Origin of the sequence: Shimia thalassica (assembly GCF_001458215.1) — a bacterium.
GTDB lineage: Bacteria > Pseudomonadota > Alphaproteobacteria > Rhodobacterales > Rhodobacteraceae > Shimia > Shimia thalassica.
On the sequence record NZ_CYTW01000002.1, the window covers coordinates 55,377 to 166,454 of the forward strand.

Annotated in this window: 113 protein-coding genes, 5 tRNA genes and 1 riboswitch (2 of these 119 running past the window's edge); of the genes, 67 read left to right on the plus strand and 51 right to left on the minus strand. The window is 56.7% G+C overall.

Translation table 11 applies throughout. From position 1 onward, the window contains the following. Positions 1 to 290: the beginning of a precorrin-6y C5,15-methyltransferase (decarboxylating) subunit CbiE gene (gene cbiE, locus PH7735_RS10130; RefSeq protein WP_199534987.1), read on the minus strand. It extends 910 nt beyond the left edge of the window; the window shows 290 of its 1,200 coding nt (coding positions 1-290); it begins with the start codon at positions 288 to 290; the stop codon falls past the left edge of the window. On the opposite strand from cbiE, the gene PH7735_RS10135 reads away from it, so the two are divergent. After that, positions 289 to 1,026, plus strand: coding sequence for a cobalt-precorrin-6A reductase (locus PH7735_RS10135; protein WP_058311821.1), 738 nt, complete (start codon positions 289 to 291; stop codon positions 1,024 to 1,026). The two genes, cbiE and PH7735_RS10135, sit on opposite strands and share 2 nt — an antisense overlap. An 89-nt stretch (positions 1,027 to 1,115) precedes the next feature. Here the strand turns inward: PH7735_RS10135 and cobJ are convergent, their stop codons facing one another. Genes cobJ through PH7735_RS10170 form a run of 7 tightly spaced genes read right to left on the minus strand, consistent with a single transcriptional unit; the run spans position 1,116 to position 9,081 of the window. After that, positions 1,116 to 1,868 (minus strand): precorrin-3B C(17)-methyltransferase, encoded by a 753-nt coding sequence (cobJ, locus tag PH7735_RS10140; RefSeq protein ID WP_058311277.1) that lies wholly within the window; start codon positions 1,866 to 1,868, stop codon positions 1,116 to 1,118. Continuing rightward, entirely contained in the window at positions 1,865 to 2,593 is a 729-nt protein-coding gene (cobI, locus tag PH7735_RS10145; protein ID WP_058311278.1) for a precorrin-2 C(20)-methyltransferase, read from the minus strand. The genes cobJ and cobI overlap by 4 nt, the downstream gene beginning before the upstream one ends. Then, positions 2,590 to 3,219, minus strand: coding sequence for a precorrin-8X methylmutase (locus tag PH7735_RS10150; protein ID WP_058311279.1), 630 nt, complete (start codon positions 3,217 to 3,219; stop codon positions 2,590 to 2,592). Before PH7735_RS10150 ends, cobI begins: the two co-directional genes overlap by 4 nt. After that, positions 3,219 to 4,361, minus strand: coding sequence for a ferredoxin-like domain-containing protein (locus PH7735_RS10155; RefSeq protein WP_058311280.1), 1,143 nt, complete (start codon positions 4,359 to 4,361; stop codon positions 3,219 to 3,221). Before PH7735_RS10155 ends, PH7735_RS10150 begins: the two co-directional genes overlap by 1 nt. Continuing rightward, positions 4,358 to 7,645 (minus strand): cobaltochelatase subunit CobN, encoded by a 3,288-nt coding sequence (gene cobN / locus PH7735_RS10160; RefSeq protein WP_058311281.1) that lies wholly within the window; start codon positions 7,643 to 7,645, stop codon positions 4,358 to 4,360. Before cobN ends, PH7735_RS10155 begins: the two co-directional genes overlap by 4 nt. Before the next feature lie 5 nt (positions 7,646 to 7,650). Next, on the minus strand, positions 7,651 to 8,688 hold the full coding sequence (gene cobW, locus PH7735_RS10165) for a cobalamin biosynthesis protein CobW (RefSeq protein ID WP_058311282.1): 1,038 nt from the start codon (positions 8,686 to 8,688) through the stop codon (positions 7,651 to 7,653). 9 nt (positions 8,689 to 8,697) lie between these two features. Beyond that, positions 8,698 to 9,081 carry a DUF1636 family protein gene (locus PH7735_RS10170; protein WP_058311283.1) on the minus strand — a complete coding sequence of 128 codons (384 nt, stop codon included), beginning with the start codon at positions 9,079 to 9,081 and terminating at the stop codon, positions 8,698 to 8,700. A 79-nt stretch (positions 9,082 to 9,160) separates the two neighbouring features. Beyond that, a riboswitch (cobalamin riboswitch) is annotated at positions 9,161 to 9,375 on the minus strand. A 278-nt stretch (positions 9,376 to 9,653) separates the two neighbouring features. On the opposite strand from PH7735_RS10170, the gene cobO reads away from it, so the two are divergent. From cobO to PH7735_RS10195, 5 genes are all read left to right on the plus strand, one after another. Beyond that, the gene (gene cobO, locus PH7735_RS10175; RefSeq protein WP_058311284.1) at positions 9,654 to 10,274 is read left to right on the plus strand and encodes a cob(I)yrinic acid a,c-diamide adenosyltransferase; all 621 of its coding nucleotides are present in this window, start codon (positions 9,654 to 9,656) and stop codon (positions 10,272 to 10,274) included. 1 nt (position 10,275) lies between these two features. Continuing rightward, positions 10,276 to 10,542, plus strand: coding sequence for a YrhK family protein (locus PH7735_RS10180; protein ID WP_058311285.1), 267 nt, complete (start codon positions 10,276 to 10,278; stop codon positions 10,540 to 10,542). Positions 10,543 to 10,551: 9 nt separating this feature from the next. Next, positions 10,552 to 10,902, plus strand: a complete 351-nt coding sequence (locus tag PH7735_RS10185) for a Lin0512 family protein (protein ID WP_058311286.1) — start codon at positions 10,552 to 10,554, stop codon at positions 10,900 to 10,902. Continuing rightward, positions 10,899 to 11,243, plus strand: coding sequence for a Lin0512 family protein (locus PH7735_RS10190; RefSeq protein ID WP_058311287.1), 345 nt, complete (start codon positions 10,899 to 10,901; stop codon positions 11,241 to 11,243). The genes PH7735_RS10185 and PH7735_RS10190 overlap by 4 nt, the downstream gene beginning before the upstream one ends. 84 nt (positions 11,244 to 11,327) lie before the next feature. Continuing rightward, complete coding sequence (locus tag PH7735_RS10195; RefSeq protein WP_058311822.1) at positions 11,328 to 12,776, plus strand: cobyric acid synthase; 1,449 nt, start codon at positions 11,328 to 11,330, stop codon at positions 12,774 to 12,776. A gap of 230 nt (positions 12,777 to 13,006) precedes the next feature. On the opposite strand, the gene PH7735_RS10200 is transcribed toward PH7735_RS10195, so the two are convergent. Next, entirely contained in the window at positions 13,007 to 14,026 is a 1,020-nt protein-coding gene (locus tag PH7735_RS10200) for a DUF1214 domain-containing protein (protein ID WP_082645211.1), read from the minus strand. 17 nt (positions 14,027 to 14,043) lie between these two features. Beyond that, positions 14,044 to 15,102, minus strand: coding sequence for a DUF1214 domain-containing protein (locus tag PH7735_RS10205; protein ID WP_199534988.1), 1,059 nt, complete (start codon positions 15,100 to 15,102; stop codon positions 14,044 to 14,046). Between the two features lie 240 nt (positions 15,103 to 15,342). Here PH7735_RS10205 and PH7735_RS10210 point away from each other — a divergent pair, with 240 nt between their 5' ends. After that, complete coding sequence (locus tag PH7735_RS10210) at positions 15,343 to 16,386, plus strand: helix-turn-helix domain-containing protein (RefSeq protein WP_058311288.1); 1,044 nt, start codon at positions 15,343 to 15,345, stop codon at positions 16,384 to 16,386. A gap of 94 nt (positions 16,387 to 16,480) precedes the next feature. Here the strand turns inward: PH7735_RS10210 and PH7735_RS10215 are convergent, their stop codons facing one another. Continuing rightward, complete coding sequence (locus PH7735_RS10215; protein WP_058311289.1) at positions 16,481 to 17,197, minus strand: GntR family transcriptional regulator; 717 nt, start codon at positions 17,195 to 17,197, stop codon at positions 16,481 to 16,483. Between the two features lie 236 nt (positions 17,198 to 17,433). Between PH7735_RS10215 and PH7735_RS10220 the strand changes: the two genes are divergently transcribed. Genes PH7735_RS10220 through PH7735_RS10240 form a run of 5 tightly spaced genes read left to right on the plus strand, consistent with a single transcriptional unit; the run spans position 17,434 to position 22,120 of the window. Then, positions 17,434 to 18,417, plus strand: coding sequence for an ABC transporter ATP-binding protein (locus PH7735_RS10220; protein ID WP_058311290.1), 984 nt, complete (start codon positions 17,434 to 17,436; stop codon positions 18,415 to 18,417). A gap of 46 nt (positions 18,418 to 18,463) precedes the next feature. Continuing rightward, on the plus strand, positions 18,464 to 19,732 hold the full coding sequence (locus PH7735_RS10225; protein WP_145865330.1) for an ABC transporter substrate-binding protein: 1,269 nt from the start codon (positions 18,464 to 18,466) through the stop codon (positions 19,730 to 19,732). Positions 19,733 to 19,789: 57 nt separating this feature from the next. Further along, positions 19,790 to 20,638, plus strand: coding sequence for an ABC transporter permease (locus PH7735_RS10230; protein WP_058311292.1), 849 nt, complete (start codon positions 19,790 to 19,792; stop codon positions 20,636 to 20,638). 3 nt (positions 20,639 to 20,641) lie between these two features. Next, complete coding sequence (locus PH7735_RS10235; RefSeq protein ID WP_058311293.1) at positions 20,642 to 21,478, plus strand: ABC transporter permease; 837 nt, start codon at positions 20,642 to 20,644, stop codon at positions 21,476 to 21,478. A 3-nt stretch (positions 21,479 to 21,481) separates the two neighbouring features. Continuing rightward, positions 21,482 to 22,120 (plus strand): aspartate/glutamate racemase family protein, encoded by a 639-nt coding sequence (locus tag PH7735_RS10240; protein WP_058311294.1) that lies wholly within the window; start codon positions 21,482 to 21,484, stop codon positions 22,118 to 22,120. A 93-nt stretch (positions 22,121 to 22,213) separates the two neighbouring features. Here PH7735_RS10240 and tpiA read toward each other — a convergent pair whose 3' ends face one another. Next, entirely contained in the window at positions 22,214 to 22,957 is a 744-nt protein-coding gene (gene tpiA, locus PH7735_RS10245; RefSeq protein WP_058311295.1) for a triose-phosphate isomerase, read from the minus strand. Between the two features lie 123 nt (positions 22,958 to 23,080). Here tpiA and PH7735_RS10250 point away from each other — a divergent pair, with 123 nt between their 5' ends. Continuing rightward, positions 23,081 to 23,992 (plus strand): isopenicillin N synthase family dioxygenase, encoded by a 912-nt coding sequence (locus PH7735_RS10250; RefSeq protein WP_058311825.1) that lies wholly within the window; start codon positions 23,081 to 23,083, stop codon positions 23,990 to 23,992. A 15-nt stretch (positions 23,993 to 24,007) separates the two neighbouring features. On the opposite strand, the gene PH7735_RS10255 is transcribed toward PH7735_RS10250, so the two are convergent. The 4 genes from PH7735_RS10255 to PH7735_RS10270 all read right to left on the minus strand — a co-directional run bounded on the left by PH7735_RS10255 (position 24,008) and on the right by PH7735_RS10270 (position 26,093). Beyond that, positions 24,008 to 24,406, minus strand: a complete 399-nt coding sequence (locus PH7735_RS10255; protein ID WP_058311296.1) for a HesB/IscA family protein — start codon at positions 24,404 to 24,406, stop codon at positions 24,008 to 24,010. 42 nt (positions 24,407 to 24,448) lie between these two features. Continuing rightward, entirely contained in the window at positions 24,449 to 24,811 is a 363-nt protein-coding gene (locus tag PH7735_RS10260; RefSeq protein WP_058311297.1) for an SUF system Fe-S cluster assembly protein, read from the minus strand. Between the two features lie 113 nt (positions 24,812 to 24,924). Beyond that, a complete protein-coding gene (locus PH7735_RS10265) occupies positions 24,925 to 25,206 on the minus strand; it encodes a hypothetical protein (protein ID WP_058311298.1) in 282 nt (93 codons plus the stop codon). Then, positions 25,206 to 26,093 carry an SPFH domain-containing protein gene (locus tag PH7735_RS10270; RefSeq protein WP_058311299.1) on the minus strand — a complete coding sequence of 296 codons (888 nt, stop codon included), beginning with the start codon at positions 26,091 to 26,093 and terminating at the stop codon, positions 25,206 to 25,208. The genes PH7735_RS10265 and PH7735_RS10270 overlap by 1 nt, the downstream gene beginning before the upstream one ends. A 110-nt stretch (positions 26,094 to 26,203) precedes the next feature. Between PH7735_RS10270 and tgt the strand changes: the two genes are divergently transcribed. The 10 genes from tgt to PH7735_RS10320 all read left to right on the plus strand — a co-directional run bounded on the left by tgt (position 26,204) and on the right by PH7735_RS10320 (position 34,408). Then, complete coding sequence (gene tgt, locus PH7735_RS10275; RefSeq protein ID WP_058311300.1) at positions 26,204 to 27,334, plus strand: tRNA guanosine(34) transglycosylase Tgt; 1,131 nt, start codon at positions 26,204 to 26,206, stop codon at positions 27,332 to 27,334. Between the two features lie 75 nt (positions 27,335 to 27,409). After that, positions 27,410 to 28,006, plus strand: coding sequence for a hypothetical protein (locus tag PH7735_RS10280; RefSeq protein ID WP_058311301.1), 597 nt, complete (start codon positions 27,410 to 27,412; stop codon positions 28,004 to 28,006). A gap of 244 nt (positions 28,007 to 28,250) precedes the next feature. Then, positions 28,251 to 30,647: an endopeptidase La gene (lon, locus tag PH7735_RS10285; protein ID WP_058311302.1), complete on the plus strand. Its 2,397-nt coding sequence runs from the start codon at positions 28,251 to 28,253 to the stop codon at positions 30,645 to 30,647. A gap of 192 nt (positions 30,648 to 30,839) precedes the next feature. After that, positions 30,840 to 31,235: an HU family DNA-binding protein gene (locus tag PH7735_RS10290; RefSeq protein WP_082645212.1), complete on the plus strand. Its 396-nt coding sequence runs from the start codon at positions 30,840 to 30,842 to the stop codon at positions 31,233 to 31,235. A 264-nt stretch (positions 31,236 to 31,499) separates the two neighbouring features. Further along, positions 31,500 to 31,575: transfer RNA gene (locus PH7735_RS10295), tRNA-Val, on the plus strand. 328 nt (positions 31,576 to 31,903) lie between these two features. Continuing rightward, positions 31,904 to 31,980: transfer RNA gene (locus tag PH7735_RS10300), tRNA-Asp, on the plus strand. Positions 31,981 to 32,159: 179 nt separating this feature from the next. Further along, positions 32,160 to 33,830 (plus strand): calcium-binding protein, encoded by a 1,671-nt coding sequence (locus PH7735_RS21020; RefSeq protein WP_058311303.1) that lies wholly within the window; start codon positions 32,160 to 32,162, stop codon positions 33,828 to 33,830. A gap of 81 nt (positions 33,831 to 33,911) precedes the next feature. Next, a tRNA-Asp gene (locus tag PH7735_RS10310) sits at positions 33,912 to 33,988 on the plus strand. A gap of 85 nt (positions 33,989 to 34,073) precedes the next feature. Next, a tRNA-Asp gene (locus tag PH7735_RS10315) sits at positions 34,074 to 34,150 on the plus strand. A gap of 36 nt (positions 34,151 to 34,186) precedes the next feature. Beyond that, the gene (locus PH7735_RS10320) at positions 34,187 to 34,408 is read left to right on the plus strand and encodes a hypothetical protein (RefSeq protein WP_058311304.1); all 222 of its coding nucleotides are present in this window, start codon (positions 34,187 to 34,189) and stop codon (positions 34,406 to 34,408) included. Between the two features lie 54 nt (positions 34,409 to 34,462). Here the strand turns inward: PH7735_RS10320 and PH7735_RS10325 are convergent, their stop codons facing one another. After that, positions 34,463 to 35,854, minus strand: coding sequence for a dipeptidase (locus PH7735_RS10325; protein ID WP_058311305.1), 1,392 nt, complete (start codon positions 35,852 to 35,854; stop codon positions 34,463 to 34,465). A 225-nt stretch (positions 35,855 to 36,079) separates the two neighbouring features. Between PH7735_RS10325 and hemA the strand changes: the two genes are divergently transcribed. The 3 genes from hemA (at position 36,080) to ispG (ending at position 39,829) form a co-directional block, all read left to right on the plus strand. After that, positions 36,080 to 37,303 (plus strand): 5-aminolevulinate synthase, encoded by a 1,224-nt coding sequence (hemA, locus tag PH7735_RS10330; RefSeq protein ID WP_058311306.1) that lies wholly within the window; start codon positions 36,080 to 36,082, stop codon positions 37,301 to 37,303. Between the two features lie 112 nt (positions 37,304 to 37,415). Then, positions 37,416 to 38,621 carry a helix-turn-helix domain-containing protein gene (locus PH7735_RS10335; protein ID WP_058311307.1) on the plus strand — a complete coding sequence of 402 codons (1,206 nt, stop codon included), beginning with the start codon at positions 37,416 to 37,418 and terminating at the stop codon, positions 38,619 to 38,621. Positions 38,622 to 38,707: 86 nt separating this feature from the next. Next, a complete protein-coding gene (ispG, locus tag PH7735_RS10340) occupies positions 38,708 to 39,829 on the plus strand; it encodes a flavodoxin-dependent (E)-4-hydroxy-3-methylbut-2-enyl-diphosphate synthase (protein ID WP_058311308.1) in 1,122 nt (373 codons plus the stop codon). A 105-nt stretch (positions 39,830 to 39,934) separates the two neighbouring features. Here the strand turns inward: ispG and PH7735_RS10345 are convergent, their stop codons facing one another. Both PH7735_RS10345 and PH7735_RS10350 read right to left on the minus strand, forming a co-directional pair. Continuing rightward, the gene (locus PH7735_RS10345) at positions 39,935 to 40,681 is read right to left on the minus strand and encodes a DsbA family protein (protein WP_145865315.1); all 747 of its coding nucleotides are present in this window, start codon (positions 40,679 to 40,681) and stop codon (positions 39,935 to 39,937) included. Between the two features lie 11 nt (positions 40,682 to 40,692). Then, the gene (locus PH7735_RS10350) at positions 40,693 to 42,123 is read right to left on the minus strand and encodes a M48 family metalloprotease (RefSeq protein WP_233488299.1); all 1,431 of its coding nucleotides are present in this window, start codon (positions 42,121 to 42,123) and stop codon (positions 40,693 to 40,695) included. On the opposite strand from PH7735_RS10350, the gene PH7735_RS10355 reads away from it, so the two are divergent. From PH7735_RS10355 to PH7735_RS10380, 6 genes are all read left to right on the plus strand, one after another. After that, positions 42,071 to 43,222: a pyridoxal phosphate-dependent aminotransferase gene (locus PH7735_RS10355; RefSeq protein ID WP_058311828.1), complete on the plus strand. Its 1,152-nt coding sequence runs from the start codon at positions 42,071 to 42,073 to the stop codon at positions 43,220 to 43,222. The genes PH7735_RS10350 and PH7735_RS10355 overlap by 53 nt on opposite strands. 131 nt (positions 43,223 to 43,353) lie before the next feature. After that, the gene (locus PH7735_RS10360; protein WP_233488300.1) at positions 43,354 to 44,601 is read left to right on the plus strand and encodes an N-acetylmuramoyl-L-alanine amidase; all 1,248 of its coding nucleotides are present in this window, start codon (positions 43,354 to 43,356) and stop codon (positions 44,599 to 44,601) included. 120 nt (positions 44,602 to 44,721) lie between these two features. Next, on the plus strand, positions 44,722 to 47,277 hold the full coding sequence (locus PH7735_RS10365) for a penicillin-binding protein 1A (protein WP_058311310.1): 2,556 nt from the start codon (positions 44,722 to 44,724) through the stop codon (positions 47,275 to 47,277). Between the two features lie 136 nt (positions 47,278 to 47,413). Next, entirely contained in the window at positions 47,414 to 48,538 is a 1,125-nt protein-coding gene (gene prfB / locus PH7735_RS10370; protein WP_058311311.1) for a peptide chain release factor 2, read from the plus strand. Positions 48,539 to 48,640: 102 nt separating this feature from the next. Continuing rightward, complete coding sequence (locus tag PH7735_RS10375) at positions 48,641 to 50,059, plus strand: amidase (protein ID WP_058311312.1); 1,419 nt, start codon at positions 48,641 to 48,643, stop codon at positions 50,057 to 50,059. Positions 50,060 to 50,116: 57 nt separating this feature from the next. After that, a complete protein-coding gene (locus PH7735_RS10380; RefSeq protein ID WP_058311313.1) occupies positions 50,117 to 50,932 on the plus strand; it encodes a DUF2189 domain-containing protein in 816 nt (271 codons plus the stop codon). Between the two features lie 89 nt (positions 50,933 to 51,021). Here the strand turns inward: PH7735_RS10380 and PH7735_RS10385 are convergent, their stop codons facing one another. Beyond that, a complete protein-coding gene (locus PH7735_RS10385; RefSeq protein WP_306341226.1) occupies positions 51,022 to 51,834 on the minus strand; it encodes a helix-turn-helix domain-containing protein in 813 nt (270 codons plus the stop codon). A 227-nt stretch (positions 51,835 to 52,061) separates the two neighbouring features. Here PH7735_RS10385 and PH7735_RS10390 point away from each other — a divergent pair, with 227 nt between their 5' ends. Further along, positions 52,062 to 52,430 (plus strand): hypothetical protein, encoded by a 369-nt coding sequence (locus PH7735_RS10390; protein ID WP_058311314.1) that lies wholly within the window; start codon positions 52,062 to 52,064, stop codon positions 52,428 to 52,430. Positions 52,431 to 52,553: 123 nt separating this feature from the next. Here PH7735_RS10390 and ilvN read toward each other — a convergent pair whose 3' ends face one another. The 4 genes from ilvN to PH7735_RS10410 all read right to left on the minus strand — a co-directional run bounded on the left by ilvN (position 52,554) and on the right by PH7735_RS10410 (position 57,444). Next, positions 52,554 to 53,117, minus strand: coding sequence for an acetolactate synthase small subunit (gene ilvN, locus PH7735_RS10395; RefSeq protein WP_058311315.1), 564 nt, complete (start codon positions 53,115 to 53,117; stop codon positions 52,554 to 52,556). An 11-nt stretch (positions 53,118 to 53,128) separates the two neighbouring features. Beyond that, on the minus strand, positions 53,129 to 54,883 hold the full coding sequence (locus PH7735_RS10400; RefSeq protein WP_058311316.1) for an acetolactate synthase 3 large subunit: 1,755 nt from the start codon (positions 54,881 to 54,883) through the stop codon (positions 53,129 to 53,131). A 489-nt stretch (positions 54,884 to 55,372) separates the two neighbouring features. Further along, a complete protein-coding gene (locus tag PH7735_RS10405) occupies positions 55,373 to 56,023 on the minus strand; it encodes a response regulator transcription factor (protein WP_058311317.1) in 651 nt (216 codons plus the stop codon). After that, entirely contained in the window at positions 56,020 to 57,444 is a 1,425-nt protein-coding gene (locus PH7735_RS10410; protein WP_058311318.1) for a cache domain-containing protein, read from the minus strand. The genes PH7735_RS10405 and PH7735_RS10410 overlap by 4 nt, the downstream gene beginning before the upstream one ends. Positions 57,445 to 57,692: 248 nt before the next feature. Here PH7735_RS10410 and PH7735_RS10415 point away from each other — a divergent pair, with 248 nt between their 5' ends. The 3 genes from PH7735_RS10415 to PH7735_RS10425 all read left to right on the plus strand — a co-directional run bounded on the left by PH7735_RS10415 (position 57,693) and on the right by PH7735_RS10425 (position 62,167). Continuing rightward, positions 57,693 to 58,775 (plus strand): TRAP transporter substrate-binding protein, encoded by a 1,083-nt coding sequence (locus tag PH7735_RS10415; RefSeq protein WP_058311319.1) that lies wholly within the window; start codon positions 57,693 to 57,695, stop codon positions 58,773 to 58,775. A 105-nt stretch (positions 58,776 to 58,880) separates the two neighbouring features. Beyond that, positions 58,881 to 59,795, plus strand: coding sequence for a TRAP transporter small permease subunit (locus PH7735_RS10420; RefSeq protein ID WP_058311320.1), 915 nt, complete (start codon positions 58,881 to 58,883; stop codon positions 59,793 to 59,795). 17 nt (positions 59,796 to 59,812) lie between these two features. Continuing rightward, positions 59,813 to 62,167: a TRAP transporter large permease gene (locus PH7735_RS10425; RefSeq protein ID WP_058311321.1), complete on the plus strand. Its 2,355-nt coding sequence runs from the start codon at positions 59,813 to 59,815 to the stop codon at positions 62,165 to 62,167. Positions 62,168 to 62,299: 132 nt separating this feature from the next. Here the strand turns inward: PH7735_RS10425 and PH7735_RS10430 are convergent, their stop codons facing one another. The 4 genes from PH7735_RS10430 to PH7735_RS10445 form a co-directional block, all read right to left on the minus strand. After that, the gene (locus PH7735_RS10430) at positions 62,300 to 62,692 is read right to left on the minus strand and encodes a VOC family protein (protein ID WP_058311322.1); all 393 of its coding nucleotides are present in this window, start codon (positions 62,690 to 62,692) and stop codon (positions 62,300 to 62,302) included. A gap of 2 nt (positions 62,693 to 62,694) precedes the next feature. Continuing rightward, the gene (locus PH7735_RS10435; RefSeq protein WP_058311323.1) at positions 62,695 to 63,516 is read right to left on the minus strand and encodes an arginyltransferase; all 822 of its coding nucleotides are present in this window, start codon (positions 63,514 to 63,516) and stop codon (positions 62,695 to 62,697) included. A 78-nt stretch (positions 63,517 to 63,594) separates the two neighbouring features. Beyond that, the gene (locus PH7735_RS10440; protein WP_233488301.1) at positions 63,595 to 64,071 is read right to left on the minus strand and encodes an RDD family protein; all 477 of its coding nucleotides are present in this window, start codon (positions 64,069 to 64,071) and stop codon (positions 63,595 to 63,597) included. Between the two features lie 98 nt (positions 64,072 to 64,169). Further along, the gene (locus PH7735_RS10445) at positions 64,170 to 64,598 is read right to left on the minus strand and encodes a DUF2852 domain-containing protein (RefSeq protein WP_058311324.1); all 429 of its coding nucleotides are present in this window, start codon (positions 64,596 to 64,598) and stop codon (positions 64,170 to 64,172) included. A 198-nt stretch (positions 64,599 to 64,796) separates the two neighbouring features. Between PH7735_RS10445 and PH7735_RS10450 the strand changes: the two genes are divergently transcribed. Further along, the gene (locus PH7735_RS10450; protein WP_058311325.1) at positions 64,797 to 65,183 is read left to right on the plus strand and encodes a DUF302 domain-containing protein; all 387 of its coding nucleotides are present in this window, start codon (positions 64,797 to 64,799) and stop codon (positions 65,181 to 65,183) included. 8 nt (positions 65,184 to 65,191) lie between these two features. Here PH7735_RS10450 and PH7735_RS10455 read toward each other — a convergent pair whose 3' ends face one another. Then, positions 65,192 to 65,659, minus strand: a complete 468-nt coding sequence (locus PH7735_RS10455) for a YbaK/EbsC family protein (RefSeq protein WP_058311326.1) — start codon at positions 65,657 to 65,659, stop codon at positions 65,192 to 65,194. A gap of 98 nt (positions 65,660 to 65,757) precedes the next feature. On the opposite strand from PH7735_RS10455, the gene PH7735_RS10460 reads away from it, so the two are divergent. From PH7735_RS10460 to PH7735_RS10485, 6 genes are all read left to right on the plus strand, one after another. After that, on the plus strand, positions 65,758 to 66,138 hold the full coding sequence (locus tag PH7735_RS10460; RefSeq protein ID WP_058311327.1) for a nuclear transport factor 2 family protein: 381 nt from the start codon (positions 65,758 to 65,760) through the stop codon (positions 66,136 to 66,138). Positions 66,139 to 66,201: 63 nt separating this feature from the next. Further along, positions 66,202 to 68,988, plus strand: coding sequence for a bifunctional [glutamate--ammonia ligase]-adenylyl-L-tyrosine phosphorylase/[glutamate--ammonia-ligase] adenylyltransferase (gene glnE, locus PH7735_RS10465; protein WP_058311328.1), 2,787 nt, complete (start codon positions 66,202 to 66,204; stop codon positions 68,986 to 68,988). 1 nt (position 68,989) lies between these two features. Next, positions 68,990 to 69,259, plus strand: a complete 270-nt coding sequence (locus tag PH7735_RS10470; RefSeq protein WP_058311329.1) for a hypothetical protein — start codon at positions 68,990 to 68,992, stop codon at positions 69,257 to 69,259. Between the two features lie 138 nt (positions 69,260 to 69,397). Then, positions 69,398 to 70,057 carry a DUF6778 family protein gene (locus PH7735_RS10475; protein WP_082645214.1) on the plus strand — a complete coding sequence of 220 codons (660 nt, stop codon included), beginning with the start codon at positions 69,398 to 69,400 and terminating at the stop codon, positions 70,055 to 70,057. Positions 70,058 to 70,099: 42 nt separating this feature from the next. Further along, on the plus strand, positions 70,100 to 71,296 hold the full coding sequence (locus PH7735_RS10480; RefSeq protein ID WP_058311330.1) for an RSP_2647 family RNA methyltransferase: 1,197 nt from the start codon (positions 70,100 to 70,102) through the stop codon (positions 71,294 to 71,296). Then, positions 71,293 to 71,841, plus strand: a complete 549-nt coding sequence (locus tag PH7735_RS10485) for an RSP_2648 family PIN domain-containing protein (RefSeq protein ID WP_267885807.1) — start codon at positions 71,293 to 71,295, stop codon at positions 71,839 to 71,841. The genes PH7735_RS10480 and PH7735_RS10485 overlap by 4 nt, the downstream gene beginning before the upstream one ends. Positions 71,842 to 71,844: 3 nt before the next feature. Here the strand turns inward: PH7735_RS10485 and PH7735_RS10490 are convergent, their stop codons facing one another. Then, positions 71,845 to 72,537, minus strand: a complete 693-nt coding sequence (locus PH7735_RS10490) for a M48 family metalloprotease (protein ID WP_058311331.1) — start codon at positions 72,535 to 72,537, stop codon at positions 71,845 to 71,847. Positions 72,538 to 72,666: 129 nt separating this feature from the next. On the opposite strand from PH7735_RS10490, the gene PH7735_RS10495 reads away from it, so the two are divergent. Then, positions 72,667 to 73,032, plus strand: a complete 366-nt coding sequence (locus PH7735_RS10495) for a hypothetical protein (protein WP_058311332.1) — start codon at positions 72,667 to 72,669, stop codon at positions 73,030 to 73,032. Here the strand turns inward: PH7735_RS10495 and PH7735_RS10500 are convergent. From PH7735_RS10500 to PH7735_RS10515, 5 genes are all read right to left on the minus strand, one after another. Then, positions 73,029 to 74,213, minus strand: a complete 1,185-nt coding sequence (locus PH7735_RS10500) for a vWA domain-containing protein (RefSeq protein ID WP_058311333.1) — start codon at positions 74,211 to 74,213, stop codon at positions 73,029 to 73,031. The two genes, PH7735_RS10495 and PH7735_RS10500, sit on opposite strands and share 4 nt — an antisense overlap. Before the next feature lie 4 nt (positions 74,214 to 74,217). Next, complete coding sequence (locus PH7735_RS20325) at positions 74,218 to 74,385, minus strand: apolipoprotein acyltransferase (protein WP_082645215.1); 168 nt, start codon at positions 74,383 to 74,385, stop codon at positions 74,218 to 74,220. A gap of 5 nt (positions 74,386 to 74,390) precedes the next feature. After that, positions 74,391 to 75,755, minus strand: a complete 1,365-nt coding sequence (locus tag PH7735_RS10505; RefSeq protein WP_058311334.1) for a DUF2927 domain-containing protein — start codon at positions 75,753 to 75,755, stop codon at positions 74,391 to 74,393. Continuing rightward, a complete protein-coding gene (locus tag PH7735_RS10510; protein WP_058311335.1) occupies positions 75,755 to 76,222 on the minus strand; it encodes a GNAT family N-acetyltransferase in 468 nt (155 codons plus the stop codon). The genes PH7735_RS10505 and PH7735_RS10510 overlap by 1 nt, the downstream gene beginning before the upstream one ends. 114 nt (positions 76,223 to 76,336) lie before the next feature. Continuing rightward, entirely contained in the window at positions 76,337 to 77,182 is an 846-nt protein-coding gene (locus tag PH7735_RS10515; RefSeq protein WP_058311336.1) for an AAA family ATPase, read from the minus strand. Positions 77,183 to 77,498: 316 nt separating this feature from the next. Between PH7735_RS10515 and dksA the strand changes: the two genes are divergently transcribed. Together dksA and PH7735_RS10525 are read left to right on the plus strand one after the other, a co-directional pair. After that, entirely contained in the window at positions 77,499 to 77,972 is a 474-nt protein-coding gene (dksA, locus tag PH7735_RS10520) for an RNA polymerase-binding protein DksA (protein ID WP_145865316.1), read from the plus strand. A gap of 70 nt (positions 77,973 to 78,042) precedes the next feature. Further along, a complete protein-coding gene (locus PH7735_RS10525) occupies positions 78,043 to 79,215 on the plus strand; it encodes an FAD-dependent monooxygenase (RefSeq protein WP_058311338.1) in 1,173 nt (390 codons plus the stop codon). Between the two features lie 18 nt (positions 79,216 to 79,233). On the opposite strand, the gene xth is transcribed toward PH7735_RS10525, so the two are convergent. Beyond that, entirely contained in the window at positions 79,234 to 80,037 is an 804-nt protein-coding gene (gene xth / locus PH7735_RS10530; RefSeq protein WP_058311339.1) for an exodeoxyribonuclease III, read from the minus strand. A 485-nt stretch (positions 80,038 to 80,522) separates the two neighbouring features. Here xth and PH7735_RS10535 point away from each other — a divergent pair, with 485 nt between their 5' ends. The 3 genes from PH7735_RS10535 (at position 80,523) to PH7735_RS10545 (ending at position 83,077) form a co-directional block, all read left to right on the plus strand. Further along, entirely contained in the window at positions 80,523 to 80,999 is a 477-nt protein-coding gene (locus tag PH7735_RS10535; RefSeq protein WP_158503215.1) for a DUF6749 family protein, read from the plus strand. Between the two features lie 61 nt (positions 81,000 to 81,060). Continuing rightward, positions 81,061 to 82,134 carry a DUF6902 family protein gene (locus PH7735_RS10540; RefSeq protein WP_058311341.1) on the plus strand — a complete coding sequence of 358 codons (1,074 nt, stop codon included), beginning with the start codon at positions 81,061 to 81,063 and terminating at the stop codon, positions 82,132 to 82,134. Between the two features lie 10 nt (positions 82,135 to 82,144). Then, positions 82,145 to 83,077 (plus strand): DMT family transporter, encoded by a 933-nt coding sequence (locus tag PH7735_RS10545; protein ID WP_058311342.1) that lies wholly within the window; start codon positions 82,145 to 82,147, stop codon positions 83,075 to 83,077. Between the two features lie 11 nt (positions 83,078 to 83,088). Here PH7735_RS10545 and PH7735_RS10550 read toward each other — a convergent pair whose 3' ends face one another. Beyond that, entirely contained in the window at positions 83,089 to 83,412 is a 324-nt protein-coding gene (locus PH7735_RS10550; protein WP_058311343.1) for a HesB/IscA family protein, read from the minus strand. A gap of 102 nt (positions 83,413 to 83,514) precedes the next feature. On the opposite strand from PH7735_RS10550, the gene PH7735_RS10555 reads away from it, so the two are divergent. From PH7735_RS10555 to PH7735_RS10585, 7 genes are all read left to right on the plus strand, one after another. Then, entirely contained in the window at positions 83,515 to 84,672 is a 1,158-nt protein-coding gene (locus PH7735_RS10555) for a deoxyguanosinetriphosphate triphosphohydrolase (protein ID WP_058311344.1), read from the plus strand. Positions 84,673 to 84,731: 59 nt separating this feature from the next. After that, positions 84,732 to 86,477 (plus strand): arginine--tRNA ligase, encoded by a 1,746-nt coding sequence (argS, locus tag PH7735_RS10560; RefSeq protein ID WP_058311345.1) that lies wholly within the window; start codon positions 84,732 to 84,734, stop codon positions 86,475 to 86,477. A gap of 44 nt (positions 86,478 to 86,521) precedes the next feature. Beyond that, positions 86,522 to 87,553 (plus strand): SPOR domain-containing protein, encoded by a 1,032-nt coding sequence (locus tag PH7735_RS10565; RefSeq protein ID WP_233488302.1) that lies wholly within the window; start codon positions 86,522 to 86,524, stop codon positions 87,551 to 87,553. Then, a complete protein-coding gene (gene nagZ, locus PH7735_RS10570) occupies positions 87,550 to 88,542 on the plus strand; it encodes a beta-N-acetylhexosaminidase (RefSeq protein WP_058311346.1) in 993 nt (330 codons plus the stop codon). Before PH7735_RS10565 ends, nagZ begins: the two co-directional genes overlap by 4 nt. 4 nt (positions 88,543 to 88,546) lie before the next feature. Next, on the plus strand, positions 88,547 to 89,344 hold the full coding sequence (locus tag PH7735_RS10575) for a segregation and condensation protein A (RefSeq protein ID WP_058311347.1): 798 nt from the start codon (positions 88,547 to 88,549) through the stop codon (positions 89,342 to 89,344). Next, on the plus strand, positions 89,337 to 89,999 hold the full coding sequence (gene scpB / locus PH7735_RS10580) for an SMC-Scp complex subunit ScpB (RefSeq protein WP_058311348.1): 663 nt from the start codon (positions 89,337 to 89,339) through the stop codon (positions 89,997 to 89,999). The genes PH7735_RS10575 and scpB overlap by 8 nt, the downstream gene beginning before the upstream one ends. Before the next feature lie 116 nt (positions 90,000 to 90,115). Beyond that, the gene (locus PH7735_RS10585; RefSeq protein ID WP_058311349.1) at positions 90,116 to 90,343 is read left to right on the plus strand and encodes a hypothetical protein; all 228 of its coding nucleotides are present in this window, start codon (positions 90,116 to 90,118) and stop codon (positions 90,341 to 90,343) included. Here PH7735_RS10585 and PH7735_RS10590 read toward each other — a convergent pair. Then, a complete protein-coding gene (locus PH7735_RS10590; RefSeq protein ID WP_058311350.1) occupies positions 90,340 to 91,485 on the minus strand; it encodes an MFS transporter in 1,146 nt (381 codons plus the stop codon). The two genes, PH7735_RS10585 and PH7735_RS10590, sit on opposite strands and share 4 nt — an antisense overlap. A gap of 74 nt (positions 91,486 to 91,559) precedes the next feature. On the opposite strand from PH7735_RS10590, the gene PH7735_RS10595 reads away from it, so the two are divergent. Beyond that, the gene (locus PH7735_RS10595; RefSeq protein WP_058311351.1) at positions 91,560 to 92,096 is read left to right on the plus strand and encodes an Lrp/AsnC family transcriptional regulator; all 537 of its coding nucleotides are present in this window, start codon (positions 91,560 to 91,562) and stop codon (positions 92,094 to 92,096) included. A gap of 4 nt (positions 92,097 to 92,100) precedes the next feature. Here the strand turns inward: PH7735_RS10595 and PH7735_RS10600 are convergent, their stop codons facing one another. From PH7735_RS10600 to PH7735_RS10635, 8 genes are all read right to left on the minus strand, one after another. Further along, positions 92,101 to 93,177, minus strand: coding sequence for a 2'-deoxycytidine 5'-triphosphate deaminase (locus PH7735_RS10600; RefSeq protein ID WP_058311352.1), 1,077 nt, complete (start codon positions 93,175 to 93,177; stop codon positions 92,101 to 92,103). A 70-nt stretch (positions 93,178 to 93,247) separates the two neighbouring features. Beyond that, positions 93,248 to 93,324, minus strand: a tRNA-Pro gene (locus PH7735_RS10605). 60 nt (positions 93,325 to 93,384) lie between these two features. Next, positions 93,385 to 94,332 carry a MerR family transcriptional regulator gene (locus PH7735_RS21025; RefSeq protein ID WP_233488303.1) on the minus strand — a complete coding sequence of 316 codons (948 nt, stop codon included), beginning with the start codon at positions 94,330 to 94,332 and terminating at the stop codon, positions 93,385 to 93,387. Positions 94,333 to 94,347: 15 nt separating this feature from the next. Then, entirely contained in the window at positions 94,348 to 94,650 is a 303-nt protein-coding gene (ihfA, locus tag PH7735_RS10615; RefSeq protein WP_058311835.1) for an integration host factor subunit alpha, read from the minus strand. 125 nt (positions 94,651 to 94,775) lie between these two features. Beyond that, positions 94,776 to 95,750 carry a beta-ketoacyl-ACP synthase III gene (locus PH7735_RS10620; protein ID WP_058311353.1) on the minus strand — a complete coding sequence of 325 codons (975 nt, stop codon included), beginning with the start codon at positions 95,748 to 95,750 and terminating at the stop codon, positions 94,776 to 94,778. Then, on the minus strand, positions 95,747 to 96,850 hold the full coding sequence (gene plsX / locus PH7735_RS10625; protein WP_058311354.1) for a phosphate acyltransferase PlsX: 1,104 nt from the start codon (positions 96,848 to 96,850) through the stop codon (positions 95,747 to 95,749). The genes PH7735_RS10620 and plsX overlap by 4 nt, the downstream gene beginning before the upstream one ends. Before the next feature lie 21 nt (positions 96,851 to 96,871). Beyond that, positions 96,872 to 97,078, minus strand: coding sequence for a 50S ribosomal protein L32 (gene rpmF, locus PH7735_RS10630; protein ID WP_058311355.1), 207 nt, complete (start codon positions 97,076 to 97,078; stop codon positions 96,872 to 96,874). Positions 97,079 to 97,217: 139 nt separating this feature from the next. Further along, positions 97,218 to 97,778 carry a YceD family protein gene (locus PH7735_RS10635; protein WP_058311836.1) on the minus strand — a complete coding sequence of 187 codons (561 nt, stop codon included), beginning with the start codon at positions 97,776 to 97,778 and terminating at the stop codon, positions 97,218 to 97,220. 87 nt (positions 97,779 to 97,865) lie between these two features. On the opposite strand from PH7735_RS10635, the gene PH7735_RS10640 reads away from it, so the two are divergent. From PH7735_RS10640 to PH7735_RS10650, 3 genes are all read left to right on the plus strand, one after another. Further along, the gene (locus PH7735_RS10640) at positions 97,866 to 98,324 is read left to right on the plus strand and encodes an outer membrane protein assembly factor BamE (protein WP_058311356.1); all 459 of its coding nucleotides are present in this window, start codon (positions 97,866 to 97,868) and stop codon (positions 98,322 to 98,324) included. A gap of 111 nt (positions 98,325 to 98,435) precedes the next feature. After that, a complete protein-coding gene (locus PH7735_RS10645) occupies positions 98,436 to 99,170 on the plus strand; it encodes a GNAT family N-acetyltransferase (protein WP_058311837.1) in 735 nt (244 codons plus the stop codon). A gap of 87 nt (positions 99,171 to 99,257) precedes the next feature. Beyond that, positions 99,258 to 101,072 (plus strand): ABC-F family ATP-binding cassette domain-containing protein, encoded by a 1,815-nt coding sequence (locus PH7735_RS10650; protein WP_058311357.1) that lies wholly within the window; start codon positions 99,258 to 99,260, stop codon positions 101,070 to 101,072. Between the two features lie 33 nt (positions 101,073 to 101,105). Here PH7735_RS10650 and PH7735_RS10655 read toward each other — a convergent pair whose 3' ends face one another. The 3 genes from PH7735_RS10655 to PH7735_RS10665 form a co-directional block, all read right to left on the minus strand. Beyond that, a complete protein-coding gene (locus PH7735_RS10655) occupies positions 101,106 to 101,564 on the minus strand; it encodes a hypothetical protein (protein WP_233488304.1) in 459 nt (152 codons plus the stop codon). A gap of 536 nt (positions 101,565 to 102,100) precedes the next feature. Next, positions 102,101 to 102,856 (minus strand): SDR family oxidoreductase, encoded by a 756-nt coding sequence (locus tag PH7735_RS10660; protein WP_058311359.1) that lies wholly within the window; start codon positions 102,854 to 102,856, stop codon positions 102,101 to 102,103. Positions 102,857 to 103,019: 163 nt separating this feature from the next. After that, on the minus strand, positions 103,020 to 104,000 hold the full coding sequence (locus PH7735_RS10665; RefSeq protein ID WP_058311838.1) for a GlxA family transcriptional regulator: 981 nt from the start codon (positions 103,998 to 104,000) through the stop codon (positions 103,020 to 103,022). Between the two features lie 78 nt (positions 104,001 to 104,078). Here PH7735_RS10665 and bcoG point away from each other — a divergent pair, with 78 nt between their 5' ends. The 4 genes from bcoG (at position 104,079) to PH7735_RS10685 (ending at position 107,670) form a co-directional block, all read left to right on the plus strand. Further along, positions 104,079 to 104,996 carry a 3-dehydrocarnitine:acetyl-CoA trimethylamine transferase BcoG gene (gene bcoG / locus PH7735_RS10670; RefSeq protein WP_058311360.1) on the plus strand — a complete coding sequence of 306 codons (918 nt, stop codon included), beginning with the start codon at positions 104,079 to 104,081 and terminating at the stop codon, positions 104,994 to 104,996. A 67-nt stretch (positions 104,997 to 105,063) separates the two neighbouring features. Continuing rightward, on the plus strand, positions 105,064 to 105,408 hold the full coding sequence (locus PH7735_RS10675; RefSeq protein ID WP_145865318.1) for a hypothetical protein: 345 nt from the start codon (positions 105,064 to 105,066) through the stop codon (positions 105,406 to 105,408). A gap of 16 nt (positions 105,409 to 105,424) precedes the next feature. After that, the gene (locus PH7735_RS10680; protein WP_058311362.1) at positions 105,425 to 106,900 is read left to right on the plus strand and encodes a carnitine 3-dehydrogenase; all 1,476 of its coding nucleotides are present in this window, start codon (positions 105,425 to 105,427) and stop codon (positions 106,898 to 106,900) included. Beyond that, a complete protein-coding gene (locus PH7735_RS10685; RefSeq protein ID WP_058311363.1) occupies positions 106,900 to 107,670 on the plus strand; it encodes an SDR family oxidoreductase in 771 nt (256 codons plus the stop codon). Before PH7735_RS10680 ends, PH7735_RS10685 begins: the two co-directional genes overlap by 1 nt. A 3-nt stretch (positions 107,671 to 107,673) precedes the next feature. On the opposite strand, the gene PH7735_RS10690 is transcribed toward PH7735_RS10685, so the two are convergent. Next, a complete protein-coding gene (locus tag PH7735_RS10690; protein WP_058311364.1) occupies positions 107,674 to 108,531 on the minus strand; it encodes a helix-turn-helix domain-containing protein in 858 nt (285 codons plus the stop codon). 109 nt (positions 108,532 to 108,640) lie between these two features. On the opposite strand from PH7735_RS10690, the gene PH7735_RS10695 reads away from it, so the two are divergent. From PH7735_RS10695 to PH7735_RS10705, 3 genes are read left to right on the plus strand one after another with little or no spacing between them, the layout of a single operon-like run. Continuing rightward, positions 108,641 to 108,844 carry a DUF2061 domain-containing protein gene (locus PH7735_RS10695; protein ID WP_058311365.1) on the plus strand — a complete coding sequence of 68 codons (204 nt, stop codon included), beginning with the start codon at positions 108,641 to 108,643 and terminating at the stop codon, positions 108,842 to 108,844. Beyond that, on the plus strand, positions 108,837 to 109,745 hold the full coding sequence (locus PH7735_RS10700) for a fatty acid desaturase (protein ID WP_058311366.1): 909 nt from the start codon (positions 108,837 to 108,839) through the stop codon (positions 109,743 to 109,745). Before PH7735_RS10695 ends, PH7735_RS10700 begins: the two co-directional genes overlap by 8 nt. A 20-nt stretch (positions 109,746 to 109,765) precedes the next feature. Next, the gene (locus PH7735_RS10705) at positions 109,766 to 110,671 is read left to right on the plus strand and encodes an EamA family transporter (RefSeq protein ID WP_058311367.1); all 906 of its coding nucleotides are present in this window, start codon (positions 109,766 to 109,768) and stop codon (positions 110,669 to 110,671) included. A 13-nt stretch (positions 110,672 to 110,684) separates the two neighbouring features. Here PH7735_RS10705 and PH7735_RS10710 read toward each other — a convergent pair whose 3' ends face one another. After that, a protein-coding gene (locus tag PH7735_RS10710) for a DMT family transporter (RefSeq protein ID WP_058311368.1) crosses the window boundary here: on the minus strand, positions 110,685 to 111,078 show its final stretch. Its footprint extends 482 nt past the window's final position; the window shows 394 of its 876 coding nt (coding positions 483-876); its start codon lies off the right edge, out of view; the stop codon is at positions 110,685 to 110,687.

Sequence of the window (111,078 nt, forward strand, 5' to 3'; positions counted from 1 at the left end):
CCGCGGGTCATATGCCGCGCCATGACCGACCCGGCACCGAACCAGAATGGATCGCCCGAGGCCAGCATCACGGCGCGCTTGCCACGATGGGACAGAAGCACGGGAATGCCATTAGCAAAGGGCACGGGCCAGACCACGGTTTCGGCAGCCAGATCTGGGAGCAGGGACAGATGCCGCTCTGCGCCCATGACGATTTCTGCTTCGGCCAGCGCTTGACGGCTTGCGGGCGGCAGGCCATCCGGTCCATCTTCGCCCAATCCCACGATGGTCAGCCACGGAGTTTCAGACATGTCGGCCAATCTCCTTATTCTTGGCGGGACGACCGAGGCCAGCGCACTTGCGCAGGCTGTGGCCGAGCGCGGCCTGACCGCGACATTTTCCTATGCGGGCCGCGTCAACAGCCCCCGTCCACAGCCGATCCCGCATCGGGTGGGCGGCTTTGGCGGTGTCGAAGGGCTCGCGGCCTTTTTGCGGGATCATAACATCAGCCATGTGATTGATGCCACACACCCTTTCGCCGCGCAGATGAGCTGGAACGCCTATCATGCCTGCGCGCAAACCGGCGTGCCGCTGGTCGCGCTGACCCGTGCGCCGTGGCAGGCGCGGGATGGGGACGACTGGACGCATGTGCCGGACATGGCCTGCGCCGTTGCCGCGGTGGCGGGGGCGCCCAAACGGGTGATGCTGGCGCTGGGCAAACTGCATATGGAAGACTTCGCGGCCCAGCCCGACAATCATTATGTTTTGCGTCTGGTGGACCAGCCGGAAACACCGCCGAGCCTGCCGCACCACACCGTGACCGTGGCGCGCGGGCCCTTCACCATCGAGGGCGATACCGCGCTGTTTCGTGCGCAAGGCATCGAAATGGTGGTCTGCAAGAACGCGGGGGGGGCAGGTGCCGAGGCCAAATTGCACGCTGCCCGCGACCTTGGCCTGCCGGTGGTGATGATTGACCGTCCCGACCTGCCGCCACGTGACGAAGTGGCGACGGTGGATGGAGTGTTTACATGGATTGATTCCCACTAACAGAGGGATGCGCCCTACCGAGGTGGGGGCGAATGCACCCGCCTTGGGGGCGGGCGGGTGCATCCCGGACCGCAGGCGATCCGGGTGGTTCATTTCTCGACCGAGCGCGGCGTATACACCAAAGGTGCTCCATCCCGCTCGATGATCCGCGTCAGCGAAGACCCCAGCAAAACCACCGTCCGCATGTCCGCCATATCCGGCGTCGCCTTATCCAGCGGCACGATATTGATGGTCTGGTCAGGGCGGCTGACATTGCGCGCAAAGATGATCGGACGGGAATCTCCCGCCGTGTCTTGCAACAGTTTCAATGCCTTGACGAACCCTTCGGGGCGTGATTTCGAGCGTGGGTTATAGAAGGCCATCGCGAAATCGGCCTCAACCGCCAGCTTCAGGCGCTTCTCGATCAAGTCCCATGGCTTGAGATTATCCGACAGGTTGATCGCGCAGAAATCATGACCCAGTGGCGCGCCGCAAGCCGCCGAGGCCGCAAGCATTGCCGTGATGCCGGGCAAGACGCGGATATCCAGATCGCGCCACTCCGGTGCGCCATGTTCGACCGCCTCAAGAACGGCTGCGGCCATCGCAAACACACCCGGATCACCCGAGGACACCACGACCACCCGTTTGCCTTCGCTGGCCATTTCCAGTGCATGACGTGACCGGTCAATCTCGACACGGTTGTCTGATGGATGCAGGGTCAGCCCCTCGCGCGGCTCGACCCGTTCAACATAAGGAATATAGCCCACGATATCTGTCGCCTGATCCAGCGCATCCAGCGCTTCGGGCGTCACCAAGGCTTCGTTTCCCGGTCCAAGACCGGCGATCACAACCCAACCCGTCATGGCCGGCGCCCCTGACCATGCACGATGATGATCGAGAAATAAGGGGTCACCTTGTCTGTCATTTCACTCAGCTTTGTGACGGTCTGTTTCGGCATCGTTGCAAATTGCACGATCCACGCATCGTCATAGCGGCCCGCAGTTTGCAGCGCCCGCACCACCTTGTCAAAGTTGGTGCCGATCTTCATCACAACCAGCGCATCCGTGGCCGCCATATGATCAACCAGCTTGTCTTCGCCCAACGTGCCCATCAGCACGGTCAGCACATCGTCTCCCCATGTGATCGGCGCGCCAGTGGCTGTCCATGCGCCCGACATGCCAGTAATCGCTGGCACGACCTCAACCGGAACGTGGTCTTTCACGCGGGTATAGATATGCATGAACGAGCCATAGAAAAACGGATCGCCCTCGCACAGCACCACAACATCCTCGCCCGATTTGGCGAGTGCGATCAGATGGTCCGTCACCTCGGTGTAAAAGGCGGACAGGATTTCGTTATAGCGTGGATCGCTCAGCGGAATTTCCGTGGTGACCGGATATTCCATAGGAAATTCAATCACATCATCGCGCAGCATACCGTTGACGATCTGGCGTGCCTGACCTTTGCGGCCCGCCTTGCGGAAAAAGGCCACGTGCTTGCCGGTCCGCAAAAGACGGTCCGACTTGACGCTCATCAGCTCCTGATCACCGGGGCCAAGACCGACGCCATAGATGGTTCCCATAGTCATTCCTTACGGCTCGCAATGGCGTTGATCGCGGCGACGGTCATGGCTGATCCGCCAAGACGTCCCTCGACGATCATGCAGGGCACGGGTTGATCCGCCCACAGGGCGTCTTTGGATTCCGCCGCGCCGATAAAGCCCACCGGACAGCCGATGATGGCTGCGGGGCGCGGGCAGTCGGGATCTTCCAGCATGTTCAGCAGGTGAAACAATGCGGTTGGCGCGTTGCCGATGGCAACGATGGCCCCGCCCAGCTTGTCGCGCCAGTGTTCCAGCGCAGCCGCAGACCGCGTGTTGCCGATTTCCTTGGCCAGCTCATAGATGCCGTCCGCGTGCAACGTACAGATGACGTCATTGTCGGCGGGCAGGCGGGGTCGGGTGACGCCACCGGACACCATACGCGCGTCACAAAAGATCGGCGCGCCGTTTTCCATCGCTTCGCGCGCAGCAGCCACCATGCCGGGGGTGAATTTGACATGCTCTTCCAACCCGACCATGCCGGCGGCGTGGATCATGCGGACGACAACCTGCTCTTCGTCTTTGTCAAATGCCTCCAGCTTGGCTTCGCGGCGAATGGTGGCAAAGCTCTCGTCATAGATCGCCTGACCGTTTTTTTCATATTCATACGGCATCAAATGTCTCCGATGATGTCGAGGAGTGTGTCTGGGGACAGACCGGTTTGAACGGGCTCATCCCATGGCAGCCCGTTGCGGACAAGGTCGAACTTGCCGTCGCGGCCGACGAGTGTGGTTTGTGTTTCGCGGGGGCGGGCACAGCCCTTGGCACAGCCCGAGATATGCAAGGGGCCCTTGATCCGGCCCGCAACGTCCTGCGCCAACTGGCGCGTGTCCACTGTGGCGGTGTTGCATCGGGGGGCACCGGGGCAGGCATCAATGTGAAAAAGTGGATCATCCGCGCGGGTGATGAAATCCGACGTGTCGGCCATCTCGGCCTCTTCCAACAGGAACAACCGCCACGGTGTCACGCGCAGGGCTGTTGCGCCCGTTGCACTGACAAGCGCCGACAGGCGGCTGGCGTCCAGCTGACCAAATGCGGCACCATAGATCGCGCCCATGTCATGCGGGCCGGGAACAAGCTTCGGCGCAGGCGCGGCGTTCAGGGTCGCTTGCCACGCAATGGGCAAACGCGTTTGCCCCATCATGACAGGGGCCATCCGGCGGGCCGCCCCGCGATGGGTTTCAAACCAGTGCGCCATTTCAATCAGCGCGTCAACGGCGGTATCGGCGTCAACAACATGACCGCGCGCCATACCATCGGCCAAAACCAACAACTCGCCGCTCGGGCTGTGTTCCAGCCGGAAATCCGCCGAATTGTTCCGGAAAACCGGCGCGGGTCCGGTGTCGATGGCAAAACCCACTTTGGCAGGCAGTTCCGGCAGCTCACCTAGACGCACCGTCAGTTCCTGCACAATCCGGAACGTAATGTCGCCGTCCTGCCAGAAGGGCGAAATCAGGATGTTGCGACGGCTTTCCAATGCGGGATCGTCCCGCAACAGGTCGAGCGCGGCCAGCCGTTGCAGCACCTCTGTATGGTTGTCCTCTGAAACGCCGCGAATTTGCAGGTTTGCCCGACTGGTCAGGTCAATGACCCCGTTTCCCAGCGCATCGGCCACCTCGCAAAGCCCCATGACCTGATCCGCTGTCAGCCGCGCACAGGTGGGCCGCACGCGCACCACCAAACCGTCGCCCGACATCATCGGACGATAGGCACCGGGGCACCATCCTTTGGCTTCGGGGCGGTGTGTCGCGCTCATGACAGGCTCTCCAGATCCGCAAGGATCGAGTTGCGGCGCGTTTGCCAGAGACCCGCTTCGTGCAGGGCCGCGAACTTGTCCCGCATGGCCTGAAGCGCCTGCGGGTTTTCCCGCTCGAGAAAGGCAATCACGTCCTCGTCGCCCAGCGTCGCATCATGATAGGCATCGAACAAACGCGCAGGCACCGCATCCGCCAGATGCGCAAAAGACGCCATGTGATCCAGCGTGGCAGCGATCTCGGCCCCGCCTCTAAATCCGTGGCGCATCATCCCGGCCAGCCAATCGGCATTGGTTGCACGGGCATGCACCACGCGCGCGATTTCTTCGGTCAGCGTGCGGGCACGTGGATTTCCCGGATTGGTGTTATCGACATGATAAAGCGCGGCCTGTTTGCCCCCCAGAACCTTTTGGGCTGCCGCAAAACCCGCTTCGTGCGCGGCGTAATCATTGGCCAGCAAAAGATCGGTCTCTGGCATGTCCTGAAGGTGCACGAAACCATCGGCTTCGGACACACGGGCGCGAATGCCTTCCTGATCCCGCGTGATGGACGCACCATCCAGCGCAAATGACGACGCCGCGATCCAGGCTTCACCCGCCTCTGTGCGGGCCTCTTCGGTATAGGTCTCAAGGCTGCGCCCCATCCCGAGACCGTAACTGCCCGGCGCGGGGCCATAAACGCGGTTGGTGTTTGCGTGCGCCACAAAGGGGTTCCAGTCGGCGGCCTCGTCACGCAGTGTCAGCGCCTTGACCGCTTGGGCAAACAAGGACGACAACGTCGGGAAGACATCTCGGAAAAGCCCCGAAACACGCAGGGTCACATCCAGACGTGGACGGTCCAGCATGGCAATCGGCAGGATTTCAACGCCGGAAACGCGTTCTGATCCTTCGTCCCAAACCGGCTTTGCGCCCAGCAGGTGCAACGCCATGGCAAATTCTTCGCCCGCCGTGCGCATGGTCGCCGACCCCCACAGGTCAACGATCAGGGTCTTGGGATAATCGCCTTCTTCCTGCAAATGCCGCCGCACCAGTTCCTCGGCGAGCTTCACCCCTTGGGCATAGGCGGCCCGCGTCGGCACCGAGCGCGGATCGGTGGTAAACAGGTTGCGTCCCGTTGGCAGAACATCCTGTCGCCCGCGATAAGGAGAGCCGGAAGGGCCGGCCTCGATCCGCTCACCGCCCAAAGCCTTGAGCAATGCGGCGCGCTCGGCGTTGGCCGAAGGCGTCACATCAAACTGTGCGGTCGACTCAGGGGGGCGCCCGAAAACATGCAACCCGTCGCCAAACTGGCTTTCCTTGATGTCACAGACAAAAGTGTCGATGCGGGTGATGGTCTCGGCAAGCGAGGTGGCCACATCAAGCCCCAGTTCTTCTGCCAGCCCCAGTGCCTGCGCCTCGTCGCGAATGTCCGATTGCAACCGGTCACGCCGTTTCGGGTCCAACCCGTCCGCGTTCGAGAATTCGTCCAGCAGGCTTTCCAAACGAGAGAACCGCTGCGGGGCGGCGCTTTCCTTTAGGGGCGGGGGCACATGCCCAAGGGTTACGGCACCAATGCGCCGCTTGGCTTGGGCCGCTTCACCGGGATCGTTCACGATAAAGGGATAGATCACCGGCAAATCCCCAACCAGAGCTTCGGGCCAGCATTCATTGGACAGGGCAACCGACTTGCCGGGCAGCCATTCCAGCGTGCCATGCGCGCCCACATGCACCAAAGCGTCCGCGCCGAAACTCTGACGCAGCCAGAGGTAAAAGGCCACATAAGCATGACAGGGGGTCCGGCTCAGGTCGTGGTATTCCTCGTCCCGCACATCGGGAATGCCGCGTTCGGGTTGCAGCGCAATCAGGGCTTTGCCGCGACGGGCCGCCTTGAAACTTATTGTGGCATCGTGGATGGCGGGGTCTTGGTCTGGCGCGCCCCATGTCTCGAACAGATCATCGCGCAACGATTGCGGCAATGTCTCAAGAGCGGCGTGATATTCGGCGACGGGCCATGTCACGGTTTCCGTCAACAAAGCCTCGGCAAGGGGGGCACCCGTCGGGGCGTCATAGCCCGCTTCGGACAGGTCTTCGAGCATGGCTTCAACCGACGCCAGCGGATCAAGCCCAACAGCATGCGCCATGTTCCAGTCGCGGCCCGGATAGGTGGACAGAACAAAGACGGGTTTCTTTTGGGTGGCCGGCGTCGTGCGCAGGCGCAGCCAGCCTTCGATACGATCCGCAATCGCCTGAATACGGGCCGCTTGCGGGCGGTGGGCCATACGCGCAAATTCAAGGTGAGGGTCGCGCAGGCCTGCCTCTTTGAAAGAGGCCACACCGGCAAACAAACGCCCGTCCACTTCTGGCAGGACCACATGCATGGCAAGGTCCGCAGGGGACAGGCCGCGTTCGGCTCCGGCCCATGATTTTTCGTCAGAGGTTGCCAGCGCAACCTGAAACACGGGCGCTTGGGTGGCGTCCAGCGGCGACACGCCGTCTTTGCCCTTGCCCGAAAACGATGTGGCATTGACGATTGCTGCGGGTTCCAGGGTTTGCAGATGGGCCGCAATGTCTTTGCGGGCCACAGGTGCCTTCAGGGACGGCGCAAACAACCCGATCACATCAAACCCGCGATTGCGGAATTCTGTAAACAAGGCTTCGATCGGTGCAGTGTCCGCAGCCCCGAGGTAAGCGCGATAGAACGTTACCGCAATCAGCGGCTTTGAGGTGTCGCGCACCTCGCTCGGATCACACACGCCGGTTTCCGGCGTCCACGCCCCCACATCGGGCAAGACCTTTTTGCCCGGCACCGGCCGTGCATAGAGCCCCGCCGCCAGTGCCATCTGCGCAAGCGCGGCCTGCGCGGCAACCGCACCGCCCGTGTCACACAGGTGCATGAGGCGATGCAGGGTCGAGACCGGAAGGGTGGACACCTCGTCAAGGCGCGTGTCGGGGCGTCCGTCTGCTGGCAGAACCGCCAGCGCGATGCCCTTGTTGCGGCACAGGGTTTCGATCTGCTGGATGCCATAGGACCAATAGGAAATCCCCCCGATCAAACGGATCAGGATCGCCTTGGCCCCGTCCAGTGTCTGTTCGACATAGGTGTCTACCGACAGGGGATGTTTCAGCGCCGAGATATTGGCCAGTCGCAAGGTGGGCAGATCGCCATTGGCCCGATGCCAGCCCGCCGCGAAAGCCCCAAGGTCGGAATCAGAAAACGACAGCACGACCATATCCGCCGGGCTTTGGCCCAGATCGGTCGGGGTTTCGGTTTCTTCCAACCCATGGCTTTCGCGAAAGACGACGTGCATAGCGTTTAGTCTACCAGAGCCGCGCGGATCGCTTCCACATTAACGTCATCATGTTCGGCAATCACGACCATGCGGCCCTGACGGCCTTCTTCCGGCTTCCAGGGGCGGTCAAACTGATGACGCACGCGCGCGCCAACCGCCTGAACCAACAGACGCATCGGCTTGCCTTCAACCGCAGCATAGCCTTTTACGCGCAGGATGTTCTGCTCTTTGGCCATCTTCTCGATTCTGGCGGCCAAAGCGGCAGGGTCGGCCTGTTCCGGCAGATCAATCACGACGCTTTCGAAATCGTCGTGCTCGTGGTCGTGGTGGCCATCGTGATGCGACGGACGGTTGTCCATGTCATCTTCTGCAGCGGCTTCCAGCCCAAGGATCACGCGCGGATCGACAACCCCTTCGGCCACTTCAACAACGGGCAGGACACGTGGCGCTTCGGCCAGAACCATCGCCTTGGCCTTGGCCACGCCTTCGGGGCCTGCCAGATCGGGTTTGGTCAACAAAACGATATCGGCACAAGACACCTGATCTTCGAACACCTCGGACAGCGGGGTTTCGTGATCAAGGCTGTCATCCGCTTCGCGCTGGGCATCCACGGCGGCCACGTTGGTTGCAAAACGGCCATCGGCCACAGCTTCCGCATCGGCCAGCGCAATCACGCCGTCCACCGTGATTTTCGAACGGATATCAGGCCAGTCAAACGCCTTGAGCAGGGGCTTGGGCAGGGCCAGACCGGATGTCTCGATCACGATATGCTCGGGACGCGGCTCCAGTGCCATCAATGCTTCGATGGTGGGAATGAAATCGTCTGCCACTGTGCAGCAGATACAGCCGTTGGACAGCTCCATGATGTTTTCTTCGGGGCAGTCGGGAATGGCACAGGATTTCAGGATCTCGCCATCCACTCCCACATCGCCAAATTCATTGACAACAATCGCCAGACGTTTGCCCTGCGGGTTTTGCATCAGATTGCGGATCAGGGTCGTTTTGCCCGATCCCAAAAAGCCGGTGATGACAGTGACGGGAAGTTTCTCAAGGGTGCTCATAACGGGATCTCACTCTGGGATCGTAAGCGGCGGGATGCGCGCGATACAGTTTTTGCGGAAATGGGTGGAACGCTCGCGCCACGGCACGAGACCATTCTCGGTGTCAGCGTATTTGACAATGCCGTCATGGACCAGATCAACATCATCGGCACCTGTGAAGTTGCCGTACACATAGGTCCAGCGCTGGCTGCCACCGCGTACAACGATAGAGCATCCACTGTCACAGTTGGACAGGCACTCAACAGGTTTGACGGTGACATGCGCGGGCCAGTCCTTGGCCTGCAACGCATCTTCAAGAAGGGCACCGGGGCGCGGACCTTCGATATCGGTCGGCTGGCCGGCACGACAGGTGGTGCAGACCAAAAGCTCTACGGCGGCGGGGGCATCTGCCATTGTCGTCTCTCCTTCAAAGGTTGGGGGGGAAGATGACGGGAGCACTACAGCAAGCCCGACACCAGAACACCCCGTCCGGTTCATGTCTGTCTCGCTGGCAGGTCTCCCGGCTTGCGGATGTCGAGGTCTGGCCTCGTTGGTCTTCCTGCCTTCCCGGGAACATCCCAGTGGCAACGAAAGCCCTCTCCGGTCACGGTCGCGGGGGCGGCTGCGGTTCCAGAGCGTTGATCCTGCCCCGTCTCGCATTCCCTTTTCACCTGTCCGAAAACAGGCACCAGCGCGCCCAAGTGAGGCAGCAGGGCAGGGTTTGTCAAGCACGAGAGTGTCCATCTGAGGCGATACGCCTGTCAGCGACAGGGTTTGACAGGAAAGCGGCCTCCAGACAGGGGCGCGCCCGTCGGCGGACCCTCATGCGCCGCACAAAACAGACCCCGGCGTGCCCATACGATTCTATCCCTGATCGCGGGGATGGCGTCCCTGTGACGCGACCTGTCGCTCATCGCCTTGTGCTTGGGGACCCGCTGTGATTTTTTGCCACCGAATTCACGCGCGATCCAAAAAAAGAGGCCCCCATGAGCGAGACCCAGCCCGACCAGAATGCCCGCCACGCCGAGAAAATGAAAAAGATCAAAGCCGCGCGCGACCGTCTGATGGAAACCAAGACCGAAGAAAAGGGTCTGATCATGGTCCACACCGGCCCCGGCAAAGGCAAATCGTCTTCGGGTTTCGGCATGATCATGCGCTGTATCGCCCATGAAATGCCTGTTGCGGTGGTACAGTTCATTAAGGGCAACTGGGCCACAGGGGAACGCGACTTTCTCAAAACCCATTTCCCCGACGAAGTGAAATTCCACGTCTCTGGCGAAGGCTTCACATGGGAAACCCAAGACCGCGAACGCGACATCGCCAAGGCCCAAGCCGGATGGGAACTGGCCAAACAGCTGATCCGCGACCCCGCCAATCGCTTTGTGATGCTCGACGAAATCAACATTGCGCTGCGCAATGACTATCTCGACATCGACGATGTGGTTGATTTTCTGCTGACCGAGAAACCCGACATGACACATGTTCTGCTGACCGGACGCAACGCCAAGCCCGAACTGATCGAGGCCGCAGACCTTGTGACCGAAATGACCCTGCTCAAACATCCCTTCCGCGATGGCATCAAGGCCCAAGCCGGCGTGGAATTCTAGGGTGTTCAAGCCCCACCTGCACACGGCCACCCCGCGCCATGCCGAGGTCTATGGCTTTTACGAAAAAGTCTACACCGTGATCGATCTGTGCGCCGGGCTGACGTTTCTGGTGGGGTCCATTCTGTTTTTGTGGGAATCCACCACGCATTTCGCAACATGGCTCTTTATCATTGGCTCGGCCATGTTCGCAGCCCGTCCTTTGTCGCGGTTCCTGCGCGAATTCCACCTCGGGCGCCTGCCGTTGCCCGAAGATGACCCCAAAACCTAAAGGTTTGTCATGACTAAGAAACGCCTTCTCACAGAATTCGGCATGGGGTCCTCTCTGCGCCGTCAGGATTATACCGAGGCCGCGCGCCGTGCCGTCAAAGACGCGCTGTGGCACAATTCTATCAATCTGGCCGAACTGTTTGGCAAAGACAAAAACGAGATGCTGATTGATGTCGAGGTCGCCATAGGACAGCCGGATCAGCTGGACACCGCAGCCATTGCCGAGATTTTTCCCTATGGCCAAATCAGCGTCACCGCCGTGCAGGGCGGGCTGGATGTGCCGCGCGCCGATGGTGGCAAACCGACCGTGATTGCAAACGTCGCGATCAATGTGTCGCTTGATCTCGGAGGTGCGGCATGAGCGATCAACGTTTCATCATCGAGATGGGCATGGGCAACGATCAGTACGGTCAGGACTATACCAAGGCCGCCGCCCGCGCGATTGAGGACGCCATCCGCCATTCCTCGATCCCGATGTTCGAAGCGCTGGGCCTCGATCACGCCGACATGCGCGTGCAGGTGACGGTCGGCGTTCAGGATCCAGAAAAGGTCGACTGCGAAGCCCTGATGCAAAAACTGCCGCGCGGCACAGCCACTGTTCAGGCGGTCTTTGGCGGTCAGAATGTCACCAACCCGGACTCGGGCAATGTGCTGGTCATCGCCACTGCAGCGGTCGAGGCGTTTTTGCCAAAACAGGCCTGAACCTTTGGAAATTGGTTTTGTACAAACCGGTCATTCGGGGGCAGGAATTTTGTACAAAATGAACACTTTATGGAGTCTGACCCGATGACGCGCGCACTCATGATCCAAGGCACCGGCTCGAACGTCGGGAAATCCATGCTGGTTGCGGGCCTCTGCCGCGCTGCGGTTCGGCGGGGCCTTTCTGTAGCGCCGTTCAAACCTCAGAACATGTCCAACAATGCCGCCGTCACGGCCGATGGCGGCGAGATTGGCCGCGCCCAAGCCATGCAAGCCATGGCCTGTGGCAAACCTTTGACCGTGGACATGAACCCCGTGCTTTTGAAACCTGAAAGCGAGGTCGGCTCGCAGGTCGTGGTGCAGGGCAAACGTCTGACCACGGTCAAGGCGCGCGCGTATTCCGCGCTAAAGCCTCAGTTAATGGAAAAGGTGTTGGAAAGCTTCAACCGATTGAAATCAAATAATGATCTGGTAATTGTCGAGGGCGCTGGATCTCCCGCCGAGGTGAATTTGCGCGCTGGAGACATCGCCAATATGGGCTTTGCCGTGGCCGCGGATGTGCCCGTGATTTTGGCCGGTGACATTGATCGCGGTGGTGTGATTGCCCAGCTGGTCGGCACTCAAGCCGTGATTGATCCCGCCGATGCGGCGATGGTCGCGGGCTTTATGGTCAACAAGTTTCGCGGTGATCCCAGCCTGTTCGACGATGGCTATGCCATGATCGAACAGCATACAGGGTGGTCGGGTTTTGGCGTTCTGCCCTATTTTGCAGATGCCTGGAAGCTTCCCGCCGAAGACGCTCTCGACATCTCGAATGGTCAGGGACAAGGTGATTTCAACGTTGCCTGTCTTGGTCTTTCCCGCATTGCGAACTTTGACGATCTTGATCCTCTGGCGCAGGAAGAGGGGGTGACCCTGACGGTTCTGCGGGCAGGGCAACCCATCCCCGGTGACACGGATCTGGTGATCATTCCCGGCAGCAAATCCACCCGTGGCGATCTCGCGTTCTTGCGGGAACAGGGATGGGATGTTGACCTCATGGCGCATGTGCGTCGTGGTGGGCATGTTCTTGGAATTTGTGGCGGATATCAGATGCTTGGCTCTGTTGTGCGTGATCCGAACGGGATCGAAGGGCCCGCCGGAGACACCGCCGGACTTGGGTTGCTGGACCTTGAAACCGTGATGAGTTCAGACAAGCGGCTGACCGAAACCAATGCCGTCCATGCCGCATCAGGGCAGGGCTTTCACGGCTACGAAATCCATATTGGCAGAACCGAGGGCAGGGACCGTGATCGCCCCTTTGCAATGGTTGATGGGCGCCCCGAAGGCGCAGTGAGCAGCGACGGTCGCATCAGCGGCAGCTACTTGCACGGCATGTTCCGCGATGACGGATTTCGTCGGGCGTGGCTTGAGGGATTGGGCGCGCAGGCCAGTGATGTCGGCTATGATGCGACGGTGGAAGCCACCTTGGATGCCTTGGCCGATCACATGGAGGCACACCTTGATTTGGCAGGCATGCTTGGCGTAGCACGGTAAGGGCGCGCCGTGCCCCATCGGTTTTCCGGTGAAGCGGGCCGAGAGACAGACAAAGGTGTGAGGCCAATTCTCACGGTGTCGCGGTGAATAGCTTTTCTAAGTTATTCTATTTGCTTGTGAAAAATCTTTGATGCCCGCCGTGGTCCGGACACATCGATTGTTGTTTTGGGACTGCTTTCTATGGCAGCCCCAATAGTTCCATGCGACTGGCTTTGTCCGCTCAGCCCTTCCTAGTGGACGATTTCGAGGGCAGGGAAAGTCCAGCTTCCGTCAAGGATTTCCGGTTCGGGTTCATAGAGCCGCACGGCATAATTCCAGCCCGCAGTAACAGGTATGCAATTCACGCGGCCGTCGCCGCACCCGCCAAAATGGATCGTGAACGCGCCGTCATCCGATGGGGTGGCGGTATAGTTGTTATAGCTGTTCACCCCCAGATCATTTGTTTCCATGTAACCCTCTGAATTATATACTGTAAGTGACCAGAACGCCCGAACAGGAACATCCTTTAGCGTTACGGAAAACGGCGTCTTGCCATCGTTTTCCGCGACGGCGTTGGTTTGATAGCTGGCCGCCTTTGCAGGAAGCCCGCCCCATCCGGCGATGGCGCCGATCAGGTGATCCACCGGATCGGTTTGGTCCTTTGATCCAAAGGCGCGCCTGGTATCAAAGCCCAGTGTCGCAAGATCGTTGATCGCCTGTCTTGCCAGCGCAAGCTGATCTAGGTTCCAGTTTGGCGCTTCGAACGGCCCTGTGCCCCCACCGGTTACCGTGATGGCGTCCTGTGCGTTGTGGGCCTCGAGGATGTCATCGGGGTCGGCAACATCCGCAAAGGTTCGAAACGAGAGAAAGGCAAAGCGCGAGCCGACATTGTCCTTGGACAGCTCATACGTGCCCGGCGTCGCTATGGCCTGTAGATAGTGGTCCTGGCTGATAACTTGCATCGACATGTAACGCCCGCCGATTTCGGGCAATGTGACCGTTACAGGGGCTTGAAGGTCGATCACCATGCCGCTGTAGAGGGTATCCTGATTCATGCGGATCACGGGTTGATTGTCGGTCGTCGTGGGTTCGCGCAGGTGATTGATCTCGCCCACTCCGAAGCCAAAAGTACGCATGTTTTCGCGGATCATATGGTCCGTTTCGGCGCGCACCAGATTGCCGATCGTCACATTTGTGGGGGCATCAGGCGCCCCTTCGGCCCATGCAAACACGGGCAACACAAGTGCGGCTGTAAGGAAAAGGTTTTTCATAAGGGTATCACTTTATTCTATTTCAGGCTTTGGGCGGCAGGAAAGGTCCAGCTGCCGTCAATGACTTCGGGTCCCGGACGATAGAGGCGCACGGTATAGTTCCAGCCTTCGATGATCGGCAGACAGTTCGGACGCCCGTCGTCGCAATCACCCAGATGAACCGTCATTCCGCCGTCGTCATTGCGTGTGCCCGTGACCGAGTTGATATTGTAAGCGCCCAAGGTGTTCGGTTCGAAAAAACCGCCAGCGTTATAGGCGCTGATCGACCAGAACGCGTCCACCGGAACCTCGGCTGGCACGGTGATCTCGTACGCGCCAACGGGAAGTCCCGGATCAACATTCAGATAAAAGGCCTCGGCTTCGGGCAGGCCTCCCCAGCCTCCTGCGGTGCCGACCAGGTGACGCACGCCATCGACCTCGCCTTGCGCTCCAAACATCCGGGAACTGTCAGGGGTGTATGGGCCCATCGACAGAATGGATTGCAGCAGCCCTTCAAAGCTTTCTTCGTCATAGTCGGGTTGCAGGAAAGGCTTGTCCGAGGCGGCTGTGATCTGCATCTGACCCTGCAGGCGGTTGACCGCGGCGATGTCTTCGGGGGCCGAGGCATCCACAAGAATTCGCATGAACACAATAACATAGGGCGTGTCAAACGTGTCCATATCCAAGTTGAACGTGCCGCCGCCATAGAACACGTCATTGACGTAGTGGTCCTGGTTCACGACCATGGTTGTCAGGTATCGGCCGTCCATATCGGGAATGGTCAGTGTTGCGCCCTTGGTGATGTCGATGACCGCAGTGCTGTAGAGCGTGTCACGGTTCATGCGGATGGTGGGTTGTTTTGCAACGTCTGTAGGGGCCTGAAAGTGAAAGAACTGGTTCACGCCGCCCGCCAGGGTCACGTATTTTGTCATCTCGATATCGGTTGCTGCACGCACGAAATTGTCGATGGTTACCGGTATTTCGCGGGCTTCCAGAATGGCATCCAGATCATTGAGACCGGTGTCGGCCAAAGCCGGAGCACCTGTCATCAAAATCGCACCGATAGTGCCGAGCAGTGTCTTTTGTCTTTTGTTCATCGTGGTCTCCTGCGCTGGATAATTGGATGCGAAAGGCCTGTGTCATTTGCACCAGGCCGCCGCACGTCGCGCCCGCAGCCAAAAGCGGGCTTTAAGTGATGACGGGGGGATCGTTTGACCGAACATTCGTGTCGTCCTTCATTGAAGGGGGCGGTGGGACTCGTCTGCTGTCAAAGCCTCGCCACACTGCGCCGCAAGTGTAGCATTGTGCGGGCGGACATTTTGCGACAATGCTGGTGTATGAAGCGAAAACTGGTAAATTGTCTCGAATTCGGCCACGTGGTTTCCATCCTTGACGGCATTGCTTCGCGCGCGACCGTAAACAGGGGGCTTGAGGCCGCCGGTCTGGACCGGTCACTGTTGAAGGGGCGGACAGCGTTTATCCCCTATGCCGCCGAGGCCGTGCTGGTCGAAACCGTGGCGCGTGCCATAGGGGATCGTCATCTGGGTGCGCGCGTCGGTATGAAGTTCCAGTACTCGGCCTATAGTGTCTATGCATCTTATGTGCTGAGCGCACCGGATCTGGCCTCAGCTCTCGAGCGCGGAAGGCGGGCGCTGTATCTGATACATCCCGGTTCGGAAATCCTGTTCAGACAAACCGAAACACATCTTGTTGTCGGGCGGGACACCAAGGGGCTGTCTGTTATCGGGCACCGGCATCTGGACGAAGGCGCCCTGTTTGTCATCGCACAGGTCGGGCATCATTTCCTTGGACAGGACTGGGTGCCGGATTGGTATGAAATTCCGGCCTCGCCCCCCGACAGTGTTCGGGAACTGGAGGAATTGGCGGGAACCAAAATTCACGCCAATGCGCATGTGCCCGGTGTGGCGATACGGCTGAGCGATCTTGCGACGGTGAATCCCGCGCCTTTGCAAAGTGACGTGGCGTTGACACTCGAGTCTTTGGCGGCCCTCATGAATGTCGCACCAAAGCAGACAATGAAAGAGGCCGTGGTCGAGATTTTGCAGTCCTTGATGGACAGCGGGACGCCTGATGAAAACAGCGTGGCCAAGCTTCTTGCGATTGGCCCAAGGTCCCTGCAGCGTGCATTGCGGGCGGAAGGGGTCTCTTTTCGCGAGATCAGAACGCAAGTGACAATAGGCTATGCCCGCACGATGCTGGCCAAGACAGATGTTTCCCTCAAAGATGTTGCCAAAAAGGCTGGATACTCTGACGAAAGAAGTTTCCGGCGTGCCTTCAAGGCCGCGACGGGGCAATCGCCGTCCTTGTTTCGTGCCTCGTTAAAGACCGGCGCAGCAGAGTTGTCGCAAACGGATCAATAAGGGAGATGTCGCTGGCGATAGACCGATGCGAAGGTCGGTCAGTGTGACGCCGTTTTGCAGCGCGACCCCAAGAATTGAAAGCGGATCACAGAATTTAAGGAGCCGGGCGCAGGATATCTTTCAAATCGATGGGAGGTTGAACAACCTCGCGCAGGTCGAGCGCTGTCAAAATATCAAGAAGGTGGCTTTTCATCAGCTCTTCTGCGTCGGCGCCATCACCGCGGCGCAGGGCGTCCACCAATGCATGGTGCGCGTGTTTTTCACACAGAGCACTTTGGCGTTTCCAATAAAGCGCAATGATCAGCGAAGAGCGCGCAACAAGCCTTTCGATGAAACCCGCAATTGTTGTCTGGTCAGCGATTCTCGAAATTTCGATATGAAAATGACCGGACAGGCGCAGGGCCTTTCCTGCTTCGCCCGCCTCGATCGCGGCGTGTTCTGCCGCAATGTGGGCTTCCAGCCTGGCGGCGGCTTCCTCTGTCATCCGCTCGGCCGCCGAGCGGGCCGTTCTGGGTTCGAGCAGGGCGCGGGCTTCGAAAACCTCACGGGCTTCGCGCACAGTTGGCTGGGAGACAAAAGCACCGCGATTGCGCTTTAACTCAACCAGTTCTGCATGGGATAACTCTTGCAGGGCGGTGCGCACAACGGTGCGCGATACCTTGAAAATATCCCCCAGTTCATCTTCCCCCAGCTTCGTGCCGGGCAGCAATTTGTTTTCGTGAATTGCCATGCTGAGCGACGCCACAAGCCGCGCACTTGGTCCGGTGAGCGTCGGTTGGATGAAGTCGGTCAGGGTGTTCTTTGTAGGCATTATTCTCTCCTGAACTCCGGAATGCCTTTTTTGCGAATTCAATTCAAGAAGTCAAAGAGTGGTATTCATTTGGGTCTAAGATTGTATACAATACTGTGCGCAAAATTGTCGCGTAAGCAAGAAATGTCGCACAAAATATAGCCAAATCAATGCCAGACGACCTTTCGCCACGCAAAACCCTTCGCAGTTCAAGCCGAGATGGCTCTTGCTGAGGTCAACTTTGGTAGGGGCGTTACATGACCACCGACACAGACCTTGAACTTGTATCTTTGACAAAAAGCTATGGCGCGACGGTCGCCGTGGATGCGATTTCGCATCAATTCAAATCGGGGGGATATGCCTGCCTGCTTGGGCCGTCCGGATGTGGCAAATCCTCGACATTGCGGATGATTGCCGGACACGAGGATGTATCGGACGGGGCCATTCTTTTGGCTGGACGCGACGTGTCCTATCTCCCGCCGGCCAAGCGCGGCACGGCGATGATGTTCCAGAACTATGCGCTGTTTCCCCATTTGACGGTGCGCGACAACGTGGCCTTTAGCTTGCGCATGGCTGGCGTCGACAAGCCCGAGCGGAACAGGCGCGCGGGCGAAATGCTCGAATTGGTCGAAATGACCACCTTTGCCGATCGCAAACCTGACCAGTTGTCGGGCGGCCAGCAACAGCGCGTGGCACTTGCCCGTGCGCTGATCACGCGGCCACAGGTCTTGCTGCTGGACGAACCACTTTCGGCGCTTGATCCCTTCTTGCGTATTCGCATGCGCGCAGAGTTGAAACGCCTTCAGCGCGAGCTGGGCATCAGCTTTATTCACGTCACTCACGGACAGGACGAAGCGCTGGCTTTGGCCGACGAGATCATCGTCATGAACAACGCCAAGATCGAACAGGCGGGCCCGGCCCGCGATGTTTTCAACGCCCCGCGCACGGCTTTTGTCGCCCGTTTCATGGGCGGGCACAACGTGTTGAACCTCCCTCAAGGTCACATCGCGCTGCGCTCGGACGAGATGGTCGTGACCGCGCCCGAGGCGGGGTGCATCGACGGGCGGGTCATTGGTGTCGAATACCAAGGCACCCACGTCGCCCTGACCGCCGAAGTCGCCGGTGGCCAAGAGGTGACAGCGTTAATGCCTGATGCCGATTTTATCAAAGCCCCCAAGGATTTGGGCGAGGTGATCGGTTTGCACTGGGAAGACCGGGTTGCGCACCCGCTGACCGCCTAAAGCTCATACGAAAAATGCTCAATCGAAAGGACCAAGAATGACGACAATTTCCAAAATCCGATACAGTCGCCGGAATGTGCTGAAAACAGGGGGGGCCGCTCTTGCTGCTGCTGCTGCATTCCCTGCGCCCATGGTCTGGGGACAGGAAAGCAAGAACATCACCCTGCGCCAGTTTGGTACAGGCGTGTCGAACCTCAACGAGGTCGCGACCAAGGTGAAAGAAGACCTTGGCATCACGCTCGAGATGACCGCGCTTGATACCGACAGCGTTACCCAGCGTGCGGCGACGCAGCCGGACAGCTTTGACATTGCTGACATCGAGTATTTTGTTGCCAAAAAGGTCTGGCCTACGGGCAACCTGCAGGCGATGGATGCCAGCAAGATCAAGAACTATGACAAGATCGTCGGCATCTTCCGCAACGGGAAACTGACGCCAGAAAGCTCGATTGCGCAAGGCACCGCGCCACACACCGTTGGGTTTGTCGAGGGGCCTGCCGGAACGTCGTTTGTCGACAATGAATCCGGTTGGATGACCCTGATCCCCACGATCTATAACGCGGACACTCTGGGCATTCGTCCTGATCTCATCGGGCGCCCGATCGAAAGCTGGACCGAGCTGTTGAACCCAGAGTTCAAAGGCAAGGCTTCGATCCTCGATATCTCGTCGATTGGCATCATGGATATGGCGATGGTGTGCGAAGCCATGGGCGAAATCCAGTACGGCGACAAAGGCAACATGACCAAGGACGAGATCGACAAGACCTTTGCGATCTTCACCGAAGCCAAGAAAAACGGCCAGTTCCGCGCTTTCTGGAAGACCTTTGATGAAAGCGTCAACCTGATGGCCTCTGGTGAGGTCGTGATCCAGTCGATGTGGTCTCCAGCCATCACTGCCGTACGTTCGCGCGGCATTGATTGTGTCTATCAACCCTTGAAAGAAGGCTATCGCAGCTGGGGTGGCGGCATTGGTTTGTCGGCTTCGCTTTCGGGCATGGAGCTGGACGCGGCCTATGAATACATCAACTGGTATCTGTCGGGCTGGGTTGGCGGCTTCCTGATGCGTCAGGGCTATTATTCTGCTGTTCCGGAAACCTCGAAAGACTTCATGTCTGAAAACGAATGGGGCTACTGGTTCGAAGGCAAGGAAAGCACTGGCGACATCACGTCTCCGTTCGGGGACAAGTTGGCCGGGGCAGGCGAGGTCCGCGATGGCGGATCGTTCTATGACCGTATGGGCGCTGTGGCGTGCTGGAACTCTGTCATGCAAGAGAACCAGTACATGGTCCGCAAGTGGAACGAGTTTATCGCCGCTTGATTGATATCGCGCGGGGGCAGGTGGCCCCCGTGCATCCTCCCAAATTCTGGAAAACCAATGACCAAACAATTCACGGCATGGATACAAGCCGCGCCTATGGCGCTTGTGTTGTTGGCGTTCCTTGTGGCGCCGATTGTCATGATCGCAATTGTAAGCTTCTGGGGGGCGACGGAGTATTCCATTTACCCCGCATTCCAGTTCGACAATTACGAGTTCCTGTTTCGCTCTCCCGTCACCTACACCGTATTTTTCAACACCTTCAAATATGCGGCAATCACTTGGGCGTTTACCCTCGTGATTGGATTTACCGTCGCCTATTTTCTGGCTTTCGAGGTGCGATCCCTGAAATGGCAAATCGCCCTGTTCCTGCTTTGCACGATCCCGTTCTGGACATCGAACATCATTCGCATGATTTCATGGATTCCGTTTCTGGGACGCAACGGGCTGGCCAATTCCACGCTGATTTCATGGGGCGTCATTGATGAGCCCGTGGAATGGCTGTTGTTCTCGGACTTCAGCGTGATCCTTGCCTTTGTGCATCTTTATACGTTGTTCATGGTGGTGCCGATCTTCAATTCCATGATGCGGATTGACCGCTCGTTGATCGAAGCCGCCCGCGACGGCGGGGCGAGCGCATGGCAGACATTGCGCCATGTCATTATCCCGCTGTGCAAACCGGGGATCATGATCGGCACGATTTTTGTCACCACGCTGGTGATGGGCGATTTCATAACCGTGCGGTTCATGTCCGGATCACAGCGTGCCAATGTCGGCCGGTTGATCTCGAATGACATTAGCCTGCTTCAATATCCCTCGGCGTCGGCCACGGCTGTGGTGCTTCTGGTCGCGGTGCTGATCGTGATCGCGCTGCTGCTGCGTCTCGTCGATATACGCAAGGAACTGTGACCAATGGAAAAACGCAGCCGCAGCTTCTATTTTCTGTCTGCCTTCTTTGCCCTGTTTGTCCTGTTTCTTTACGGGCCGATCCTGACCATCGGCATCCTGAGCTTTCAGGGGCCGCTAGGGGGGCTGACCTTTCCGATGAACGGGGTGTCGTTTCACTGGTTCCGCGATCTGTTTCAAGAACAGGCGGTCGGGGATATCTGGGGCAGTTTCCGCAGATCTTTCGCGCTTGGGCTGATGGTGATGATCACAACGGTCGTGGTTTCGGTTCTGGGTGGTCTGGCCTTTCGCAAACGTTTTAAAGGATCGACAGTTCTGTTTTATCTGGCGATTGCATCGCTGGTCATTCCATCAATCCTGGTTTCGCTGGGTGTTGGGCTGATCTTCAACCAATTGGGTTTGCCGGTGCATTGGGCCAGTTCAGGGTTTGGGAGCCAGTTGACTTGGACGTTGCCCTTTGGTCTGCTGATCATGTTCGCGGTCTTCAACCGCTTTGACAAAAGTTATGAAGAGGCCGCGCGGGATCAGGGCGCCACGGCCTGGCAGACCTTTGCATATGTCGTGCTTCCGATCATTGCGCCTTCATTGCTTGGGGTGGCCTTGTTCGGGTTCACGCTAAGCTATGATGAATTTGCGCGCACCCTGCTTACCGCGGGCAGCTATAACACGCTGCCGCTCGAGATTTTCGGGATGACCACCAATGTGACAACCCCTGTGATCTTTGCGCTTGGGACGCTGACAACGATCTTTTCGTTCTGCATCATCTCGGTCTTTTTCCTGATGGTCTGGCTCATGTCACGGCGCAAGGACAAAGGGTCTGATGCGGGCAAGGGTATGGTCTGAGGCATGGCTGTTATCCTGATTAACCCCAACAGCACCGAAGCCATGACGGACAGTGCGCTTCGGGCTGCGCGACTGGCGGCTCCGGCCCTTCAATTCGAAGGGTGGACGTCTCATAAGGGGCCAGCGTCGATTGAGGGGGCCGCAGACGGGGCGCTTGCGGTGGCGCCGTTGCTGGACTTGGTCCAAAAGGCGTCTGACCAAGGCGCGCAGGTTATCATTATCGCCTGTTTTGACGATACAGGACTTGCCGCTGCACAAGGGCTGGCCACCTGTCCGGTGATTGGTATTGGGCAAGCGAGCTTTACCTTGGCGCGTCTTTATTCAGGGGCCACGTCAGTGGTCACAACGGTACAGGCCGCAGTGCCTGTAATCGAAGCCAACATAAAGGCTCAAGGGTTTGCGGATGTGATCACCCATGTGAGCGCCGCGCATGTGCCTGTTCTGGCCCTTGAGACCAACCCCGAGCATGCTGCGCAGGAATTTAACGCAGCGATTGAAAGGCTTCCGAAAGGAACGCGCAATCTTATCCTTGGGTGTGCAGGGGCAGTGTCGATCAAATCGCGGGTGCAACAAAAGACCGATTGCCGCGTCATTGATGGTGTGAGCGCGGCCGCGCAGCTGTGCAAGGCCCTTGTCGGGTGAGCCAGGCGGCCGGGTTTGGGTGGGGAAGGGGCGTTGCCCCTCTTGGCCTGTCGGCCAATTCACCCCAGGATATATTAGGCCAGAAGAAAATTTTCAGGCAGCGTCAAGGGCATCAATGATGGCTTGAAAGTCGTTGGCTTTCAGGCTGGCCCCGCCAACAAGGGCACCATCGACGTTTGAGACCGCAAAGATGTCCGGGGCGTTGCCGGGTTTGACCGACCCACCATACAAGAGGCGGATTGCGTTGCCTTCGGCCTCACCAAAGCGTTCGACAAGCTGTGCGCGCAAGGCGTCATGCACTTCGCCGATTTGCTCAAGGCTTGGGACAAGGCCTGTTCCGATTGCCCAAATGGGTTCATAGGCAACAACGGTGTTGGCGCCGGTTGCGCCGTCCGGTGTGGAGCCTTCGAGTTGGGAGGCAACAACAGCAAGTGTGTCGCCGTTTTCGCGTTGTTGCAGGCTTTCCCCCAGACAGATGACGGCGGTCAGGTCAGATTGCCATGCGGCCAGGGTTTTGTTTCGAATGTCGGCGTCAGTTTCGCCGTGATCCTGACGGCGTTCCGAATGGCCCACAATCACCGCGGTCGCCCCTGCATCAGACAGCATGGACGCCGAGATATCGCCGGTATGGGCGCCGCTTGCGTTGATGTGGCAATCCTGTCCGCCAATCTGGATGTCACCCGCGATTTGTGCCGCACCGGAAACAAGTGTCGCAGGAGGGCAGATCATGCGGTCTGTCTGGTTTGGGGACGGGGCTTGTGCCAATGCTTTCAACTCTGACAATGCGTCGGTCAGTCCGTTCATCTTCCAATTTCCTGCAGCCAGTTTGCGACGCATGATTTACCCCTTGTTCAAAATTGCTTGGCCCGTTCTGTGAGGTTTCGGCGCATTGGTCAAGGGCGCCTTGCGTCGCGACGCAAAGCAGGCCAGAAAGGCGCGCCATTGAAGGAGGGTTATTTCATGGTGCCGAGGCTGGATGCTCAAAAAATCGACGCGCGTGATCCTGTGACCATGGAGCGGCTGCGGCAGGGTGTTGAGGACGCCGGGTTTCTGACGGTTGAAAACACCGAGTTGTCAGAAGCCGACGTCCGCGCGGTGATTGAATCGTACCGTCGTTTTTTCCGTCAGCCCGAAGATCGTAAACGCGCGGTGGACATGGCACGCACCGGTTCAAACCGGGGGTGGGGCGCACCCGGTACGGAGCAGGTCGATCCAGAGGCAAACCCTGACTATAAACAGGTTTTTGACTGTGGGTTCGAACTTGCGGCAGATGACCCGCTGAGATCCGAGAATCTGTCGGTATATGCCGAAAACCAATGGCCGGCGGATATGCCCGCGTTCCGCACGACGATTCAAGGGTATTATTCCAAAGCGTCGCGCGTTTCCTTGAAGCTGTTGCGCGGCATTGCTGCGGCTATCGGGCAGCCGGAAGATTACTTTGATGCGGCGTTTTCGCGCCCGATGGCCTTGTTGCGGGGGAATTTTTATCCCGAGCGGCCTTCATGGGCGACAGACAGGGATTTCGGGATTGGCGCGCATACCGATTATGGCTGTTTGACACTCTTGGCCACGGACGGCGTGCCGGGTCTTGAGGCGCAGTCGCGCGGGGGCGCCTGGGTGCCGGTTGAGGCAGAGCCGGGGGTGTTTATCATCAACTTTGGCGAAATGCTGGAAATGTGGACGGCAGGGGCAGTGCGCGCGACACCCCACCGCGTGAAGGGAACCGTGCAAGAGCGTATTTCGGTGCCGATGTTTTTTAATCCCAACCACGACACCAACGTTGCCCCGATCGGATCCGGACGTGTTATTCGGGCAGGGGACCACTTGAAAAAGCGGTTCGAAGAAACCTATGTGCATTTGAAGGCGGGGTAGGCCCCGCCATCACCGTCAGACAAGTTTCGGGGGGGCGTCTGGCGCTTGTTCCGCCGCAAGTTCCTCGACGTCTTTGAATTTGATCGACTCACCACAGCCGCAGGCGTCCGCGACGTTCGGGTTGTTAAACTTGAAGCCGCTTTCCAGAAGCGAGACCTCATAGTCGATTTCGGTGCCAAACAGGAACATCTGGGCCATGGGCGCAATCAGGATACGCGCGCCGTCCTGCTCCACGACTTCGTCATGGGCTTCGGCGGTGGTGACATAGTCCATCGTGTATTCCATGCCTGCACAGCCGCCTTTCTTCACGCCGATGCGCAAACCGGCATGACCTTTGTTGGTCATCAGCTTGGCAATCTGCGTGGCCGCAGCGGGCGTCATGGTGACGGCTTGTTTTCCTGGAATACCGAACATTTTTCTGTCTCCTGATCCCTCAAGTGGACCATAAAGATTGTATCACATAAAGCCCAATTCAAGGCGCGCTTCGTCGGACATCATTTCCATGCCCCATGGTGGCGACCAGACAAGAGCCACTTCGACGTTGCGAATACCGCCAACACCGGCGACCGCTTCCTGGACCCAGCCGGGCATTTCACCGGCGACCGGACAGCCCGGCGCGGTCAGTGTCATGGTGATCATGACGTCGTTTTCGTCGCTGATTTCGATCGTATAGATCAGCCCGAGATCATAGATATTCACCGGAATTTCCGGATCGAACACGCTGCGACAGGCCTCGACGATGGGCTCGTGCAATGCATGTTCGGTGCTCGACGGGGCGATCAGCGGTTCACCTTCGACGGGTTCAGGGGTGTATGTCATGATCTGGTCCTGCGTGATTGTCGAGAGATTATATAAGGATTGGCGGTGCCAAGGTCCAGAGGCACAACGGATGTTAACTGTATCAGATGCGTGCGTGCGTCCTTTTGCGGGTGTCAGTCGTTGATGTCACTGTCAAAGGTTTTGGGGCCGCTACCGGGCAGGGCGAAGACGCGCCGCAACAGCAACCATGCAACCAGAGACAGCGCAGAAAACAACAGAGCCAGCACCGCAGGCGACATCATAGAGGTAAGGCCAATCAGGGTCATGAGGCCGACAGCTGCCGCACCAATTGCGAATCCCAGGAAGACGAATCCCGGAACCAGCACCTCGAGCGTGGCCAAGGCCAGCGCCGCGGCGATCCATATCCACCAGATATCGAGAACTTCACTCAACATTAAGAGCCACCTTTCAAAAGCTTGAAGGCATCCCCAAACGCTTCGAGCGCAGAGGCGGGAAGCACGATGGTTTGCTTGCCATCGCCGTTACCAAGCGCGTTCAGAGCTTCGACCTGTTTCAGCGCAACCTGATATTGCGCCGCTTCGATGCCGTTTTCCTTGATCGCTTTGGCAACAACTTCTGTCGCATAAGCTTCGGCCTCGGCTTCGATGCGGCGTGCCTTTGCGATTTGTTCGGCGGCATAAAGCTCGGCATCGGCGTTCAGCTCAACCGCGCGCTTTTGACCTTCGGCTTCGGTGACCTGCGCGCGACGGGCGCGTTCCGCGTTCAGCTGTTGCAGCATGGCCTGACGGGTTGCGTCGTCCAGATTGACGTCAAGAATTTCCGAACGCGTGACCTCGATGCCCCAATCATCAACGGCATCTTCCACGGCCATTTTTATCGCAGCAGTCAGTTGGGCGCGGTTTGACTGGACTTCATCCAGTTCCATCTTGCCGATTTCGGCGCGCACGATCCCGGCAACGGTTGTGGCAATGGCCGCATCAACGTCGCGAATCCGGTAGACGGTCTTTTCCGGCTCGGTGATCCGGTAGAAAACCGAGGTATCGACCTGCACCAACACGTTGTCAGCCGTGATTGCGTCCTGGCTCATGGTGGGCAACTGGCGTTCGAGAATCGAGATTTTGTGTTTCACGACATCCAGAAACGGCACTACAAAATTGATACCCGGTCCAAGCACCGAATGCAGGCGCCCGAAGCGTTCGACAACATGCTTTTCCGATTGCGGGACAATTCGCACGCCCTTTAGAATGACGACGATCAGGAAGACCGCAGCAAGAATGAAAACGATATTGCTGCTCAATATGTTCAGAAGCTGTTCTTCCATATGATAAATCTCTCTCTTGTATGCTTTTGTATACAGATGGGGGCGACTCACTTGTTTTACAAGATGCCCCAAGTGTGGTTGGAGAAGAGAAAACCCGAGAAAGGTGATACATGACAAGCCGGTTTTCGTTCGAATTGCAGGCCAAAGATGGCAAAGCCAGAAAAGGCGTGATCAAGACCCCGCGGGGAGAAGTGCGCACACCGGCGTTCATGCCCGTCGGAACCGCGGCGACGGTCAAGGCGATGATGCCGGAATCCGTGCGCGCCACGGGTGCCGATATCCTGTTGGGCAACACCTATCACCTGATGCTGCGCCCCACCGCTGAACGGATCGAACGTCTGGGTGGTTTGCACAAGTTCATGAACTGGGATCGTCCCATCCTGACCGACTCGGGCGGGTTTCAGGTGATGTCGCTGGCCGGTCTGCGCAAGTTGACCGAAGACGGCGTGACCTTCAAATCCCACATCGATGGTTCGAAACATATGCTGTCGCCGGAACGCTCGATGGAAATTCAGCGGCTTTTGGGGTCTGACATTGTCATGTGTTTCGACGAATGCCCCGCATTGCCCGCAGATCGCGAGCGGATTGCGGAATCCATGCGGTTGTCGATGCGGTGGGCGGAACGCTCGCGCGAGGCGTTCGGGGATCGTCCGGGGCATGCTTTGTTTGGCATTATGCAGGGCGGGCTTGAGCAGGATCTGCGCGAAGAAAGCGCCGAAGCGCTCAAGGCGATTGGTTTTGAGGGGTATGCCGTGGGTGGTCTGGCCGTCGGTGAGGGGCAGGAGGCCATGTTTGGCTGTCTTGAATATGCACCTGATATGTTGCCCGAGGACAAACCAAGGTACCTGATGGGAGTTGGCAAGCCTGACGATATTGTCGGGGCCGTGAAACGCGGGATCGATATGATGGATTGCGTGTTGCCGTCCCGCTCGGGGCGCACGGGGCAGGTCTTTACGCGCCACGGTGTGGTGAACATCAAAAATGCGCGCCACGCAGATGATCCACGTCCGCTGGACGAAAACTGCTCCTGTCCGGCCTGTTCGAATTACAGCCGCGCCTATCTTCACCACGTGTTCCGTGCCAACGAGATGATCTCGGGGATGCTGCTGACGTGGCACAACCTGCATTATTTTCAAGACATTATGCAGGGCATGCGTGATGCGATTGAGACCGGCACATTCGACGCATGGGAAAAGGATTTCCATGCAGGTCGTGCGCAGGGCGATATCGAACCGTTGTAAGTTTGATCGGAGGTCTTTGTTGCATCGGTGGCATGTGGTGCCTAGGCTGGAAGTGCTTCAACAAGGGACCTTCCTATGAACAAGCTTATTCCGGTTTTCGCGATTGCCTTTTCGGCGCTGTCTGGTGGCGTATCTGCCCAGGAAATAAATGGGTGTGGCCTGTCCGAGGCCGACTTTACACCCGCGCTCAAGAAACAGATGGAAGGTCAATGGACCATCCACCTTGGGCCGGGTGAGCGCACCGCAAAAGTCGGGACAACGGTCACGTCGCTGCCATTGCCTGACGGAAACAGCGAAATTGTTCCGATCCTTTTGGACGAAGACCGCCTGATCGCGCATTTTAGCCTTCTGGGGGATCAAGAGCTTGCCCCGTTGGGTGAAGACATCAAACTTGAAGGGGTGCGCGGAGAGCTGGCGCGCCGTCCTGATGTGGCCGCCAACGCGCGTGTAATGCTGGATCACGCCGGGTTGGGGCAGGTGCCTGCCTGTAATCCGGGCGATATGTTGCGGATCGGGTTCCGCCGGAGCCTGAAATCGGTGAGCACGGGCAAGGAAAACGAGTTCACATACGAAATCTATCTTTTGAACGAAAACCTCATGGGTGGCATGGTGAAGGTGGATGAAGGCGGCGGAGTTTATGCCCAGCGTCTGATATCGCTCAAGAAAGAGTGATTTCAGCGGCTTGCCTGCCAAACCTCAAGGCAGGCCCATGGAATGCGTGCATTTTTTCGCCAATCCGGACCAAAAGGCGCTTGTCCATGGTGGCGGTGGCGGGCATTGTGGCCGACACAATAAAGGTCTGGACGGTTGAAACAGGCGGGGCCACGCCCCAGATTTAACTTCCAGGAAACGGAAATGGCCGATGGGTTGCCTGTGTGAGGGACCCGAGCTGTTTTGCCAAGAACAAGGACCGAGTATGCAAGAGCCTCTCAACACCTCCTATCCTGTCCTGCCGCTGCGCGACATCGTGGTTTTCCCACATATGATCGTGCCGCTGTTCGTGGGCCGTGAAAAATCGGTACGCGCGCTTGAAGAAGTGATGCAGGATGACAAACAAATTCTGTTGTCGAGCCAGATTGATCCGGCCGAGGACGACCCCTATGCCGACGGCATTTATCGCGCGGGCGTGCTGGCCAATGTGCTGCAGCTTCTGAAACTGCCCGACGGAACCGTAAAGGTTCTGGTCGAAGGCGTGGCTCGCGTTGAAATCACCGACTTTATCGAAAACGACGCGTTTTTCGAAGCAACGGCCGAGTATCTTACCGAAATCCCCGGAGATGCTGCGACGATCGAAGCTTTGCTGCGCACCGTCACCGACGAATTCGAGCGTTACGCCAAGGTTAAAAAGAACATCCCCGAAGAAGCGCTGTCTGCGGTGTCCGAAGCTGTCGAGCCGGCCAAACTGGCCGATCTGGTTGCAGGGCATCTGGGCATTGAAGTGGACCAGAAGCAAGAGCTGCTGGAAACGCTGTCTGTCAGCGAGCGTCTGGAAAAAGTCTATGGCCTGATGCAGGGCGAGATGTCGGTTCTTCAGGTCGAGAAAAAGATCAAGACCCGCGTGAAATCCCAGATGGAGAAGACCCAGCGCGAATACTATCTGAATGAGCAAATGAAGGCCATTCAGAAGGAACTTGGTGATGGCGAAGACGGCTCGAATGAAGTGGCCGAACTCGAAGCCAAGATCGCGGATACCAAGCTTTCGAAAGAAGCCAAGGAAAAGGCAGATGCCGAGCTGAAAAAGCTCAAGAACATGTCGCCTATGTCTGCGGAAGCCACGGTTGTGCGCAACTATCTGGATTGGATGCTGGCCATCCCGTGGGGTAAAAAATCCCGCGTGAAGAAAGACCTGAACAAAGCGCAGGAAGTTCTCGATATCGACCACTATGGTCTCGAGAAGGTCAAAGAGCGTATTGTCGAGTATCTTGCTGTGCAGCAACGCTCGCAAAAACTCAAAGGTCCGATCATGTGCCTCGTTGGCCCTCCGGGTGTGGGTAAGACCTCGCTGGGTAAATCGGTTGCGAAAGCCACCGGGCGCGAGTTCATCCGCATTTCGCTGGGCGGTGTGCGCGACGAATCCGAGATCCGCGGCCACCGTCGGACCTATATCGGGTCAATGCCGGGCAAGATCATCCAGGCGCTGAAGAAAGCCAAAACCACCAATCCGCTTATCCTGCTCGACGAGATCGACAAGATGGGTCAGGACTTCCGTGGTGATCCGGCTTCGGCCATGCTCGAGGTGCTTGATCCGGAACAGAACTCGACCTTTGTGGACCACTATCTCGAGGTGGAATACGATCTGTCGAACGTGATGTTCCTGACAACTGCCAACAGCTATAACATGCCGGGTCCACTTTTGGACCGGATGGAGATCATTCCTCTGGCGGGTTATACCGAAGACGAAAAGAGCGAGATTGCGAAGCAGCACCTGATCGCCAAGCAGATCAAGAACCACGGCCTGCGCAAGGGCGAGTTTGAGATCACCGATGAGGCGCTGAGCGAAGTCATCCAGCGCTATACCCGCGAAGCGGGCGTTCGGAACCTTGAGCGCGAGATCGCGAAACTGGCGCGGAAAGCCGTGACCAGCATCGTCAAGAAAGACGTCGAGAAAGTTGTCGTGACTGCGGATAACGTGGACGATTTCCTTGGTGTCAAAAAGTACCGTTACGGGCTTGCCGAGCAGAACGATCAGGTCGGTGTCGTAACGGGACTGGCATGGACAAGTGTCGGTGGTGATCTCTTGCATATCGAGGCCCTGCGGCTTCCTGGCAAAGGCCGGATGAAGACCACCGGTAAGCTTGGCGATGTGATGAAGGAATCGATTGATGCGGCTTCAAGCTATGTCCGTTCGATCAGCCCGCAGATTGGGGTGAAACCGCCCCAGTTTGAAAAGTTCGATATTCACGTGCACGTGCCTGATGGCGCGACACCAAAGGATGGACCGTCTGCTGGTCTGGCCATGGTGACATCGATTGTGTCGGTTCTGACCGGTATTCCGGTGCGCAAGGATATCGCAATGACGGGTGAAGTTTCGTTGCGCGGTAATGCGATGCCGATTGGCGGACTGAAGGAAAAACTTCTGGCTGCTTTGCGCGGTGGGATCAAAACGGTTCTGATTCCCGAAGAGAACGAAAAGGATCTGGCAGAGATCCCTGACAACGTGAAAGAGGGATTGAAGATCATTCCGGTTTCGCATGTGTCCGAAGTTCTCAAGCTTGCCTTGGTCAGCGAACCAGAGGCCATCGAGTGGGACGAGGCCGCCGAGGCCGCTGCCGCATTGGCCAGAGAAACGGCTGCGGGCGCAACAGCGCATTAAGCCGGACGATCAGGTTCCAAGAATTGAAAAGGGGCGCCTCAGGGTGCCCCTTTTGCGCTTTCCCGCCTTAAAACGCAGCGTTTCACATAAATTTCGTAGGTTTTTCAGGGGGGCGTCCGGCGATGGCCCTAGTTAACAGAGTCGCGACCTGCTACTCTGTTTCCAAACCGTGAACAATGGGAAGCAATACAAATGGCAAAGACCACCACCCAAAGTCGAGCAAAGGCGTCACCTAGCAAAGCAGCAGCTGTCGCATCCAAAAAAGCCCCACCCGTGGTCGTAACCGAGACGGCACCGGTGCTCAGCGCACCGGAACTCAAGAAGGTCGAGTTGATCGATGCGGTTGTGGAACGGTCCGGTGTGAAGAAAAAATTCGCAAAACCCGCGATTGAGGCGGCACTTGCGATCCTTGGAGAGTCTTTGGCGGAAGGGCGCGATTTGAACCTGCGCCCCTTGGGCAAAGTCAAAGTCCAACGCACCAAGGAAGTCGCCAATGCCGTCGTGATGACGACCCGTATTCGCCGTCCGAACATGGAAGCCGCACCTGTCGACGCCGAAGAGGGCGGGATCGCCGACGCCGCCGAATAATCGACGCAGATCTTTTTGAAAACCTTTCGCGGGCGCTCTTTGATAAAAGGGGTGCCCGTCTTCTTTTGTAAGAGGGCGGGCAGGGGAGGTTCCCGTGAAATTGCCCTGTTGGGTATCTTGTGCCGCGTATCCCTTGCCAGCAAGGAATTTCCGGTGCGCAAAGGGCGCGCGGATTTTCGCAAAATCTCTTCGGTGAAAATAATTCCATAAATCGTGAAATTGTCTATTGAACCTCTCTGCAAGCAGGGCTAGAAGGCGCGCACCGGGTCGTTAGCTCAGTTGGTAGAGCGCTTCGTTTACACCGAAGATGTCGGGAGTTCGAGCCTCTCACGACCCACCATTTTCCCTATGAAAATCAATGCTCTACCATGACGCCTCGGGCCAGAGATGACGCGTGTCTTGCGGTGTGGTTCAGTCTCTATCGAACATCTATTTGGTTTTGTGGTGTCTGCCAGCGCAAACAATGCGTATGTGTTTTGCAAGCGAACATGGTGCCTGCAACACTCGTCCAAAGGTGCCCGTTCAGGTCAAAATACCTTTGGAAAATGACGGACTACAGAAACACCCAAAAAAACTGTCACCGTCTCGTTTTATGCGCTTGACGCGCCACACGTGGCGGCATAAACCACGCCACACGCTTCGGGGCTCTGCCCCAGAGCAGATGGTAAGCGGTTGTAGCTCAGTTGGTTAGAGTGCCGGCCTGTCACGCCGGAGGTCGCGGGTTCGAGCCCCGTCAACCGCGCCACTGCCATCATCCAAGTGGTTTGACCACTGAAAGAAAAGCCGCCTTTCCAGGCGGCTTTTTCTTTTTGGGCCATTCGATCTGATTTTCGAAAACTTCCGGAATTCCTGAGTTTACTTGGAAACTTTGATTGCTAATCTATCTGCGAATTTTTGAGATTAGTTTGTCGAGGATTTTTATTTATGTCCCTTTCCATTGAAACGCCCGTGATGGCGGAACCCGTAATCAATGCACATGTGCCGACGTCAAATGAGGCCAGTAGCGTTATTCAGAACTCTTATTTTGATATCAAAACATTTCTGTATCTGGACACGATTGGTGTGCAGGAGATCAACGGAGAAACTTATGTAAGCGGCAACTGGCCCGTTCAGTTTGTCTATCGGTTCTGGGATGACGGAGACCATCCGGATCACGCGGATTTTGCCTTGAATCCCGACTACTCAATCACCACTCGGTTTTCCGTCTACCTGACCTCTTCAGACGGGCTGATTGACGGGCGGGAATACATTGATCTCTATGCCAACTCTCCGATCGAGATCCGGTATCATGCAAGCTTTTCCGATACCGAAGCGGTTTATCCGACGGTGATCGATCAGGACACGCGAGAGCGGTCTCAGGTTCTTGAGCCGGGACGCTATACGCTTACGCTTCAGGTTTTGGCAGATGACGTCGACAGTCAGGACCTTGTTGACAGTTTGGACTTTGTCCTCTCTGGGCAGGACTACGAGGTCACCAATTTCGAACTGAGCGATCATGTCTGGCTGCGGGGGGAATCAATCACCCTGAACGCCACAGTCAGCAATATCGGCGCAATGGATATGGATCGTTCGGGCAGCGAGCTGCAGTTCTTCCTGTCGGAAGACATGGTTTGGGATGATCAGGATCTTTTGATCGGGGCACAGGCCACAGCTTATCTGGCTGCCGAGCCTCCCGGCTTTCGCCAGGTGACCACCTATGATCAGCAGGTCAGCTATCTTGTGGACGCTGGGATCGATGTCGGAACCTATCATGTGCTTGCCGTTGCGGATGCCAACAACTGGGCCTTTGACACGGATCGCAGCAACAACGTGGCTGTTTCGGGTCCTGTCGAGATTGCTGAACGTGCCTCGGTTATCGACGGGGACGGGGATAACAACCTGTTGCTCGGAACGGGTGGTGCGGATCAGGTTAACGGGCTTGGCGGGCACGATACCTTGCGCGGCGATGTGGGGGACGACACGCTGGATGGCGGCGCGGGCCGCGACACGCTCAGCGGAGGGGAGGGGAATGATTCCCTTATCGGAGGCGACACATATGATGATCTGTTCGACGTGATCTATGGCGGTGCCGGCAATGACACGATTGACGGCGGTGCTGGCAACGACTCGCTTCACGGTGGCGACGGTAACGATGAAATCCGAGGCGGGTTCGGGTCTGATACGCTTATCGGGAATGCAGGGGAGGATTCCCTGAACGGTGGCGCCATGTCCGATATTCTGTTCGGAGGGGACGGGGACGATTTCCTGAACGGCGGATACGGGTTTGACCGTTTGAACGGAGGGAGCGGAGCAGACCGGTTCTTTCACAGTGGCGCCGCGGGCCACGCCAGCGACTGGGTTCAGGACTATTCCGATGCGGATGGTGACCATCTGGTCTTTGGCGGGGCGTCGGGATTCTATTACCAGTTCCAGATCAACCTCACCAACGTGGCTGGGGCAGGGGATGACACGGTTGAAGAGGCCTTCGTGATCTATCGACCTACCGGGCAAATCCTGTGGGCGCTCGTGGATGGTGCGTCACAGGATATCACGCTTGATGGCACCCACGGCACCTATCTTGCCGAGGCGGGCGAGACGATCTTTACGCTGGTTTGAACTTTTTGAACGGCCAAAGTGATTTGGGTATGATTTACGGTTGACGCTGTCTTCTGTGACTTGTATCCGAACGCTCACCGCGCGGTTGTAGCTCAGTTGGTTAGAGTACCGGCCTGTCACGCCGGGGGTCGCGGGTTCGAGCCCCGTCAACCGCGCCACTTATTTCCCCTGATGCTGGGGGCCTTCGGGCAAAAGGATCACGTCAGACGGCACATCGCCCGACGACACACAGAAAGAAAATGCGCGGTTGTAGCTCAGCTGGTTAGAGTGCCGGCCTGTCACGCCGGAGGTCGCGGGTTCGAGCCCCGTCAACCGCGCCACTTTTCTCTTCTTCCTGCACATTTGGGGATCACCACATGAGAGCGCTAGATTCGGTGTCTTGGACAATTGTGATTGTTCTGGCTTTAACGCTTGGGTTGGCACCATTCACACCAGAGCCGCATATCTGGGAAAAGCTCAAAATGTTGGCCGCTGGTGAGCTGGTGCGAGCGGTCGATTGGTTCGACCTGCTGCTGCATGGCGTGCCGTGGGTGGTATTGGGCCTCAAAGCGGTCCGCACGCTGCGCCCTGATGCCTGAACAGGAAACGCCCGCGACCGGTAAGACCGCAGGCGTAGGTTTTGTCTTCGAACTTTACTTGGTCAGCTCGTCCAGAATGCGCGCCCAGCTGCGCATGCCCTTGTGAAAGCTTTTCACGTCGTATTTCTCGTTTGGAGAGTGGATGGCGTCATCGTCATTCGCGAAACCCACCAGCATCGAATCCATTCCCAAAACCGTGTTGAAGTAACCAACCACAGGGATCGAGCCCCCCATACCGGCAAACACCGCTTCGCGGTTCCACTCTGCCGACAGGGCGGTGCGTGCGGCCTCGAATTCGGGGCGTGAGATATTCATCACCGAGGCAGGAGAGCCATCCAGATCGTTGTCCCAGACCACTTTGGCATCGGGGCTGAGGCGGTCTTCGACATGTTTGCGAATCTTGTCGCGCAGGGCATCCGGGTCCATGTCACCAACAAGGCGGCAAGTGATCTTGCAGTGGGCCTCGGAGGGAATCACGGTTTTGGATCCGGCACCATTATAGCCGCCCCACAAGCCGTTGACCTCGAGGGTTGGACGCGCCCATTGCTGTTCCAGCGTGGAATAGCCCACTTCTCCATGCGGCTGCGTATAGCCAACCGAGCCGAGATAGTCGGCTTCATCAAAGCCACAGCCCTGCCATTGTGCCAACTGTTCTGCGGGAACGTCGTGCACGCCTTCATAAAAACCGTCGACGGCGACCTTACCGGTTTCGTCGTCATAGAATGACGCTACGATCTTGGACAGTTCGCGCAGCGGGTTCAGGCCGGGGCCACCATAGTGACCGGAATGCAGGTCAATGCGCGGGCCAACGATGGTGAATTCGTCTTTGACCATGCCCCGCAATTGCGACGAAATCGAGGGAACGCCGCGTGATACCATCGAGGTATCACAGACAAGGGCGAGGTCTGCTTTCAGCTCATCCTTATTGGCCTCGAGGAAGGGAACCAGCGATGGCGACCCTGATTCTTCTTCCCCCTCAAAAAAGAAAGTGATGCGGCAGGGCAGGGACCCGTGCACGTCTTTCCACGCGCGGCAGGCCTCTACAAAAGTCATAAGTTGCCCTTTGTCATCGGACGAACCACGCCCACGGATGACCGGACCATGCTCTGTTTCTTCGATGGCCGGGTCAAAGGGTTCGCGGGTCCACAGGTTGAGAGGATCAACCGGCTGAACGTCATAGTGCCCGTAAAAAAGAACGTGAGGTACTGTGTCACCAAGATCCTGCCCCACATGCCCGACGACCATGGGATGGCCCGGGGTTGTGCGTTTTTCCGCTGTGATTCCGATGGTTTGCAGGTCATTCACCAGCCAATCCGCCGCACGGTCCACATCGGCCTTAAATGCGGGGTCCGTGGAAATGGAGGGAATCCTCAGAAAATCGCAAAGGCGCTCGATCGAGGTGTCGAGTTCGGAATCAATACGATTCAGTACGGTGTCGAGTGACATATCCGGGGTCCTGTTTGCTAAGTTATTTATCGCGGACCCTAACACCGTCATTCGCACTGTCCAGTTTCCGATCGGAACCCTTGATTCAGGTCAAAGTGCAAAAAGCGGCAAAATGTAACCTATTTTCTGGAAACGACGCATATTACACCTTTCCTGATGTTTGTATTATTCATATGCAGGCTATGATACGTGTGTGCGTCAGCAACCCGTCAAGGAGGGAAGCCAGTGGACTATAGTGCGAAGCTCGATGAAGCGATTCAGCGCCTGCATGATGAGGGCCGTTACCGGACCTTTATCGACATCGAGCGGGAACAGGGGAATTTCCCTCACGCCGTTTGGAATCGCCCCGACGGCACGCAGCAGCCCATCACCGTGTGGTGTGGCAATGACTATCTCGGCATGGGGCAGCACCCTGTCGTGCTTGCGGCGATGCACGAGGCTCTTGACGCCACGGGCGCCGGTTCTGGCGGTACGCGCAATATTTCGGGCACCACTGTGTATCACAAGCGTCTCGAAGCGGAGCTTGCCGACCTTCATGGCAAAGAGGCCGCCTTGTTGTTCACAAGTGCCTACATCGCTAATGATGCGACCCTGTCCACCTTGCCCAAGCTGTTTCCCGGTCTGATCATCTATTCGGATGAACTGAACCATGCGTCGATGATCGAAGGCGTGCGCCGCAATGGTGGCGCAAAACGCGTGTTCCGGCACAATGACGTGGCGCACCTGCGCGAACTGATTGCAGCCGACGATCCGGCCGCCCCCAAATTGATCGCATTCGAATCGGTTTATTCGATGGATGGCGATTTTGGGCCAATCGAAGAAATTTGCGATGTTGCCGACGAATTCGGCGCCTTGACCTATATCGACGAAGTGCACGCTGTTGGCATGTACGGGCCACGCGGTGGCGGGGTCACCGAGCGGGATAATCTGGCGCATCGAATCGACATCATCAACGGAACACTGGCCAAGGCATATGGCGTCATGGGTGGCTATATCGCCGCTTCGCCCAAGATGTGTGATGCGATCCGGTCTTATGCGCCCGGATTTATCTTTACGACGTCTCTGCCGCCTGCTGTTGCTGCGGGGGCTGCGGCCTCTGTGCGTCACCTGAAAACGGATCAGGAACGCCGCAACAAGCATCAGGATCAGGCGAAGGTTCTGAAACTGCGTCTCAAGGGGATGGGCTTGCCGATCATCGACCACGGTTCACATATCGTGCCGGTGATCGTGGGTGACCCGGTTCATACCAAGGCGCTGTCGGATATGCTGCTGGATGAGTTCGGAATCTATGTGCAGCCGATCAACTTCCCGACTGTTCCACGCGGCACCGAGCGTTTGCGCTTCACGCCTTCACCGGTTCACGGTCCACGCGAAATGGACAAACTTGTGAGCGCAATGGATCAGCTTTGGTCGCATTGTGCGCTGAATCGTGCCGAAATGGCCGGATAAGCAACTGCTGCGGTGCAATTTCTGTTGCACTGTGGTAGATTCGCCTCAACAAACGACGCGAACTCGAATCGGGGATTGAAGAGTTCGGCAATGGCAGTGGGGCAGCAATACGATGATCAGGCGCAAAAACCAGCGCGAAGATACCGCAGAGGTTGACGAAGGCCCAAAAGGCTTTGATGACTACGATTTGCGCTTGGGTGACCAGATGCGCGGTGAGCGGGCCACTCTTGGAAAATCTTTGCTGGATGTACAACGCGAACTTCGTATTCGCGCGGCCTATATCGCTGCCATCGAAAATTCCGATCCATCTGTTTTTGAAACCCCCGGCTTTATCGCCGGATATGTGCGGTCTTACGCGCGCTATCTTGGCATGAATCCGGATCAGGCCTTTGAAGTGTTCTGTCAGGAAAGCGGCTTTGCGACGGCGCATGGGATGTCTGCCGAAGCATCAACCATCCAGAAATCCAGCAGCATGTTTGCCCAACCCGCCACCGAAAGCGATGCTGGCGGAATGATGGCGATGCCGTTTACACCCGCACGTGAATCGATCCTGTCGCGGATCGAGCCGCAGGCGTTGGGTTCCTCTGTGGTTCTGGTCGCCTTGATTGCGGCTTTGGGATATGGCGGCTGGGCGGTGTTGAACGAAATCCAGCGCGTCAAACTGGCCCCTGTAGAACAGACACCTGTTGTTTTGTATGATCTGGATCCCGTGAACGCGGCGCAAACAACCGAAGTCGAAACGACCGCCGCCCAAGATGTGGCGAGTGTTTTCACACCTCCCAGCGATACGCTTGACCGGCTGTATCGCCCGCAGGCGCTGGATGTGCCTGTGATGGTGGCGCGCGATGCGCCAATCTCGACACTGGATCCGGCCTCGGTCGGGGTGTTTACACCTGATCTGCCTGTCATGGTGTCACACGAGGCGCCGCAAGAGCAGCGCAGCATTCCGCAAGTTGTTGAACCTGCGGCACCGGACGTTGTTCTGATGGCTGTGCGTCCGGCTTGGGTGCGTGTAAGCGCAGCGGACAAATCTGTCCTGTTTGAGAAAATCCTGAATGCCGGGGAAGAATACGTTGTGCCCCAAACCGAGCTGGCCCCATTGCTGCGGGCTGGTATGGGCGGATCGGTCTATGTCAAAGTGAACGGTGTGTTGCACGGTCCTTTGGGCGAGGGCACTGGCACGCTGCGCAACGTCGAGCTTTCTGTTGCGTCGCTGGAAGAACAGTATGAACCCGCTGACATGACCGCAGACCCGGCTTTGCAAGAAGTCATTTCGCTGGCCGAAGCCAGAACAAGCGCTGGTCCGGCCGAGGAATAATCACCTTGGCACGGTCTCGTGCATTGCCCCTTTGATCTGAACGACCTAAATAGGCTTTGTCCGCGATGCGGGAAAAGGAGCCTTTCATGTCGATGAATCACATCCGTCCTTGGCGCAACATCGAACGGCGGAAATCCCGCCAGATTCGCGTTGGCAATATCATGGTGGGCGGAGATGCCCCGATTGCTGTTCAGACCATGACCAACACCGACACGTCGGATGTGAAAGCCACCGTTGGGCAGGTTTTGCAAGCTGCTGAAGCGGGCGCAGATATCGTGCGCGTATCGACACCGGATGCGTCATCCACGGCAGCCCTCAAGGAAATTGTCCGCGAGAGCCCTGTGCCGATCGTGGCGGATATCCATTTCCACTATAAACGGGCGATTGAAGCTGCCGAAGCGGGCGCTGCTTGTCTGCGCATCAATCCCGGGAATATCGGTGACGAAAAACGCGTCAAAGAAGTGATCCAGGCCGCAAAAGACCACGGATGTTCGATCCGTATCGGTGTGAATGCCGGATCGCTGGAAAAGCACCTTCTTGATAAATACGGAGAGCCCTGTCCCGACGCGATGGTCGAAAGCGGTCTCGAACATATCCGTATTCTCGAGGACAACGATTTTCACGAGTACAAAATCAGCGTCAAGGCGTCCGACGTGTTTATGACCGCTGCGGCCTACCAACAGTTGGCAGAGGCCACCGATGCCCCCATCCACCTTGGCGTGACCGAGGCGGGTGGTTTTGTCAGCGGGACGATCAAATCCGCAATCGGGCTGGGTCAGCTTTTGTGGATGGGCATCGGGGATACATTGCGCGTCAGCCTGAGCGCAGATCCCGTTGAAGAAGTCAAAGTCGGGTTTGAAATCCTGAAATCCCTTGGGCTGCGGCATCGTGGTGTAAACATCATTTCGTGTCCGTCCTGTGCGCGACAGGGATTTGACGTGATCAAAACCGTCGAAGCGCTGGAAAACCGGCTGGCCCATATCCACACGCCGATGAGCCTGTCGATTATCGGCTGTGTCGTGAATGGCCCCGGAGAAGCCCTGATGACGGATGTCGGCTTTACAGGCGGCGGGGCAGGGTCTGGCATGGTGTATCTTGCAGGCAAGCAGAGCCATAAGCTCAGCAACGAGCAGATGGTCGAAGAGATCGTGTCGCAAGTTGAAAAGAAAGCTGCCGAGATCGAAGCATCTCTGGCACAGGAAGACTAGTCCGTTTCAAGGGCTCTCCCGCCCCCTGAAAGCCCATCGCCAAAGGGCGATGACCCTTTAAGGGGTTGGGCCGCGCCGCGCCCATAGGCGCGGCGGGCATCGCGATCAGTTGCCGCGTTTTTCTTCAACAAGCGCTTTCATGTTGCGATACGGCAGGTAGCCGCGCAAAAGCTGATCCTGCATCACGAATGTGGGGGTGCCTGAAATGTTCAGAGCACCGGCAAGCTGTCGGGTTTGCGCGATTTCATCCGCCACGGCAGGCGAGGCCATGTGCGCCAAAAGGGCCTGTCCGTCATAGCCCATGGTATCGGCCAGTCGCGACAGCGCCGTTGTGTTGACGTCGCCTTTGAAAGAGATCAATGCGTCGTGCACCTGTTTATAGGCGTCGTCCCCGTTCAATTGTTTTACGGCAATCGCAAACTGCGACGAGAGCGTTGATTGCTCGCCCAGAATGGGGAACTCCTTCAGGATCAAACGAATGTTGCCGTCGGTGTCCACCAATTGCTGCACCTCGTCATGGGCCCGCCGGCAATAACCACAGCGGTAATCCACGAACTCAACCAGCGTGATGTCGCCATTGGGGTTTCCGCCAACCCAAGAGTAGCCGTCGGAAAAGATGGGATCGGCGTATTTCTCGACAAGCGAAAAGTCGTGTGCGGCTTCGGATTCGGCCTGGCGTTGCTCGAGAATTTGCACCGCTTCCATGATGACTTCTGGATTGTCCAAAAGGTAGGCGCGAATTTCGGCCCGGAAAGCGCTGCGGTCAGCATCGCTCATCTTGTCGAGATCCAGCGCCAGCGCTGGCAGGGCGGCAAGGCCGAATGCAGCGGCAGTGGCGAGTTTTCTGATCATCTGTGTCTCCATCATTTTGTGCGCGCACGTTTGGCGGCTTTAACAATATCTTCTGCACGACGCCATGCCCCAGAGCCAGTCGGCAAAAGAGCGCTGGCGCGTTTGGCGTGGATTTCGGCATCTTTCAGACGCCCTTGCAGGGCATAGCGTTCTGCCACGGCAAGGGATGCCATACCGTTTTGACCTTCTTTTGCATAAGCCGATCCGAGGTCGCGCAAAAGCCGCGCATTTCGGAAATCACGTGACCGTGCGGCCTCGAGCACGGCAAGGGCTTCTTTTGTCTGTCCCGCTGTTAGCAATGCATGGCCATACCCGGCAAGGCACAGGGCGTTGTTCGGGGCAAGCTCTGCCGCCTTTTTGTACGCGGGAACCGCAGCCTGAAACTGGCGTGTGTCGGACAGGATCTGCCCCTTCAGTTCATAAAAGAAAGCATCTTTGGGACGAAGTGCAATCGCGGCGTCGATGTTGAACAGGGCCTGTTCGCGATCGGACAGGCGCAGATAGGCAGCCGCCTTGGCCATAAGGCGCACGTCTTCGTAGGGGATTGATGAGACTTTTCTCAAGTTCCAGTTCGGCGCGCGTGTAAAGGCAAGCGCTTTGGCCTTGGCGCGGATGAACCAGTAGTCCGCCTCGGGCTGTGGCGCGATCTTGCCCTTATAGGCGTTGGCATAAGCTTCCATCGCGCGAATTCGATCCCGCGTCAGGGGGTGCGACCGCACGTAGGGGTCTTGTCGGGACACATTAAGCAATTCTTGCCCGCGAAAGAGCTTGTGAACATCCACCGCATGTTCGGGATCGATATGCGCATTCGTCATAAAGCGCGCGCCTGAATTGTCGGCAGAGGCTTCCTCGGCGCGGGTGTGCGCCAGAAACCGGCGTTCGGCTGCGGACTGCGCCCCCAATGCAATGCCGGCAGCGGCCGCGTTTCCGGTGGCCGCAGCAACCGCCAATGCAAGGGCGGTTCCCAGTCCGGCCGCAGAACGCGCCGTACCAAGGTTTGCAATTCGACGCGCGATATGACCGTTGCGAATGTGGGCGGCTTCATGGGCGATCACGGCCTGCAACATGCCGGCGTTTTCCATCTTCATCAGCATGCCCAGGTGAATGTAGATGTGTTGTTGGTCGAGAACAAAGGCATTGAGGGAATTGTCATTCACAACCAGTATTTTCACAGACCCGCCCAGACCCGCAGCGGACAAAACCGGTTGGGCCACCTGTTGCAGGGCATGTTCGATATCAGGATCACGGATCAGCGAAACGGCCCACGCGGGCTTTGACATGAGCCAAATAACCAAAGCCAGCAAACCGACAAGGAAAAGCTGGTGCAAACGCATTGACGGCGCGATGGTTTCGCGGTGAAAGGTCATGGCGACAATAGGGACGAAAAAGATGCGGAACTCAAGGCGCGGGATGGTTGATCCCTTTATTGTGATGGATGTCATGGAAGCGGCACGTCAGGCCGAGGCCGACGGGCGGCACATTATCCATATGGAGGTCGGACAACCGGGTACGGCAGCACCCGAAGGCGCGCGTCGCAAGCTGAGCGAAGACATGCAGTCTGACGCGATGGGCTATACGGTTGCCCTTGGTATTCCTGAGCTGCGTGCCCGTATTTCAAAGCTTTACGGCGAGTGGTATAATGTGGACCTTGATCCGGCGCGGGTGATTGTCACCCCCGGTTCATCCGGCGCTTTCCTGCTGGCGTTCACGGCCTTGTTCAATGCCGGTGACAAGGTGGCGATTGGCGCGCCGGGGTATCCCTCGTACCGGCAAATTCTCAAAGCTCTGTCTCTGGAACCCGTTGATTTACAGACGTCTGATGCCAACCGGCTTCAACCTGTGCCGTCAGATTTTGCAGAAATGGATGTGCAGGGGCTGATGGTTGCGTCGCCCGCGAACCCGACCGGAACGATGTTGGACAAGCCCGCCATGTCGGCCTTGATTGAGGCCTGCGCGGCCAAAGGCGCGGCCTTTATCAGCGACGAAATTTATCATGGTATCGAATACGAGGCCAAAGCGGTGACCGCGCTCGAGATCACGGACGAGTGTTATGTGATCAACTCGTTTTCAAAGTATTTCTCGATGACGGGGTGGCGCGTCGGCTGGATGGTTGTGCCGGAAGATCATGTCCGGATGATCGAGCGTCTGGCGCAAAACATGTTCATTTGCGCCCCTCACGCAAGCCAGACCGTGGCCTTGGCCGCGATGGATTGCCACGAGGAATTGCAGGCCAACATGGAAGTGTACAAGACCAACCGAAACCTGATGATCGAAGGGTTGCCAAAGGCCGGCTTTACCCGTTTTGCGCCTCCGGACGGTGCGTTCTATTTCTATGTGGATGTGCGCCAGTTCACGAACGACAGCCGCGCCTTTGCCCGCGAAATTCTGGACGAGGCTGGCGTGGCGGTGACGCCTGGTCTGGATTTTGATCCGGTTCGCGGCGCGGGCACGTTGCGATTCTCCTATGCGCGTTCCAGTGCAGATATCGCCGAGGGTCTTGAGAGGCTGAAGCGCTTCATGGCGAAGCGCGGGTTTGCCTGACACAGGTCAGAGAACGGTGTGTAAGCTGAAAAAAAACGGCGTTTCCGTTGTGCTGTCGGGTGCCGGCGCCACACGGAAAGAAGCAGCGGTGGTTCCGGAACCGAGGTTGGTCTAGGGTGCGAGTGTTCGAAATGAAAACAGGGCCCAAAGTGGCGATGAGCAGACTGGTTGCAGTGTTGGTGTCATTCTGGCTGGCAGGCATGGCCGCCGCGCAGGACTTTTCCGGCCTTGCGCGGGTGGATGGTCGGGCAAGCCAGCTGACACAAGAGCGTCGCGGGACCGTGACGCTTGACCTTGCGCTGTCTCAGGGGGTGCCTTGGCGCGTCTTTCAGCTCGACACTCCCAAACGTCTGGTTCTTGATTTTCGCGAGATCGACTGGACAGGTTTTTCCGCGCAGGACCTCGGCAGTGTCGAGGGTGTACAAGAGATCCGTTTTGGCCAGTTCCGTCCCGGTTGGAGCCGGATGATCTTGCTGCTTGATGCCCCACTTGCAGTGGCGCGCGCCGGTATGGTCGTGAATGAAGAGACCGGAACCGCTGGTCTGAATATCGAGCTGCTTCCGGTTGACGCCGAAACCTATGCAGAAGGCACCGGCGCGCCCAATGATCCCCGCTGGGACCTCCCGGAACCCACAGTGCCGGTTGGACAGGGCCGCGAGGACCGACCTGCGTGGGCACCGGTCGTGATTGTTCTTGATCCCGGACATGGCGGAATTGATCCGGGGGCCCAAAGGGGCGGCGTCCTTGAAAAGGACCTGATGCTGCAATTTGCGCGGGAAATTCGCGATACCCTGCGCCGGTCTGGAAACTTTGAAGTGATCCTGACGCGCGATGACGATGTTTTTGTCTCGCTCGAGCGGCGGGTATCGATTGCCCACGAAGTACAGGCCGATCTGTTTATCTCGTTACATGCAGATGCGTTGCAACAGGGGCATGCCTCAGGGGCGACGGTTTATGTTCTTGCCGATGAGGCCAGCGACAAGGCCTCTGCGATTCTGGCACAACGCCATGATCGCGCTGATATACTGGCAGGCATTGATCTGACGGGCGCAGAAGACGAAGTGGCAGACGTGCTGCTGGATCTGGCACGACTTGAAACACAACCAAGAACCCAATTGCTGGCGACCTCGCTTGTCGAGGCATTGGACGAGGCGGCAGGACCGCTCAACCGCAAACCTCTTCGAGTGGCGGGTTTCTCGGTTCTGAAAGCGGCAGATGTGCCTTCTGTTCTGATCGAAGTGGGCTTTTTGTCGTCCGACAGGGATTTTGCACTGCTTCAGGATCCGAACTGGCGCGCGGCTGTGGCCGGGGGCCTGCGCGATGGATTGCAGCTCTGGATCGGTGAGGACAAAGTGCTGCGCGATCTCGTTCGCCAATAAAAACCACAGGATACGGCAAAAAGACGCCCACAGGTCATGCCGTTGTGTTTTGACCCCTTCGATAGCTGCCTATATAGAGGCAGAACACCTAATGTTACTAGCGCGATTGAGAGACCACCGGTGCTGAGAGCCATTCTTTCCTTTTTCGGAACCATTTTCACGTTTGTGACGATGGGTCTTGCCGTGGTCGCGCTGTCTATTGGTGCGGTTTTCTGGATTTATGGTCGGGAATTGCCCAGCCATGAAAGCCTTGCGCAATATAAGCCTCCAACGATCAGTCGGATTTATTCGGGAGAGGGGCAGATCATTGACGAATTCGCCAAAGAGCGGCGTTTGTTTGTGCCTGCGGATGAAATTCCTGATCTCGTGAAACAGGCCTTCATCTCGGCGGAAGACAAGAACTTTTATCACCACTCCGGCTATGACGCGCGGGGTATTGCCGCCGCTGGTGTCGAAGCGATTCAGTCGCGTGGCCGTGATGTACGGGGCGCGTCGACGATCACACAGCAGGTTATGAAGAACTTTCTGCTGAGTGGTGACCGCAAGATCGAACGCAAGATCAAGGAAATCATTCTGGCCACACGGGTCGAAGAAACCCTGTCCAAAGACCAGATTCTCGAACTGTACCTGAACGAAATTTTCCTCGGCCAGAACTCTTACGGGGTGGCTGCGGCAGCGCAGACCTATTTCAACAAATCCCTGTCCGATCTCGAACCCCACGAAGCGGCGACGCTGGCCTCGATGCCAAAGGCCCCGGGCAAGTTCCACCCTGTGCGCAACTATGACCGTGTGTTGTCGCGTCGGAACTTCGTTCTCAAGGAAATGTCCGAGAACGAATACATCACCGTCGCCACGTATGAATCCGAGGCAGCCAAGCCATTGCGCTCGGTTCAGAACGGCGATTTTGACAGTTTCAGATCAACCCTGCCATCGCGCGACTATTTCACAGACGAAATCCGTCGTCAGCTTAGTCAGGACTTTGGCGAGGATGAATTCTTCTCGGGCGGGATGACTGTTCGTGCCACCGTTGATCCCGAAATGCAGAAGATCGCGGCGCATGCGCTGCAACGTGCGCTTGAGAAATATGACCGCAGCCTCGGTCTGTGGCGCGGGACCCGCGAATCCCTGCCTCTTGAGGTTTTGGGTGATGAAGCCACTTGGCGCGAGGCTCTGGCCTCGGTTGATGTGCCGCGCGACGTTGATCTGGAAGGGCGCTGGTATCCGGCTGTTGTTCTCGAGGTGGGCAAAAACGATGCCCGCATCGGGATTGAAGGCGTGGAAGATGACGCGGACGGACATTTCATTCCCGCCAAAGATGCGCAATGGGCCCGCAAGGTTCTGAGCGATGGCAGCCGCGGCAAGAAAGCCACCGTCGCGGGCGATCTTCTTGAAAAAGGGGACGTTGTTCTGGTGCGTCGCATGACACAGGACGACGACGGCAGCTTTATCCGCTGGACCCTGAGACAGGTGCCCGAAGTGCAGGGTGGTTTCATGGCGATGGACGTGAACACCGGCCGTGTGATCGCGATGCAGGGCGGGTTCTCGTATCAGGATTCGGTCTTTAACCGCGCCACGCAGGCCAAACGCCAACCGGGGTCTTCGTTCAAACCCTTTGTGTATGCCTCGGCGCTGGACAGCGGCTATAGCCCTGCAACCATCGTGATTGACGCTCCGATTGAAATCAACACGCCGCAGGGCGTTTGGCGTCCTCGGAACTCGTCAAACAAATTCTACGGCCCCACGCCGATGCGCACGGGCATCGAGTTTTCGCGGAACCTGATGACCATTCGTTTGGCGCAGGAAGTCGGCATGGATGTTGTCGCGGATTATGCGGAACGCTTTGGTGTCTATGAGAACATGGGCCAGTTCCTTGCGAACTCACTCGGCTCCGAAGAAACCACGTTGTTCAAAATGGTTGCGGCCTATGCCATGTTCGGCAATGGCGGCGAACGCGTCGAGCCGACCTTGGTGGACCGTGTGCAGGACCGCTATGGTGAAACGATCTATCGCCACGATCAGCGCGATTGCACCGATTGTGATAACCCCGCAATTGCCGAAGACCGCAGCCCGCGCATTCTGTCAAACCGCGAACGTGTGATGGACGGCATCACGGCGTATCAGCTGACATCGATGATGCAGGGCGTCGTGAACCGCGGAACAGCATCAAGCGCGATTGATTTGCCTGTCCCCGTTGCGGGGAAGACCGGCACCACCAACGAAGCCAAAGACGTTTGGTTCGTCGGATTTACCAATACCTTGGTGGCCGGCTGCTATATCGGGTACGACCGTCCGCGTCCTTTGGGGCGGGGCACTTATGGCGGCAATACATGTGGTCCGGTGTTCCAGGAGTTCATGGAAGAAGCCATCGCCAAATACGGTTCGGGTAAGTTCCGCGTGCCACCCGGTGGGCACTTTATCAAGATTGACCGCTTCTCTGGTGCGCGCCTTGCGAATGATGCCAGCGGTGCCAACGTGGTTGCCGAGTATTTCCGGGATGGCGAAGAGCCGATTTTCGGTATCACCTATGATGGCGGTTTTGCCATGGGCGCCAATCTGCCTTTGGTGAAAGAAGTCGAGGCTTATGGCGGGCGCGAAGTCACCACCTCGAGCGGCAAAAAGGCCGTGGTTGGACCGAAGGCAGATTTCGGAACACTGAGCTCCGGCGGCTTGTACTAATCTGAGGGCGGGCCCATTGGCCCGCTTCACGGCCTTTCGCGCGGTCGGAATTGCCAAGAACCTCTTTGCATTGCCTTGCCCGCGCCCGACGGGTGGTTTATCACCCTGATCTGACCCCAAAGAAACGGATCCCCCGATGCGCGCTGAAACCCAGAACACTGTTGCGGAAATCAACAAATCGTTGGAGCTGTTGCGTCAGCGCCTTGATTGGGAAACGGCCCAGTACCGGTTGGAAGAATTCAACGCACGCGTCGAAGATCCTGACCTTTGGAATGACCCTGAAGCGGCGCAAAAGCTGATGCGCGAACGCCAGAATTTGGTCGACGCTTTGGCGACCGTGACATCCATCGAGACCGACCTGAACGACAACATCGAGCTTATTGAAATGGGCGAGATGGAAGAGGATGAGGAAGTTGTCTCGGAAGCCGAAGACGCGCTCAAGGCACTGGCTGTGGAAGCCGCCAAGAAAGAGCTTGAGGCGCTTCTGGATGGGGAAGCCGACAGCAACGACACCTTTCTCGAGATCAACTCGGGGGCAGGGGGAACGGAATCCTGCGATTGGGCGTCCATGCTGGCGCGGATGTATGTCCGTTGGGCCGAGAAAAAGGGCTATAAGGTTGAATTGCAATCCGAGACCTCTGGCGAAGAAGCCGGGATCAAATCCGCCGCCTACAAGATTTCGGGGCACAACGCCTATGGCTGGCTAAAGTCTGAATCCGGTGTGCATCGTCTCGTGCGTATTTCGCCGTTTGACTCCGCCGCCAAACGCCATACGTCCTTCACCTCTGTCAAAGTTTATCCTGTTGTGGATGACAATATCGAGATCGAGGTCAATCCTTCCGATATCCGCATCGACACCTACCGGTCATCGGGTGCGGGTGGGCAGCACGTGAACACCACCGACTCGGCCGTGCGGATCACGCACCACCCCACAGGGATCGTTACGACCAGTTCCGAGAAGTCCCAGCACCAAAACCGTGATATCGCCATGAAGGCGCTTAAATCGCGCCTGTATCAGATCGAGTTGGACAAGCGTTCCGCGCTTGTTAACGAAGTGCACGAGAACGCAGGCGACGCAGGCTGGGGCAACCAGATCCGGTCTTATGTTCTGCAGCCCTATCAGATGGTAAAAGATCTGCGGACGAATTTTGAAACCTCGGACACCAAGGGTGTTCTGGACGGCGATCTGGATGGCCTCATGGCAGCGACACTGGCGCTGGATGTTGCCGGCAAAAGCCGCGCCGACGCGCAGACGGACTAACACCGAAGCCTGTTCCAACATCTTCTATGACCTCGAAAGACGGGCCTTGCGTTAAATCGCAGGGCCTTTCATCGTTATAAGGGAAAACGTGAGGGGCATGTGATGCAGGTACTGAATCAAGAGGCGGTGGATCTCGTGGCGGCGCTAAGGTCGCGCGATGTGTCATGCGAAGACGTGATGCGCGCAACACTTGAGCGCATTGCCGAGGTAAACGGCAGCATCAACGCGCTGATATCCTTGCATGACAGTGAACATCTTCTGGAGCAGGCGCGCGCCGCAGATGTCGCGGGGCCGAAGGGGGCCTTGTTTGGCCTGCCTTTCGCGGTCAAGGAACTCGAGTCGGTTGCAGGCATGGCGCACAGCGAAGGGTCCCCAATCTTCAAAGACAGGATCGCCCCAAAAGACAGCCCCATGGTGCATCATTTGCGAGAGGCCGGTGCGATCTTCATCGGCAAAACCAATGTCCCCGAATTTGGCCTTGGATCGCACAGCTATAATCCCGTGCATGGCGTGACGCGAAACCCCTATAATACGGATGTGACGGCGGGTGGATCGTCTGGCGGGGCCGCTGCGGCACTGGCGACGCGTATGGTGGCGTTGGCCGATGGGTCGGACATGATGGGATCACTTCGCAATCCGGCAGCGTTCTGCAACGTCTATGGTTTCCGGCCGAGTTGGGGCGTGATCCCGCGGGGTCCGGATGGCGAGACGTTTCTACAGCAGCTTTCGACAAATGGCCCGATGGCCCGTTCGCCTCGGGATCTGGCGCTTTTGATGGAAGTCATTGCCCAACCCGATCCACGGGTGCCGCACAACGCGCCGTTGCAAGACTGGACCTTGCAAGCACCTGACCGGCTCGAGGGGATGCGCATCGGGTGGCTTGCTGACTGGGGTGGGGCCTATCCGATGGAGGACGGTGTTCTTTCCCAGTGTGAAGCGGGCTTGTCGGCATTTGCGGTTCTGGGGGCAGTTGTCACGCCTGTGGCGCCGCCGTTCTCCGCAGAAGAGTTGTGGCACAGCTGGACCGTTTTGCGGCACTGGGCCGTTGCGAACGAGCTGGGGCAATACTTCAAGAACCCGGAGACCTGTGATTTGCTCAAGCCTGCTGCGATTTGGGAGGTCGAAGCAGGACTGTCTCTGGATGGCCAAGCCATCGCCAAGGCGGGCGCGATACGGTCGAAGTGGTTTGCCACACTGGCAAGCCTGTTCGAGACATATGATTTTCTGGTTCTGCCTTCTGCGCAGGTTTGGCCGTTTCCGGCCGATTGGGATTGGCCGAAAGAGGTCGCAGGACATTTCATGGACACCTATCACCGCTGGATGGAAGTCGTCGTTCCTGTCAGCCTTGCCGGAGTGCCCTGCATTTCCGTGCCTTGCGGGTTTGGCGCGGCAGGTCTTCCGATGGGGATGCAGGTCTTTGCCCGCAAAGGCGACGATCTGGCCCTGTTGAACGCGGCGCAGACCTATCATGCTGCGACTCATTGGCCCGATATACCCCCCCGACACATTCAACACGGTTGATTTGTTTCTAGTCAGCGGTTCTTATCGTTGAAAAGACAGACATTTTGGGAGGAATGGATGCCGGAAACGCCAAAACAGGGTGTACCCGAACTGGGAGACGTCAATACCGCCATGTTGAAAGAGGCGCTGCGACTGGGGTGGCGGGACTTTCTGACCAAGCCGGGTTTCGGCCTGATCTTTGCGAGCTTTTATGTGATCGTTGGCTGGATTCTGGCGTGGATTACCGTGCAAACCGGACAAAGCTACTGGTTGGTTTTTGCGGCAATCGGGTTTCCGCTGCTTGGGCCCTTTGCTGCTGTCGGGCTTTATGAAGTATCTCGTCGGCTGGAAGAAGGCAGGGCAATGGACGTCTATGCGATCTTTGGCGTGATCGGCAGGCAAAGCAAACGCCAGATGCCTTCGATCTGTGCGGTGATTGTGATCGTGTTTCTGTTCTGGTTCTTCCTGGCGCACATGATCTTTGCCTTGTTTCTGGGGTTGTCGACCATGACCAACGTGTCGTCGTCATTCGAGGTCTATACCACGGTGAATGGTCTGACGATGTTAGCGGTCGGGACAACGGTCGGCGCCTTTTTTGCCTTGCTGCTGTTTATGATAACGGTTCTTTCACTTCCTTTGTTGCTTGATAGAGAAATTGATTTTGTCACTGCCATGATCACCAGCTTTCAATATGTGCAGGCCCATTTTGTCATAATGCTTGTGTGGGCCGTGATTATCTCGGTGGCGACATTTGTCGCAATGGCTCCGGCGTTCTTGGGGCTGCTGATTGTTTTGCCTGTGTTGGGGCATGCAACATGGCACCTTTACGCCCTGATAAAACGGGCCGGGCGCGTGACTGACACAGAAGGTTCCGCGCAAGCACTAGAGGCCTGACGCCAAGGCCGCACCACATCAAAGCCCGAAGGCTTGATTTGTGCGCGACTTGATCGAAACGGCGTCAGGTTGAAAGAACCTGACGTTATTCAGGCAAAAGGGCGATCCAGCTGCAACAGTTTGCGATGATAGGGGATAAGCTCTTCGGCGGTGCAAAAACCGACTGTTCTTGCGGCGGCGAGCACGGCGCCCGTGTCTTTGCCGAGGTGTTCATAGACAAGACGCGCTGCGCGGCATCCATTGACCGTTTCCCGCACGGTGCGGGTGGCATAACCGATCCAGTAGTGATTCTGGAACGAGGCGACGCGGCTGAGATAGTTGAAGGACGTTGCCATCGTCTTTTTGTGGGAAACTAAGGCCCCGACACCATCTTCCTGCGGTAGGCAAACACCTCGGAACTCGCGGGTTTTAGGGTCCGTAGGAAGGCCCTGTTGGCGCATTGCTTCTTTCGCTTCAAAACCACGGATGAATGTGTGTTTGTCTTTGCGGAAGACATAGACCAACCCAGTGATAATCAAGTCGGATTCTGTAAAGCTTCGACGCGAAAAGCGGTAAAATCCATCTGGAAACACATCCTGAGGAATGTCGGTCATGCCCGTGCCGACATAATCCGCGATCAGGGGATGGTTCAAAACCGAGCGTTCCGTGGCAAGTTTTTCAATAGGCTCGAGCAGGATGCGCGCATCCACCTCAAAAAACGTGCAGATCCGATGAAGAACATCGGGGCGCGGGAAGCTTTCGCCCGACAGATAGCGATTGAATTGGGTCCGGTTGATTCCCAGTTCGCGGCACAGCTGTGAGACCGAAGGATATGTGTCGGCAAGGATTCGGAGGTTCGCGCCGAACATTTTTCGCAACTCTGAGGGCGAAATCAGTCCAGACTGCTCGTTTGTCTTCGTCAACGCTTCTCTCTCCGGTTGGACACTATTTTAGAGTTTCACGCATGACGCGTGTCAGTATCTTAGCCTATAGAGACTTTGACGCGACTTCACATCATGTTGACGCAGTTTTGCATCAAGTTGAGGCAATGTCGACACAATTCCGGTGCTATCGACGCGCAATTTTCCATGTCGCCCGGGCCAAACATTTGTGACACTTGGTTAAGAGGCAGAAAGGAGAGTGTTCTCAAATGCTTGGCGTGGTTTTATGGAGCGATAGTTTGGACAACAAAGCCGTGATTTGGTGTGAAGATCAGGGCGATCTGGCGTATTTCAACGGAGGAACGGATACACCGGTAGATATTGTTGACCTTGATGCAGGCGACTTGGTGCAGTTCGAATTGCAACAAGAACGGCACCTACGGTATGCCAAAAATCCGCGTCGGATAGAGCAGGGCGCATATGCGCATCTCCCCGGTGATTTACAGGCGGCCGCGGCTCCTCAGCAACCGGACAAGGTTGCCGCCCCCAAGGCCGCACGGTTGGGCACTGCTGATATCATTCCTTTTGCGCGTCGGGATCGCAAAGAACCGTCGCACCGCCAGATGGTTTTGGCGTGACGCTCTCCGAAAGCTGCACCGCATAAGATCACTTGTTGGCGTCACTCTGGACACGAAAAAGGCCCCGTAAGGGGCCCTTTTTTGTTGTGACGGCGCCTACGGGCCGTGTTCAACACATTTGTTTTATTCGGCGCCGCGCGACAATGCAGCAACCCCGGTGCGGGCCACTTCGACAAGGCCAAGAGGCCGCATCAGGTCTGCAAACGCGTCGATTTTCTCGGGCGCGCCGGTCACTTCGAACACAAAGCTGTCGAGTGTGCTGTCGACCGCGTTTGCGCGAAAGATATCCGCCAGACGCAGCGCTTCAACACGCTTTTCACCTGTTCCCGTCACTTTGAACAGGGCCAGTTCGCGCTCTACCGAGGGGCCATCAACGGTGAGGTCGTGCACTTCGTGCACTGGCACAATCCGGCCCAGCTGTGCCTTGATCTGTTCGATGACCTGCGGGGTCCCCTTGGTCACGATTGTGATGCGCGACTGGTGTCCCAGATGGTCCACCTCGGCCACGGTCAGGCTTTCGATGTTGTAACCACGTCCGGAAAACAGGCCAATCACACGGGCCAGAACACCCGGTTCGTTGTCGACCAGAACCGCCAGCGTGTGGGTTTCCTGAACATCCGAGAAGTTCGGGCGCAGGTTATAGGCCGAGTGTTTGGACGAGCCTTTTTTGATTTTTAGAGCAGCCATCTTTCTTCTCCTTACACCAGAACCGCGCCGCCAGCTTCGATCGCACCCTGCGTCGAAGCTTCGCCGAGAAGCATTTCGTTGTGCGGCTTGCCTGATGGGATCATCGGGAAACAGTTTTCGTGCTTTTCAACCAGACAGTCGAAGATCACGGGGCCGTCATGGTTGATCATTTCAATGATTGCATCGTCCAGATCATCGGGATCACTACACTGGATGCCTTTGGCACCAAAGGCTTCGGCGAGCTTGACGAAGTCAGGCAGGCTTTCGGACCACGAATGGCTGTAGCGTTCGCCATGCAGCAACTCCTGCCACTGACGTACCATGCCCAGTCGTTCGTTGTTCAGGATGAACTGTTTGACGGGCAGGCGGAACTGCATCGCAGTGCCCAGCTCTTGCATGTTCATCAACCAGGACGCTTCTCCCGCCACATTGATCACAAGGCTGTCGCGATGCGCCATTTGCACGCCGATCGAAGCCGGGAAACCATAGCCCATGGTTCCCAATCCACCGGATGTCATCCAGCGGTTCGGATCTTCGAACCCAAGATATTGGGCGGCCCACATCTGGTGCTGGCCAACTTCAGTGGTGATATAGCGGTCATGGTCTTTGGTCAGGGCCTCAAGGCGCTGCAACGCGTATTGCGGCTTGATGATCTTGCCTTCCTGCTTGAAGGACAAGCAATCGGTTTCGCGCCATTTGTCGACCTGTGCCTGCCACTTGACCAAAGCTTCTTTGTTGGTTTTGCGGCCACGTGCCTTCCAGATTTTCAGAATGTCTTCCAGAACATGTCCAACATCACCAACAATCGGAATATCGACGCGGATCACCTTGTTGATGGACGAAGGATCGATATCGATATGCGCCTTTTTCGAACCGGGCGAGAACGCCTCGATCAAGCCGGTAATCCGGTCATCGAAACGGGCGCCGATGTTGATCATCAGATCGCAGTCGTGCATCGCCATGTTGGCTTCGTAAAGACCGTGCATGCCCAGCATGCCCAACCAGTTTTTGCCGGACGCAGGATAGGCGCCGAGACCCATCAAGGTCGACGTGATCGGAATGCCAGTTGCATCAACCAGCTCGCGCAGCAATTGCGATGCCGCCGCGCCCGAGTTGATCACGCCGCCGCCTGTGTAAAATACAGGGCGTTCGGCTTTTTCCAGCGCTTCAACCAGTTCGGTGATCGATTCGATGTCACCTTTCAGCTGTGGCTGATAGTTCGACGTGTTGACGGCCTGAGGCGCGGTATAGTCGGCGCTCGCAAACTGGACGTCTTTTGGAATGTCCACAAGAACCGGACCGGGACGACCAGAGCGTGCCACATGGAAGGCCTGATGGATTGTGCCCGACAGGGTCGACGTGTCTTTCGCCAGCCAGTTATGTTTGGTGCAGGGGCGCGTGATGCCAACGGTGTCGGCCTCTTGGAACGCGTCCGACCCAATCATGAATGTGGGCACCTGTCCCGACAGAACAACAATCGGGATCGAATCCAGCAGCGCATCGGTCAGACCGGTCACCGCGTTTGTTGCGCCGGGGCCTGATGTAACCAGTGCAACGCCAACCTTGCCGGTTGAACGCGCATAGCCTTCGGCCGAATGCACAGCGCCCTGTTCGTGGCGCACCAGAACGTGACGGATATCGTTCTGCTGAAAAATTTCGTCATAAATAGGTAGGACAGCCCCGCCGGGATATCCGAAAACTGTGTCCACACCCTGATCCTTGAGGGCTTGAACGACCATTCTTGCTCCGGTCATCTGACGTGTCATGTGTCTCTCCGTTTACAACGTCACAATATTCATACGCATAAAAAAGCCCCCGATCGTCTGACGGGGGCGCATGGGGTACCGTTATGGTGTCCGTTACCGGCCCATGCGCCTTGATCCAATGACGACGACTAGCGATTGCATGTCGGTTGCTCCTTCGAATGCGTGGCCGGACATTATGAGTGTCCTGCGGGGGCGTCAACCGCGAAATCTTGCTGCAGGCGCAAAAAGATCGCTGAAAGTGTCCTTTGGCGGTCAAAATCTTTTCATTAGTTGCGCAAAATCACATCAATGCGGACATATGCGGTAATTTGGTGGGTGAATTGGGCTTTCCAAGGTGTTTCAAGGCAGCGAAAACTCCCATGAACGCAAATCTCGAATTCCCGAAGAAAGAATCAACGCACGGCCAGAGACACGCGTGATCCCTGTGATCCGCCGCGTGTCTTTGTGGTGTCTGAAATGAAAAAGCCGACGGTTGGGGCACGGCGCGGATCAGAGACCGCCGACGCCTGTTCCCTGCAAAACACCGTGTTCCATCGCATAGCGCGTGAGGCCGGCGGTCGAACTGATGCCGAGTTTGCGTTTGATATTCTTGCGGTGGGTTTCCACAGTACGCACCGAAATATCCAAGGCGTTGGCCACTTCCTTGTTGGATTTGCCTTGCGCCAATTGAAGCAAAACGGTTTGTTCACGGCTTGTCAAAGGTTCGCGGTCCGTGTCGTCTTGGGGTTCTAACGAGCCTTGGGCGCCGGTGCACAGATACCTGCCACCCTGCATGACCACATCGATGGCCGTTTTGATTTCGTCCGTCGGCACATCTTTGAGGATATATCCCATCGCGCCATGCGAGAGCGCGGTTGAGATATATTCCGGGCTGTCATGCATCGACAGGATCAGGATGCGCGTGTCCGGTTTTGCCTCTAGCAGCATTTCGGTTGCGGTCAGCCCGCCGATTTCCGGCATGTTGAGATCCATCAACACCACGTCCGGCGCAAGCTGTTTCATCTGGTCAACCGCTTCGCGGCCATTCGACAGGGTGCCGATGACATTGATGTCGTCATAGCTTTCCAGAATTGATTGGATTCCCTCTGCCACCATCGGGTGGTCATCGACAATCACGACACGGACGGGTTCAGAATTCATGCACTTGCCTTCCTGTTGTCCGGCGACTCTTCTTCGGGCTGCAACATATGCGACAGGGGAACTTCGGCTTCGATGATGGTTCCCGAGCGGCTGGAATACAGGCGCAACGAGCCTTCCAGCTGCTCTACGCGTTCCTGCATGTTTCGCAGTCCCAGTCCGGGCGCGGATCGGCTGGTCGCGTCTGGGGACATCCCTGTTCCGTTATCTGCGATCCGCAAGGTCGCTCCATTTTTGTGGCCGCGCACATTGATTGTGACATGCGTGGCGTTTGAATGCCGTTCGATATTGGTCAGCGCTTCCTGCGCAATCCGATATAACGCATTTTTTGCATCTTTGTCTAAGCGGTTGCGAAACACCACAGTATGGAATTCGGTTTCAATATGCGTGCGCACGGCAAAATCATCTGTCAGCGCCTTGAGAGCAGGGCCCAACCCGAGATCATCAAGAACACCGGGGCGCAAATCCCGGCTGATCCGGCGCACTTCCTGAATGGCGCCTGACAGGTGGTCGATGCCCTTGTCCAGTGTTTCAAGCGCCCGGTCATCACCCGACTTAAAGCGCCTGCGGGCACTGTCGAGGGCATAGCGGACCCCCACCAGAAGCTGGCTGATCCCGTCATGCAGTTCACGTGCAACGCGGCCACGCTCTTCTTCCTGCGCATCGAACACGCGCTGGGTCAACTTTTTGAGTTTTGCGTCCGCCAAACGCCGTTCGCGGATGTTGATCACAAGGCCCGACATAAAGACCGAGATCAGCGCCGCGACGGTGATCGCCAGAATATAGCCGGAGGTCCGGCGCACCCTGTTTTCGACTTCGGCGCGCGCAGCAGCAACGGTTTCCAGCACGTCATCGATAAAGATGCCGGTGCCGATCGCCCATTGCCAGTCCTGAAGGCCCACAACATAGGTCACAATACGTGCGGTTTCGCGTGACGAGGGTTTGGGCCAGTCATAGGTGTGATAGCCGCCGCCCTGACGCGCAATCCGGATCAGCTCGTCCGTGATCGGGATGTCGTTCAAATCTTCGAGGCCGGTCCAGTTCTTGCCGATCAAATAGGTCTGGCGCGGGCTGACAAGGTTGTTGCCCTCATAGTCGAACACAAAGAAGTACCCGTCCTGTCCATAGATCATGGACGACAAGATCTGTGTCACCGCCAGTTTTGCCTCTTCATCATCCGGCGCGGCGCGGCCATAGATGTTTACAAAAGCGGTCCGCGCAATCGAGATATAGTTTTTGAGCTCGGCTTTCTTGGCTTCGATCAGCTGAATTTCCAGAGCCTTGATTTCGCGGTCGGCCAATTGTCTGGATTGATTTGCCACGAGAACGGAAATGGCCGCGACCGCAAGAACGAGCGGAAGAGTCGCAAGCAGAAACAACTTTTGTCCGTAAGACAAACGTAGAAGCGAAAGAAAACGGCGCATATTCGATTCGTTACGTGGATTGGGGCACGAATCATAGCCATGATTTGATATTTTTGACCACCTTCGGTGCATCCCTACGTAGTTCTACTTGGATTTTTTCGAAGAAAAACTGACTGATGCCGCCTTTCTACGCATTACTAGGTATTCCAAGTTCACTCTCTCAAAGCTAGGCTCGTGCTACTTGAAACGATCCGTGCTCATGTAAAAAGAAACATGAGGGCTGTACTAATTCTGGGAGGAAGAACTCTATGGATCGTCGTTCTTTTCTAAAAACAACTGCTGTAGGCGGCACCGCTGCTGCTGCTACCACTCTGGCGGCACCTGCATATGCGCAAGGCAAGCGTACGCTGACCATGGTCACCACATGGGGCCGCGGTCTGGCTGGCGTGTTTGACGCAGCGCAACGCACTGCTGACAGCATCACAGCGATGTCAGACGGCATGTTGACCGTCGACGTAAAAGCAGCCGGCGAGCTGGTTGGCGCGTTTGAAGTATTTGACGCCGTGACCGCTGGTCAGGCCGACATGTACCACGCTGCAGACTACTATTTTGTTGGTCAGCACCCTGGTTATGCCTTCTTCACGGCTGTGCCTTTCGGCATGACCGCTCAGGAACTGGCAAACTGGTACTACCATGGCGACGGCATGGGCCTGCACGACGAACTGGGCGAAATCTTCGGCCTGAAATCGTTCCTCGGCGGCAACACCGGCGCGCAAGCGGGTGGCTGGTTCTCGAAAGAGATCAATGGTCCAGAAGACTTCAACGGCCTGAAGTTCCGTATGCCTGGTCTGGGCGGTAAAGCTCTGGGTAAACTGGGCGCATCGGTACAGAACCTTCCGGGTTCGGAAGTGTATCAAGCGCTGGCATCGGGCGCCATCGACGGCACCGAGTGGATCGGCCCATGGGCTGACGAAAAAGCCGGTTTCCAGGAAATCACCAAGTTCTACTACACTGCGGGCTTCCACGAGCCAGGCGCAGGTCTGTCGGTTGCAACCAACCGCGAAGTCTTTGACTCGCTGTCGCCTGCACACCAGAAGATCATCGAGATCGCGTCTGCTGAAACGCACCAGTGGAACCTGGCGCAATTCCTGAACAACAACGGTGCGGCACTGCAGCGTCTGCAGTCGTCCGGCGTGAAAACTCTGGAATTCCCTGACTCTGTCTGGGATGCGTTTGGTAAGGCGTCTGCTGAAGTGCACGCCGAGAACATGGGCGACGAAATCTACAAGAAGATCTTTGACAGCTTCTCGGCATCGATGGCTGCGTCTTCGAGCTGGATTCAAAAGTCCGAAAGCGCTTATCGCGCGCAACGCGACCGCGTTCTGGGCTAAGCCAACTGGCCTAGCCTACACAGAGGCCCTCCGGAACTTCCGGGGGGCCTTTTGCGAAAAAGTCGCACAGCGCACCTCATAATAACAATAAGGGGATGAGGGGACATGCTGGACGCAATTGTCTGGTTTTTCACCAATATTGGCCAAGCCATCTTGAACTTCGGATATGCGATCACGCATCCGTCGCTCTGGCTGGCATGGATCGGCGGCCTTGAGACCGTAGAAGACAAACAATCGCTGATGCGGTTTGTTTACTATGGCGCCTCGGTCGAATTTTTCTTTGTGGTCTTTACCGCTTTCCTGATCATCACAGCCGTCGGTTTGTGGCGCAACAGCGTCATGTGGGGGTGTGTGCGTGTACTGGAGGGGTTTGCCAACACGGTTGGACGTTTCTTTGCATGGGCCGGTCTTTTGATGGTTCTGCAACAGATCGTCATCGTGTTCATGCAGCGGATCTTTACCGTCGCCGAGATTTCATTGATCTGGAATGTCGATTTCCTGACGCATGACGTCAGCTGGTGGGCCGAAGAACTCAAACTTTACAACGCCATGATCGTTACGATGTGTGCGACCTACACCTTTGTGCAGGGGGGGCACGTGCGCGTGGATCTCGTGTATTCGCTTGTGTCGTACCGCACCAAAAAGGTGATCGACATGTTCGGCTCGCTTGTCTTTATGATGCCAGCGGCCGTTCTGACATGGATGTACGGTTGGTTCTTCATGTGGCGCCATCTGGTCACTCCGAAAGTCTCGGCAAGTGACAAGGTCGAGTTGCTGATGAAGAAGTCGCGCATTCTGAAATGGAATGTCGAAACAATCGGCTTTTCGCCAAACGGGTTCAACGCCTATTTCCTGTTCAAGATTCTGCTGGTTTGCTTTGCAGCCATGGTGTTCTTGCAGGCTATTGCTTTCTTCTACCGCTCGTACCTCGAGAGAAAAGAAGGCAAGGCCAGCGAAGGGAAGTATCTCGACCGCGATACGCTGGGCGAGGGCGAAGAAGCCTATGAAGGCACACACTGATCTAAGGGGCAGAAACCATGCTATTTGGACTTGATGGGGTCGAAGTCGGCCTGATTATCGTCTTTCTCTGTCTCTTCGGAGGCATCTTGTCGGGCTTTCCGGTGGCGTTCGCCATCGGTGGGGCAGGGGTAATCTCGTTCGGGATTATTGCTGCGCTGGACAGCGCCGGCATTCTTATTCACCAGGCTATCGACACATCGTCGGGCATGTATGCGGACCTGATCGCGCAAGGGATCAAATCCGACGCGATTTCGACGTTCCGATACCCCGATTTGCCGCGTGTTGAAGAGGCCATTTTCCCTGACGGTTGGGAAAAGGCGATGGACCGCAACCTGTCGTTTATCGTGAACCGTATGAACGAACGCGTTATTGCAGGGGCGTCTATTGAAACGCTTCTCGCTGTTTTGATGTTTGTTCTGATGGGCATCACGCTGGAACGGTCTAAGATTGCAAACGAACTGCTGACAACCATGGCGCGGGTCTTCGGCCCCCTGCCCGGTGGTCTGGCTGTTTCGGTTGTTGTTGTGGGTGCTTTTCTTGCGGCGTCGACTGGGATCGTTGGTGCAACCGTTGTCACGATGGGTCTGTTGTCGCTGCCAACCATGTTGCGCAACGGATATTCACCTCAGCTTGCGACCGGTGTGATTGCCGCGTCGGGGACGCTGGGGCAGATTATTCCGCCGTCGATCGTGATCGTTTTGCTCGGTACATTGGCCGGTGACCTGTATTCCACGGCTCAAGAAGAGCGTGCGCAGCTTGCCGGGTGTTCCGATGCTTTGACCTTTCTTGGCGAGCCGGCAGTTGTATCGGTCGGAACCCTGTTCCAGGCTGCACTGATCCCCGGCATCATGCTGGCGGTTCTCTACGGTCTTTATGCGTTTGGCTTTGCGCTGTTGAATCCCAAAAAGGCGCCCGCCGTCGAACTGGGGGCTTCCAACAGTGAACCGATTGGTCGCAACCATGGTCTGGCTTGGTTCCTTGGTGTACCTGCTTTGCTGGTTGTCGGTCTGATTGGTCTGTCCAATGTCGGACTGGTCGGCAGTCAGGATGTCACGGTTGAAAGCTTCTCTGATGCGGGACAAACCGCAAGCCTGCGCACGCGGGTAGGAGAACAGTGTAAGGCCTCTATGATCGATTTGCATGGACAGGAAGCATGGGATGCTGCCGTCGCAGAGCAAACGGTGATTGATGCCGCTGGCGGTGTTCAGGAAGCACGTGCCCTCACAGATGACGAGCGCGCAGCGGCCTATCTGGACAAGCTGGCTTCGGCGGCTCCGATCGGGTCGGGCATCGCAATCGGTTTCTTGATGCTGGCCTTCGTTCTGACCACTGCACGTGGTGTGGCACCTTCGCGTGACACAACACCGTTGCTGATTGGTGGCGCGGGCATCGTGCTTGGGCTTGGGGTTGATGCACTTGTCATCTCGCCTGTGACCACGCCGGGTTGGACGTTGATCTATTTGGCCATCCCGATCCTGATGACCTTGTACGGATGTCGCTATGCTGCGGGTCTGCTGGGACGTAACGAGCTTTTGCGCGTTGTCTTCCCACCACTTGTCTTGATCGTTGCGGTTCTGGGGTCGATCCTTGGTGGTATCACCAACCCGACGCCTGCCGCGGCTTTGGGTGCCGGTGGTGCATTGTTGCTGGCGGCCTTCCGCAAGTTGCAGGATCAGGAAAAATCGGGCGGGATCATCATCTGGTCGACTTTCGCAATCATCATCATGATCCTTGTGGGTGTGAACTTTGATTTGCGTGTCAACGTGGAAGACGTTTCAACCGAGAACTGGATTGCCTATGGCGTTGCGAAATCGGCCTATCTGTTTGCGATGTTCGGCATTGTCTACAGCTGCTGGGTTCTGTTGCGTGGTAAGGTTCTGACACCGATTGTACGCGAGACTGCGAAAGTGACCTCGATGGTCTTTACCATCCTGATCGGGTCGCAGTTGTTGAACCTCGTTGTGATTTCCTTTGGCGGCGAACACTATATCCAAGGCTTCCTGAAGTCCTTTGATAACCCCGCCACGGCCTTCCTGATCGTGATGTTGGTTCTGTTTGTTCTGGGCTTTGTGCTCGACTTCCTCGAGATCATCTACATCGTGATCCCGATTGTCGGCCCGGTCATCTATGGCTCTTATTTCGATCCGAAATGGGTAACCATCATGATCGCGGTGAACCTGCAGACATCGTTCCTGACGCCACCCTTTGGCTTTGCTCTTTTCTATCTGCGAGGGGTCGCGCCAAAAGAGGTGACAACAGGACATATCTATCGCGGGATCATTCCTTTCGTACTGATTCAGGTCGTTGGGTTGGCCATTCTCTGGTACTTCCCGTCAATCGTGACGATCCTGCCGGATTTGATCCCGAATTGATCTGGAATATCTAAAGCAAAGGGCCGCCCGAATAGATCGGGCGGCCCTTTTCGTTTCTAGAGGTGGAATATGAAAGAAAGCACTGCCCCTCATTGCCGCCCGCAAAAGGTGCAGTTCCGTCAGCAGAGAGAGTTAGTCTTTGAGTTGAAGAAGATCCCAGCGGTTGCCAAAGGGATCACGCCACACGGCAACAGTGCCATAAGGTTCATGGCGCGGATCTTCCTCAAACTGGACGCCTGCCAAGAGCATCATCGCGTGATCCGCATGGAAGTCATCGGTATGCAAGAACAACCCGACACGCCCGCCAAACTGATTGCCAATCGCGGCGTCTTGTTGTGGCCCATCCGCCTTGGCCAAAAGGATGTGTGTTTCACAATCGCGATCAGGTGAAATCACAACCCACCGTTTGTCTTCGGACAAAGGGATGTCTTCGCGCAAATGAAACCCGAGCTTTGTAACATAGAACACAAGTGCGTCGTCATAGTCAGGCACAAGCAGGGAGAAGGCATGTAAATGACGGGCCATGATCACCCCTTATAGGGCATGGCATCCGGCAGGGTGATATTGGCTACCTGCTCGGCAATGGGTTCCGTGGACAGGGGGTGTTGTTTGGATTCAAACTTGGCTGGATCATCCAGCGGCTGCCATGCGCCACCCGTGTAAACTTCCAGTCCGGAAAAGCGGGCCTTGTAGCCCATCTTGCGGCTTCCGGGCACCCAATATCCCAAATAGATATAGGGAAGTCCGGACTCACGCGCGATTTCGATGTGGTCAAGGATTAGATAGGTGCCAAGGCTTTGGCGGGGCTGGTCCGGGTTGTAAAACGAGTAGACCATGCTCAGCCCGTCTTCGAGCACATCCGTGAGCGACACCCCGATCAATTCCTGACTTTCGGAATCCGAGTATTCGATAATGCGGCTGCGAATGGGGGTCTCTTCGACCATTGCGGCAAATTCGAAGACATCCATGTCAGCCATGCCACCATCCGCGTGGCGTTGATCCAGATAAGAGCGGAACAGTTCAAATTGCTCGTCCGTGGCCCATGGCGAAGACACCCGACGGCGCAGATGTTCATTCCGCTTGATAATGCGTTTCTGGGTCTTGGAAGGTTTGAATTTGTTCACATCGATACGTGCTGACAGACAGGCCGCACAATCGGTGCATGAAGGCCGATACAAAACGTTTTGAGAGCGTCTGAACCCCTGATGAGACAGAGTGTCGTTCAAGGCCGTTGCGTGTTCGCCATGAAGGGCGGTGAACAGCTTTCTCTCCATCCTGCCCTCAAGGTAAGGGCAGGGTTGAGGCGCTGTCACATAGAACTGGGGCGCAAGAGGCAGGGTATGGCGCATGAGTATCCGATTTCGCTGTTCGCACTAGACGATAGCAACGGTTCCGGATGACGCCAACCCCTTGCTGGCAGGTGCGCGTCAGTATCGCGCGGGGCGGTTGATCGCGACCGATCCCATGAAATAGTCCGTCAAACCTTGCTTGCGCGCAGAGGTCAGCATCAGGATGATCGACACGATTTGCAACGGGAAGACCGAAATCGAGATGTGATATCCCAGCGTGTGCAGGATGGCGCTACCGAAATCAAACGTGCGTCCGGTGCGGTCACGGAATTCAATGGAAAACAGTCTCATGCCCCAAGTCGCCGACGATGTGGTCAGCGTAATCGTACGGTAGAGGAAGCCAACCACCAGCATCAATGCTGGAAAGAAGAACAGGCCGGTAAAGGCCGTGAAGGGCACGATGATCGCAGATACCACGGCAATCAGAACCATATCGACCAACCATGCCAGCAAACGCTTGGTCGGGATGTCGGCATAAAACTCGGATTGAGTGTCCGGATCAGGCAGGGCAGTCGAGTCAGAATACATAGGTGGCACCGTTTGCAGGCTGTTCATTGAGGCGTGCTCCTTGGCACGAGAGAATATTGCGCGGGATCAAGAGGGAAGGGAAGGCCCCGCAAGGTGCGGGGCCGAGGGAGGAGGGAGGTCGTGTCTTAGGCGTCGAGAGGCGCGTTGCGCTCTTCCGCGGCTTTGTGGGCGCGTTCGTCCATGAACTGGTCGAACTCTGCCTTGTCCTTGGCGTCACGCAGACGTTCGAGGAAGGTTTCGAACGAGCGTTGTTCGTCTTCCAGACGACGCAGTGTATCCTGACGATAGGCGTCAAACGCACTGTTGCCGGTTGGGTTCATGACGTGTGCCCGGCGAAGATGATTGCTACGGCGGCGGCTGCAGGACTTGTTGAACATTCGTTTGCTCCAGATCATATAGAAGAGAAGGGCCAGACCAACCGGCCAGAAAAAGACAAAGCCTAGAACCATTGCGGCGATCCAAGCGCCTTTGCCTTTGCTGTCCAGCCAAGCCTCGCTTTTGGAAAACCAGCCTGTTGGGCCAGAGTCAGCGGGGGCGGTCGCATAGGGTGTCATTATCAGTCTCCGTTCGTTGGAATGTTTATCGCTTTCACATTACCTAGATTGGAATCTCGCTTTGCAAATGCAAGGCTTTATGTAAATCTTTTTTACATTATCGCGTAGTAATTTGTTTTTAAATGAAAAAAATCGGAGTGTTTTCCGCCAGTTTCGGTGTAGCCTGAAGGCGGTATTGGAAGAAACAGGAGGAATTTCATGGGGTATACGATTGATCGGGTCATCACCGAACAGGATTTTGACGCTGTTGATGCACGGGTTCGGGCGGCTTTGAAACAACAGGGTTTTGGTGTGCTGACGGAAATTGATGTGCAGGCCACCATGAAGACCAAAATCGGTGAGGATATGGACGGGTATCGTATTCTGGGTGCCTGTAATCCGCACATGGCCTTTCAGGCGATTGGCATGGAACCCCGCGTCGGTGCGATGCTGCCCTGCAATGTTATCCTGAGAGAGGTTGAGGGCGGCGTCGAAGTGAGCGCGGTTGATCCGGTTGCGTCCATGGGGGGCATCGACAATTCCGAGCTGCACGCGGTTGCCCATCAGGTGCGCGATATGCTGAAGCAGGTTGTCGCAGACGTATAAGGCGCTTTTTATTCGGTGAAATCTGCCGGTGTTGCTTCTGTCAATTCCGGCAGCTGGGTTGGGTTGATCGAAAAGACAAGGTTGGGGGTGCCGGCAGCGGCCCAGACCATGTCAAAGCCCAACAGACGCCGGTCAATAAACGCTTTGATCGGATTTAGATGACCAACCGGTGATACACCGCCGATGGCAAATCCTGTTTGATTGCGCACAAGCGTGGCATCCGCTTTGCCCAAGGGTTCTCCGACAAGGGCACTGGCTTTGGCGATATCGACCTGATTGCCCCCCGCAGTCAGAAACAACACCGCAGTTCCGGAGGCTTCGGCACGAAAAATGATGGACTTTGCAATTTGATCAAGGTCGCACCCGACCGCATCAGCCGCCATTTGAGCGGTTCTTGCGCCATTTGTCTCGTGGATGTCGATTGGCAGGCCCGCGTTATCCAGCGCAGTACGCACACGTTTCAAACTTTTGCTCATTCAAAAATACCTCGTGAACCATAGGTCAATAACGCACGCACCTTCCACTGTGTAAAGCGGTGATTGACGCCGCTGGTTTTCGGGGCAAGGGTCACTCTATGACACAGAAAACTGATAATGAAACCACTCTGACTGAAATCCTCGCATATGAAGAAAAGGTCTGGGGTGCATTGGTGGCAGGCGATCCCGAAGCGGATGGCGCACTGCTGAGCGAAGATTTTCTCAGGGTTTACACGTCCGGCTATTCCGACAGGGCCGCGCATATGGCCGAAGTCGAGGACGGGCCGAGCATGGCCGAATACCGGCTGTCAGAAGCGCGCCTCATGGATTTGGGAGAGGGCCTGGTGTTGCTGGCCTATCGTGCGGATTTTCGAAAACCCCAAAGTCCGGATTGGGACGCGATGTATATCTCGTCGATCTGGAAAGCCACGCCATCGGGCTGGATCAATATTTTTTCGCAGGATACGCCTGCGACCTAAGGCGCGACGTTTTACTTGCGCGAGATCATTGACCATTCGCTCAGGGATTTGCATTTTCGCGCCATGGATTTTCAAAGCCGCATCACCCGCCTTCCGACTGCCTTTGACCCCGAACGCGGGGACGACGTGCTTGTTGAACTACCACAGCTGACCGGAGATATTGCGAAACTCGCGCATGGGGTGGCCGGATGCAGCCCGTACCTTAAATCGCTGATGCGAAAAGAAAAGGATTGGCTACCTGCCGCCTTCGATGACCCTGAAAAGGCGCTGAGCACGGTTTTTCACGACCTGAAAGAGGTGGCGCCTGACCGGCTTGCGGATGAGTTACGACGTGGCAAACGGCGCGTGGCGCTGATGACGGCGCTGGCGGATTTGGCCGGCGTTTGGGAGCTCGAGCAGGTGACCGGCGCGTTGACGGATTTTGCCGACCTTGCAAGCGATCTTGCGCTCAAGGCGGCCATTGCAAATGAAATCCGACGAAAGAAGCTGCCGGGACAGACCGAAGACGATGTTGCCACGGCGGGTGGCATGGTCAGCATTGCGATGGGCAAAATGGGCGCGCATGAGCTGAACTATAGTTCAGACATTGATCTGATTTGCCTGTTTGACGAAACCCGTTTTGATCCTGCCGATTTTTTCGAAGTGCGCGCCTCGTTCATTCGCGCGACACGCAAGATGGCGGCGGTGCTGAATGATTTGACGGGCGAAGGGTATGTGTTTCGCACCGATTTGCGGCTGCGCCCGGATCCGTCGGTGACGCCCGTGTGCCTCGCGATGGAGGCCGCAGAGCGGTATTACGAAAGCCTCGGGCGGACATGGGAACGTGCCGCCTATATCAAGGCGCGCCCGTCTGCTGGCGATCTTGAGGCCGGTGCGCGGTTTCTCAAGACCTTGACGCCCTTTGTGTGGCGCAAGCATCTGGATTTCACGGCCATACAGGATGCACACGATATGCGCCTGCGCATTCGCGAGCATAAAGGTCTGGGTGGTGATATCACCCTAGAAGGCCACAACATGAAGCTGGGCCGTGGCGGCATTCGTGAAATCGAGTTTTTCACACAGACGCGACAATTGATATCCGGCGGCCGCGATCCGTACTTGCGGGACAATCGCACGGTGCCAGCACTGCACAAGCTGGCGGAAAAGGGTTGGGTCCCCGGGGATGTCGCCCAGACCTTGGCCGGACATTACCGCGCACACCGCGAGGTCGAACACCGCATTCAGATGATCAACGATGCGCAAACCCATGATTTGCCCAAATCCGAAGACGGCATGCAGCGGATTGCCTGTTTGATGGGGCGTGATCTTGGTGAAATGCGCAAAGACATCACCGATCGTTTGACCGAAGTGCATGATTTGACCGAAGGCTTTTTTGCGCCTGAAACCGGTAAATCCGAAGAGAAGCATGCCTTTGACGAAGACATCATTGCGCGTTGGAAAACCTATCCCGCCATGCGCAGCGAACGGGCGGTAAAGCTCTTTAATCGCGTGAAACCTGACTTGCTGCGCCGTCTTGGTGAAACGGCGCACCCCAATCAGGCGCTTGTCGCGCTGGATGGGTTCCTTGCAGGACTGCCCGCGGGGGTGCAGCTGTTCTCCTTGTTCGATGCCAATCCGCAACTTATTGATTTGCTGGTGGATATTGTGGGAACGGCACCGGCGCTGGCCCGGCATCTGTCTCGAAACTCCAGCGTCTTTGACGCGGTGATCGGTGGGTCCTTCTTTACACCGTGGCCAAGTTCAGAAGGGCTTTGTGAGGAACTTTCTACGGTTCTTTCGAACGAAGGTGACGATTATGAACGCAAACTGGACGCCTCGCGGCGTTGGGCCAAGGAGTGGCACTTCCGCGTAGGGGTTCATCACCTGCGGGGGCTGATTTCCGCGCAGGAAGCCGGAGAGCATTATGCTGATATTGCCGAGGCTTGCCTTGCAGCACTTTGGCCAGTTGTCGTTGCCAAGTTTTCGGAAAAGCATGGCCCGCCCCCCGGCAAAGGGGCCGCCGTTTTGGGAATGGGATCACTGGGAGCGCGCCGTCTGAACGCCAGTTCGGATCTGGATCTCATTGTCATTTACGATGCTGACGGGGTGGATGCGTCTGACGGGCGGCGTCCACTGGCGTCGCGGGCCTATTATGCGCGGTTGACCCAGGCGATGGTCACCGCAATGACGGCTCAGATGGCACAAGGCCGCCTGTACGAGGTTGATATGCGGTTGCGTCCCTCCGGAACCCAAGGGCCCGTCGCGACATCTTTGACATCGTTCAAGGATTACCAAAAAAACGAGGCGTGGACGTGGGAGCATCTGGCCCTGACCCGCGCGCGTCCTGTTGCCGGTGATCATGGCGTTATGACCGAAATCGAAACCTTTCGAAAAGACCTGTTAAAAGAAAACAGGGATGATGCCAAAATTCGAACCGATGTTCAGGAAATGCGCGAGCGTATTTCGGCGGCCAAAGCATCGTCCGGCCCTTGGGATGCTAAAATCGGGCGCGGACGGCTTCAGGATATCGAGCTGGCCTCGCAGGCGGCAACGCTGATGTCGGGCAGTTCCAAACGCACGGTTGTTGAAGGAATTGAGGCTGGTGTCGCGATTGATTGGTTCGATGCCGCAGAAGGTCATGCTCTTGATGCGACTTATGCCCTTCTGTGGAAGGTGCAGGTCGTGTCGAAGCTGTTGAATGAGCAGAACCTTTCCGAATCTATCATCGGGGTTGGTGGTGCGGCCTTTCTGCTGAGGGAAACCGGGATGGAAACGCTGGATGAGTTGGAGCAGTCTTTGACGTCGCATGCTGAGCGCGCGGCACAAATCATCGAGGCTGCTTTGCTGCGGGCGCCCCAAAAAGGGATCTGAAATGTCGTTACAAGAACTCGACCCGAAGGGTCTTATCCGAGAATCGTATCGCATCGAAGGCATCACGTCCGGAGAATGCCGATCCATTTTTCTTGATTGGGCGTTATCGATCCCCATGGATCACGACAATAAATCCGCCATCGAATCTCTGCTGGCGCACTATGCTCCCGAAAACGCGGATCACCCCATGACCGAGGTGCTGAACCAGGGCCTGATTTCGATGACAAGCCCCCGACGTCGAGGAGGTTGGAGGTCGAGAGAGCGCAATTAGTACGGAATTCATTACCTTTTAGGGGCTCTGATACCCTTAGAAACCACTGAATTGAACTGTATTTGACGCAATCCTGCCTCATTTCAGGAGCAAAACGTCTTTGTGCTTACCGGACCTGGGGGTCCAAGGAGACTCGAGATGAAACGTTTTGGACTGATTTCAATGATGGCCGCCCTGGGGCTGAGCGTGGCAGCATGTGGTACTGTAGATACCGCATCACGAAACGCACCCTTGGAGCAAATTCCGACAGAGATGGCCGCTCCGGCGCCCTCCTTTCAGCTGGTTGGCATGGACGTAGATGTTCCGCTGACACTGAAAGTTTCGGAATCAAACAGCTATTACCCCGGTGGTGATATCGTGTGGCGCGGCGATACCTATGGCAACCGCTATGAGCAAGTTGGCGCGATCTTCGAGAACGCAGTCCAGCTGGGCGCAGGCGATCTTCAGGGCGCGATGCCCGTTGTTGTCGAAATCGAATTGCAGCGCTTCCATGCGTTGACCGAAAAAACACGCTATAGCGTTGGTGGCATCCACTCGATCGAGTTTGTCATGACAATCCGTGACCCTCAAACCGGTGCCATTATACGCGGTCCACGCGAGATCAAGGCGGATCTGGAAGGGTATGGCGGCTCAAAGGCCATTCAGGCGGAAGCCCGTGGTCTGACCCAAAAGTACCGCATCACTCAACACTTGGCGCGCGTCGTTCGTGATGAGATGACCCTTGCGACAGGCTGGACTGCACCAAAAGGTGGCGTCACAGCACGGATTGTACCGCTTTCGCCGGTTCAACCCATCTGATCGGACCTTTTCACGAGCGTGAGAAAGCTTTAGGAGGGCGACATGATGTCGTCCTCTTTTCCCGTTGTCCGCCTTAAACCCAAAGCCAATGCTCGTGCGATCCGCCACGGCTTTCCTTGGGTATATGAAAATGAAATCGTGATCGACCGTCGCACGCGCAATATCGAAGCGGGTGCCTTGGCGATCCTTGAAGATGGTGAACGCCGCCCGATGGGGGTGGTCGCTGTCAATCCGAACTCCAAGATTTTTTGCCGGATGCTCGATCGCAATCCCGAAGCGGTCATTGATCAGGCATGGCTTGTCGAGAAGTTCGCACGCGCCCTTGCGCTGCGAGAGCAGATTTATGATGCGCCGTTCTATCGTTTGATCCACGCCGAGACCGATGGTCTGCCGGGTGTTGTGGTTGACCGTTTCGGAGATACCGCCGTCATTCAACCCAATGCGTATTGGGCCGACACCCTGCTGGATGAGATGGTCGCCGCACTGGTAGAGGTCACGGGTGTGTCCTGTGTCCTCAAGAATGGTTCAGGGCGTGCACGTACGCTGGAAGGTCTGGACGAAGACAGCGCTGTTCTGGTTGGTACGGCGCCCGAAGGGCCCGTTCCGGTCGTGATGAACGGGGCAACCTATATGGCGGATCTGACGGGCGGTCAGAAAACCGGCCTTTTCTATGATCAACGTCCCAACCACGAATTCGCCGCCAAGCTTTGCAAAGATGCAAAGGTTCTGGACGTCTTTAGTCACGTTGGCGGGTTCGCTCTGGCGTCTCTGGCGGGGGGCGCAAAGACAGCCTTGGCTGTTGATGGGTCTGCCGCAGCGCTTGAGCTGGCCGAGGCTGGCGCCAAGGCGTCTGGGTTCGGAGATCGTTTCGACACACGAAAAGGCGATGCCTTTGACGTGCTTACGGCCCTTGCAGAAGAGGGCGAAACCTTCGACGTTGTGATCTGTGATCCTCCGGCTTTTGCACCGTCAAAACCTGCGCTGGAAAAGGGGCTGCGCGCCTATGAGCGGATCGCCCGTTTGGCCGCGCCTCTGGTGTCCGAAGGCGGCTATCTTGTGCTTTGTTCCTGTTCACATGCGGCTGATCTGGCGCGGTTCCGTGGCGCGTCTGTTCGCGGGATTGGTCGCGCGGGACGTCAAGCCCAGCTGATACACACCGGATTTGCCGGACCGGATCATCCGTTGATGCCGCAACTTGCGGAAAGCGGATATCTCAAGGCACTGTTTTTCAGACTGTGAAGCGTCTTCTTCTGGATACCTGTGTGATCTATCCGACGGTCATGCGCGAAATGCTGTTAGGTGTCGCGCAGGCCGGCGCGTTCCAACCTTTCTGGTCGGACCGTATTCTGGAAGAGTGGGCCCGCGCCGCGCGGAAACTGGGCCCTGGCGGTGAGATGCAGGCACGCGGCGAGGCGGCTTTGATCCAAGCGGCCTGGCCAAAGGCCGCCGTGACTTGGAAACCTTCTCTGGAGGACCGTCTATATTTGCCCGACCCCGCAGACGTGCATGTGTTGGCGGCGGCAATTTCATGTTCGGCAGATGCCATCGTTACGGTCAATGCCAAGGATTTCCCGCGTCATATTCTGGCCGAAGAAGGGCTTGGAAGAATTGACCCTGACAGCTTCCTGCGTGGCGTCTGGGAAGAACAACCGGAATTGGTTGCCCGCGTCGGAGAGGCCGTGCGTCTTGAGGCGGAACGCTTGTCAGGTGAGGAGTGGGATATTCGACGCCTGTTGAAAAAAGCCCGCCTGCCAAGGTTGGCAAAGGCGTTGAGCTTCCAATAGCGACTAGGCCGACCCTGTGCCCCATTTACGCTCAAGATCTTCGATGGCTTTGATCCGTTCGTTGGTTTTGGGGTGACTGAGCAACCATGCAGGCGACGTGCCACCACGCGATTTTGTCAGCGCTTCGAGTTTGTGGAACAAAGACTTTTGCGCCGCAGTGCCAATCCCCGATTTCGTGAGAAGAGCCGCGGCATAGGCATCCGCCTCGTATTCATCGCCACGCGACAGGCGGGCGGCCAGCAGGGTGGTCGCAAAATTTGCAATCATGACGCCAAGACCGGGCAAGAAACGCCCCAGAATCATGGCCATTGCAGTACGTAAGGCGTTCTGGCCCGAAAAATCGATCATACGCCTGCGGGAATGGCCGAGGGCAACATGGCCCAGTTCATGTGCGATCACGCTCGCAATCTCATCTGCCGTCACATCACCTTCACGATACCTGTCATAGAAGCCCCGGGTGATAAAGATACGTCCGTCAGGTGCCGCAAGCCCGTTCACCGGTTCGATTTCATAGATGTGGACGCGAATGCGGGGCAAATCGAGCGCACGCGCCATGTTGCGGATCAGGGGCACAAGTGTCGGATCGGCCAGTTCGGTCGAGCGTTCGTCCAGCTCACGCGCGGTGCGCCACGCAGACATGCGAAACATGAAGATGCCGTAGAGCAGGGCCAAAAGAATGGGTGTAAAGCGCAACATAGCCTAGATATGGGGCAGGGGGGCTCAGGCAGCAAGCAGCATTACATGAACATTAAGCAAACTATCGTGAGTTCGTTAGGAAATGGGAATAAAACGTGTATGTTTCCTGCGAGCGCCCGGAGACATTAAATGAACATCGCTTTTTTCCTAGCAGCGGCTTTGGCCGTTTTCTGGACTTTGGTTCACGTCATTATTGGCGGCCGCCAGTGTGAACGGTTGCTGGCGGCGGACGAGCATGTTTCGCCTGTGGTGCGCGAGACGATGCTTTTGTGTTGGCATATGGTGTCAGGTTTCCTGTTCCTGACGAGCGCCTTTTTGTTTATCGGGGCGATTGGGTACCCGAGTTTCGGTGTCGCAGGATCCGTGATGGCCGGTGTCACGGCGCTGATCGGGCTTTTGCAGGCCCCGATCCGAAAAACCTCCTATGCCGCGCTGCCACAAGGGTGGCTGTTCGTGCCTGTCGCGGTTTTGGGAATCTGGGGCTTTATGGCCTAGCGCGTGAGTTCGCGCATGCCGCTTTCAATGCCCTGAAGGGTCATCGGCACCATTCGATTTTCAAAAATCTCGCGGATCATACCAATGGAATGGGTGTGACCCCAGTATTTTTCCGGCACCGGATTGATCCACAGATGTGAATTCCACTGGTCCCGCGCCCGCTCGAGCCAGACCTGACCGGCTTCCTGATTCCAGTGTTCATTAGCGCCACCGGGATAGGCGATTTCGTAAGGCGACATAGAGGCATCGCCCACAAAGATACACTTATAGTCCGAGCCATATGTGCGCAGCACTTCATGGGTCGATGTCTGCTGATCCCAGCGGCGTTTGTTGTCTTTCCAAACCCCTTCATACAGGCAGTTGTGGAAATAGAAGTGTTCCAGATGTTTGAACTCGGTCCGGGCTGCCGAAAACAGTTCTTCGACGACGCGGATATGCGGGTCCATTGATCCGCCGATATCAAGGAACAACAGAACCTTCACCGCGTTGCGCCGTTCAGGACGGGTTTTTACATCCAGATAGCCGTTTTCAGCGGTCGCGCGAATTGTGCCATCCAGATCAAGCTCGTCTGCCGCGCCATCACGCGCCCAACGGCGCAGACGCTTTAGCGCCACTTTGATGTTGCGGGTGCCCAGCTCGATGGTGTCATCGAGATTTTTGAACTCGCGTTTGTCCCAGACTTTCACCGCACGTTTGTGACGGCTTTCTTTCTGTCCGATCCGCACGCCTTCGGGATTGTACCCGTAGGCACCAAACGGGGATGTCCCCGCCGTGCCAACCCATTTGTTGCCACCTTGGTGGCGACCTTCCTGCTCTTTGAGACGCTCTTTCAAGGTCTCCATCAGCTTGTCAAATCCACCCAAAGATTCAATTTCGGCCATTTCTTCGGGCGACAGGTGCTTTTCAGCCATCTTGCGAAGCCATTCTTCGGGCACGTCGACCGCATTCAGAACATCTTGCATTCCGATCTGGTCCAACCCTTTGAAGGTCGCCGAGAAAGCACGGTCAAACTTGTCCAGATTCCGCTCGTCTTTGACCATGATGGTACGTGCGAGGAAATAGAACGCCTCGATATCATAGGTCACCAGTCCGGATTTGACCCCTTCAAGAAAGCTCAGATATTCACGTAGGCTGACGGGGACGCCGCCATCTCTGAGATTTTCGAAAAAGGGCAGAAACATAGGATCAGACCGATATGCGATGGACGATGAGGGTCACGAAAAGACCAAGGATAGCAAAAGCCATCGCGTAAGCCGCAGCATATTGCAAGATATCAAGGCGTTTTCCCTTGCGTCGTTTCGCGAATAGAGTGCCCAGAAGCGCCCCGAACAGGGCGGAAAAGATCACGATCATTTGGCTCAGTATCTCCCTTTTAACGGGCTGAGCGCAGCAATTTCCCGCAGTTTCGCGCGCACCGCCCAGTCCGGGCCAAAGCCGTATCTTGCCCAGCCAAGACTGTCCAGTCGCACGATCTGTGCTTCGTCGTGTCGATTGGCCAGTTCAAGGGCTTCTGCACGTAACAACATCAACGTTGCCAGCAAAACGGCGTTTTCCGCGCGGGCGGCAATCTCGAGTTGCGGGTCGATCAGGGCCAGCGCTTCTTCGCCACGTCCGCCGGAAACTTTGTAGGCAGACAACTGGGTTGCGACAAAGGCACGGTGCGGGTTCGAATGGGGCGCCCTGCGCAAGGCCTGATCCGCATAAAGGAATTGTGTGTGCGCACGATCCGAATCGACGGACTGTAGCAGGCGGGCATAGGCATAGTGGCTAAAGCCAAGCCGGTGATCGTTCCAGCCTTCGCGACGTGCGATGTTCAGGGCATGTTGCGCCGATGCGCGACGTTCCGAAGGGCCGGTACCCGGACCTAGGGCACGTTGAATGGCATTGATCCAGTCGCGCGGCGTTTCTTTCAGATGCAGTGGAGAGCGGCCCTGACCACGGGGATTGATTCGCGCAAGGATTGTCGGAAGGCGCGCCGCAACCTGATCTCTGGTCATTCCGTTGCGGAGAGACGGATCATAATAGGCGCGCAGAATTGTCATATCAAAGCCGGTCAGAACGGCGTGCACGTTGTCGTCGTTGAACACGCTGTCCGAAAGGCGATAGAGATCGTTTAGCGGACCAATCGCCTGTGCCAGTTCCTCGTGCAAACAGTCGCGCACTTCTTGAGGGCTGGCATCATTTGGAAGGAAAATCGCCAGCTTTTCGCGCTTTTTCAACAGAACCCAATTGGTTTTGGCCGAATTTCGAGAGTTTCGGAATTCGGTAATGGTCGACACGTTTGGGGCAACAAAACAGGCCGCGTGGGGCAGGCTGCGCTTGATCTGATCGCGGGAAATCGCCTCGATCGTGATATTGGCGTTCTTGGCGTTGGTCTGGGTGATATCGATCTTGGCTTCGTTGCGCAGACGATAAATCAAACGTGACAAATCCGGTTGCAGGCTGGCCGGTGGGCGGCCCGTGACCCGAACCGTGATCGGCGTTTCAAACCGCGTCATCGTTTCGAGCGCACGGCCGCTTTCCATTTTGAAAGACAGATCCAGAAAATCGCGGGAAATATCCCGATTTGATCGGGACGTCGGCATAGGATGTGGCGTGGCAAAGATTTTCATCGGCGGCAGCGTGGTGTCCGCCACCGCTGCACGCGTGGGGGATTCACTGCGCGTTGCCGGCATACAGGCGCTCAGCGCCAAACAAACGAAAGGAACGACGAGTCGTCTCATTAAGGTCTCTGATACCTGATAAATGGGGTCTTTTTGCCAACTCTATCATACAGTTGACGTGCTGTTTTGTTGAAATCTTGTGTAAGCCAAAAAACCGATGGGGCGCTCGCGTCATCCGCAGCCATGTAAACGGCCTCGATCAGGCTGCGGCCAACACCGGTTCCCCGTGTTTCCGGGGTGGCGAAAAGGTCTTGTAAATAACAAACGTTGTCTGCTTTCCACGCGTGGCGGTGGAATAAATAATGTGTAAACCCAACCAGTTTTCCGTCCTGCTCTGCAACAAGGCAGGAAAAATCCTGTGGGTCATTTCCCATCAAACGAGAAAAGGTTGTTTGGTAAATCTCGTCCGGGACGGATGTCTCGTAAAATTCGAGATAGGCCGTCCACAGGTCGCGCCATTCGGATTCGTCTTCTGCCCGCAAAGCACGGATAGTCAAAGAGCTTTGTTTGGCAGTATCTTGGGGCATCAATTTCTCCAACGCGATCCGAACCAGCAAAGTGGGTCTGACAAAGCTATTTCTGCTTTTAGGCGACAATAGGGCGTGATTAGAAATTAATCACGCCCTTTTACGTCGAATTCTTTAGCGTTGTGAGCGCGCCATAAAGGCAAGACGTTCAAAAAGATGCACATCCTGCTCGTTCTTGAGAAGCGCGCCGTGCAACTTGGGAAGGGCGTTGGCGCCGTCCCGTTTGAGATCTTCCGCATCAAGATCTTCGGCAAGCAAAAGCTTGAGCCAGTCCAGAACTTCCGAGGTGGAGGGCTTTTTCTTGAGACCGGCAGTGTCGCGAATTTCGTAAAAGCGGGTCAGGGCCGTGGTCAGCAGGGAATCCTTGATGCCGGGATGGTGCACTTCCACAATGGCCCGCATTGTTTCGGCATCGGGAAAGCGGATGTAGTGGAAGAAACAGCGGCGCAAAAATGCATCCGGCAGTTCTTTTTCGTTATTTGACGTGATGATGATGATCGGACGCTGACGCGCCTTTACGGTTTCACCCGTTTCATAGACGTGGAACTCCATCTTATCGAGTTCCTGCAAAAGGTCGTTTGGAAACTCGATATCGGCTTTGTCGATTTCATCAATCAACAGGACGACTTTTTCGTCGGCTTCAAAGGCTTCCCAGAGCTTGCCCTTTTTGATGTAGTTTTTCACATCGTGAACGCGCTCTTCCCCAAGTTGCGAGTCGCGCAGGCGGCTAACGGCGTCGTACTCATAAAGCCCCTGTTGAGCCTTGGTGGTGGATTTAACGTTCCATTCGATCATGCGCAGCCCAAGGCCCTCGGAAACCTGTTTGGCCAGTTCGGTTTTACCGGTGCCAGGTTCGCCTTTTACAAGCAGAGGACGCTCAAGAGCGACGGCGGCGTTCACGGCGATTGTCAGGTCGTCGGTCGCCACATAACTGGCGGTCCCTTCAAAGCGGTGCATCATCTGTGTTCCTTCCTGCAAATAGGGCAGCTGCGCGTCAGTTGTTCATATGTCAAGCATTTGGGTAAAGGGGTGGCGCGGCTTTGGCAAGAAGGGCCGTGGCGTCGTTTTAGGACTGCGCTGCCTCCATCACGGTGAAAGTGGGTCATGAGGCCGATATGCTATTGTCCAAATCACGTAGACGGTTGTTTCTTGTGCGGAAACAGCAATTTGGAGTCTGGTGCATGTTGCACTATCTCTAACTTATGAAAACAGCGCTTTGCCTAGTGACAATCGTCTGCGAACCGGCTATTGCGAAGCGCATAGCAAGGGGGGTCTGATGTCTGAGGAAGTAACGATGACGGACGTTAGCCACGACGAGGGAGCAGCCATGAAAGCCGAGACTTTCCTGCCAGACGACTATCGTCCGGCAGAAGATGAACCATTCATGAATGATCGCCAGATCGAGTACTTTAGTCGCAAGCTGTACAATTGGAGAGAAGAACTCCTTGAAGGCAGCCGCGATACGATTGAGGGACTTCAGGAAAGCACACGTAACATCCCGGATGTTGCCGATCGTGCCTCGGAAGAAACCGATCGTGCGCTCGAACTGCGAACCCGTGATCGCCAGCGCAAGCTGGTCGCCAAAATCGATGCGGCGCTGCGCCGGATTGACGAAGGTGAATACGGGTATTGCGAAGTAACGGGAGAGCCAATCTCGCTCAAACGTCTGGACGCGCGTCCAATCGCAACCATGAGCCTAGAAGCACAAGAACGTCACGAGCGCCGTGAAAAGGTCCATCGCGACGACTAAGTCCGTAAATACGGAATATTTCTGAACGCCGGGGCTTTTTCCCCGGCGTTTTTCGTTTCAAAAGGGTGCCATGAGTCTGGCTGGGAAAAAAATAAAGATTGCGGGCGCTGGCATTGGTGGCCTGACGGCTGCACTCGCATTCGGGGCCCGCGGTGCCGAGGTGACGGTTCTGGAGCAATCCGAAGCCATCACCGAAGTTGGTGCCGGATTGCAGGTTAGTCCGAACGGGTTTGCCGTGTTGCGGGCGCTGGGTCTGGAAGACGCGTTTCGGGCCAAAGCCGTACAGGGACAGGCTGTCGAGTTGCGCGATTACCGCCAGAGCAAGCTGGTCTCGCGTCTTGATCTGGGGCTGCTGCCCGAAGATCAGCCATATTTCTTTATACACCGCGCCGATTTGATTGATTTGCTGGCAGGGGCCGTCCGCGCGGCAGGCATCAAGATTCGCCTTCTGCAAAAAGTGGACCGAATTGAAGCCACCGAGTCGCCCGTCGTGCATCTGGCCAACGGGGCCGAGACGCGGGCAGATATCGTGATTGGTGCAGATGGTCTGCATTCGCGGCTTCGCCCCGAACTTAATGGGGTCTCGGCGCCGTTTTTCACGCGGCAGGTGGCCTGGCGTGCAACCGTGCCGAATACCATGAACCATCCCAACGTGGCCCGTGTTCATATGGGGCCACGCCGACATCTGGTCAGCTATCCGCTGCGCCGTGGCGAAATCGTCAATATCGTCGCTGTGCAGGAACGTATGGCTTGGGCCGAAGAGGGTTGGACCCATACAGATGATCCCGAAAACCTGCGCGCGGCCTTTGAAGGGTTTGGCGGCGAGGCGGACAAACTGCTCAAAGCCGTCGATCAAGTGGGGGTTTGGGGCCTGTTTCGTCATCCCGTTGCGCGGGTTTGGCACAAGGGGCATACGGCGCTGTTGGGCGACGCAGCCCACCCGACCTTGCCTTTTATGGCGCAAGGCGCGGTCATGGCCATGGAAGATGCATGGGTTTTGGCGGACGCTCTGGATAAGACATCCGATATTCCTGAGGGGCTAGCCGCCTATCAGGCGCGCCGCCACGAAAGGGTGTCCAAAGTCATTCAGACAGCCAATGGCAACGCATGGAAATATCACCTGTCGCTTCCGCCGATGCGGTTTGGGGCGCATCTGGGGCTGCGTTTGGTCTCATCACTGGCCCCGAAAAAGCTGCTTCAGCAATTTGACTGGATCTACCGCCACGATGTGACGGCAGAATAGACTGGCTTTTCCGCGGCCTTAAGCTGCGAGATCGACCCAGACCGGCACGTGATCCGATGGCTTTTCGCGACCACGGACCTCTTTATCAATCTGACAGTCTGTCAACAGATCCGCGCATTGCGGGCTCAGCAGGAAATGGTCGATGCGAATACCGTCATCCCGATTCCATGCGCCCGCCTGATAGTCCCAGAAGCTATAGTGCCCACCACCAAATGTCCGCGCACGGAACGCTTCGGTAAACCCGAGGTTTAGCAGGCGGCGAAACGCGGCACGGCTTTCCGGACGGGCGAGGGCATCTTCTTGCCATGCTTCGGGGCGGCGCGCATCTTCGTCTTGGGGAATAATGTTATAGTCACCCGCCATCAGGAAGGGTTCTTCCAGCGCCAGCAACTCTTGTGCGCGCTTGTGCAAGCGTTCCATCCAGCCCAGTTTATAGGCGTATTTTCCGCCCGGCACAGGGGCGCCGTTCTCAAGCTCGACCGGATTGCCATTCGGAAGATAGAGACCACACACCCGCACGGGGATGTCCCCCATGACAGTTGCCTCGATCCAGCGCGCCTGTTCGTCGCTGTCGTCACCCGGAAGGCCCCGCGTGATGTCCTCAAGCGGTAGCTTTGACAGGATTGCCACTCCGTTAAAGCTTTTCTGGCCATGGGTTTCGACCTGATAGCCGCGCTCTTCAAAGATTTCGCGCGGGAAAGAGTCGTCTACGGATTTGATTTCCTGCAGCAAAACGACATCAGCTTCGGCCTCGTCCAGCCATTGTGGCAGGGCCTGAATCCGCGCTTTGATGCCATTGATGTTGAATGTCGCGACTTTCATTGGCGGCTCTCCTGTTGGCTCGTGACCTGTATCCCGCACCGCGCGGACCCATGCAAGAGGTCAATCGGCACCGGCGCGATAGGAAGAATCGCATCCAGTCGAAAGGAATCGGGGGCTCTGATTCCCGGTTTTTGGCGCCTTGCACGCTCTTACTTGTGCACAATTTTAGCGTGCATGATCGAAATGTGGCTTAAATGTGGCCTAAATGTGGCGGAAAAATGGCGAAATTTTTTCCTATATTAAATTATTTAAAATCAATTTGTTAGGCGGCTTTTGCGCTGAGATTTTGAGTGTGCGGAACAGCGCTAAGGGGAAAAACTGTTTTGCAAAACCCGTTTAACGTGCAAGCCTGATGGTGCTCAAAACTTCTAACGAAACTTCACTGGAGGGTTTCCCAAATGCTCGCTCAAAAATCTGCCCAAATGGTTAACGAAACGTTTGCGAACCGTACGATGCAACGCTCAACAAGCAGTCTGCATGACGGCATGAATACTGAAATGTTTACGTCAGGTCTGTCACCGGACATGGCGTCGGACGCGTTGAGTGGTGGCGGTGCCGAGATGTTCACATCCGGCCTTGTGCACATGTTTACCAGTGGCCTTGCCCCAACCGGTTCGGCGCAAGCTGCCTCGGGTGAAGGCTTGGAAATGTTTACTTCAGGTCTGTCTGCCAGCGGAACCTCCCTCGAAAACGGGGATGCGACCGAGATGTTCACCAGTGGCCTTGTTCAAATGTTCACCTCGGGTCTTGCCCCACAGGCAAATGCTAATGCTGTTTCAGGCGAAGGTGTCGAAATGTTTACGTCGGGCCTGTCTGCTTCCGGAACATCTGCCGAGGTCGGGGACGCCGCGGAAATGTTCACTTCGGGTCTGGTGCACATGTTCACCAGCGGTCTGGCACAGCAGTCGGGTGCAAAAGCCCAGGCTGGCGAGGGTGCCGAATTGTTCACCTCGGGCCTTTAATACCAAACCATTGACAAGAGAGGGGCGCTGGACGGCGCCCCCTCATTTTAGGGAGACCGACATGACCAACGTTGTACGCCTTGACGTCCCGCCCCGCCAGCTGCCGCAGGCAGACCGCAATGCTGCCTTGATGCAAAGCTTTGCCAAACATCGCCGTTTTGGAGACGATGTTTTCTGGCTCAAGGAAAATGCCGAACTTCTGAACATTCTGGAGTGCACAGGCAGCACCGTGTCAGACCAGGGACTCGCTTGTTATCAGGGCTTTTATGACAAGGTCGAAAAGCGGTTGCAGTTTTTCCCTCAGTATTACCGGTTCTTGCTGTCTATCTGTCTGGACCTTGAAGATCTCGGAATGACAGGTGACAAAGGGTACGGGTTGGTAAATTGGGTGTCACAACAAGGGTTTGCCCACGCCGAGCTGTCCGATCTTCAACGTATGGAAGCCCGCCGCCTTATGGCGCGCAGAGGCGTGGACCCCCTGTCGGATGATCTGGGGCTCGAAGACCGGATGCGGGCGTTTATCGCACGATCGGCAACCTTTGCGATGCCCAACAAAAAGGCAGCTTACGAGTTGACGCATGCCGTGTTCTATCTGTCCGAATATGGACGAAAAGATCCCATGCTGGATGCCGAGACGCGCACCTCTCTCGAATTCACCGGACTGCTGGCCTTTCTTGAACAGAACGCTGACCTGTTGGCAGAGGTTTGCATCGCCATGCAGTATGGCGGGTTTGAAGTGCCCAATGTTTGGGCGCGGTGGCTTGAACGCCATACACATCTGTTTGAAGTGGAAACCGGCGGTCAAACCACCCCTCAGGATGACTATCATGAATTTTTGGTCTGCAACTGGCTGATGGCAGACAGCGGACAGGTGGCGTTTTCCAAACCCGTTGCCGGAGAGCGCATGGCCTTTTTCCGTCCGGATGGCGGGACCGGCCCGTTGCGTGAACTGTCGGAATGCATGTTCCGGATGGATGATCGCAGTGATGACTGGGAGGCGATGCGCCCCGTTGTGCTGGACAGTCTTTCCGAGGACGCCCAAGCGGTTCTGTCATGGGCGGAAACATCGTCGGACAAATTCAGCGCCTTTTTCCAAGGGTTTGCACGCACCGGTGCAGCCGAACTGGCGATGTGAGGGCAAGGGCATGAAGAACGCGGCGCTCGCTGGAACCGGTCTCGTGGTTTTGTATACGTTGATGATTTCGTCGGCGGATGCGATTACCAAATTCATCGCCAAAGGCTATGCTGCGCCACAGATGTTTGCCGTTTCCGGTTTGATTGTCGCGGTTCTTTCCTTGGGGACGGCCCGCCTTCGGTCACAAAAACAAAGTCTGCGCACAACTTGCCCCCGCGCGATGGCACTGCGGGTCTGTCTGACGGTGATCGGCTCTGTTGCCTTTTTCTATGCATTCCGCTTGCTGCCATTTGCCGAAGTCTTTGTTTTCATCGGTATGGTTCCTTTGTTTGCCGGTTTGTTTTCTGGCCTCGTTTTACAAGAGCACGTCCGCCCCATGGCGTGGGCGGCGCTTGGGGCAGGGTTTGTCGGGGTGCTGTGTCTGTTTCCGCAAGGCATCGCTTCGGTCACACCTGGTCACATCATTGCTCTTGTTGCCTGCTTTTGCGGAACTCTTTCCATGATCATCGCGCGCTATATCGGGCGCTATGAAACCAACGCTCTGGCACAGGTTTTTTATCCTAACCTGTCTCTTGGCGTTGTTATGGCGGCGGCCCTGCCTTTTGTTTATCAGGCAATGCCACTCACAGACTTGCTTTGGGTCGCCGCCTATGGGGGAGTTTTGTTCGTGGCGCGATGGTTGCTGGTGGTGTCCTTGCGCTTGCTGGCCGCCTATGCGGTGACACCTTTGATGAACCTGCAATTTGTGTGGATGGTTGTTTTGGGTGCGGTGTTTTTCGGAGAGATGCCGGAAGGAAACATCTATCTCGGCGTGGCCATCGTGATCAGCTCAGGCATCTTTCTGGTCTATGACCAGATGGCACCAGAAAGGGTGCGCACGAACTGGTTGGCGCGCGCACAAAGCCGTCTGGATCTACGGCACAGAAAAACAAAGGAAATCTAAGCGATATCCGCTTACATCGAAAAGCTTGTTCCACACCCGCAAGAGCTTGTGGCGTTGGGATTTTCGATCACGAAGCGTGCCCCGATCAGTTCTTCGGTAAAGTCGATCACGGCATTGGCCAAAAACGGCAGCGAGATCGCGTCGACCACAACCTTTTCACCGCCACCTTCCAATACGACGTCATCGTCGTTTGGAGCATCGAGTTTTATCTCGTATTGAAACCCCGAACATCCGCCGCCTTCGACAGCGATCCGCAGGGCCTGGCCCTGCGAGGCGGCTCCGATTTCGGCTAACCGTTCGTAGGCCCGTTCGGTAACTTTCGGTGGCAGCTGCATTTTGTCACTCCTGACAAGGGGTTCACGCTTATTTCGCCGGTTCTTTTCCGGTTCATATGTGCAATATAGAAACCATAAGGACAGGCCACAAGGACCAGCATTATGCGAGCGCCATATGCATCCGATCCTGCCACCGCCCGGGGACGGCGTGTGCCAGAAGAGGAAAGCTCGTTTCGAACTTGTTTTCAACGGGATCGGGACCGTATTATCCATGCCAGCGCTTTTCGCCGGCTAAAACATAAAACTCAGGTTTTTGTAGAACATGAGGGCGATTATTTTCGCACACGCCTGACGCACTCGATCGAAGTGGCGCAGGTGGCCCGCACAATTTCCGGTGCGCTGGGCCTTGATTATTCACTGACCGAGGCCGTCGCATTGGCCCATGATCTCGGCCATACGCCCTTTGGCCACACGGGCGAAGATGCCCTGAACGAGTTGATGCAGCCCTATGGCGGGTTCGATCACAATGCGCAGGCGGTCAAGATCGTTACATCGTTGGAACGGCACTATGCCGAGTTCGATGGTTTGAACCTCACGTGGGAATGTCTTGAAGGGATCGCAAAGCATAATGGACCGGTCACGGGGGACTTGCCCTTTGCCCTGTCCGAATACAACGCTGTGCATGATCTCGAGTTGCACACCTATGCCAGCGCCGAAGCGCAGGTCGCGGCATTGGCGGATGATATTGCCTATAACAATCATGATTTGTTGGACGGGCTACGCGCAGGCCTGTTTAGCGAAGAGGAAATCTCTGACCTGCCGATTGTGTCTGGGGCCTTTGCGCAGGTTGATAGGACTTATCCCAATCTCGACAAGGTGCGGCGGCGCCACGAGGCGTTGCGGCGCGTTTTTGGCGTCATGGTCGGCGATGTGATCGAAACATCGCGCGCCTTGATCGAGGCAAGTGGCGCAAGCAGCGTCGAAGAAATCCGTGCCAATGGCGCCCCGGTGATCCAGTTTACACCCGAACTCTGGTCCGATCTTCGCCAGATCCGCGAGTTTCTGTTCAAACGCATGTACCGAGCGCCGGTGGTCATGGTGAAACGCGCCGAAGTCACACAGGTGGTCAAGAACCTGTTTCCTGCGTTTATGAATGACCGGTCCCTGTTGCCGGCGAACTGGCGTACCGAAATTGACAATGCACAGGATGAAACCGCTTTGGCCCGGATTGTGTCGGATTACATCGCGGGGATGACGGATCGTTTTGCCCTGCAGGAACACGAACGGTTGTTTGGAACCTACAAGGGCAGGGCCGTGTGATCGGTTGACCTGACCGCCAGCAATGGTAAACCCCGTCCAAACCATCAAGGACGGCTCAGATGAACCTTTTCACCGAAATACGCGGGCTGGTGATTGCCGCGCTGGAACAGATGCAATCCGAAGGCGTTTTGCCAGAGGGGTTGAACTTTGCCAATGTTGCGGTCGAGCCGCCTCGTGATGCCGCCCATGGTGACATGGCGACGAACGCTGCGATGGTGCTGGCCAAGCCTGCAAAAATGAAGCCGCGCGACATCGCGGATACCTTGGCCTCAAAGCTGGCGGCGGATCCCCGTGTGACGAATGCAGAAGTGGCTGGACCCGGCTTTTTGAACCTGCGCCTTGCAACCGAACTGTGGCAAGGTCTGGTCAAGTCTGCCTTGGAAACGAGGGCCGATTTCGGGCGCTCGAAGATGGGCAAGGACCTGAAGGTCAACGTTGAATATGTGTCGGCGAACCCAACCGGCCCGCTGCACGTGGGCCACACCCGCGGTGCTGTTTTCGGGGATGCCCTGGCCAGCCTGCTGGACTTCGTCGGGTATGATGTAACGCGCGAATACTATATCAATGACGGTGGTGCGCAGGTCGATGTTCTCGCGCGGTCTGTATACTTGCGGTATCTCGAAGCGCATGGTCAGGAAGTTGCCTTTGAAGACGGGACCTATCCCGGGGATTATCTGATCCCTGTTGGTCAGGAACTGAAAGACAAGGTTGGGGATGCCTATGTGGGTCAGCCCGAAGATGTCTGGCTGCTTGAAATCCGGAACTTTGCAACCGAAGCGATGATGGATCTGATCCGTGCGGACCTCAAGGCGCTGGGCGTCGAGATGGACCTGTTCTACTCGGAAAAATCGCTATACGGCACCGGCAAGATTGAAGCCGCGCTGAAGTCTCTGGAAGACAAGGGGCTGATCTATGTTGGCGTGCTTGAGCCACCAAAAGGCAAAAAGCCCGAAGATTGGGAACCCCGCGAGCAGACCTTGTTCAAATCAACGGATCACGGAGACGACGTCGACCGGCCGGTGAAAAAATCTGATGGCGCATGGACCTATTTTGCGCCAGATATCGCGTACCACTATGACAAGGTGTCTCGTGGCTATGATGAGCTGATCGATGTCTTTGGCGCGGATCACGGCGGCTATGTCAAACGGATGAAGGCGGCTGTTTCGGCCTTGTCCGATGGCAAGGTGCCTCTTGATATCAAACTGACCCAGTTGGTGAAGCTTTGGAAAAACGGCGAGCCGTTCAAAATGTCCAAGCGGGCAGGGACATTTATTACACTGCGTGACGTGGTGGATCAGGTCGGCGCGGACGTGACACGTTTTCACATGCTGACCCGCAAGAACGACGCGCCTTTGGACTTTGACTTTGACAAGGTTCTCGAGCAATCCAAAGACAATCCGGTGTTCTATGTTCAATATGCCCATGCCCGGGTGTGTTCGGTTCTGCGCAAGGCCGAAGAAGCGGGCATCGTTGCAGACGATACCACACTGGCGGCTGCGGATTTGTCCAAGCTGTCACATGACGCCGAAATTTCGGTTGCGAAAAAGATCGCCGAATGGCCGCGTCTGGTCGAGATCGCGGGCCGGACAAACGAACCCCACCGCGTTGCCTTCTATCTGTATGAATTGGCCAGCGAACTTCACGCATTCTGGAACAAAGGCAACGAAGATCCGTCTTTGAGATTCATTCAGGAAGGTGATGTGGCAACGTCACAGGCGAAAATCGCCCTCGCACGTGCCGTAGCCGTTGTTATTTCTGCAGGTCTTGGTATTCTTGGCGTAACTCCAGCGCAGGAGATGCGATAAAACTGCACGTCGCGCGGGGTTGAGGCAAAGGCAAGACAACCCCGGTGACAACGTATCGCCGGTGTAGCGAGGCGATGATGGCAGATATTCCGATGGCGGAGCAGGGAGAGTCTCCTGCAAACCCCCGTTCGCTAGGCGTGCTGGTCAATTGGACCGGGGCAGTGGTTTCACTGGCCTTGGTGGCAGGGACCTGCGTCTGGGGCTATAAACTTTTGGTGCGCGATGTCAGCGGTGTTCCCGTTGTTCGCGCAGTAGAAGGCCCGATGCGCACACGCCCCGAAAATCCAGGTGGAAGTCAGGCCGCCCATCAAGGGTTGGCTGTGAATGCGATTGCCGCCGATGGCGAGGCGGCAGCGCCTGCTGATCGGCTTGTGCTCGCGCCCCCACCGATTTCTCTTGAACAAGATGACCTCGCGGTGACGCCCGTGATTGTGCCGGTGCATGCCTCGCCGGATGTGTCCGAAGACGAAATCGCCAAAACAGAAGATATCGTTGCGCCCGCGCCGCTTGATCTGACCCAAATGTCATCGATCGAGGCTCTGGCAGAACAATTGGCGGGGAATGCCACGCCGCTCCAGCCTGTGGGCGAAGGCGAGGATCAACCGGTCAAGGTGTCTTTGAATGATGTCGCGGCGAGCGACGAGGTTGCTCCTCTTGCCGAACCCGAAGCCGTTGAAGAAACCAAACCCAAGGTCATTGGTGGTCTCAAAAAGTCTTTGCGCCCACAATTGCGCCCTGCAAACCTCGCGGCGACGCCAGTGATTGTTGCCTCGACCGAGGCGATTGCGGCGGCTCCGTCTGTAACGGACGCCAGCAGCATCCCGGCCGGCACGCATCTTGTTCAACTTGGTGCCTATGCCAGTTCCGAGATTGCAGCCGCTGAGTGGGGCAAGATGCTGACGCGGTTCGAGGATTACCTTGGTGACAAAACACGCGTCATTCAAAAGGCCCGCAGTGGCGGACGGGATTTTTATCGTCTGCGTGCCATGGGGTTTGTCGACCTGAGCGATGCGCGCCGTTTGTGTTCAGCCCTCAAAGCCGAGAGAGCGGATTGCATTCCGGTGACTACACGGTGAGCCGGTTTAATGCGACAATCTTTGGATGCGAGGGGCTTAAGCTTACCGCAGACGAAAAATCCTTTTTTCGGGATGTAAAGCCATTTGGGTTCATCCTGTTTGGGCGCAATGTGGACAACGCAGAGCAAATTCGCGCCTTGTGCGATGAGTTGCGCAGCTGCGTCGATCACGATGCACCGATCCTGATTGATCAGGAAGGTGGGCGCGTGCAACGCCTTAGACCGCCCCTGGCCACAGAATGGACGCCGCCGCTTGATTTTGTGATGGCTGCCGGTGAACAGGCCGAACGTGCCATGTATTTGCGCTATTGCATCACCGCAAAGGAACTCAGGGCCGTTGGCGTTGACGCCAATTGCGCGCCTTTGGTCGATGTGGCTTGCGCCGAAACACATCCATTTTTGAAAAACCGCTGTTATGGCACATCGCAGGACGCGGTTGCGACCTTGGGGCGGGCTGTCGCCAACGGCATGGCGGACGGCGGCGTATATTCGGTTTTGAAACACATTCCGGGGCATGGACGGGCGCAGGCCGACAGCCACAAGGATTTGCCACGCGTACCGGTCAACCGGGCCGAGTTGGACCGTGATTTCGCCCCCTTTCAGGCCTTGAATGATCTGCCCATGGGGATGACGGCGCATCTTGTTTATGAAGCATTGGATGATTTGCCCGCGACCACATCCCCGAAAATGATGCGCCTGATCCGCGAAGAGATCGGCTTTGACGGGTTGATCATGACGGATGACATCTCGATGCAGGCGCTTTCCGGGCCTCTCGCAGATCGGTCTGCCGCCTCTATTGCGGCGGGATGTGATGTTGTTTTGCACTGCAACGGCAATTTTGCCGAGATGCAGGAAGTCGCCGCAGCCAGCGGTGACATGCAGGAAACCGCCCAGAGGCGGGCCGAAACGGTGCTCGCGCAGCGCCCGCAAGCGGTAAAGGTTGACATTCAAACGCTCTCTGACGAACTTGAAGCCCTTCTAGCAGGGTAAGGGAATGTCCGAAGAGACAGGTCAAAGTGAATTCCAGTTATCGGTGGCGGATCGGCTTGTTGCCGAAGCATTGATTGTGGACGTTGACGGGTTCGAGGGCCCTCTCGACCTGTTGTTAAGCCTGTCCCGCACCCAAAAGGTGGACCTGCGCACGATTTCCATTCTGCAATTGGCACGCCAGTATCTGGCTTTTGTCGAAAAAGCCAAACAGCTTCGCCTGGAACTGGCAGCAGATTACCTTGTGATGGCGGCTTGGCTGGCCTTTTTGAAATCCAGACTCCTTTTGCCGCCCGACCCTTCGGAAGAGGGGCCAACGGGGGAAGAACTGGCAGCGCACCTGGCGTTCCAGCTGGAGCGGTTGCAGGCGATGCGAGATGCCGCGGCCAAGTTGATGGCGCGTGACCGTTTGGGACGCGACTTTTTTGCCCGTGGCGTCCCCGAGGACGTCACCCGCATTCGCCGAGTGACCTATTCCGCCACCTTGCTGGACCTGATGCAGGGCTATGCCCGTATTCGCACGCGGGATGATTTCCGGCCTTTTGTTCTGGATCGAGACTCGGTCTACACGATGGAAGAAGCGCTTGAGCGGCTGCGCGGAATGTTGGGGTTCTCGGGGCAGTGGACCGACATCAACAGCTATCTGCCGGTGGGGTGGGAAAATGATCCCAAGAAGCGGCGTTCGGCCACGGCCGCGACTTTTGCCGCGTCGCTGGAGCTTGTGAAAGAAGGCAAAGCGGAAATCCGTCAATCCGAAGTATTCGCACCGATTCAGGTGCGCAAAAAAGATAGAAATCATGTCTGACGATATCGAACCCCAAGAAGAAAGCCTGTTCGAAGCGCCGCCAATCGCGGAACAAGAGCGCATGTGCGAGGCCATTCTTTTTGCCAGTGCGGAACCCGTGACGGTGAAAGAGTTGAACAGTCGCATGCCACATGGGTGCGATGCTGCCGAAGCCTTGGTGCATTTGCGCAAGCGGTATGAAGGGCGGGGGGTGCGCGTCGTGCGTGTCGGTGATTCCTGGGCCATGCGAACCGCGCCGGATCTCGGGTTCTTGATGCAAAAGGAAATGGTCGAGTCGCGCAAGCTGTCCCGTGCGGCGATCGAAACTCTGGCGATCATTGCCTATCATCAGCCCGTCACCCGCGCAGAAATCGAAGAAATCAGGGGCGTCAGCGTCAGCCGTGGTACGGTGGATCAGCTTCTCGAGATGGAGTGGATCCGGTTTGGGCGCCGCAAAATGACGCCGGGGCGCCCCGTTACCTTTGTTGTCACGTCCGAGTTTCTTGATCACTTTGGTCTGGAAAATGCCCGTGATTTGCCTGGCTTGAAAGAATTGCGGGCGGCGGGCCTTTTGGAAAACCGTCCCCCTCCGGGCCTTATGCCAAAGCTGGGCAGCGAGCCGGACGACGAGATGGACGAGGTCATCGAAGACCAGTCCGAGATGTTCGAGGAATAAGGCCATCTGGCGATGTTCCGCTGTTTCTTAACGAAATGTAAGCCACGCCTTATTCTAGGCGTATTTCGTGCCTATATATGATACTGAGGCAGTAGAAAAAATCTTTGGAGGGCGTCATGAACGCGAACCAGATCATTAATATGGTAACTCGTATGCTCGTTCGTCGGGTTGTGAACTTTGGCGTTAACGCTGGTGTTAAGGCGATGTCGTCCGGCACGGACAGTGCTGGTCGCGCTGAGCCACAGCAGGATCGCCCACAGCGTTCTGTACCGAACAATGGCCAGCAAACGGCCAAGCAAGCGAAACAAGCGATGCGTATGGCACGCAGAATGGGCCGTTTCTAAACGGACTTCTCTGGCTGGGTCCGTGATGTTCGGGCCCACAATGCCTCGGCCGCGCCCATAAGGGTCAGCGCCGCAGATATCCACAAACACAGATTGATCCCAAAGCTCTCGTATCCGGGACGGTAAAGAACCGTCGCGGCAAAAACGCTTGCATACATCGTGGTTGAATTAAGCCCCATCACCGCGCCACGCTGGCTCGGGTCCAGACGGCTCAGGCGGCTGACGGTCAGGTTCAGACCCAGATGTTGCAGAACACCCCATCCAAACATCAACGCGACGATCATGGCATAGCTGTGGGTCCAGGCCGACATACCGACATAATAGATCGCAAGACCGCTGAACACGGCCAGGAGCCCACGGCGCGGCCCAACCTTGTCGAGCCACGGATCAAACAACATCGCGGCACCGAACCCCAGACCATAGGATAGGGTCAACCAGCCCGCCTCGCCGACGTTGCGGTGCAGGGCGTCTGTCAGGTGGGCGCCAAGATAGTTGTAGACGCCATAGAACCCCGTTCCCAACATCAAGACGGAAAACAATGCAGGCAAGATGCCAGGCACCTGAACCGCGCTGATTGGGGACGTGACCTTGGTTGCCGGTACGTGCGGTGGAAAGCTGGCTTTAAGCAATACAATCAAGATCACAAGAGACCCAAACCCAAGCAGCCCGAACACAGCGCGCCAATGGATCAGGTCCGCGACATAGGCCGAGAGCGTGACACCACCAACCATCGAAAGGGTCCAGCCGGTCAGGACCATGCCCATAGTTCGGGATTCCTGCCCCTTTGGCGAAATGATCGCTGCGAGTGAATAAATGGCCGGCAGCGCCATACCTGCGCCGGCACCGACGACGCCCTGTCCGATGCTCAGCACGGTCAGATTGGTGGCTGCGATGCTAAACCCCAAGCCGATCAGGATAAGCACCAGACCCGTTTCCAATGCCTTGTGTGGCCCGACCTTGTCCGCTCTGGGCGCGAAGAAAAGCGCGGACAGGGCGACGCTGATCCCGTAGATGGCGGCCGCCGTCATCACGTCAGATGTCCGTTCCGCGCCCACGCCCGAGGCCACTTCCGCCGCGATGGGCGAGAGAACCAGTGAATTGGCTCCAATCAATCCAACGGAGATCATCAGCAAAAGAATCATCGGTGCTACCCTTGATGTGGTGAATGGTGTTCAGCTAACCAGATAGAGGCAGGATCACGTTCGGGGAATATTTGATGACCAAGCGCAATGAAGAAACAGATAATCTTCAGCCAAACAGGCCAAGAGCCAAGCCGCTGGATGCTTTGGATCGAAAGATATTAAGCGCGCTTGCCGAAGACTCGACACGCTCATACGCTGATCTCGGGCGCGAAGTGGGTTTGTCGGCCCCTGCCGTGCATGAACGCGTCAAACGGTTACGGGCGACCGGCGTGATCAAACGCACCAGCGCGGACCTGCATGGGCCATCGCTCGGGAAAGATTTTCTGGCGTTTGTGCATGTCGAGGCAGCGGGCTGGGGCAAAACAGAGGGTGTCATGGAAATGGCACGCCTTCCCGAGGTCGAGGAAGTGCACGCGGTGACCGGTGATACCGGTCTGATCCTCAAGGTGCGCATGGACTGTCCCGAGGCGATGGAGGGCTTTTTGTGGCGTATCTATGATATGCCCGGCGTGCGCAGCACGCGGACCTATGTTGTTCTGTCAACGCATCTCGAGCGTGGCGTTCAGGCCGGTATCACGCCCGAGCTGTCACAGGGTGACAACCTGAAATAGCGGCTTATACCGCTTTAAAATGTTTGGACAGTTTCAGGCCCTGACCCTGATAGTTTGAGGCAATGCCGGACCCGTAAAGCTGTTCGGGGACATCCGACATACGTTCATAAACCAGACGCCCGACGACCTGTCCGTGTTCCAGAACAAAGGGCGCCTCGTGACAGCGCACTTCCAGAACACCTCGTGATCCTGCGCCACCGGCGGCGTCGTGGCCAAATCCGGGGTCAAAGAACCCCGCATAGTGCACACGGAATTCGCCCACCATTGCCAGATACGGCGCCATTTCAGCTGCATAGGCGGGCGGAATGTGCACTGCTTCGCGGCTGACCAGAATATAGAAAGCGCCGGGGTCGAGAATGATTTTCCCGTCCGAGCTGCGCACATCTTCCCAATACTCAGACGGATCATAATGTCCGATATTATCAAGATCGATCACGCCGGTATGGGGCTTCGCACGATAGCCGACCAGATCACCAGAGGCGGGTTTCAAATCGACCGAAAATCCCAAACCGTCGTCGATGACTGCTGTACCATCGACAAGTGGGCTGCGCTCGTGAAGCACGCTCAAGTCCGCATCCGTCAGGATACTTTGGCCTTTTCTGAACCGAATTTGGTTCAGCCGCATTCCGGGACGCACAAGCACCGAAAAAGATCGCGGGCAAATTTCTGCAAACAGCGGTCCGGTATATCCCGGAGGAATACGATCAAACTCGGTTCCGCCATCTGTGATGGTGCGGGTCAAAAGATCAAGACGGCCGGTCGAGCTTTTGGCATTTGCGACCGCTTGAACGTTTTCCGGCAGGTTCAGCGATTCCATCAAAGGCACGACATAAACGCAGCCCTTTTCCAGAACCGCGCCGTCGTTCAGGTCGATACGGTGCATTTCAAACTCGTCGAGACGCGACATGACCGTGCGGTCATGTCCGGCAAGAAAAGAGGCACGCACACGGTACGCCACGGTTCCCAAACGCAGATCAAGACTAGCCGGTTGGACCTGTCCTTCGACAGGAGCGGGATCGGCGATGATCTCTCCGTTGCACAGCATGGTTTCGATGGTCTGGCTGGGTAAAACGCCGGTCATGAAATTCTCCCAAAATGCAATTCTGGATGTAAAAAACGCCCGGGCCTTGCGGCACACGGGCGATTTTTAGTGGTCGGGCTAGCAGGACTCGAACCTGCGACCTTCCGTCCCCCAGACGGACGCGCTACCAGGCTGCGCCATAGCCCGACGATGGGGCGTTCATAACGTATTTGAGGGTGGGGGCAAGTCAAAAAACGCAAACTTTGATCACGCTGTTTCCTTTTCAGCGATGCGCTGTTTCCAGTTCTGCATACGCTGCAAAAGGTCGGTCACTGCCTCGTGATGTTCTTTCGAAATGCTGTGAGTTCGTGCCAGTTCTGGCAAAAAGCTGTCACGCGGTTCGTGACCCGCCACAATATCTGCCATTTCTACAGGCTCTGGCGAGGATTCGCTTTCTGTGACGTCCTCTTTTTGAGCGTCCTCAGCGATTTCCTCTTGTGCCTCAGCCGCTTCCGGAATTGTTGTCTCGGTCTCGGTCTCGGTCTCGGTCTCGGTCTCGGTCTCGGTCTCGGTCTCGGTCTCGACAGTTGTAACGACTTCGGAGATTTGCTGTTCCAGATCGTCTTCTTCGACAGGGCTAGCGCCAATATCAGCGGGCGCCTCATCAGCCGCCTCTTCGACGGTCAGCGAAACCAAAGCCGCGACAGTATCGAGAGGAAGAGGGTCTTCTGGCGTTTCATCCTCTGCGGATGGCGTCGTCGTCTCAGCCACCGCAAACAAATCCCCAACCGCATCGTCAAGGGTGTCTGGCTCGGTCTGTGACGGGGCAGGGGCCGTTGTTTCAGGCTGCTGGAACGTCAGGATTGTTCCGGCCTCGACAGGCGGCTGTTCTTCAACCATCTCAGGCGCGGCCGTGGAGGCTACCACTTCATCGTCGTCATCCAAAGGCTGCGAAAGTTCGGAAACATATTTGATCCCTTTTTCACGCAGCAGCTTTTGGGCCCCTTTGATGGTCATGCCGTCATCATGCAGAAGCTTTTTGATGCCGCCCAACAACATCATGTCAGCCGGGCGGTAATACCGGCGTCCACCGGCGCGTTTCACAGGCTTCACCTGTGAAAACTTGCTTTCCCAAAACCGGAGAACATGTGCTTGTGTGTCCAACCAGTCCGCTACTTCGCTAATCGTGCGAAAGGCGTTTGGGGATTTGCCCATCGCGATGGCCCTGCCTTATTTCTTGTTTCCAGATGCAACCCGCTCTTTCATCAAGTGAGACGGGCGGAAGGTCAAAACGCGCCGTGGATTGATCGGCACCTCTTCCCCTGTTTTTGGATTGCGGCCCACGCGTGCTGCTTTGTCGCGAACGCTAAATGTGCCAAATGACGAGATCTTGACCTGCTCGCCTTCTACAAGTGAATCGGACATATGGGCCAATACACTTTCTACGAGCTGCGCTGAGTCATTGCGTGACAGGCCGACTTCTCTGAAGACAGCTTCACTCAAATCCATGCGTGTCAAAGTTTTCTCGCTCATTTCGTTAATCCCCCGCGTTGTACCCGCCAACTTTAGGGGGAAGGAATTTTCCGAGTCAATATCAACGACTTGGAAAGAGCAGTTTAGATGGGTTTGTTAACGCTCTGTTAACGATTCCGGAGGCATTACCAGCGAAGAACCACCGATCCCCATGCCAAACCGCCGCCAATTGCTTCGGTGACCAGAAGATCACCCTGTTTGATTTGGCCTCTTTCAACACCAACAGAAAGCGCCAGGGGGATAGATGCGGCGGATGTGTTGCCGTGATCCTGTACCGTGACGATGACCCGATCCATAGGCACACCCAGTTTTTTGGCGGTGCCCTGAATGATGCGAATATTGGCCTGATGCGGAACGATCCAGTCTACAGAATCATCTGTGAGACCGATCTTGCTGAGCGATGCGTGCGCCGTCGAGGTGAGTTTTTCGACCGCTTGTCGGAACAAGGCATTGCCCTGCATGCGAAGTTTGCCTGATGTGCCTGTCGACGAAACGCCGCCATCTACAAAAAGCATGTCGCGATATTTGCCGTCCGAATTCAGATCCGCAGACAGAATGCCCCGATCATCGGTATTGCCGTTGCCGACTTCGGCCTGAAGCACGAGGGCGCCCGCACCATCACCAAACAAGACGCAGGTTCCGCGGTCTTCCCAGTCCATGATGCGGCTGAACGTTTCTGCACCGATCACCAGCACGGTTTTACATTGGCCAGAGAGGATCAGAGCGTTTGCATTGGTCAGAGCATAGACAAATCCCGCACAAACGGCCTGAACATCAAAGCCGAAACCGCGGGTCATGCCCAGTTTGTGCTGCAACATGGTCGCGACGGATGGAAAGGTCAGGTCAGGCGTCGAGGTGGCAACGACGATTCCGTCGATGTCATCCGGCTGCATGCCTGCGTTTTCCAATGCATTGCGCGCTGCTTCGTACCCAAGATCAGAGGTTGTCTGGCCTTCGGCGGCAAAATGGCGGCGTTCGATGCCTGAACGTGTCCGAATCCACTCGTCCGACGTATCCAGCAGCTTTTCAAATTCAGAGTTTGGAACAATTCGCTCGGGGAGGTAATGCCCAACGCCTTTTACAACGGCGCGTAGTGTCATGATGTTGTTCCGTTATTGTCCGGTGACGTCGGGACATCTTGGGGCAGGCTCACGGCGGATGCAACCCGTGCAGCAAGTTTTTCAGAGAAGCCAGACTGAGACAATTTGAACGCCAGCTTTACAGCGGCAGATATACCTGTTGCATCGGCACTACCGTGAGATTTTACCACTGTGCCGTTCAATCCAAGGAAAACGCCGCCGTTTACACGACGTGGGTCGATTCGTTTGTTCAGCCGGTTCAGCGACGTATAGGCAAGCAGAGCCGCCAAACGGGACAGGGGCGAAAACTTGAAGGCTTCTCGAAGAAGGCTTCCGATCAGGCTGGCCGTGCCTTCACCGGTTTTAAGGGCCACGTTTCCGGTAAATCCGTCGGTGACGATGACGTCGGCAACATCTCCCGGAATATCTCCGCCTTCGACAAAACCGACAAATTCGAAGTTCGCGGCCTCGGCATTTTTCGAGATGAGTTCATGCGCGAGCTTCAACTCGGCGCGGCCTTTGTGTTCTTCGGTGCCAACATTCAGAAGGCCCACGCGCGGATGATCCATCTCCATGCCGTTGCGGGCATAGGACGCGCCCATCAGCGCATATTGCAACAGGTCCTGCTCGTCCGCGCGAATATCGGCACCAACATCAAGCATGATGTTGAAGCCTTGCGCGCTGCGAGAGGGCCAGAGAACCGCAATTGCCGGACGGTTCACGCCGGGCAATTTACGCAGCCGTACAACCGACAGCCCCATCAGAGCGCCGGTGTTGCCGCAAGAGACGCAAACGTCTGCTTCGCCATCGCGCACAGATTCGACCGCCGACCGCATCGACGTGTCTTTGCGCCGCATCACCTGACTGGGTTTGTCATCCATAGACACGACACCTTGGGCATCGCGAATTTCGACTCGACCTGCGAGAGGCTTTTTCTTGGCGACCAGCTTTTCCAGGGTGTCTTTGGGGCCATGCAGAATAAACCGGATGTCCGGATTCTTCTTGGCAGAACTGGAAATGCCGGCAACAACAGCTGCCGGCCCGTGATCGCCACCCATGGCGTCAACTGAAATTGTGGTGCGCCCGGCACTCGACTTAGCGGTTTCGCTCAAAGCGGTCATGCCGGCGCAGCCTCAGAATGCTTATGCCGCGTCTTCATCCAGATCGACATCTTCGACCATCGCAACGACTTCACGGTCGTCGTAATGTCCGCAAGACGCGCACACGTGGTGGGGGCGCTTGAGTTCGCCACAGTTCGGGCATTCATTCGGGTTCGCTGCAACCAGGGCGTCGTGGGCACGACGGTTGTTGCGGCGCGATTTCGAAACTTTGTTCTGCTGGACAGCCATGTCGCAACCTTCGATTTTATAGGGGCATCGAGCCCGATTTCCTGAGTGTCCAGAGGCATTACGCGTATTGCGGTGCCGAGTCCAACTCTAAATTCCAATGAGCGCGCGAAAATACTGCGAAATTCACAAATCGCAAGAGCTATTTTTCGTTCTCACCAGCCAGTTTGTCACGCAGCCCTGCCAATCCGGCAAAGGGGCGCGCGTCTTCGTTCGTCATCGCTTTTTTTCCGGGTTCGGTAAAGACCTTTTCCGCGATCTCTGCATCTGCAGCACGGGGATAAAGGGGAAGATTCAGCGCAAGTGACTCTTCCATGACGGTTGAGACATTGATTTCATTGCCCAAAACGTCTGCGTTTTCGTCTTCGGGCATTTCAATTTCTTCTTCGTCCTCGTCCGGATAAGGCGGTTCTGCAAGGAACCTGCGCTCTATATCCGCTTCGATCCGGGTCGTGACAGGTTCAAGAGTCGCAACACAGGGCTGCACAACTGTCGCACCAAGATGTGCTTTCAGTTCCCAATCCGATTTCCCAAATCCATAGATTTCTCCAACAAAACTCAGTTTGCGAAGCGCCGATATCCCCAATTCCTGTGCCAGTTTATCGGCGACATCTTTTGAAACACGCAGTTCAAAAGGCGTGGAATGATTCTGTGAGAGGTCCGCAACGCGGAATTTCAGTGTGTTTTCGGCGGAGTCTGCCATGAGTTCGAGCGCTTCCATTCTTGAACCAGAGGGATTCATTATGTAAGCGGGATAGAAGGCGACACAAGCCAAGACAAGAGGGCAGTTATGACGGTACGCACCAATCGCACGAAACAGGCGTTTCTTGGGCTCGCGCTTTTGGCCTCTGTGGCATGCACAACCCAGTATCGGAATCACGGCTATGTGCCCAATGATGAAGATCTCGCCAATATCGTTGTTGGTGTCGATACGCGCGATACCGTGGCGGAATCAGTCGGGACCCCGACAACCTCGGGCGTGACCAACGATGGCGGCTACTATTATGTGCGCACCCGTGTCCGCCACTATGGCGCGCGTCAACCCAAAGTGATTGATCGCCGCCTTGTTGCCATCACGTTTGATACAGGCGGCACCGTGCGCAATATTGCCGAATATTCGCTGGAAGATGGACAGGCCGTGCCAATCGCGCGCCGCGTGACCGACAACGGCATCGAAGATCAATCGGTGCTCGCGCAGGTTCTTGGAAACATCGGCAACTTCACACCGGGTACGCTGGGCGGCGGTTAATCGCCTGATCTCAACAGTTTCAAAAGAAACTTGGCGCGCCGGTCCAAGCCTGTCATTTTGGAGTCACGTCCTCTGTCTATTCTGGCAGAGACAAACAAGGCGGGGCCTCTCATGGTTGCTTTGGCGAAAGGGCGCTATGTTGCGCGTCTGGCTGAGTGCGAAAAAGACATTCTCGCGGCGCAAAAGCTGCGACAGGTCGCGTTCCACGGCGACGAAACAACAATCGATCAGGATGTTTTTGACCCTCTGTGCACCCACATTCTTGTGGAAGAACAGTCAACGGGCGCGCTGGTCTGCTGTTTTCGCTTTTTGCCCTTGGCCGGCGGTCAGGACATCGACCGGTGTTATTCTGCCCAGTTTTATGAGTTGAGCGCCTTGCGGGACTTTGAAGGGCCAATGGTCGAGATGGGCCGGTTCTGCATCCATCCCGCCTATACCGATCCGGATATTCTGCGCGTGGCTTGGGGCGCGATGACCACATATGTGGATGAAAACAATGTTGAAATGCTGTTTGGCTGCTCGTCCTTTAATGGCACCGAGGCCGAACAGTATTTCGATGCCTTTGCCATGCTGCGCGACAGGCACCTTGCGCCCAAACGCTGGCTGCCCAAGGTGAAAGCCCCGAACGTGTTTCGCTTTGCTGCGCGCCTGCGCATCAAACCCGATCTCAAACTGGCACAAAGACGGATGCCTCCGCTGCTGCGTACATATCTGTTGATGGGCGGCTGGGTCAGCGACCACGCGGTTGTCGATCGAAAAATGAACACGCTGCATGTCTTTACCGGCCTCGAGATCAAGGCGATTCCTCCGGCGCGAAAACGCCTGTTGCGGGCGATTGGCGCCTAAGCGACGGGTGCGGCGGCCCTGATTGTCGACCCCAAACACAGGTCAGTAGGTTGACGCCCCGCAACGAGCGGTTTAGCCCCTTTTCTCATGGCACGTATTCCTTTGTTACAGATGAACGGTATCTCGCTGACCTTTGGTGGAGATCCTATTTTCGATGGGCTGGACCTTGTTGTTCAGCCGGGTGATCGCGTTGCGCTTGTCGGGCGGAACGGGTCGGGAAAATCCACGTTGATGAAAGTCATGGCCGGTCTGGTCGAGGCAGATCGCGGGGACATCGTTGTGCCGCCCGGTGTCTCGGTCGGATATATGGAGCAGGAACCCGACATGTCGGGCTTTGCCACCCTTGGAGACTTTGCATCGGCGAGCCTGCAACCCGGAGAGTTGTATAAGGTCGAGCGCGCGGGCGAAGGGTTGAAATTCGACCCCGCACGATCCGTTGAAACCGCCTCTGGTGGGGAACGCCGCCGTGCAGCTCTGGCCCGACTGATGGCCGAAGCGCCCGAGTTGATGCTTTTGGACGAGCCGACCAACCACCTTGATATCGAGGCGATTGCGTGGCTCGAGGCCGAGCTATCAAGCACGCGCGCCGCCTTTGTTCTGATCTCGCACGACCGCGCATTCCTGCGTGCCTTGACCCGTGCAACCCTCTGGATCGACAGGGGAATGGTACGACGTCAGGAAGAAGGGTTCAGTGCCTTTGAGGCGTGGCGTGACAAAATCTGGTCGGATGAAGATGTCGCCCGTCACAAGATGGACCGCAAAATCAAATCCGAAGCGCGTTGGGCCGTCGAGGGAATCAGCGCGCGCCGCAAACGCAACATGGGACGTGTGCGCGCTTTGGGCGAATTGCGGGCCGAACGATCGTCGATGATCAAACGTCAGGGATCCGCCGCAATCGAAATTACGGCCGGGCCGAAGTCTGGTAAAAAAGTAATCGATGCCAAGAATCTGGCCAAGGCCTTTGATGGTAAAGAAATCGTTCAGAACTTTTCCCTGACCGTGCAGCGCGGCGACAATATTGCCTTTGTCGGCCCGAACGGCGTGGGCAAGACGACGTTGATCAAAATGCTTATGGGACAAGAAGAGCCTGATGAGGGCACAGTGGTGCTCGGGACCAATCTGGTGCCCGCCATTTTTGATCAGTCGCGCGCACAGCTGGATCCGGACATGAGCCTTTGGGACAGCCTGACCGGCGATCCGGACATGCGTGTTTCGGGCAAGGCCGATCAGGTCATGGTGCGGGGCAATCCCAAACACGTGGTTGGCTATCTCAAGGACTTTTTGTTTGACGAACGGCAAGCGCGCGCCCCCGTCAGATCGCTGTCAGGGGGCGAGAAGGCTCGACTGTTGCTGGCCAAACTGATGGCGCGGGAAAGCAACCTTCTGGTCCTCGACGAACCGACCAACGATCTCGACGTTGAGACACTCGATCTGTTGCAAGAGTTGCTGGACGACTATGACGGCACCGTTCTGTTAGTCAGCCACGACCGGGATTTCCTTGATCGTGTGGCAACGACCACCGTCGCAATGGAAGGCAACGGGCGTGCTACGGTTTATGCGGGTGGATGGACCGATTATCAGTCGCAACGCGGCGATGCGCAGCCTGAAAAGGTCATGAAGTCCAAGCCAAAGGCCGAGAAAGCCAAACAGGAAAAAGCGCAAAAAGAGGGATTGAGCTTCACCGAGAAGCACCGTCTTGAAACGCTTCCTTCGGTGATCGAGCGTCTTCAGGCCGAGATTGCGAAGCTGGAAGAGTTCTTGATGGATCCTGATCTCTTTACCAAAGAGCCAGTGAAATTCCAGAAAGCCACAGATGCTTTGGTTGAGCGCCACACCGCCGTTGCAGATGCCGAAGAAGAATGGATGATGCTCGAAGAAAAAGCCGAGCAAAGCCAGTCCTGATCGCATCAGGGAATGGCCTGGTTCGGTGCGGGGCTATGAGCCTCCGAGGTCTTTGGACACACGGGGGCGATAACCGTTCCACAGGGCCTGCAAGGTCGGCTTGGGCGTCAAAACCGTGACGGTGCCGGTTGGTCGTGGAGTTGCGGCCAGATATCCGTTTGGCTGGAAGGGATAGAGCGCGTCTTGCCACAAAAGGGCAGGACCCGCGCAAGACTGGATGAACGTGCCATCCGGCAAGTCTTTTAGGTCTGCTTCGTGCCTGTTCTGTTTGAAAACACGCGGGATGGCACGTGCCGCATGAAGACTCACGTCAAAGTCTTTGACCGACCCCGAGTGTCCCGCCGCGTTCAGAAAGGCGTGGTAATCGGCACGGCGGCATTCCCCACAGGGACGATGGCCGGCGGCCAAAGCCACCGCTTCGTCATGGAAAAACAATTCGGTATAGTGGTTTGGCGCCATCAAGGTACGTTTGCGGTTCTTGAACTCGGTCACGCAACAAACCCACGCCTTGTGTCGCCAGCGCGCGGAGCCCAATGACTTATTATTGTCGTGCAGAATTCCACGGTTTCCCATGAACAGACCCCGCGCAGGATGCGCGAGGATGTCTCCGGTGGGTTGTACGCGGTTTTGAAGCGGCATCTCGCAATGATGTGGGAGGACGTCATCGCAATCAAGGGGAACGTGCCAGCTCAAAACCGCCTTTGGTCTTGTTCGCGAGGGTGGCTTGCTACAGTGAGAACCACCCCGCGGGACAAGCCGCTGTTTAGTGCAGTTGTAGCAAAAGCAGGGGTAGTCCGAGAATCCCTGTCATGATCAACGTGATAGATAGGCCAAATCCCTTAAACATGTCGCGCTCCTTTGTTTGTGGCTCATGTCAGAAGAGCTAGGGCAGGGCGGCGGGTTTGGTGTGCGTCACCTCGCCACATCTTTGCGTTGGGAGGTTTCACGTCGGGCGCTCAATTGAAGGCGGATACAAAAAGGCCCCTGTCCTTCAGACAGAGGCCTTTGTTCAAAATTAACTTGGGGGGTCACTGCATCCGCAGCGCGCCGTCGATGCGGATGACTTCGCCGTTCAGATAGCCGCTTTCAACGATAAATTTCGCCAGTTGTGCGTATTCCTCGGGGCGGCCAAGGCGTTTGGGGCAGGTGACGTCCTGGGCCAGTTGGTCCTGAACCTCTTGTGGCAGGCCCATCAGCATCGGGGTGAGAAAGATGCCCGGCGCGATGGCCATGACTCGGATGCCTGCCTTGGCAAGATCGCGGGCCATGGGCAACGACAGTCCGACGATTCCCCCTTTGGAGGCGGCATAGGCTGCCTGTCCACGCTGGCCGTCCATGGCCGCGATTGAGGCCGTGTTGATGATCACGCCGCGCGCACCGTCTTCTGCCGGTTCGTTCTGGGCAATGACCTCGGCCGCGAGGCGGGCGACATTGAAACTGCCGACAAGGTTGATGTCGATGGTTTTCTGGAACACATCCAAGGGGTGCGGGCCTTTTTTGCCAATCGTCGTCGCGGCGGGGGCGATACCCGCACAGTTTACAGCGGCGGTAATGGTGCCCATCGCAGCTTTGGCGGCGGTGATGCTGGCCTGAACAGAGGCCTCGTCGGTGACGTCGGTCTTGTGGAATGTGCCGCCGATCTCTTTGGCGACCTTTTCACCAAGGTCTTCGTTGAGATCAAACAGGGCAACTTTGGCGCCATGTGCCGCGAAATGGCGGGCCGTGGCCTCACCAAGGCCGGATGCGCCACCTGTTATCACCGCGCAGGTGTTTTCGATTTTCATGGGGGCTCTCCTCCTCCAGAGTGTCGTGGACCTTGTGAAATGAACGTATGTTCAAATAACAGGGGGAGGGGGTTTGTGTCCAGAAGTTTGAGGGGCGTTGCCCCTCTTGGCCCGCGGGGCCAATTCACCCCAGGATATTTTTAGCCAGAAGAAGCGGCGGAGGCTATGCGTTTTGAGCGCGGCGCAGCAGGCGGACGGATTGTCCGAAGCCGGCCTTGAAAGCACGCGCAAAGCTGGCTTGGGAGGCGAAACCCGTTGCAAGGGCGATGTCTTGCACTGATTGGCTAGTGTCGGTGGCAAGGCGATAGGCCTCGTCCAGCCTCAGTTGAAGGTAGTAGGCATGGGGGGAGAGGTTGAGATGTGTGCGAAACCGGTTTTCAAGGCTGCGCTGGGACAGGGACATCCGTTTGGCAATCTCGGTAATCGAGAGCGGCGTGTCGAGGTGGGCTTCCATCAGGTCGAGGGCTCGCGCGATTTGCGGGTTGCGGCGGATTTTGCGCGATGTGGCGCTGATGCTTTGTCGCTGGGTGCCGAGGGGAACGGGGTCATACAAAAACGCGGAGGCAACACGGCGCGCCAACCCCTGGCCAAAGCGTGTCGAAATCAGGTGGAGCATCATGTCGATCCCGGGGGCGGCGCCTCCGGAGGTTGCGAAGGGGGGGCTGATGACAAACCTGTCGCGTCTGGCATCCACCTGAGGAAAACGTGTGGCCAGATCCTCGAGATCCTCCCAGTGGGTGGTCGCGCTGTGGCCGTCCAGAAGGCCGGCGCGTGCCAGTATCCAAGGTCCCCCGTCAATGGCTGCGATGGCAACGCCTGCGGCATGCAGGCGGCGTAGGCTGGACAACAGGCGTGGCGTGGCGTGGGCTTCGAGGTTGAAGCCGGCGACCATCACCAGAAGATCAAAGCCTTCAGCTTGCGCAATCGGCGCGCCGTTGATGCTCAGGCCGCTGGTGAGTTGTGCTGCTGCGCCGGTAGGCGTAAAAAATTTCCAGCGAAACAGGTTTTTGCCAGCGCGCCGGTTGGTGGCGCGCATCGGGTCAACAGCCGCGGCAAAGCTGAGCGTGTTGCAGTCATCCAGAACAAGTACCGCAGTTTCGAGGGGGGCTTGATTGGGCTGAAAGATGTTTTTTGCAATGTTCATCAATTTTGCTTCGTAAAGTGCAAAGTCAAAAGGCGCAAGGCTGCTCATACTTTTGGCAACTCTAGGAAAGGAATCGCCATGCCCTTGCAAATGAACCGTGAGGTTTTCATCACCTGCGCCGTGACCGGATCAGGTGGCACCCAGGATCGTAGCCCGCATGTGCCGCGTTCGCCCGAACAAATTGCAAACAGCGCGATTGCCGCGGCCAAGGCCGGTGCCGCTGTGGTGCATTGCCATGTGCGCGATCCGGAAACAGGCGCCCCCAGCCGCGATTTGGGTCTGTACCGCGAAGTTACGGACCGCATCCGCGACAGTGAAACAGATATGGTGTTGAACCTGACCGCAGGCATGGGCGGAGACATCGTTTTTGGCGATGCCGAAAACCCGCTGCCATTGAATGCGGCTGGTACAGATATGGTCGGCGCGACCGAGCGTATGGCCCATATCGCCGAATGCTTGCCCGAGATTTGCACGCTGGATTGCGGCACGATGAACTTTGCCGAGGCTGATTACGTGATGACCAACACGCCGGGCATGTTGCGCGCCATGGGGCAGATGATGACCGATCTGGGCGTGAAGCCCGAGATCGAGGCCTTTGACACCGGCCACCTTTGGTTTGCCACGCAACTGGTCAAAGAGGGCATCCTGACCTCACCTGCACTGGTGCAGTTGTGCATGGGCGTGCCATGGGGCGCACCAAATGATCTGAACACCTTTATGGCGATGGTCAACAACGTGCCGTCCGACTGGAACTGGTCCGCGTTTTCACTTGGGCGTGACCAGATGGCATATGTTGCGGCCTCGGTTCTGGCTGGCGGCAACGTGCGGGTTGGTTTGGAAGACAACCTTTGGCTCGACAAGGGCGTTTTGGCAGAGAACTATCAACTGGTTGAACGCGCCGTGGGCGTTGTCAAGGGCATGGGGGCCAAGGTGATCGGCCCCGAGGCCGTGCGTGAGAAGCTGGGGTTGGTCAAGCGCGCACCTGTTTCGTCTTAAGGTTGCGAAAAGGTTATCTTCAGGTTGCGCCGGAAAAAGGGGGGGGGGTAAGTTGTGAGCCATGTTCATGAAATTCACCCTCTCGTTGTTCTTTGCCCTCGTGCTGTCGATGGTAGCCTTTCTTCAATCCGAAGCCGCTTGGTGGAAAGGCCCGTTGGTGGCGTTTGCTCTGGGCGTTGTGACAGTGGTCCTTTTGTTCATTGTTGCCGCCGAAGTGCCGCAAGGCGCAAGCCTTCCGCCGTCTTCCGGGATGGTCGTCGCGGCGTTCTTGGGAACTGTTCTGATCGGGGCCGGGTCTGGCTTGGCTCTGATTTTAAGGAAAATGTGGAGCCCTGGCAAAATTGCCAAGGTGGTGTTTCTAGGCGGGTGGATTCTCAGCTTCATGGGGATGATGACGCTCGCCTTTTCTTGAAAGAAAGAGGTGTGCGATGGCGCGCGTAGCAGCAATTATTGGTGGCGGAGTTATCGGCGGCGGATGGGCCGCGCGGTTCCTTTTGAACGGTTGGGATGTGCGGGTGTTTGATCCCGACCCCGAGGCCGAGCGCAAGATCAGTGAAGTTTTGGCCAATGCGCGTGTGTCGATGCCGGGCCTAAGTGATACGGCACTGCCCGCCGAGGGCGCTTTGACCTTTCACGACACCATTGCGCAAACCGTCGAAGGTGCCGAGTGGATTCAGGAAAGCGTTCCGGAACGGCTTGATATGAAGCTCAAGGTCTATGCCGAGATTCAGGCCCATTGCGCCGCGGATGCGATTATCGGGTCGTCCACATCCGGCTTTAAGCCCAGCGAATTGCAGGAAGGGGCGACGCGCCCCGGTCAGATCGCGGTAACCCACCCGTTTAACCCGGTTTATCTGTTGCCCCTGATCGAACTAGTGCCAACCGATGCAAACTCGGCCGATATGATCGCCCGTGCCAAAGGCGTGATTTCGGATATTGGCATGTTCCCGTTGCATGTACGCAAGGAAATCGACGCACATATTGCGGACCGTTTTCTTGAGGCTGTCTGGCGCGAGGCGCTCTGGCTGGTCAAGGATGGTGTCGCCACGACCGAAGAGATTGACGAGGCCATCCGTATGGGGTTCGGCATTCGGTGGGCGCAGATGGGTCTGTTTGACACCTATCGCGTGGCGGGGGGCGAGGCCGGCATGAAGCACTTTATGGCGCAATTTGGCCCCGCTTTGAAATGGCCATGGACCAAGCTGATGGATGTGCCAGAGTTCAACGACGAACTGGTCGATCTGATCGCGGGACAGTCGGATGAACAATCGGGGCACATGACCATCCGCGAGATGGAACGCATTCGCGACAACAACCTTGTGTCGATGATGCGCGCCCTGAAAGCCCAGAACTTTGGCGCAGGTGCGGTCATGAACCGCCATGACGTCAAGCTGGCTTTGGATGCAGGTATGGCGCGCAGGGCGGCCGATATTGCGGACCCGTCCAAACCTGTTGTAACTGTCTCGCGTGCGGTGCCGATCGACTGGCTGGATTACAACGGTCACATGACCGAGAGCCGCTATCTGCACGCCTTTGCCGATGCGTCCGACCGGTTGATGGAGATCATTGGCTGCGATCAGGACTATATCGCGACGGGTGGCAGTTTCTTTACCGCCGAGACCCATATCCGGCATATCGACGAGACCCATCTGGGATCGCGGATCGAGGTACGCACGCGGGTGCTAATGGCCGAGGGCAAGAAGATGCACCTTTGGCACGAGATGTATGCCGGTGACAAATTGCTGGCGACGGGCGAACATATCCTGATCCATGTGAGCCTTGAAACGCGCCGGCCCGCGCCGTTCAGCCCTGAAATCGCTGCCAATCTGGCAATGATTTCCGAGGCGCAATCCGGTCTTCCGGCGCCTGAGGGCGCTGGGCGGTATGTGGGGCAACCACGGTGATGTCTGTTGCGAAAAAGCGTGTGCTGATCACCGCAGGTGCGTCCGGTATCGGGCGCGCCATGGGCGAAGCTTTTGACATGGAAGGTTTCGATGTCTGGGTCAGCGATCTGGACCCCGAAGCCCTGTCATCGGTTCCGCCACATTGGCGGCGCAGCCATGTGGATGTGGCGAATGAAGACGCCATGGCCGCGATGTTTGCCGAGGTCGAACGCGTCTGGGGCGGGCTTGAGGTGCTGTGTGCAAACGCAGGCATCGCAGGCCCGACCGCGCCAGTCGAAGAGGTCGCCTTAGACGATTGGCGCAATTGCGTGGCGATCAATCTGGACGGGGTATTTCTGGCGGCCAAATTTGCCACGCCGTTGATGAAACAGGCCCATAAAGGATCAATCGTTGTAACGTCATCCACAGCTGGGCAATACGGATACCCGTATCGCAGCCCTTACGCTGCATCGAAATGGGCCGTCATTGGTTTTGCCAAAACACTGGCGATGGAACTGGGCGGGTTCAACATCCGGTGCAACGTGATTTGTCCCGGATCGGTCGAAGGCCCGAGGATGGAGCGTGTGCTTGAACGCGAAGCGGCCACCAAAGGCATGACGCGGGACGAGGTGTATCAGGGATATGCCAGCGGAACGTCACTGGGGCGGTTTGTGCAAGCCAGCGAAATTGCAGATATGGCGGTTTTCCTTGGCTCTGATGCGGCCAAAGCCGTTTCGGGACAGGTGATTGCGGTTGATGGGCATACCGTCAATCCGGATCCCAAAGTCTGAGCCCTATATGAGCTTCTGAAGTGTCTCGATGTGGTCGGGCAAGGTGCGCGCGGTCACAGGGGCGCTGCGCACGAGATTGTCGAAATGGGTTGTGAAGCCCTGAACACGTTCGACATCCCGAAAGGCGAGATAATTCCGCCCTAGATAGAGCACCGCCAACAGCGGGCCAAAGACCGTTATGGGCGCGGAAAACAACTGTCGGGCATCAAACAGATAAACGCGCAGACGCGGGTAAAGCTGGCTGCAAAGATCAGACATGTGGTTGAGCTGGGCATAGCGTAATTCTGCAGGCAGGCCGTCATAGTACCCTTTCCCCGTGGCAAAGCTGAGCAACTCGTGAAGCGGAAGCGCAATCTCATAATCCGATTGGCTGGCCCGCATCCAGTTCAGGCGATCTTCGGAGGCGCCAATCGCCTGATCGGTGGTGCGCCCCAAATGCGGTGAGTATTCCCATTCAAGGATCTCGCGCGTTTTGAGCATATCCGGAAGGCCGGCGGGCACATGCCGGATTTTGTAACCGGCGGCCTCGATGTGCCAGCCAAAAATCTGTTCATCGACCAGCGCCCGCGGTGCTTCTGTCAGGGTCAGTGAGTTGGCAAGGATATCTGCCGCGCTTTCTGGACGGTCTGTCAGCGACAACAGCCAGTCCGCAGACACACCAAGGGCCGCGGCGCATTCCCCCACAACCTGTGCATTCGGCAATCGGGCGCCCTGATCCTTGAGAAGTTGGGAAATCGTCGAGCGGTCCACGCCAATCTGGCGTGAGAGGGCGCTCTGGGTGATGGCCTTGTCCTGCATGGCGGCCTCGAGACGTTGGCGAAAACGTAAGGCGCGCAGGCGTTTGTCGATAATTTTGCTCATGTGTTTAATTTTATCACCAGTTGGGAATTTTGTGAATTACAAACAGAATGTCCGTACCTGCCCATTCGCGGTAACGCTTTTGTGAGCTCCTCACAAAGAAAGGCAGACAATGGAAACCCGCAAACGCTCGGTGACAAAAGCGATCATTTGGAACCTTTTAGGTCTGACCACCATGAGTGTGGTGGGCTATGTCGCGACCGGATCGGCCGCTGTGGGGGGGAAGCTTGCTCTTGTGAATACGGCATTGGGGTTTGCGCTTTACCTGATTTATGAACGCGTCTGGTCTGCAATCCGGTGGGGCCGCCATGTCTGATCTCCGCAAAAACAGACCCGCAGTGGAATGGCCCACACTGTGCATGATGGCCATTTGCTATGTCACGTTTGTGATTGGCACAACGTGGGCTAGTACCCTGTTCCTGCCTTTGGGCATGATCCTGTCGACCTTGGCAATTGCGTTGCATTCTTCGCTGACCCACGAGGTCTTGCATGGTCATCCATTCCGCAATCAACGACTGAACGACTTGCTTGTGTTTCCCGCACTCGGGCTGGCCATTCCATACTATCGGTTTCGCGATACGCATCTGGCGCATCATCAAGATTCCATCCTGACGGACCCATACGATGATCCCGAAAGCAACTATCTGGATCCAACGATCTGGGCCGCGCTGCCGGTCTGGAAGCAGGCTTTGCACAGGTTCAACAACACGCTGTTGGGGCGGCTGGTGATTGGTCCGACCATGGGGCAGGTGGCGTTTATGGCGTGCGACTGGCAGGCGATCCGTGACGGCGACACAGCGGTATTGAAGGGCTGGCTCTGGCATATTCCTGCGGTTTTGCTGGTGATATGGTGGATGGCGTCGGTCATGACGCTGCCGATCTGGGCCTACCTGGTCAGCGCCTATGTTGCCTTGTCCATTCTAAAAATCCGGACGTTTCTTGAACATCAGGCGCACGAAAGGGCGCGGGGGCGTACCGTCATTATTGATGATCGTGGTCCTTTGGCGTGGATTTTCCTGTTCAACAGCCTGCACGTTGTCCATCACATGCATCCCAAGGTCGCATGGTACAACATGCCAAAGCTGTTTCGTGAAAACCGCGAACGGTATCTGCGTCAGAATGAAAGCTATTATTACGGATCCTATCGCGAGATTTTCATGCGCTACTTCTTAAAAGCCAAAGACCCGGTTCCGCATCCGCTCTGGCCGTGGAAGTAGGGCCGTGATCTAAGGGCGGCATGGAACTCTGGATTGCCGCTTCGGTTGCCGCCGCGCTGTTTCAAACAGTGCGGTTTATGCTTCAAAAACACCTCTCAGGCCTGTCGTTGTCGGCAGCAGGGGCAACGTTTGCACGGTTTGTGTATTCCGCTCCGTTGGCGCTGCTGTGTCTTGCCGTTTACCTCAGCCTTGCGCCGAACGGGATTGTGCCCCCTGCCGCCGCCTTCTGGCTGTTTGGAATGGTGGGCGGAGTCGCCCAGATCGTTGCAACCGTATGCACGGTGCTGTTGTTCAAGCGGCGCAATTTTGCGGTTGGGATTACCTTTATCAAGGTTGAGGTCTTGTTGACCGCACTGATCGGAATTGTTGTTCTGGGGGACGCGGTTTCAGGTCTCGGCATGGCGGCGATAATTGTCGGGGTTGCGGGTGTTCTGGTGCTGTCGGGGCCGTCAGACACGGGAACGGGCGGATTTTTGCGGCGTGTGGTCAGCCCCTCTGCGGCATTGGGCCTGACGGCGGGGGCCTTGTTTGGCGTCTCTGCCGTGAGTTATCGGGGGGCTTCTCTCGAGATTGCGAGCATCGATCCGTTTTTGCGGGCGCTGGTTACGCTTGCTGCGGTGACCACGATGCAAATGATGGCAATGGCTGTCTGGCTGAGGTTCCGCGAAGTGGGGGAAATCCGACGCGTGGTTCATGCGTGGCGCGGGGCTGTCTGGATTGGCCTGACCAGCATGGCAGGATCATTTTGCTGGTTCACCGCGTTTACATTGCAAAATGCAGCCTATGTCAAAGCGGTCGGGCAAATCGAATTGATCTTTGCCATTGTCGGATCGGTTGTTTTCTTCCGTGAACGCATTTCCGCAAGAGAATGGCTTGGCATGGCCTTGCTGAGCGCAAGTATTCTTGTGCTGGTTCTGGTGTTGTAACGCGCGCTGAGGGCTATTTGCGGCGGGTTTCGCGCCATGCAAGGATTGCCGCGCTGCCCAGAATGAGGGTCGCCCCCAAAAGCGTTATGTGATCAGGTATGACATCAAAAATGACCGCATCATAGAGCGTGGCAAAGGCCAGTGTCGTATAGAAAATAGGCGAGACAAAGCTGGCATCGGCCAAACGCATGGCGTTGATAAAACAGGTCTGTGCCGAGGCCATCAAAAGACCAATGCCCGCAAGAGCAGCCCATTGCAGCGGGGCAGGTGACTGCCAGACAAACACAGCGGCCAGTGTTGCGATTGCAAGGCCGATCGCGTTGTTGATCAATAGGATCTGAAACGGTTTTTCACGACTCGACAGCAACTTGATAAAGATCATCTCTCCGCCCATCATCAGTGCCGCC

Excerpts from the sequence above, each read along its gene's own strand:
- PH7735_RS10135 (WP_058311821.1), top strand. The coding sequence starts at position 289 with ATGTCGGCCAATCTCCTTATTCTTGGCGGGACGACCGAGGCCAGCGCA.
- cobJ (WP_058311277.1), bottom strand. The coding sequence starts at position 1,868 with ATGACGGGTTGGGTTGTGATCGCCGGTCTTGGACCGGGAAACGAAGCC.
- cobI (WP_058311278.1), bottom strand. The coding sequence starts at position 2,593 with ATGACTATGGGAACCATCTATGGCGTCGGTCTTGGCCCCGGTGATCAG.
- PH7735_RS10150 (WP_058311279.1), bottom strand. The coding sequence starts at position 3,219 with ATGCCGTATGAATATGAAAAAAACGGTCAGGCGATCTATGACGAGAGC.
- PH7735_RS10155 (WP_058311280.1), bottom strand. The coding sequence starts at position 4,361 with ATGAGCGCGACACACCGCCCCGAAGCCAAAGGATGGTGCCCCGGTGCC.
- cobN (WP_058311281.1), bottom strand. The coding sequence starts at position 7,645 with ATGCACGTCGTCTTTCGCGAAAGCCATGGGTTGGAAGAAACCGAAACC.
- cobW (WP_058311282.1), bottom strand. The coding sequence starts at position 8,688 with ATGAGCACCCTTGAGAAACTTCCCGTCACTGTCATCACCGGCTTTTTG.
- PH7735_RS10170 (WP_058311283.1), bottom strand. The coding sequence starts at position 9,081 with ATGGCAGATGCCCCCGCCGCCGTAGAGCTTTTGGTCTGCACCACCTGT.
- cobO (WP_058311284.1), top strand. The coding sequence starts at position 9,654 with ATGAGCGAGACCCAGCCCGACCAGAATGCCCGCCACGCCGAGAAAATG.
- PH7735_RS10185 (WP_058311286.1), top strand. The coding sequence starts at position 10,552 with ATGACTAAGAAACGCCTTCTCACAGAATTCGGCATGGGGTCCTCTCTG.
- PH7735_RS10190 (WP_058311287.1), top strand. The coding sequence starts at position 10,899 with ATGAGCGATCAACGTTTCATCATCGAGATGGGCATGGGCAACGATCAG.
- PH7735_RS10195 (WP_058311822.1), top strand. The coding sequence starts at position 11,328 with ATGACGCGCGCACTCATGATCCAAGGCACCGGCTCGAACGTCGGGAAA.
- PH7735_RS10200 (WP_082645211.1), bottom strand. The coding sequence starts at position 14,026 with ATGAAAAACCTTTTCCTTACAGCCGCACTTGTGTTGCCCGTGTTTGCA.
- PH7735_RS10205 (WP_199534988.1), bottom strand. The coding sequence starts at position 15,102 with ATGAACAAAAGACAAAAGACACTGCTCGGCACTATCGGTGCGATTTTG.
- PH7735_RS10210 (WP_058311288.1), top strand. The coding sequence starts at position 15,343 with ATGAAGCGAAAACTGGTAAATTGTCTCGAATTCGGCCACGTGGTTTCC.
- PH7735_RS10215 (WP_058311289.1), bottom strand. The coding sequence starts at position 17,197 with ATGCCTACAAAGAACACCCTGACCGACTTCATCCAACCGACGCTCACC.
- PH7735_RS10220 (WP_058311290.1), top strand. The coding sequence starts at position 17,434 with ATGACCACCGACACAGACCTTGAACTTGTATCTTTGACAAAAAGCTAT.
- PH7735_RS10230 (WP_058311292.1), top strand. The coding sequence starts at position 19,790 with ATGACCAAACAATTCACGGCATGGATACAAGCCGCGCCTATGGCGCTT.
- PH7735_RS10235 (WP_058311293.1), top strand. The coding sequence starts at position 20,642 with ATGGAAAAACGCAGCCGCAGCTTCTATTTTCTGTCTGCCTTCTTTGCC.
- PH7735_RS10240 (WP_058311294.1), top strand. The coding sequence starts at position 21,482 with ATGGCTGTTATCCTGATTAACCCCAACAGCACCGAAGCCATGACGGAC.
- tpiA (WP_058311295.1), bottom strand. The coding sequence starts at position 22,957 with ATGCGTCGCAAACTGGCTGCAGGAAATTGGAAGATGAACGGACTGACC.
- PH7735_RS10250 (WP_058311825.1), top strand. The coding sequence starts at position 23,081 with ATGGTGCCGAGGCTGGATGCTCAAAAAATCGACGCGCGTGATCCTGTG.
- PH7735_RS10255 (WP_058311296.1), bottom strand. The coding sequence starts at position 24,406 with ATGTTCGGTATTCCAGGAAAACAAGCCGTCACCATGACGCCCGCTGCG.
- PH7735_RS10260 (WP_058311297.1), bottom strand. The coding sequence starts at position 24,811 with ATGACATACACCCCTGAACCCGTCGAAGGTGAACCGCTGATCGCCCCG.
- PH7735_RS10265 (WP_058311298.1), bottom strand. The coding sequence starts at position 25,206 with ATGTTGAGTGAAGTTCTCGATATCTGGTGGATATGGATCGCCGCGGCG.
- PH7735_RS10270 (WP_058311299.1), bottom strand. The coding sequence starts at position 26,093 with ATGGAAGAACAGCTTCTGAACATATTGAGCAGCAATATCGTTTTCATT.
- tgt (WP_058311300.1), top strand. The coding sequence starts at position 26,204 with ATGACAAGCCGGTTTTCGTTCGAATTGCAGGCCAAAGATGGCAAAGCC.
- PH7735_RS10280 (WP_058311301.1), top strand. The coding sequence starts at position 27,410 with ATGAACAAGCTTATTCCGGTTTTCGCGATTGCCTTTTCGGCGCTGTCT.
- lon (WP_058311302.1), top strand. The coding sequence starts at position 28,251 with ATGCAAGAGCCTCTCAACACCTCCTATCCTGTCCTGCCGCTGCGCGAC.
- PH7735_RS10290 (WP_082645212.1), top strand. The coding sequence starts at position 30,840 with ATGGCAAAGACCACCACCCAAAGTCGAGCAAAGGCGTCACCTAGCAAA.
- PH7735_RS21020 (WP_058311303.1), top strand. The coding sequence starts at position 32,160 with ATGTCCCTTTCCATTGAAACGCCCGTGATGGCGGAACCCGTAATCAAT.
- PH7735_RS10320 (WP_058311304.1), top strand. The coding sequence starts at position 34,187 with ATGAGAGCGCTAGATTCGGTGTCTTGGACAATTGTGATTGTTCTGGCT.
- PH7735_RS10325 (WP_058311305.1), bottom strand. The coding sequence starts at position 35,854 with ATGTCACTCGACACCGTACTGAATCGTATTGATTCCGAACTCGACACC.
- PH7735_RS10335 (WP_058311307.1), top strand. The coding sequence starts at position 37,416 with ATGATCAGGCGCAAAAACCAGCGCGAAGATACCGCAGAGGTTGACGAA.
- ispG (WP_058311308.1), top strand. The coding sequence starts at position 38,708 with ATGTCGATGAATCACATCCGTCCTTGGCGCAACATCGAACGGCGGAAA.
- PH7735_RS10345 (WP_145865315.1), bottom strand. The coding sequence starts at position 40,681 with ATGATCAGAAAACTCGCCACTGCCGCTGCATTCGGCCTTGCCGCCCTG.
- PH7735_RS10355 (WP_058311828.1), top strand. The coding sequence starts at position 42,071 with ATGCGGAACTCAAGGCGCGGGATGGTTGATCCCTTTATTGTGATGGAT.
- PH7735_RS10350 (WP_233488299.1), bottom strand. The coding sequence starts at position 42,123 with ATGACATCCATCACAATAAAGGGATCAACCATCCCGCGCCTTGAGTTC.
- PH7735_RS10360 (WP_233488300.1), top strand. The coding sequence starts at position 43,354 with ATGAAAACAGGGCCCAAAGTGGCGATGAGCAGACTGGTTGCAGTGTTG.
- prfB (WP_058311311.1), top strand. The coding sequence starts at position 47,414 with ATGCGCGCTGAAACCCAGAACACTGTTGCGGAAATCAACAAATCGTTG.
- PH7735_RS10375 (WP_058311312.1), top strand. The coding sequence starts at position 48,641 with ATGCAGGTACTGAATCAAGAGGCGGTGGATCTCGTGGCGGCGCTAAGG.
- PH7735_RS10380 (WP_058311313.1), top strand. The coding sequence starts at position 50,117 with ATGCCGGAAACGCCAAAACAGGGTGTACCCGAACTGGGAGACGTCAAT.
- PH7735_RS10390 (WP_058311314.1), top strand. The coding sequence starts at position 52,062 with ATGCTTGGCGTGGTTTTATGGAGCGATAGTTTGGACAACAAAGCCGTG.
- ilvN (WP_058311315.1), bottom strand. The coding sequence starts at position 53,117 with ATGGCTGCTCTAAAAATCAAAAAAGGCTCGTCCAAACACTCGGCCTAT.
- PH7735_RS10400 (WP_058311316.1), bottom strand. The coding sequence starts at position 54,883 with ATGACACGTCAGATGACCGGAGCAAGAATGGTCGTTCAAGCCCTCAAG.
- PH7735_RS10405 (WP_058311317.1), bottom strand. The coding sequence starts at position 56,023 with ATGAATTCTGAACCCGTCCGTGTCGTGATTGTCGATGACCACCCGATG.
- PH7735_RS10410 (WP_058311318.1), bottom strand. The coding sequence starts at position 57,444 with ATGCGCCGTTTTCTTTCGCTTCTACGTTTGTCTTACGGACAAAAGTTG.
- PH7735_RS10415 (WP_058311319.1), top strand. The coding sequence starts at position 57,693 with ATGGATCGTCGTTCTTTTCTAAAAACAACTGCTGTAGGCGGCACCGCT.
- PH7735_RS10420 (WP_058311320.1), top strand. The coding sequence starts at position 58,881 with ATGCTGGACGCAATTGTCTGGTTTTTCACCAATATTGGCCAAGCCATC.
- PH7735_RS10425 (WP_058311321.1), top strand. The coding sequence starts at position 59,813 with ATGCTATTTGGACTTGATGGGGTCGAAGTCGGCCTGATTATCGTCTTT.
- PH7735_RS10430 (WP_058311322.1), bottom strand. The coding sequence starts at position 62,692 with ATGGCCCGTCATTTACATGCCTTCTCCCTGCTTGTGCCTGACTATGAC.
- PH7735_RS10435 (WP_058311323.1), bottom strand. The coding sequence starts at position 63,516 with ATGCGCCATACCCTGCCTCTTGCGCCCCAGTTCTATGTGACAGCGCCT.
- PH7735_RS10440 (WP_233488301.1), bottom strand. The coding sequence starts at position 64,071 with ATGAACAGCCTGCAAACGGTGCCACCTATGTATTCTGACTCGACTGCC.
- PH7735_RS10445 (WP_058311324.1), bottom strand. The coding sequence starts at position 64,598 with ATGACACCCTATGCGACCGCCCCCGCTGACTCTGGCCCAACAGGCTGG.
- PH7735_RS10450 (WP_058311325.1), top strand. The coding sequence starts at position 64,797 with ATGGGGTATACGATTGATCGGGTCATCACCGAACAGGATTTTGACGCT.
- PH7735_RS10455 (WP_058311326.1), bottom strand. The coding sequence starts at position 65,659 with ATGAGCAAAAGTTTGAAACGTGTGCGTACTGCGCTGGATAACGCGGGC.
- PH7735_RS10460 (WP_058311327.1), top strand. The coding sequence starts at position 65,758 with ATGACACAGAAAACTGATAATGAAACCACTCTGACTGAAATCCTCGCA.
- glnE (WP_058311328.1), top strand. The coding sequence starts at position 66,202 with ATGGATTTTCAAAGCCGCATCACCCGCCTTCCGACTGCCTTTGACCCC.
- PH7735_RS10470 (WP_058311329.1), top strand. The coding sequence starts at position 68,990 with ATGTCGTTACAAGAACTCGACCCGAAGGGTCTTATCCGAGAATCGTAT.
- PH7735_RS10475 (WP_082645214.1), top strand. The coding sequence starts at position 69,398 with ATGAAACGTTTTGGACTGATTTCAATGATGGCCGCCCTGGGGCTGAGC.
- PH7735_RS10480 (WP_058311330.1), top strand. The coding sequence starts at position 70,100 with ATGATGTCGTCCTCTTTTCCCGTTGTCCGCCTTAAACCCAAAGCCAAT.
- PH7735_RS10490 (WP_058311331.1), bottom strand. The coding sequence starts at position 72,537 with ATGTTGCGCTTTACACCCATTCTTTTGGCCCTGCTCTACGGCATCTTC.
- PH7735_RS10495 (WP_058311332.1), top strand. The coding sequence starts at position 72,667 with ATGAACATCGCTTTTTTCCTAGCAGCGGCTTTGGCCGTTTTCTGGACT.
- PH7735_RS10500 (WP_058311333.1), bottom strand. The coding sequence starts at position 74,213 with ATGTTTCTGCCCTTTTTCGAAAATCTCAGAGATGGCGGCGTCCCCGTC.
- PH7735_RS20325 (WP_082645215.1), bottom strand. The coding sequence starts at position 74,385 with ATGATCGTGATCTTTTCCGCCCTGTTCGGGGCGCTTCTGGGCACTCTA.
- PH7735_RS10505 (WP_058311334.1), bottom strand. The coding sequence starts at position 75,755 with ATGAGACGACTCGTCGTTCCTTTCGTTTGTTTGGCGCTGAGCGCCTGT.
- PH7735_RS10510 (WP_058311335.1), bottom strand. The coding sequence starts at position 76,222 with ATGCCCCAAGATACTGCCAAACAAAGCTCTTTGACTATCCGTGCTTTG.
- PH7735_RS10515 (WP_058311336.1), bottom strand. The coding sequence starts at position 77,182 with ATGATGCACCGCTTTGAAGGGACCGCCAGTTATGTGGCGACCGACGAC.
- dksA (WP_145865316.1), top strand. The coding sequence starts at position 77,499 with ATGTCTGAGGAAGTAACGATGACGGACGTTAGCCACGACGAGGGAGCA.
- PH7735_RS10525 (WP_058311338.1), top strand. The coding sequence starts at position 78,043 with ATGAGTCTGGCTGGGAAAAAAATAAAGATTGCGGGCGCTGGCATTGGT.
- xth (WP_058311339.1), bottom strand. The coding sequence starts at position 80,037 with ATGAAAGTCGCGACATTCAACATCAATGGCATCAAAGCGCGGATTCAG.
- PH7735_RS10535 (WP_158503215.1), top strand. The coding sequence starts at position 80,523 with ATGAATACTGAAATGTTTACGTCAGGTCTGTCACCGGACATGGCGTCG.
- PH7735_RS10540 (WP_058311341.1), top strand. The coding sequence starts at position 81,061 with ATGACCAACGTTGTACGCCTTGACGTCCCGCCCCGCCAGCTGCCGCAG.
- PH7735_RS10545 (WP_058311342.1), top strand. The coding sequence starts at position 82,145 with ATGAAGAACGCGGCGCTCGCTGGAACCGGTCTCGTGGTTTTGTATACG.
- PH7735_RS10550 (WP_058311343.1), bottom strand. The coding sequence starts at position 83,412 with ATGCAGCTGCCACCGAAAGTTACCGAACGGGCCTACGAACGGTTAGCC.
- PH7735_RS10555 (WP_058311344.1), top strand. The coding sequence starts at position 83,515 with ATGCGAGCGCCATATGCATCCGATCCTGCCACCGCCCGGGGACGGCGT.
- argS (WP_058311345.1), top strand. The coding sequence starts at position 84,732 with ATGAACCTTTTCACCGAAATACGCGGGCTGGTGATTGCCGCGCTGGAA.
- PH7735_RS10575 (WP_058311347.1), top strand. The coding sequence starts at position 88,547 with ATGTCCGAAGAGACAGGTCAAAGTGAATTCCAGTTATCGGTGGCGGAT.
- scpB (WP_058311348.1), top strand. The coding sequence starts at position 89,337 with ATGTCTGACGATATCGAACCCCAAGAAGAAAGCCTGTTCGAAGCGCCG.
- PH7735_RS10585 (WP_058311349.1), top strand. The coding sequence starts at position 90,116 with ATGAACGCGAACCAGATCATTAATATGGTAACTCGTATGCTCGTTCGT.
- PH7735_RS10590 (WP_058311350.1), bottom strand. The coding sequence starts at position 91,485 with ATGATTCTTTTGCTGATGATCTCCGTTGGATTGATTGGAGCCAATTCA.
- PH7735_RS10595 (WP_058311351.1), top strand. The coding sequence starts at position 91,560 with ATGACCAAGCGCAATGAAGAAACAGATAATCTTCAGCCAAACAGGCCA.
- PH7735_RS10600 (WP_058311352.1), bottom strand. The coding sequence starts at position 93,177 with ATGACCGGCGTTTTACCCAGCCAGACCATCGAAACCATGCTGTGCAAC.
- PH7735_RS21025 (WP_233488303.1), bottom strand. The coding sequence starts at position 94,332 with ATGGGCAAATCCCCAAACGCCTTTCGCACGATTAGCGAAGTAGCGGAC.
- ihfA (WP_058311835.1), bottom strand. The coding sequence starts at position 94,650 with ATGAGCGAGAAAACTTTGACACGCATGGATTTGAGTGAAGCTGTCTTC.
- PH7735_RS10620 (WP_058311353.1), bottom strand. The coding sequence starts at position 95,750 with ATGACACTACGCGCCGTTGTAAAAGGCGTTGGGCATTACCTCCCCGAG.
- plsX (WP_058311354.1), bottom strand. The coding sequence starts at position 96,850 with ATGACCGCTTTGAGCGAAACCGCTAAGTCGAGTGCCGGGCGCACCACA.
- rpmF (WP_058311355.1), bottom strand. The coding sequence starts at position 97,078 with ATGGCTGTCCAGCAGAACAAAGTTTCGAAATCGCGCCGCAACAACCGT.
- PH7735_RS10635 (WP_058311836.1), bottom strand. The coding sequence starts at position 97,778 with ATGGCAGACTCCGCCGAAAACACACTGAAATTCCGCGTTGCGGACCTC.
- PH7735_RS10640 (WP_058311356.1), top strand. The coding sequence starts at position 97,866 with ATGACGGTACGCACCAATCGCACGAAACAGGCGTTTCTTGGGCTCGCG.
- PH7735_RS10645 (WP_058311837.1), top strand. The coding sequence starts at position 98,436 with ATGGTTGCTTTGGCGAAAGGGCGCTATGTTGCGCGTCTGGCTGAGTGC.
- PH7735_RS10650 (WP_058311357.1), top strand. The coding sequence starts at position 99,258 with ATGGCACGTATTCCTTTGTTACAGATGAACGGTATCTCGCTGACCTTT.
- PH7735_RS10660 (WP_058311359.1), bottom strand. The coding sequence starts at position 102,856 with ATGAAAATCGAAAACACCTGCGCGGTGATAACAGGTGGCGCATCCGGC.
- PH7735_RS10665 (WP_058311838.1), bottom strand. The coding sequence starts at position 104,000 with ATGAACATTGCAAAAAACATCTTTCAGCCCAATCAAGCCCCCCTCGAA.
- bcoG (WP_058311360.1), top strand. The coding sequence starts at position 104,079 with ATGCCCTTGCAAATGAACCGTGAGGTTTTCATCACCTGCGCCGTGACC.
- PH7735_RS10675 (WP_145865318.1), top strand. The coding sequence starts at position 105,064 with ATGAAATTCACCCTCTCGTTGTTCTTTGCCCTCGTGCTGTCGATGGTA.
- PH7735_RS10680 (WP_058311362.1), top strand. The coding sequence starts at position 105,425 with ATGGCGCGCGTAGCAGCAATTATTGGTGGCGGAGTTATCGGCGGCGGA.
- PH7735_RS10685 (WP_058311363.1), top strand. The coding sequence starts at position 106,900 with ATGTCTGTTGCGAAAAAGCGTGTGCTGATCACCGCAGGTGCGTCCGGT.
- PH7735_RS10690 (WP_058311364.1), bottom strand. The coding sequence starts at position 108,531 with ATGAGCAAAATTATCGACAAACGCCTGCGCGCCTTACGTTTTCGCCAA.
- PH7735_RS10695 (WP_058311365.1), top strand. The coding sequence starts at position 108,641 with ATGGAAACCCGCAAACGCTCGGTGACAAAAGCGATCATTTGGAACCTT.
- PH7735_RS10700 (WP_058311366.1), top strand. The coding sequence starts at position 108,837 with ATGTCTGATCTCCGCAAAAACAGACCCGCAGTGGAATGGCCCACACTG.
- PH7735_RS10705 (WP_058311367.1), top strand. The coding sequence starts at position 109,766 with ATGGAACTCTGGATTGCCGCTTCGGTTGCCGCCGCGCTGTTTCAAACA.